Source organism: Streptomyces sp. NPDC058459 (genome assembly GCF_042721685.1).
GTDB lineage: Bacteria > Actinomycetota > Actinomycetes > Streptomycetales > Streptomycetaceae > Streptomyces.
Genome location: NZ_JBHXLV010000004.1, coordinates 1 through 93,923 on the forward strand (window position 1 = coordinate 1; position 93,923 = coordinate 93,923).

The window sequence follows — 93,923 nt, forward strand, 5'->3', positions numbered from 1 at the left end:
CCCTCGTACGCACAGTACGAGGGCGATCCTCCGCCTTGCGATCGCACGCACCAGACGCCGCGAGCCCTGCCCTCCGGGCAGACGACGCTACTCTGCGGACACGCCCTTGGGCCTGTCTTCCGGATCGGGCCGGCTCGGGCCGACGGCGCCATCTTGGCTGACTGGCCTCCGCCGCTGGAAGTGAACAGGCCCAGGAGGATCGCTGCGCGGACGGGGCGAGGGCCGCGTCGGCATCCGGTCGCCGCTCACCCTCCCGGTCCGAGCCCGGCCCCCGCGTTGTCATACCGGCCGGGGAGCGGCCGGAATAGGGCCCGGCCCCGTGAGGTTGGCCCCGGTGACAGCTGCATGCGCGCGCATGGAAATCCGGAGGATCAGCCATGAAGATCGGCATCATCGGCGCGGGGAACATCGGCGGCAACCTCACCCGGCGGCTCACCGCCCTCGGGCACGATGTCGCCGTCGCCAACTCCCGCGGTCCGGAGACGCTCCGCGAACTGGCCGAGGAGACCGGCGCGACCCCGGTCCGGGCCGAGGACGCGGCCGAGGGCGCTCAGGTCGTGGTCGTCACCGTCCCGCTGAAGGCGGTCCCGCAGCTGCCCGACGGCCTGCTGGACGGCGCGGCCGAGGGCGCCGCGGTGCTCGACACCGGCAACTACTACCCGCAGCGGGACGGCCGGATCGCGGCCATCGAGGACGAGGGCCTCACCGAGAGCCGCTGGACCGAGCGGCACCTCGGCCACCCGGTGATCAAGGCGTTCAACGGCACCTACGCCCAGGACATCCTGGACCGCCCGCGCCCGGCGGGCGACCCTGACCGCCTCGCCCTCCCGGTAGCCGGCGACGACGAGGCGGCCAAGCGGACCGTCCGGGCCCTGATCGAGGAACTGGGCTTCGACACGGTCGACGCCGGCGGCATCACCGACTCCTGGCGCCAGCAGCCGGGCACCCCGGTCTACGGCCTGCGGGCAGGCGTGGAGGCGGTCCGCAAGGCCCTGGCCGAGGCGTCCCCGGAACGCCCGGCGGACTTCCGGGCCTGAGGTGCCCGGCTGGGTCCGGACCGAGGGGCGGGCCCGAGGGGTCACCGGGCCGCCGGCGTGGCCGGCGGCCGCGTGGCCGTCACATGGTGCAGGACGCGTTCTCGTGCGGAACGCGCAGGCTGATGAGGTAGTCGGCGACCGCTTTGCCGACGCAGGCGCTGGTGGCGGAGCCGACGACGGTGTGCTGCTCGCCCTTGACGGTGAGCATGCTGCCCCCGAGTGTCCTGGACAGGTGGACGCCGGCCGAGAAGGGGGTGCTGGGGTCGCTGGTGATGGAGATCGTCAGGGTGGGGGGCAGCCCGCTGATGTGTGCGGGGAACGAGTAGGGCGGTTTCGGCTGGGCGGGCCATGACTGGCAGGCGTCCCGGGCACCGTCGGTACCCCGGCCGGGATCGGCGAAGGGCAGCGCCGCGTAGGCCCTGCCCCGGAACTTCGCGGCCTCCTCGGGGGTCAGGCGCGCTTCGTCCATGCAGTTGATGGCGAAGTTGGCGACGTTGTAGTTGCTGCCACTGCCGTCGGCCTCACGGCTGCTGAACAGTTGCGCCGCCTTGACAAAGCGGTCGGGCTTGCCCGCCCGGAGTTCGGTGAGCCCCTTGCCGAGGCGGAGGCGGTGGCGGGTTTAGGACGGCGCTCGGCCTGATCACAGGCCGACACGGTCAGTGTCAGTGCCAGGGACGCCGCCAGGGTGGCGGATGCGGGACGGAGTGAGGGAGGCATGGCATCCGTTTCTGCTGCGCTGGGGAAGGACGAGCGGCCTGCGCTGCGCGATCGCGCCGATGTCAGGCAGGCGGCCACGGACAGACGGGTGTCTGCGCGGTGCTGCCGTTGCCTGTCGGCGGGTCAAGAACCTTCGATCCGGCTTGCGATGCCTTCGGACCACGAGGGACGTCGGCCCCCGTTCGCCGACGGCTTGCGGAGGTTCGACTCCCTAGCCGCCGGACGGGCGTCACGCGGTACCCGCGCCGGGCGGCGCGGCGTACTCAGTGGCGATCTGCGGGGCCGGCCTGCGGGGACGGCGCGGACCGCTGCCCTCCGATACCGGCCTCCAGCGCTGCGAGGCGCTTCGTCGAGCGGCGGGCCGCCCAGGCCACCACGAGCAGGGCCAGGCCGAGCAGCGGGTAGCCCATGACGATCTTGGCGAATCCGAGCCAGCCGGTCTCGTCGGAATCGTAGAGCCACTGCTGAACGACGAACCGTGCCGCGAAGACCGCGGCCAGGGTGAGGGTGGCGATGTCGTAGTAGCGGCGGCAGACGCGGTCCTCGCGCCAGGCGCTGCCCTTGCCGGTGACCGCGTTCCAGAGCAGGCCGGCCAGTGGGCGGCGGACGAGGACGGATGCGGTGAGGACGACCGCCCCGGCCAGGCTCAGCCAGATGCCGAGCAGAAAGTAGTTCTTCGCGGAGCCGGTCCACAGCGAGATCCCGGCAGCGACGGCGACACCGAACAGACCGTTGAGCGCGGGCGCGACCGATTCCTTGCGGGCGAGTCGTACGACGGCCACACCGAGCGCCACGACCATCGCGGCGATGATCGCACCGTACAGGCCGGCCACTGCGTTGCCGACGACGAACGCGATGACGGGCAGGGTCATATAGATCATGCCCGAAGTGCCGCCCCACTGCTCAAGGGGGCTCGGCCGGGCGGCAGGCTTGGCAGGCACGGACCCCGTCGGCGTCGGCGGTCGCGTGCTGACGGGCGCCGGCTTCGCGGCAGGAGCAGGGGGCGACGATGAATTCTCGATCATGACGGATTGTCAGCTCACTCTGGTCGGGGGAGTGGTGCAATGTGTCCACCCACTTCCCCCTACCAGGGCAGCCAATCACCGTCCTAAGCAACTAGGCCAAAGACGTGGAGGGCCAGAACTTCCGCCAGGACAGGGCGAGTTGTCAGTCCGTAATCCCGTCCCGCTTCGCCGCCTGCATGTCCGCCACCACTTCGGTCACCATCCGCACGGACGCGTCGTCGAGGACGTTCCCGAACTCGATCACCTTGACCCGCCCCTCCAGCCGCTTCCTCAGCTGCGGCATCTCGCTGGGCACGATCACGAGGTCCGTGTCCGCGATGTCCGCGTCGTCGAGTTCACCCGTCGCCGCGTCGCCGAGGACCTTGATGTTGTCGATGCCCGACTGCGCGAGCGAGTCCCGGATGCTGACCGCCTGGTCGTCGGTGGAGTACCAGATGCCCACGGTCCGGTTCTTCGGTACGGACGCGATCTCCACCAGCGTCCGGACATGCGGTGCGACCACGATCGCGACCACCTCGGTCGTCTCGCGGTTCCACAGCCCCCGGACCGCCGCCAAGTGGAAGAACGTGGTCAGGATGAGATCCGCCCGCTCCTCGCCGGCGCTGAAGCCGCCCAGCACCAGCGGTTTCACCCGCAGCCCGATGCGGGACTCCAGCTCGCCGGCGAAGTAGGTCGCCCGGTCGGCGTTGCATTCGACGAAACCCACGCTGAGCGACTGGTCCTCCACCCGCAGGGCGAGCGCGCCGGTGATCGTGCGGATCTCGGCGGCCGACAGCCCGAGCGCCACGCACTCCCGTACGGCCGCACCCAGGATGTCCCGCGCCCGCTCGCGCGCCGGGGACGCCGGCGGCGCCGGGCCCCGGTCGGCTACGACCGTACCGCCCCGGCCCCGGCTCTCCACCAGGCCCAGCCGTTGCAGTTCACCGTACGCGCGGGCGACCGTGTTCCGGTTGACGTGGAGGTTGTCGGCGAGCAGCCGAGCACTGGGGAGGGTGGCCCCGGCCGCCAGATCACCGGTCTCGATCATGAACGAGAGCTGGGAGACGATCTGGCGGTACACCGGCCTGTCGGAGTCCAGACTGAGCTGGATACCTCTGCTCGCCACCATCGGCGGACCTACCCTTCGCGCGGACCGGCCCGCTGCCCGTCCCCAGGCTTCACCGCCGACGTGAGTTCGTTCAGCCGAAGCGTAGTTGAGACACCGCCCAGAGCCCGTCTCCAGGGCGGAGGCCCAGGGCCGAGAGCACGATCAGCCCCCGCACGTGGGACACCCGCCCATCAGCCGTGTGAACAACCTTGCGGGTCGATACACCCAGCTAGGTGCTCCCGATGACGCTTCCGACGCCCAGCAGCCGGGCGGTCTAAGCCGCCAGCTTTCCCCGGCTCTCGCCGGTCCCGTGACGAACACCGTGTCGCCGGGACGGACCCCGGCGAGCCGGGTCAACGCCCCGTAGGCGGCCGGCCCGGACGAGAGGTGGGCCACCGGGTCGGATAAAAGTTCATCAATCGGACACATTCCGTCACCGCAGCGAGTGTGTACTCGCGTCATCCGAGCAGATGCGTGACCGTGGCCTCAGGACGCAACGGACCGCCGAGCCTGGGCTTCGACGACCTCACCCACAGCAGGATCTAACAGCGCGTAGCCGGGGTGCATGCGCGGGAGCGGCATGCCGTCGGCCTCGTCGCCGATCAGCGTGCGTAGACCGGGAAACACGAGAAGTGCAGATCCCGGACGAGGACCTGTCCCGGCCCTGCGTGGGGAACCGGCCTCGGCATGACCGTGAGGTGCTCAGGCTCGGGTAGCCCGCCGGGTGTGTCGGCCGGCAGGATCTCAGGGCGCGTGGAGGGAGGCTCGGCGGCCATGCCGGTGGTCCGGAACGGGTTCGGGGCGATGGCCGCTTTGCGGAACCTGGCCTTCGGCAAACTGTACCTGTTGGGAGCAGACAACATCGCCAAGGCGACCCCGAGCGGTCCGGGACGCACCTGGACACGCGCCGTCTGGACCCGGGGCATCACCGGCAGCCCACTCCTACCGCGAATGTGAAGCCGCCCTGCGCTCACTCAACGATTCCCTGGTAAATTCCGTACAGCATACTACCCACTTTGATACCCAACTCGTCAAGGCTGGACCGGGTGCGTTGATAGGCTAAAAGCGCGTCAGAGCGGCGGCCGGTTTCACTGAGGGCGGTCACGAAATGGGCCGCCAGATCCTCGCGCAGGGGATAGTGGTTGACTATGGGAGCCAAGAGGTCGATGGCCGACTGGTAGTTGCCGAGTTCCAGCAAGCATTCCGCCTGCCCGGTCATGGCCGCTAGCCAGACCTCCTCCAACCGTTCCCTCTCGTCCATGACGAAGTCGTACTGCGTCAAGTCGCCGTAGGGAGCGGCACCCCAATGGGCAATTGCCTGGCTGAAGAACTCCGACGCCTCGGTGACCTGGTTGGCGCGCAGCAGGGCCCAGCCGTGCTTGGTGAGCTTCTCGAACCGGGCGGTGGCCACTTGGGCAGGGTCGATGCGTAAGATGTACCCCGGCGACAAACGGTGGAGAACGGGTGAAGTTCTCGCCTCGGTCTGCGACAAGCCTGCACGCAGGCGCGAAATATACACCTGAACACTTTTTCTGGGATGACCTGGCAGCCGAGAAGGCCAGAGGCCAGAAATAATGGTATCCATGGTGATCAACTCGTTCATATGGATGACAAGAAGAGCCAAGAGGGCTTTTTGCTTGGCAGGGCGAATATCCAGAACTTCGCCGTCCTCGATAACGGAGAAGTAGTTGAACGCATCGATCTCCCATGTACCCATACCCTTGCCCCTTACAGGTGGCCTCCCCGATCAAGAACCAGTCTTCGCATGCGGAACTTGAAGCGTCAAGTAGTAGCGATGTGACGCATCACTCTGCGACCGAACAGTGGAACCCGAGAACAAGGAGTTTCCCTACATTGCCGAGCAGGACTTAGGTAGATGTATTTTTCGCCAGTTTCCGCCGGGAAGCGCGCCCCCGCATCGGCTCCCGCAGGTTAACAGCATGTTACGGCTGCGCCCGTACCGAAAGGAAAAGCGGTCTGATCGGGCGCAGCCGGACATGCGGAGAAGCTCGGCGTGGATCAGCCGACCACGGCCAGGACGTCGATCTCTACCAGCATTCCGGGCGGCAGGCCGACGAAGACGGTCGTGCGGCACGGGAAGGGCTCGCTGAGGAACTTCGCATACACCTCGTTCATCGGTGCGAAGTCGGCGGCCTGGGTGATGTAGATCCGCACGGTGACGACGTCGGCGAAGGACGCGCCGGCGTTCTTGAGGATGGACTCCAGGTTGGTGAGCGTCTGGCGGGTCTGTTCAGCGATTCCGCCTTCCACCAGCTTGTTGGTGGCCGGATCGAGACCGACCTGACCGGACACGGAGATGATGTTGCCCCGGCGGACCGCCTGGGAGTAGGGGCCCACCGGAGTGGGCGCGTTCTCGGTCGTGAACACCTGCGTCTTCATGGAACCTCCTGCGACTGTAGTTCGATCGCCATCGACGGTGCCACCGGGCCCTTGCGATTCCCTGGGCTTTCGCTGACACCCCTGCCCGCCCGCCAGACGTCCACGGTCAGCGGTCCGCAAGCGATCGCTGGCAGAGTCGACGCCCGTCAGCGGCCCCCTCCCGGGCTCGCCCATGCCCTGAAATGAGGTGTCAGGCGATGCAAACGGACGCCACTCCAGTGGACATCGACGCCATGGAGCGCGCCACGCGCTCCCCGATCGTCACGGAACAGGACCTCAGGGCGGCCGCCGCCCGGCTGACCGGCCGCGTGCTGGACACCCCGCTCCTGCCCTGTGAGGAACTCTCCCTGGCGTTCGGCTGCCAGGTGCTACTCAAGGCCGAGAACCTCCAGCACACCGGCAGCTTCAAGGTCCGGGGAGTGACCAACGCATTGCTCGCCCGGAGGGAGAGAGGCGAGCGGCCTCCCCAGGCGGTGACGTTCTCGGCCGGCAATCACGGCGCCGCGCTCGCCTACGCGAGCGGTCGGCTCGGCATCCCCGCCACCGTCTTCGTCCCCCCCAACGCGGTCGCCCCCAAGGTCGACGCGATACGACGGTACGGCGCCACCGTCATCCAGGGTGAGGACTTCGTCGCGGCAGCACAGCAGTTCGCCGAAGACAACGGCGCGTTGCTGCTGCATCCCTTCGACGACCTCGACGTGATCGGGGGGCAGGGCACCGTAGGCCTGGACGTCTTGCGAGCCCTGCCGTGGGTGGACGTCCTGATCGCCCCGGTCGGCGGGGGCGGCCTGCTGAGCGGGATCGGCGCCGCATGCGCCGCACTCTCGCCGAGCACGCGGGTCGTCGGCGTGGAACCCGTCGCAGCTCGTACCCTCGCGCACGCCGTCGCGTCCGGGGGACCCACGTCCCTGCCTGCCGCGCCCTCATCGATGGCCGACGGCCTCAACGCGCCGTTCGCCGGGACCTACACCTACCACCATGCCCTGCGCCACACCCACCAGCTCGTCCAGGTGGCCGAGGAAGAAATCCGCCTGGCCTGGATCGATCTACAGCGGGCGACCCGCCTGCTCCTCGAACCGTCGGCCGCAGTGGGCCTGGCCGCGCTGCGCACCGGAGAGGTCGCCGTACCCACGGGCGGGGTCGTTGTCCTGGTCCTGTCGGGTGGCAACACCGACCTCGCATCCCTCGCGGCGGCGAGCCGGACGGCCTGACAGCCCTGCCCCGCTCCTCGCCACAGACCGTAGGCACGAGGCCGTTTCCCCGAAAGCGGGAAACGGCCTCGTGCCTGCGCAGGACCAGTGCCGGATTACTCAAGGACCGGGTCGGGGCAGGGAGCAAATGCCCCGAACTGCCCCCGTAGAAAGAGCAGTGGTTCGCCCTCACGCTGCACCTGGAGCCGGCGGACACGACCAGTCACGAACCAGTGGTCACCGGTCTCGGTTTCGTCCGCCAAATCGCAGTCGATCCAGGCGATTGCCTCGGAGAGCGCCGGTGCCCCAGACGGCGCAGGGTGGTGGGGCACCTCCCAGCGCGTGGTGTCCCGATTGGTGAAGGCCGCGCAGACCTCGCGTTGGTCCGCGCTCAGGACGTTCACGCAGAAGCTGCCCCCGGCGCGGATGCGCGGCCAGGTGGTCGACGCCTTCGACGGCAGGAATCCCACCAGCGGTGGATCGAGGGAGACCGAGGTGAACGTCCCCACGATCATCCCTGTCGGCGGCTCGCCGGGGCCGGTGACAAGGGCCACCCCGGTGGGGTAATGCCCGAGCACCGACCGGAACAGCGTGGCGTCGAGTGTGCCGGGAATCATTGAGAGGCGAGGGGCGCGAGCGGGCCCGTGAAGGCGACACCCGGGTAGGACAGGGCGAGGGTGGCGACATCCTCGGCGATCTCCTTGGCCGCCTCGCCGCGCAGAAGCAGCCGGGCGAGCAGGTCGGCCACCACGCCCATGTCGTTCTCGCGCATGCCCCAGCGTGCCAGCTCCTGGGTGCCGAGCCGCAGTCCGGGCCGGCCGGTGCTGGGCAACTGCACGGTCGTGGACCGGATGTTGGCCGCGGTCAGGGTCCTCCCCCACTGGTGCGTGGTGTGCCCGTCGGGCAGGTGGACCCACACCTGGTGGGTGTCGGAGTAACCGAACTCCTTTCCGGCCACGTCGAAGCCGCGCGACGCCAGCTGGGCCCCGAGAGCCCGCGCGTTGTCGATGACCTGCTGGGCGTAGGCCGTGCGGTGCGGCATGAGCTCCTCCAGCGTGATCGCCAAGGAACCGACGCTCGCCGAGTGCGAACTCGACGCTGTGAAGGGAATGCGGGCGCCGACCAGTTCCGCCATGCGGTCGCTGTTGGTGACGAGCAGGCCCTTCTGCGGTCCCGGCATCGTCTTGTGGGTGCTGCCCGAGACGCTGTCGAAGCCCCCGTCCAGGACCAGCGTCTGTGGGGCCACCGGCAGCAGGCCCAGCAGATGCGAGGCATCGAGGCATATCAGCGCGTCGGGCGCGGCGGCGCGAAGGGCGCGGGCGTCCGGGAAACGCAGCGTGGTGGAGGCGTCGAGATAGATCAGGTCGACGGGGCGCTCGGCGACCCTGGTGGCCAGCTTGGCGTAGTCGATCTCCAGGGCGCCACGGTCGAACGGCAGGAAGTCGACCTCATGGCCGTAACCCCGGCAGATCGTCTCCGTGGCATAGTGGCCCCCGTCCTCGGGCGCCAGCACCATCACCCGGTCGCCCGCCTTGGCGACGGCGCTGATCACGGTATGCATGGTGTGCAGGCCCGAGAGGAAGTTCACGAAGGCGTGCCGGGCTCCGTAGAACTGCTTGGTCAGGTCGACGCAGTGGGTGAAGACGTCGTTCAGGCCTGTGACGTCGCCGTACACGGCCACGTCCGTCTCGGAGTACGGATAGCGGTTGTTGGCGTCGGAGGACAGCGCCTCCAGGGCCCGGGGGGAGAGGCGGTTCTCGATCGGGAAGAGGTTCAGGCTGGGCTGCCGGCGGAGCGTGGCCAGGACGTCCATGTCAGTTCCTCCGAAGGTTGGGGATGGGTCAGTGACGGGTGCCGTCGAGCCAGGGGTAGCGGGCCGTGTCCTGGCTGGCGTAGTCGGGATCCATGTAGATGAAGGCGCGCTGAATCAGACCGTCGCGGACCTCGAAGACTCCGCAGAACCGGCCGGCGCCCCATTCGGGCAGGCCGACGTGCCAGGGGCCGTCGCTATGCTCGCCCTGGGTGGTGCCCTCCACCGCGAGCAGTTCGGTGCCGGTCGTCAGCCAGTTGAAGGACCAGAAGTGATGGGCGATCGACTTCACCGTCGGGCCCAGGTCGTCGAAGAGCCGGGCGACCTCGGACTTGCCCTTCGCCAAGCCCCACTTGGGGAAGAAGAAGTGCGCATCCTCGGCGAAGAAGTCGAGGACGGATCGGCCGTCGGCACCGGTGCCTCCGTTGTCGAACGCCTTGAGGTACGCGGTGACGACGGCCTTGCGCTGCTCGTCCGCCATTGCGACCTGGTTGATTGGCATGGCTCTCCTCATCGTCGTAATTGCTGGAGTCGTGGCTGTTGGGGAAAGCTGAGAATCAGAGCCAGTTGGGTGCGATCTCGGTGGCCCAAAGCTCCAGGCTGCGCATCTGCACGTCGTGCGGGATCAGCCCGGAGTACTGGCACTGCAGCAGGTACTCAGGGGTGTGGTGCTCGACGAGCCGCTCGATCTTGCGGTTGATGTCGTCGGGCGTACCCACCCACTCCAGGCCCCGCTCGAACAGCGTGTTGTAGTCGGAGCCGATGGGCCCGGTCTCCCCGGTGTTGCGCAGTGCCTCGGTGAAGCCCATGGGTCCGAACCAGTTGTCGAAGATGAAACCGCCCCCGTGGCGCGCCCAGTGGTGTGCCTCCTCCGCATCCCGGGACACCAGCACGTCCCGCATCACCCCGACGCTCTCCCCGCGGGCCAGCCTGCCCCGGCCGGCCGCCTCCGCCTCCTCGACGTAGATGTCGAGCAGCTCGCCCACCTTCCGCGGGTCGGTGTGCATGACGATGGGGACGACGTTCTCCCGGGCGCAGAACCGGAAGGTGTCCTCGCTGAAGCTGAACGGCTGGAACACCGGCGGATGCGGGCGCTGGTAGGGCCGCGGCGCGATCCCGACCTCGACGATGCGGCCGGCGTCGTCCTGGCCGCGGCCGAAGCGGCGCACGGCTTCGTAAGGGAATTCCAGGTCCTTCGGCGGGATGGTCCACTGCTCGCCCTCGTGAGTGAAGGTCTCACTCGTCCACGCCTTCTTGATGATCTCCCAGTGCTCCTCGAACAGCCGTCGGTTGCGCCGGTCGCTCTCGCTGCGGTCGGAGAGGGTGCCGCCGACGCCGTACACCTGCCCCATGACGTCGGCCCAGCGGCGCTGGAAGCCGCGTGCGATGCCCACGAAGGTGCGGCCGCGCATCATGTGGTCCAGCATCGACAGGTCCTCGGCGAGCCGGATGGGGTTGTGCAGCGGCAGCACGTTCGCCATCTGCCCTACGCGGATGTTCTTGGTCTGCAGGCCCATGTACAGGCCCAGCAGGATCGGGTTGTTCGAGACCTCGAAACCCTCGATGTGGAAATGGTGCTCGGTGAAGGAAGCCCCCCAGTAGCCCATTTCATCGGCCGCCCGCACCTGGTGGGTGAGTTGCCAGAGCATGTTCTGGTAGTTGGCGGGATTCGTGCCCGCCATTCCCCGTGTGATCTGCCGATGGCTGCCCGTACTCGGCAGGTAGAACAGAATGGATTTCACCGCCGGTTCTCCTCTCTCGCTGGTCGATGGCCGAAACAGACAATCTCAGGGCCGGTTTGCGGACAGCTGGATCCGCCGCATGCGCAAGCGCCGGGAGGGTTCGTCCAACTGTGGGCAATCCGCGTTCGTGACACTGGCGTGGGCGACGGCCGGCGGCCGGCCGCTGTGCCCACATCCACGAGTCTTCGGAGGTGCTTCTCGATGACCGCAGCCACCGGGATGTCCAGCTACGTCACGAGTGAGTTGGTGCGGCTGGACCGGGAACGGATACTGCACCCACTACTGCCCGACGGCAGGGAGGACCGCACGGTCCTCGTAAAGGGAGAAGGCTGCCGCGTGTGGGACGCGGACGGCAGGGAGTACCTGGACGCCTCGGCCGTGCTCGGGCTGATGCAGGTCGGGCACGGTCGTCGCGAGTTGGCGGCGGTCGCGGCCGAACAGATGTGCAGGCTTGAGTACTTCCACACCTGGGGCACCATCACCAACGACCGGGCGATCGAGCTGGCGGCGCGCCTGACCGACCTGGCGCCCAAGGGCCTGGACCGCGTGTTCTACACCAGCGGCGGCGCCGAGGGCAACGAGATCGCCCTGCGCCTGGCCCGTTTCTACCATCACCGCAAAGGAGCGTCGGGACGGAACTGGATTCTCTCCCGCCACACCGCCTACCACGGTATCGGCTACGGCAGTGGGAGTCTGTCCGGCTCTCCCGTCTACCACGAGGGCTTCGGCCCGGTCGTCCCGAACGTGCACTTCCTGACCCCGCCCCACCCGTACCAGAAGCAGTGGTACGACGGTGAGGACCCCACGGACTTCTGCGTCCGCGAACTTGAGACGGCGATCAATAAGATCGGCCCGCACCGCATCGCCGCGATGATCGGCGAACCCGTCATGGGCGGGTACGGTGCCGTCGTACCGCCCTCCGACTACTGGCCACGCGTCGCCGAGGTGCTGCGCCGGCACGGCATCCTGCTGATCTTCGACGAGGTCGTCACGGCGTTCGGGCGCACCGGCCGGTGGTTCAGCGCCGAGCACTTCGGCGTCGTACCGGACATCCTGGTGACCGCCAAGGGCATCACCTCGGGCTACATCCCGCACGGCGCGGTGCTGGTGAACGAGCAGGTCGCCGAGGTCGTCGGGGCGGACGGCGGCTTCCCGATCGGCTACACCTACACAGGTCACCCCACCGCCTGCGCGGTCGCCCTCGCCAACCTCGACATCATAGAGAAGGAGGGGCTGCTCGCCAACGCCACCGAGACCGGCGCGTATCTCGCCGCCGAACTGCGCGACAGACTGCTCGATCTGCCCGCGGTGGGCGACGTCCGACAGATCGGGCTGATGCTCGCCATCCAGCTGGTGTCCGACAAGGAGAGTCGCGACGACCTGCCCGGCGGCACGCTGCAGGTCACCGACGTGCTGCGCGAACAGGCAGGGATCATAGTCCGCAGCAACCCGCACGCGCTGATCGTCACCCCGCCACTGGTACTTGACCGGGGTACCGCCGACAAGATCGTCGACGGCTTCCGCTTCGTCCTCGAACGGCTTGGGACGGACGGCTTCGTGCACTGACATACGACTGCCGGCACACTGCCGTCGGCGCCGGGGGCCCTTGGACCGGGGCTACCGACAAGCCCGTGGCCGCGCCACGCCCCACCCGTCGGCAGGGGGAGCGGCGCGGCCACTGTTGTACCGCCGGGGTCAGGTGCCCGTCATCGCCAGCATCTCGGGACGGTAGCGCTCACCGTGCACTCGCAGCGCCGCCACCTCCTGCAGGACCGCCAACTCACCCGGGCCGAGGGTCAGCCGGGTGGCGGCGAGGTTGTCCGCGAGGTGGACCGGGGAGGTCGTTCCCGGGATGGGGACCACGTCTGGGCCGCGGTGGTGCAGCCAGGCCAGAGCCAGACGTGCGGCCGACACACCGAGCCGGCGGGCGAGCATGTCGAGGCGTCGTACGAGCGCCAGATTGCGCTGCAGATTCTCCGGCTGGAACCGGGGCAGGCTCTGCCGGAAGTCGTCCGCGGCCAGCCGGCTGTGGTGGCGGATCGTCCCCGTCAGGAAGCCCCGTCCCAGCGGTGCGTAGGCCACTAGGCCGATCCCACGCTCCCGGCAGACGCCCACCACCTCGTCCTCGACATCCCGCGACCACAGACTCCACTCGCTCTGCACCGCGGTCACCGGGAAGACGGCGTCAGCACGCCGCACGCTCTCGGCGGACGGCTCCGACAGCCCGAAGAAGCGTACCTTCCCCGCCCGTACCAACTCGGCTACCGCTCCGGCCGTCTCCTCGACCGGCACCTCGGGGTCGATCCAGTGCTGGTAGTACAAGTCGATCCGGTCCGTGTTCAGGCGCCGCAGCGAGGCGTCGCACGCCTCGCGCACGTACTCGGGCCGACCGCACAGCCCCAGGAACGAGCCGTCGCCGCCGCGCCGCATCCCGAATTTAGTGGCGACCAGCACCTCGTCACGACGCCCGGCGAGTACCTCGCCCAGTAATTCCTCACCTGCGCCGAGCCCCTGCACGTCGGCCGTGTCGAACAGTGTCACCCCGGCATCCAGGGCGGCGCGCAGCACGCCCGCGGCTTCGGGCCGCGAAGGGCAGCCGTAGAAGGCGGTGGTGGGCAGACAGCCGAACCCCTGTGCGCTCACCTCCAGTTGCCGCAGTTTGCGTGTGGGAGGAATGGACGGTGATCGCACTCTGATTCTCCTCGACCCTCGATGTCCCGCGCTTCCTACGGGAGTTCCCTGTCTGACAGGACAGCGTTCCGTGGTGGCGAGCCGCTGGACGGTCGGCACCGCACCGGGGGGCAAGCCGGAGGTCCATCCGAACGCAAGAGGCCGTGCCCACAGTGGGTTTGCGATCACCGCGGCGCCCAGCGCAGGCGGCTTCGTACCCGGCCCGCGCTTTCCCCGACACGGGCGCCCTCTCCAACCAAACGAAACGAGGTTCCTGATGGCCAGTAAGAAGACCGCGGAGCTCCTGCTGAGGCGGCTGCACGAGTACGGCGTGGACCATGTCTTCGGTGTCGTCGGCCGGGAGGCCGAGGCCATCCTCTTCGACGAGGTGGACGGGCTGGAGTTCGTCCTGACCCGGCACGAGTTCACCGCCGGTGTCATGGCCGACGTGCTCGCCCGGCTGACCAACCGCCCACAGGCATGCTTCGCCACGCTCGGCCCCGGCATGACCAACCTGTCGACGGGCGTTGCCACCTCGGCGCTGGACCGCAGCTCGGTGATCGCGATGGCCGCCCAGTCCGAGTCGCACGACTGCTTCCCCAACGTCACCCACCAGTGCGTCGACAGTGTCGGCGTGATGGCGCCCTTGACCAAGTTCAGCGCTCAGCTGGAGCGACCCGCTGACATCACGTCCCTGGTGGACACCGCGGTCCTGCACAGCACCTCCGAGCCGGTCGGGCCGAGCTTTCTCAGCCTGCCCATCGATCTGCTGAGCGCCGACGTGCCCGAGGACGCCATCCAGAACGCCCCCGCCGTCGGTGACCGCAAGAAGGCCCTCGTCGACCCGGCCTGGACCGAACTCGTTCCCGACATCACCGCCAAAATCGCCGCCGCGAAGCACCCCGTCCTCGTCGTCGGCAGCGCTGTGATCCGGGCCGGCGGCGTCGACGCGCTGCGCTCCTTCGCGGAGCGGTCGCGTATCCCGGTCGTCACCACCTACACCGCCAAGGGCGTTCTGCCGCACGACCACCCCCTCAACTACGGTGCGATCAGCGGGTACATGGACGGCATCCTGTCCTTCCCCGCGCTCGACCACATCTTCGGCCCCGCCGACCTCATCGTCGCCCTCGGCTACGACTACGCCGAGGACCTGCGGCCCTCCATGTGGACCCGCGGCACAGAGAAGGAGGTCGTCCGGGTCGCCGCCACGATCAACCCGATCCCGGGCATCTTCCGCCCTGCCGTCGACGTCGTCGCCGATCCTCGCGAGGTCATCGAGGCCCTGGACAAGGCCACCACCGACCTCACGGCGAAGACCCCGCACGACATCGAACCGCTGCGCGCCCGGATCGCCGAGTTCCTCGCCGACAGCGAGGAGTACCCCGACGGTATGCGTGTCCACCAGGTCATCGACTGCATGAACTCGGTCCTTGAGAACGGCACCTTCGTCAGCGATATCGGCTTCTTCCGCCACTACGGCGTCCTGTTCGCCAAGGCCGACCAGCCCTACGGCTTCCTCACCTCCGCCGGATGCAGCAGTTTCGGCTACGGCCTGCCGGCCGCCATGGCCGCCCAGATCGCCCGCCCGGACGAGCCCGTCTTCCTCATCGCGGGAGACGGCGGCTTCCACTCCAACAGCGCCGACCTGGAGACCGCGGTCCGCCTGGGTCTTCCGCTGGTGATGGTCGTCGTCAACAACGACCGCAACGGGCTCATCGAGCTGTATCAGAACAAGGGCCACCAGCGCTCGCACGCCCCCGCCGTCGCCTTCAAGACCGTCGACTTCGTCCAGCTCGCCGAGGCCAACGGCTGCGACGCCGTCCGCGCCACCGACCGCGACTCACTGGTCGAGGCGCTGCGCAAGGGTGCCGAGCTGGGCCGGCCGTTCCTGATCGAGGTACCCGTGGCCTACGACTTCCAGTCCGGTGGCTTCGACGCCCTGGACATCTGACGGTCATGATCGGACCCAATCTTGTGGTGGGCTTCCGGGCCCGCGTGTCGTGGTCGCCGTGCCACGCCGAACCGGAGGCCCCGCGCTTCTCGGTCCAGGGCCATCTGAGCGCAGTCGCCGCGGCGAGCGCGGGCCGCCGTCTCCAAGGGGTCGCCGTCAGTTTCGGCGCCCCCGACACCCTCGTCTCCGACGGCGGCGTCCACCTGCTGCTCGCCGGCGAGATCTACAACCGCGAGGAGGTCGCCAGGGCTCTCGGGGACGCCTCCGCCGCCTACGGCAGCGACGTCACGCTCGTGCTGGCTGCTTGGCACCGCTGGGGCACGGCCGCGTTCCGCATCCTCAACGGCCGCTTCGCCGCCGTCCTCCTGGACGGCGGCGGGCGGGTCGTCGTGGCAACCGACCACGTCGGCTCAGTCCCGCTGTGGGTACGCGCCGACGCCTACGGCATCGACGTCTCCACCGAGGCCAAGACGCTCGCCGGGCTGGCCGGCACGCCCCTGGACGTGATCGGCGCCCAGCCGCTGCCCGGCGGCACGGGGGTGCACCGCGTCCGCGCGGGAACCGCGCTGATTCTGGAGACCGTCCAGGGCGAGGTGCGCACAGCGGACCGGCTGCACACCTGGACTCCCCCGGTGTCGCGATCCGCCGTCGGCGAGGAGATCGCCGTCGGCCGGGTGCGCAGGCTCCTCGAACAGGCCGTCCGCACCCGGCTGCGGTACGACCCGGAGCCCACCGTGGTCCTGTCCGGAGGAATCGACTCCAGTGGCGTCGCGGCGTACGCGGCCGCCCACAGCGGCCTCGTCCACACCGTGTCCATGGGGACCGAGACCTCCGACGAGTTCGGGCCCGCCAAGGTGGTCGCCGGCCACCTCGGCACCGACCACTCCGAGATCACGATCCACAGCTCCGACCTGGTGCGGGAGCTGCCCTGGGCGGTGTGGGCCGCGGAGATCGCGGACCACACCATCCTGGAGTACCTGCTGCCGCTGGTGGCCCTCTACCGCAGATTGCCCCCCGGCCAGCGGCGTGTCCTGACCGGCTACGGTGCCGACATTCCCCTGGGGGGCATGCACCGGCGCACCGAACGGCTCGAATCCCTGGACGCCGTCATCGCCCACGACATGGCCACGTTCGACGGGCTCAACGAGATGTCCCCGGTCATCTCGGGCGTCGCCGGGATCTGGTCCACGCACCCCTACTGGGACCGCGACCTGCTCGACTGCCTGGTCTCGCTCGACCCCGGACTCAAACACCGCTACGGCCGCGACAAGTGGGTGCTGCGCGAGTCCCTGGCCAGGATGCTGCCGGCTGAGACGCTGTCGCGACCCAAGCTCGGCATCCACGAGGGCTCCGGCACCTCCAGCGCCTGGACCGCGCACCTCCTGGAGCAGGGCGTGCCACCCGAGCGAGCCGAAGAGTGCAAGGCGGCCATGGCCCAACGCTTGCACGAGCTGATCGTCCTGCGCGCCCGGCACCCCGACGAGATCTCCTTCGACGAGGTCCTCGCGACCACTGAGAAAGGACGGACCAGCCATGAACGCAACCAGTGACGGCAGCGATTTCGCCACGTCCGGGAAGACCCAGCGCAGCAGCGGCTCCTCGCCCCGCTACGCGCAGCTCGCCACCTTCATGCGGCTCCAGCACGATCCAAGCCCGGTGGGCCGCGACGTCGTGGTGATCGGTGCCCCCTACGACGGAGGTACCAGCTACCGGCCGGGCGCCCGGTTCGCGCCACGCGCCATCCGGCACGAGTCGTGCCTCATCCATGGCACCGGCATCGACCGCGGCCCCAACGTGTTCGACCTGATCGACGTCGTCGACGGAGGCGACATCGACCTCAGCCCGTTCTCCCAGGACATCGCCATGGAGACGGCGACCGAAGCGCTCAAGGGACTGCTCGCGGACAACGACGCGTTCCTGATGCTCGGCGGGGACCACTCGCTGTCCCTGGCCGCCATGCGCGCCCTGTACGGCAAGCACGGCAAGCTCGCCGTACTCCACCTCGATGCCCACAGTGACACCAACCCACCGGTGTACGGCGGCACGTACCACCACGGAACCCCGTTCCGCTGGGCGATAGAGGAGGGCCTTGTCGAGCCGGACCACGTGGTCCAGCTCGGCATCCGCGGCCACAACCCCCGCCCCGACTCGCTCGACTACGCCCGCGGACACGGCGTACGTGTCATCACCGCGCAGGAGTGCTTCACGCGATCACTGGACGATGTCGTCCAGGAGATCCGGTCCGTGGTCGGCGACCTGCCGCTGTACGTTTCGGTCGACATCGACGTCGCCGACCCCGCCTACGCGCCGGGCACCGGCACCCCGGCACCGGGCGGGCTCTCCTCCCGCGAGGTGCTGGCGCTGCTGTCGGTCGTCGGCGACCTGAAGCCGGTCGGCTGCGACGTCGTAGAGGTGCTGCCCACCCACGACCCTGCCGGCATCACCGCCTTGCTCGCCGCGGAGGTCGGCGCCGAACTCCTCTTCCAGTACGCACGCGGCACGGGACGGACACAGGCAACGGCGCCTGTGCCGGCCCGGCCGCGCATCACACGCCGAGGCACATCGAAAGGAACCGATATGACCACCACGCGATCTGAGATCGTACGGTGCGACGACGACGCCGGTCGTCTCCTCGCCCTGCGTGAGCGGCTGCCCCGGATGCCGCGCCTCGACCTGAGCGGCTTCTTCACGACCGCGGGAGAGCTGTCGCGCGAACTGCCGGAGCACCTGCGCGGTGCCCTGCGAGACTTCCGCGCCACCGGCAACGGGGCCGGATACCTGCTGCTGACCGGCCTGCCGGTCAGTGACGAGGAGCTGCCCGAGACACCGACCAGCACCCCGGCGCCGACGCAGCGGCCGTTGCTGTCCATGGAGGCGTGGCTCACCCTGGTCGGCATGGAGCTGGGCCTGCCGACCGGCTACCGGGAGCTGCGTTCGGGCACCATCCTCCAGGACGTGTATCCCTCGCCGAACGCGCACTATCTCTCCTCGGAGACCTCCGAGACCATCCTGGAGTTCCACACGGAGATGGCCTACCACAAGCACCAGCCGCACTATGTGATGCTGGCCTGCTCCCGCGCCGACCACGAGGGCAAGGCCGCCACCCTGGTCGGCTCCGTGCGCAAGGCGTTGTCCCGCCTGGACGACTCCGCCCGCGTGGAGCTGTATCGCAAGCCCATGCGCTGCCATGTCGACATGGCCTTCCGCCCCGCCGAGGACACCGACCCGGTCTACCAGATCTCCGTCCTCGACGGCCACCGCGACGACCCGCTGCTCGCCTATGACCGGGAGCTGCTCGACCCGGCCGACCTGCCCGCCAAGCAGGCCTTGGCGGAGCTCTCGGACGCCCTTGACGAGGTGACCGAGCCGGTGCACCTGAGGCCGGGCGACCTCCTCATCGTTGACAACTACCGCACCACGCATGCCCGTACGCCGTTCACCCCCAGGTGGGACGGCAAGGACCGGTGGCTGCACCGCATGTACATCCGGGTCCCTGAGCGCATGACCGACAGCGCCGCCCAGGTGGGCGACGTCGTCGGCTTCGTGGGCCGGTGAGGTAGCGCCGACCCGAACGTACTCCGGCGGGGCTGGTCACCGAGGCGGACCCGCCGGAGTACGATCACCGCGAACTCAGAGAGGACAGTCCCACGATGACCACACTGTTCTTACCGCAGGGCTTCCGCACGCACACCGGACGGTCCGGAATCCGCAGCGACCTTGACGACTTCCTCGTTGTGGCCTCCGACGTACAGGCCGCCGTCAGCGCAGTGTTCACCCGTTCCCGCTTTGCCGGCCCCAGCGTCGTCCTCAGCCGTGCGGCGGCTGCCTCGAAGACCGGCCGCGGTGTCATCGCGCTGTCAGGCAACGCCAACGTCGCCACCGGGGAGGGCGGACTCAGCGACGCGCGCGAGGTCCGGGCGGGCGTAGCCAAGGCCCTCGGGGTCGCGGACGACGAACTGCTGATCACCTCCACGGGCCTCATCGGGCAGCGTTATCCCATGCCCGCGGTGCGCTACCACCTCGCTTCACTGAGCTATCCCTTCGACGGCGCCGATTTCGACGCCGCCGCCAAGGCGTTCATGACCACCGACACCCGGCACAAGGTCCGCTCCGCGCGTTGCGGTACGGCGTCTCTGATCGGCATCGCCAAGGGCGTCGGCATGATGGAGCCGAACATGGCAACCCTGCTGACGTTCTTCTTCACCGACGCCGAACTCGAGCCCGAGGTCCTTGACGCCGTGTTCCGACGGGTGATCGACCGCACCTTCAACGCGCTCAGCATCGACACCGACACCTCCACCAGCGACACCGCCGCGGTATTCGCCAACGGCCTGGCCGGGCCGGTGGACGTCGCGGAGTTCGAGCGGGAGCTGTTCGGTGTGGCCCTCGGCCTGGTCAAGGACATCGCCCGCGACGGAGAGGGCGCCAGCAAGCTGATCGAGGTGGCCGTCACCGGCGCCCGCGACGCCGAGCAGGCTCGCCGGGTCGGCAAGACGGTCGTCAACTCCCCTCTGGTGAAGACCGCCGTGCACGGCGCGGACCCCAACTGGGGGCGTGTGGCGATGGCCATCGGCAAGTGCGAGGAGGACGCGGACATCACCCCCGAAAACGTCACCATCGGCTTCGGTGACATCGACGTCTACCCCGAGCCGCCCGACGAGGGGCGCCTCGCGCAGGTCGCCAAGCACCTAAAGGGCGACGAGGTCCTCATCAAGGTGGGCCTGGGCACCGGCCGCTCCTCCTTCCGCGTGTACGGGTGCGATCTGACCGAGGGCTACGTCCGTCTGAACGCCGACTACTCGACCTGACCGCACCCGTCACCGCCGTACGACAGGCCGTCAGGCCGCGTGCGGCAGCGTTCGCCACGGCAGCAGGTGCGCCGGCAGCGCGTTGAGGAACACCACCTCACCGGTCTGGGCCACCAGCCTTCGCAGTCGTCGAAGATAGGCGTGGGCCTCGCGCGGCCGTCCGGCTACCCGCTCGGCGTCGGACACCAGCGCGAGGCCGAGTGCGATGAGCCTGGTGCCAGCCAGTTCCTCCCTCGCCAGGGAGTTGCGCGCGGCGGCGAAGTCGGCCGAACGCGCCGTGCCCTGGCGGGCGTTCGCCCAGAGCAGCACGGCATCGATCAGCCACTGCCAGCAGAACCTCCGATTCCGCTGGGTCGGCTCGACGGCCGCGATCGCGTGCCGCTCGGCCCCCCCGGGGTCGTCCTCAAAGACCCGCAGGACCGCCTCGTAGGTGTTCACGAGGCTGATGGTCAATGGGCTGATGATCACCGGTATGCCGCTGCGGCTCTGCAAACGCCGGATCTCGGCCATGTCCTGCCAGGCCTCGTCCCTGTGCCCACGCAACCACTGGATCACCGTCTTGTTCAGCCGCGTGCAGAGATACAGCCACCAGGGGGTTATCGCGCCGGAGCCGACTGCCTTGCCGCAGTCGGCTCTGGCGAGTCCGTCGTCCATCGCGGCCTGGGCCTCGGCCAGCTCGCCTCGGGCGTAGTGCACGCAGCCCTGGCCGTAATGGGCGACGGACTCCAGGTACGGGTCGTTCTCCTGCTGTGCCAGGCATCGCAGGAACGAGACTGTCGCCTCCGCGTTGGAAAGGTCCCCGCGCGCCAGTTGTTCGGTCAGGTGGCTAGGCAGGACGACTCCGTCCTGTGGGGAGCCCACATAGCACCCGAGTTGCCGCACACGGTCGCGCAGCGCGTCCCGGGACGCCGGCGCGGTCTCCTGGATGACATTCAGCAGATCCAGGCGCCGCAGCTGTACATCCAGCTCCGCCTGCGCGTATCGCTGGTCGCCTGCGGGTGTGTGCAGAATTTCCGCCAGCAGGTCCAGCCAGGCCAAACCCATGTCGTACAGTCCAAGCTTGACTGCCTTCTCCACCTCATCCAGAAGCGGCCGCAGGACCCGTTCCGGGGGCGCCGTCCGCAGGGCGGCGCGCGTATGGGCGCCGATGGAGTCACGAACGTCGAAGGGCTGGGCGCCGTTCAGCAGGGCGATCACCGCCCTCAAATGCAGCTTTCCCAGCTCACCATGGGTGAGGTTACGGTGCACTGTGTCCCGCAACAACGGGTGGACGAGCCTCAGGCTCGGCCCTCCGGACACCGGGGTCAGCAGGCCCCCGCGGATCGCCTGCTGGATCGCCGGCCTCCCACAGTCGTCACCACCGCCCACTACCCGACGCAGCACCGGTTCAGTGCAGTCCGCGCCGAGCACAGTGCACGTCCGCAGGACGTCGTTCACCGGCCCGGGGAGCAGGGCCAGCCGTTCGAGGACGACTTCCTCCAAGGCTTCCGGCAGCAGGCTCTCCACGGCCGCGGCAGAAGTATCGGGCGTGAGTTGTTTAAGCAGTGCGAGCAGGAAGTACGGGTTGCCGACCGTGCGCCGGTGGAGGGCGTCGGCCAGGGCGTCAGTGAGGTGCTGACCCTCCGCCCGCGCCAGCTCTCGGCTCTCCTCGGCGTCCAGACCGCCGAGAATGATCTCGTCGGAGACGGGCAGCTCGCGGATCGCGACCAGTAGAGCACGCATGTCCAGATCGGCGCTGGCGCGGAAGGTGCGGGAGGTGGCGACGAGCAGCAGCCGAGAGTCGGCGAGCTGGCTGGCGAGGAGGCGCAGTAGCCGTAGGGAGGCGACGTCAGCCCAGTGAAGGTCTTCTATGACCAGCACAAGCGGCCGGCCAGCGAGGGCCAGAAGCACCTGGGCCACCGCCTCCTGGACAGGGAAGTCACCGATCGGATGCTGGGCGCGCGGAGTGCGCTCCGGCACCCCTTGCCAGCCGGGCAGCATGGCGACAAGCGTGGCACGGACCTCGGCGGGCAGCGCATCGATGGTATGCGGCCAACGCTCAGCGGCGACCCGCAGCACCTGCTTCCACGGCCAGTGCTTGGGCAGAGCGTCGGCCTTCGGGCAGTTGACGGTGAGGACGTCGATCTCGCGCTCGGCGCAGCGGCGCCGGAACTCGCGCAGCAGCGCGGTCTTTCCGCTGCCGCTCTCCCCGAGCACGCTCACCACCCCGCCCCGGCCGTCACAGGCCCGGTCGACGGCCGCCCGCAGGACCTCCAGTTCCTGCTGCCGCCCGATGAACGGCATCTGCCTGAGAGCCGGGGCACTCGCCACGGTTTCCGCTGCCTTGGCGGGGACCGCAGGGGCGGCCACCTCGGCCGGTGACAGCGAGGGCGCCTGGCGCAAAATCTCCTCATGGGTGCGCCGCAGCTCGGGGCCGACGTCGACGCCGAGCTCCGTAGAGAGGTAGCGACGGGTGTGGTCGAAGATCCGTAAGGCATCCGCCTGACGTCCGTCGCGGTACTGGGCCTGCATCAGCAGAGCCACCAGTCGCTCCCGTGCCGGGTGGTGCGCCGCCTCGACCTCCAGATCGTGCAAGATCTCCCCGCTCCGCCCCAGCCGAAGGGCGGCCTCGGCCCGCCCCTCGACGGCGGACAGCCTCAGCTGACTCAGACGCTGCGCCTCCTGGTGGGCGAAGTCGTACTCGGACAGGTCCTCGAACGGGGGCGCGATCCACTCCTGCAGGGAGGCCGACAGCAGTGCGAAGGCACGGGCCCGGTCGCCCCGCCGCTCGGCTGCGAGACCCCTGGTCACCAGCTGTTCGAAGCGCACGACGTCGATGTTTTCGGGGGCGATGTCGAGGACGTAACCGTGGCTGCGGTATCGGAGGGTGAGCTCCGAGCCGTCAGCGAGTGGACGGTGGGCGATGAGCTTTCGCAGCCGGGATACGTACGATTGCAGTGTGGTGACCGCGTGCCCGGGAAGGTCGGCTCCCCACAGACTTTCGAGGATGGTCGGGATGGAGACGACTGTGCCGGCCCTCATCACCAGCAGGGCGAGCACCGCGCGGCGGCGGGGCGGTCCTATCTCCAGGGGTTGTCCGCTGAACTGTATGGTCAACTTGCCGAAAGCACGGATGACCGCCTCTTGGCGGGGCGGGAAGGTCAGGTCGTCCTGGTGGAGAGAGATCGGGGCTGACGCGCTACGTGCTGACATGCTGTTTCTCCTACGGTGCCGGTGCGGGGTGCCACCGGTGGGGGGCGTGGAGGGCAGCGTGCTGTGTGGGAACAGGGAATGCCCGTCGGGCTTCCTTAGCAGGCTTTGGGGGACTTCAGGATGCGGGTTCACTGGAGGAAGGGTTTCGGGATACGGAATTCCTGGGGGCGGGCTTTCGAGTCGCTTACTCCCGGCAAGGCCGAGTGGCGGAAGGCGGCTTCCGGGCGACGAGTCTTCCGGAAAGTGGAGGCAGGAGAGTCACGACGGTCCGGTGGCTACCTGGGTGCGCTCCAGCAGGCGCCTGAGGGCGCTGGCGACGAAGTCGCGGTCCGGTGCCGTTGCCCCCGAGCCCGCGAGGTGGCCCCAGACACCGGGAATCACGCTCAGTGCAGAGCGGGGCACTACCCGGGCCGTCGCGGCCTCGTCCCGGGGTGAGAAGCACTGGTCGCGCAGACCGGGCAGCGACACTGTGTCCGCCCGCACGGCTTCGAGCGCCTTCCGCGCGCTCCTGCCATACCCAGGGGTCGCGCCGACGTCGCTACGCTCCCAAGTGCCGACCATGACCAGCAGGTCCTCGACGTTCCGGCTGGTGAAGAAGGCGTCCCAGAAGCCGGTGAGATAGGCGTCCCGGTCCGCGAAGCCCAGCTCCCGGTAGAGCCGCTCCGCCCAGAACTCATGGGAGGCCGCCCAGCCGGCGAAAACCCGGGCGGCCGCGCGCAGCCGCTGCTTCGGGGGCCCGTCGCCGCGCAGCGCAGAGCCGAGCGCGGAGAGGAAGACTCGGGTGGCCTCGCTGGTCGTGGCGGAGCCACAGATCGGTGCGAGCCGGGCTACCAGCTGCGGATAGGACACCGCCCACTGGTAGGCGTGCATCGCCCCCATCGACCACCCGGTTACCAGCGCCACCTCGGCAGCGCCCAACTCCTCAGCGACCAACTGGTGCTGGGCAGCGACATTGTCCCGGGACGAAATCGCAGGGAACCGGGAGCCGCTCGGATGGTTGCTCGGGGAACTGGAGAAGCCGTTACCGAACAGCCCCGGTACGACAACGCAGTAGCGGTCGGTATCCAGCGGCCGCCCGCTGCCGATGAGCCAGTCATAACCGGTGTGGTCGCCGCCGAAGAAGGTGGGGCACAAGACGACATTGCGCCGGTCGGGGGCCAGCTGTCCGTGCAGGGCGTAGGTGATCTGCGCGTCGCGCAGGATCTCTCCGCTCTCCAGGGGCAGGTCACCCAGACGGTAGGTGGCGAGAGGCATGGGGGTCTCCTGAGTAAGGGGGTGTGTGGACTCTCCGCTGAAGTTGTCACTTTGCGTGTGGCTATGGTGACAGCGGCGTTTACTCGAAGCTTGATCGCTGACTGATCAAAGCTTGATCGGTTCCGTGTCAGGGGGTCAGGAAATACCAGACAGCCGTAACAGGGCTGTGGTGCCCGCCGCCGCGACCACGATGACCGCGAAGGAGGTACGGCGAAGGGCAAGGACCAGAGCGACGGCGACCCCGGCGAGCCGAGCCCACCCGGCGAAGGATCCAGCCTCGGTCAGCGCGCCAGTGACGCACAGCGCGGTGAGTGGGACGGCGGCCATGATGGGCAGCAGGCGTACGACAGCCGCAGGCAGCGTCAACCGGTGGTGCAGCAACGGGCCGGTCAAGCGCGTCAGATACGTGCCGACGGACAGTGCGGCGACGGCGAGAACCATCATCATCGGAGGCCCTCCTCGCCGGCGTTCGGCACCGAGTCGTGGCGACCCGGCGGGTCAGGGCGGGGAGGGCGAGCGCGAGCAGGGAAAGCATCAGCGGCATACCGGCGGGCAGCAGCGGAGTGGTGAGCAGGGCCAGGGCGGAGCCGACCAGGGCGGCGTCACGGGTGGTGCGGTCGCGCAGGGAGGGCAGGACGAGGGCGAGCAGGCCGGCAGGGAACGCGGTGTCCAGGCCTGAGGTGTTCGGATCGCCGACGCTGCCCGCAAGGAGTACGCCGACAGCCGTGCCGCCGTCCCAGGCGAAGGTGAGCGCGATGCCGCAGGCCCAGAAGGCGCGGCGGCGCGCCGGCCCGTCGGGTCGGCTCAGCGCGAACGCCACCGACTCGTCGCTGATGAGCTGGCTCCCTGCGATCCGGGCCCACCAGGTGTCACGAAGGGCGAGACCGAAGGGAAGATGACGGGCGTTCAGCAGTAGCCCGCCGACCACCGCCGCGACCGGGTTGCCCACGGCCAGCAGCCCGACGGACAGGAACTGGGCTCCACCGGCGTGAATGAACACCGACATGGCTATCGCAAGCCAGCCCGGCACACCGGAGGCGACTGCAATCGCGCCGAAGGAGATCCCGATGACGGCGGCGGCGCCGCTCAGTGCGCCGAGCGCCGACCACATCTCTCGATCGTCGTCGGGTTTGTACTGGGTCATGCGGTCCGTCCAGGGAAGCACTAGGAATGAGGGGCGCCCGCGCGTCACCACGCCGCGGTGCGCAGGAAGTTCTCCAACCTCTTCATACCTTGGTCCATGATCTCGGGGTCCCGGATGAACGATGTACGAATCCACCTACTGCCGTCCCGCGGATCGTCGAAGAAGGCGGGGCCCGGCGCCACCAGAACCCCCGCCTCGTCGAGCAGCCGGACGGCGAATTCAGCTGCGGGCAGCGGGGTGACCCGGTCGATTCGCGACCACACGAACCAGCCGCCCTCCGGGTGGAACAGCTCCAGACCGGCCCCGGCAAGCCGCTCGACCATCGCATCCCGGGTCGCCCGGAAGTTCTCCGCGCCCGAACTCGCGGCGCTCACAGCCGCGGCACCCTCCTGCAGCGGCGTGGGGGCGCACACCGTCGTGCGCTCAACCACCCGGCGCAGCCCCGCGGAGAGCGCGGGCGGCGCCACACAATACCCAAGCCGCCAGCCGGACATCTGCAGGGACTTGGAGAAGCTGCCGACCGCAACCACGTGCTCACGCGCCGACGGCAGGTCCAGCGGCGAGGTCATCTCGCATCGACCGAAGACGAAGCTGTCGTATACCTCGTCGGTGATACAGACGATGTCTCGCCGGACGCAGATCTCCATGAGCGCGGCGATTTCAGCGGCGGAGAAGACACGGCCGGTGGGGTTGTGCGGCGTGTTGAGGAGGATCGCCCGGGTGCGCGGGGTAATCGCGGCGCGGATGACGTCGGTGTCGAGCCGCCAGTCGCCGAGGGTCAGCGGCACCGGGCGGGGCACCGCGCCAACGAGCCGGACAGCACCCGGGTAGGACTCGAACCAGGGCTCCGGTACGAGGACTTCGTCGCCCGGGTCGACACAGGCCAGGAGCGCCGCCAGCACCCCCTCGGTGGCACCGCTGGTGATGGTGACCTCATGTTCGGGGTCCACGACCACTGCCCTGTCGCGGCTGAGGCGCTCGGCGACTACGGCACGCAGCTGCGGGCTTCCGGCAGCGGGAGCGTATTGGTTGCGGCCCGCGCGCATCGCGGCCGTGGCCGCCGTGAGGACGGCCTCCGGAGGGTTTCCAAGGGGCACTCCACTGGCCAAGTCCACGGCGCCCCGCTCACGCGCGGTCGCCGCCAGGCGGCCCACGGACAGTGGGGCGAGGCCGGCCGCCCGTTGTGACAGCAACGTCTTTTTGAGGCTCATGGACATCCACGGTTCCGTCCGGGGCTTGAGCCCGGCGGGACAACCGGTTTGTCTCCTGCACCTTTGCCCCGTCCCAGAATGTCCTCAAGGCGACAGGGGGATCGTCCAACGGACTGTCGAGGAGGCATCGTGAGGATGAAGGCCCGTGGTGGCCGCACCGGCCACCGGAGCCGGTCCACGCCGGACGCAGTTGAAGGCGACGTGCATTGAAGCCGACCGACGCCGACCATCTCATCCGTAATACCAAAGTCGTCCAACAGGTCGATCCGCTCTTCGACGCCGAGACCGCCTCCCCGCTGAGCCGCGATGCTCTGCTGCGGCTTGCGGCGGGCACCCTCGGCACGGTCCGGGTACCGGACATGCTCACGCCGGAACTCTGCGAGCGGATCACCGCGCAGCTGGACGGTACCGAGTTCAGCACCTAGGACGAGCGGCACATCTGGCCGCCGATCGCCAAATTCGGCCCGGCGGTCTACGACTACTACCTGGACGGCCAACTGCGTCCGGAGTACTGGCAGGACGCCCGCAAGGCGGAGGAGCAGTGGGCGAACGCGACGGGCGCCGACGACCCGATGGATACGCTGCTCGCACAGATCGCCGAGGCTTGGAATGGGCCGGTCAGCCGGGCGACCGTGGGCGGGCGGAGCCTGTTCGCAGGGATGGTGCGCGAGCTGAAGGGCGATCCGCGGATGCACTTCGACGAGGTGGTCCGCGAGTTCCCTGGCGTCTTCGACCACACCCCGATCGCCCAGCTCGGGTTCAACTGCTACATCAGCCTGCCCAAGGAGGGCGGCGAACTGAACGTCTTCCGCCGGCGCTGGCGCCCGGCGGACGACGAGGACCGCATCGGCTTCGGCTGGTCCCAGACCATCGTCGCCCGCGAGCCGCGCCTGACGCTCACCCCGGAACTGGGCGAGGGCATCTTCGCTCCCGAAGGCTGTGTCAGCGTCCTCGGCATGGTCTTCTGCGCTGGTTCCTGTGAGGCTAGCGCGCGGGTAGCAGTTCGAGGGGTGTCCGCGCAGCACAACACGCTTGGAGTCGCGCTCCTGCGAGGGCCGGTGACGGTTGTTCCGCCCAGGTGGTGACTTGCCGTTTCGATAACCGGACTGTCGCTCGAACGCCGAAGTGTGCATCTCGAGCGTGCAGTTGGCCCGGCTGCTCGGTCACAGCCGGTGGGAGGGGCGGCCGGATCCCGATGTGGGGGCGGCCGCCCCTGGCTGGCTCCGAGCAGCTCGGGTCCAACCCGGGTCGAATCAGAGCGGTTTCCTCTGACTGCCTCCGATCGCCTATGCAACCCGTCCTAGCAGGTCACAACCGATACGGCTCGCAAAAACGCAGGTCACAAGGGTGCTCAGGAATACCCGGCGTACAGCCCGACTCGTCTGTCGTACCCCCCCTCCGGCCCGCCGCCGGCCGGGGCTCTACTCCTCGAACAGCACCTCCTGCTCCGTGATCACCGTCTCCCGCAGCCGTCGGTTCCGGGCGCCGATGACGAGCGCCGTGGCCGCCGCCGTGACTCCTAGGGCGGCCGGGACCATCCAGCCGCGGTCGAGGGCATGACCGAAGGCGTGGTCCAGGGAGAGGTGGCCGGGGCCTGCCACGGCGAGGCCCGCCGCGGCCAGGCCGAGGCTCGCGGCGAACTCGTAGCCGCCCTCCTGGGCGAAGAAGCCGTTGGGGAGGTGCAGCGCCGCCGCCCCCGCCATCGCGCCGGCCGCCGCCGCGCCCGCCGCGGGGGTCGCGAGGCCCAGGGCGAGCAGGACGCCGCCGCCCGCCTCCGCCGCGCCCGCCGCCGTCGCGCTCACCCTGCCCGGGGCGAATCCCACGGACTCCATGAACTGGCCGGTGCCCTCCAGCCCGTGCCCGCCGAACCAGCCGAACAGCTTCTGCGCGCCGTGCGCGGCCAGCACCCCGCCGGTACTCAGCCGGAGCAGCAGCAGGCCCACATCGCGTCGGTCGTAACAGGTCATGATGACTCCCTTTCCCTCGCCTCCACCGTCGCACCGGGTACCCCGTCCGGCCTCCCGGCACGGGCGTCCGGGTGGCGGACGTCCGGTGGCGGGGTGCGGGCAGCGGTGTGAGCCTGACGCCATGACGATTCAGCCCGCCAAGCTGCGCGACCCGGCCGTCCGCGCCTTCGTGCACGCCGTCAACTCCCATGACCGCGAAGGCTTCCTGTCCCTCCTCGCGCCCGGCGCCACGATGGCCGACGAGGGCGCCGACCGCGACCTCGCCGTCTGGATCGACCAGGAGATCTTCTCCTCCCACGGCCACCTGGAGGTCGACAACGAGTCCCGGGGCGGCCGCGCGCTCGTCGCCCGGTACCGCAACGACACCTGGGGCGAGATGCGCACCCGGTGGACGTTCACCGTGGCCGACGACGGGCGGATCTCGCGGTTCGAGACGGGCCAGGCATAGCGGCGTACCAGGCCCGGACCAGCTGAGTCTCATCGGACCGCAAAGTCCTGTCCCTGAACCACCTCCCTCCGGTAAGGGCAGGTCGGGACCGGTGTACGGTCCCCGGGTGCGTGAATGTTCCCCGCTCAGCCGACGTGCCCTGCTCGGTCTCGCGGCCGCCGCCGTCCCCCTGACCGCCCCCGCCTCCGCCGCCGGGGCGAGAGCCGCCGGGGCGAGAGCCGCCGGAGTGGGCGTCGTCGGCGGAGAACGGCTCGGCCTCGGCGGGGTCCAGGTGCGCGCGGCCGGACTGCCGGGGAAGCTCACCGCCCAGGCGTGGCTCGTCGCCGACCGGGACACCGGTGAGGTGCTCGCCGCCCGCGACGCGCACCGGCGGCTCGCGCCCGCGTCCACGCTGAAGATGCTGTTCGCGGACACCGTGCTGCCCAAGTTCGCCCCGGAGCGGCGGTACCGGGTCACCGACGCCGACCTCGCCGGCATACCGTCCGGGTCCAGCCTCGTCGGCATCCGCCCCGGCACCACCTACACCGTCGAGCAGTCTGGCAGGGCGTGTTCCTGCGCTCCGGCAACGACGCCGTACATGTGCCGGCCCACCTGAACGGCGGTGTCGCCCGCACGGTCGCCGAGATATAGGCCAGGGCCGAGTATCTGCACGCCCTCGACACCCATGTGGTCAGCCCGGACGGCTTCGACCACCCCGGCCAGCTCTCCTCCGCGTACGACCTCATGCTGTTCGCCCGCGCCGGGCTGGCGAACCCCGGCTTCCGCCGCAGCGCCGGACGGCCGCCGCCGGGCTCGGGCGGCGGAAACCTCCGCCGAGACGGTGCCCCCGCCGGGTGGCCGCCGCCGCCCCCGTGCGCCGGAATCCCCCGCCGAAGCCGCCCCCCAGCAGGGCGGCCGTCACCGTCGCTGACGCCTCCGGGGTGCCGGCCCGGGTGACGCCGGTCACGCGACGGACGGGGACACGGACGAGGCACCCCCGAGGCCCGCTCCACCGCCCCACCGTCGGCGACCTTCGTACACCCGTCCCCCGCACCACCCCGGAGCTGAGACCATGGGGGTCGTCGTCCGGGGCGTCCGGCTGGGAGGGGTTGCATGGGTGAGCGGGATGTCGTGACGGCTCCGGGGGTGGCGGCCGCTCCAGGGGTCGCGCGAGTCGCGGAGCTGCCGCGCGGGGTGCTCGTCACCTTCCTGCTCGGGGCGCTCACCGCCACCACACCGCTGGCGATGGACATGTACCTGCCCTCGCTGCCGGAGGTCACCCGGACCCTGCACGCGCCCGCCGCCACCGTGCAGCTCACCCTCACCGCCTGTCTGGCCGGGATGGCGCTCGGGCAACTGGTCGTCGGGCCGATGAGCGACCGGTGGGGACGGCGGCGCCCGCTGCTCACCGGGCTCGCCGTGTACCTCGTCGCCACCGCCCTGTGCGCGTTCGCGCCCACCGTCGAGACGCTGGTCGCCCTCCGGCTGGCGCAGGGCCTCGCGGGCGCGGCCGGGATCGTCATCGCGCGTGCCGTCGTACGCGACCTCTACGACGGGGTCGCCATGGCCCGCTTCTTCTCCACCCTGATGCTGATATCCGGGGTCGCCCCGATCGTCGCCCCGCTGATCGGCGGGCAGATCCTCCGGGTGACCGACTGGCGGGGCGTGTTCGTCGTGCTCACCGGCATCGGGGCCGTGCTCACCGCGCTGGTCTGGCTGCGGCTGCCCGAGACGCTGCCGCCCGCCGAACGGCACCGGGGCGGCGTGAAGGAGTCCCTGCGCACCATGCGCGGCCTCCTCGCCGACCTGCCCTTCACCGGCTTCCTCCTCACCGGCGGCTTCGCCTTCGCCGCGCTGTTCGCCTACGTCTCGGCGTCCCCGTTCGTCGTCCAGGAGGTCTACGGCGCCTCCCCGCAGACCTTCAGCCTGCTCTTCGGGCTCAACTCGGTCGGCCTGGTCGTCGCCGGGCAGATCAACGGCAAGCTGCTGGTGGGCCGGGTCCGGCTGGACCGGGTGCTCGGCTTCGGCCTCGCGGTGATCGTGCTGGCGGCCGGCGCGCTGCTGCTGATGGCCACCGGGGTGTTCGGCGAGGCGGGGCTCGCGCCCGTCGCCGCCGCGCTGTTCGCGCTGATGTCGGCGATGGGCTTCACCATGCCCAACACCCAGGCCCTCGCCCTGCTGCGCACCCGGCACGCCGCCGGCTCCGCCTCCGCGCTGATCGGTACGACCTCCTTCCTCATCGGCGCCGTCGCCTCCCCGCTCGTCGGGATCGCCGGGGAGGGCACCGCCGTCCCGATGGCCGTCGTCCAACTGGCCGCCGCGCTCGTGGCGAGCGCCTGCTTCATGGGACTGTGCCGTCCCTGGCAGGCGGGCGCGGGCCCGGAGGGACCAGAAGGAGGAGACCACTGAGCGCACCGAGGCTCCGTCACGGCACCCCCGAACGGGCCGGGCTCGACCCCGCCGGGCTGGCCCGTCTCACCGACGACCTGCACGCCCTCACCGCCGGAGCGCACCCCTGGGCCGCCGGGGCCGTCGCGGTGGCCGGGCGCGGCCCGGTGATCGCCGTCGCCGAGGCGTCCGGCTGGGCCGTGAGGTACGCCTCCTGGGACCCCGAGACCCACGCCGGCGTCGAACTCCCGCCCGCCGACCGGGTACCCGTCACCCTCGACACCCCCTTCGACCTGGCCTCGCTCACCAAGCTGTTCACGTCCGTCGCGGCGCTCCAGCAGATCGAGCGGGGCACCCTCGGGATAGACGCCCGCGTGGGCGCGTACCTGCCCGAGTTCACCGGGGCCTCCGAACACGGCGTCACCGTACGGCAGTTGCTCACCCACACCGCGGGACTCGCGCCCGAACTCCCGCTGTACGACCACCCCGGCACCGCCGCCCGCCTGGCCCGGCTCCGCGCGGAGCCTCCCACGTCGAAGCCGGGGGAGTACCTGTACTCCGACCTCGGCATGCTCCTCCTGCAGTTCGTGCTGGAGCGGATCACCGGGCGGACCCTGGACGTACTGATCGCCGACGGCATCACCCGCCCGCTGGGCATGACGGCCACCTCCTACGGACCGCGCCCCGAGGCGGCGGCCACCGAGGACCAGCGCAGGCCCTGGGCCAAGGCGGACCGGGGGATGCTGCGGGGTGCCGTCCACGACGAGAACGCCTGGGCGCTCGGCGGCGTCGCCGGCCACGCGGGCCTGTTCTCCACCGGCCCAGACCTCGCCGTCTTCTGCCGCGCCCTGCTCGCGGGCGGCTCGTACGGGCCCGCCCGCGTCCTCGGCCCCGACTTCGTGGAACTCCTCCTCACCCCGCCCGGCCTCGGCTTCGCCGTCGACCAGCCGTGGTTCATGGGCACCCTGTCCGGGCAGGGCGCCGCCGGCCACACCGGCTTCACCGGCACCTCCCTGGTCCTGGACCCGGCGACGGACACCTTCCTCGTCCTCCTCGCCAACACGGTCCACCCGGTACGCCGCCCGGCCGACAGCCACCCCCGAGCGGCCCTGGCGAGCCGCCTGGCCAAGGCGGTACGGGACGCCTGAGCGGCGAAGGCCGGGGTACCCCTGCCCGCACCTGAGAGAATCAGCGGGTGAACGCCCCCACCCCCACCGCCGACACCCTCCGCTCCACCCTCGCCGGGGTGCTGGACGGGTTGCCGCCCAGGCAGGCGGCGTCCGCCGTCGAGCGGCTCATCGCCAACTACCGGGGAGACACCCCGACGAACGCGCCGATCCTGCGGGACCGCGCCGATGTGGCGGCCTACGCCGCGTACCGGATGCCCGCGACGTTCGAGGCGGTGCGCTCCGCGCTCGGGGCGTTCGCGGACGCGGTGCCCGGGTGGGCGCCCGGCAGCCATGTGGACATCGGGGGCGGGACGGGCGCCGCGACCTGGGCCGTGGCCGCCACCTGGGACGGGGAACGCCCGGTCACCGTGCTGGACTGGGCCGAGCCCGCGCTCGCCCTCGGCCGGGAGATCGCCGGGGCGCACCCCGCGCTGCGCGGCGCCGAGTGGCGGCGGGCCCGTATCGGCTCCGCGCTGGAGCTGCCGCCCACCGACCTGGTCACCGTGTCCTACGTCCTCAACGAGCTGTCCGGGCCCGACCGCGCCGCCCTCGTCGGCGCCGCCGCCGGTGCCGCGAGGTCCGTCGTCCTCGTGGAGGCGGGCACCCCGGCGGGGTACGAGCGGATCATCGAGGCCCGCGACCGGCTGATCGCGGCCGGGTTCCGGATCGCCGCGCCCTGCCCGCACAGCGCGCCGTGCCCGATCGTGCCCGGCGCCGACTGGTGCCACTTCGCCGCGCGGGTCAGCCGATCCTCGCTGCACCGCCAGGTCAAGGGCGGCTCACTGGCGTACGAGGACGAGAAGTTCAGCTACGTCGCCGCCACCCGGCTGCCCGCCGACCCGGCCCCGGCCCGTGTCGTCCGGCGCCCGCAGCTCCGTAAGGGGCAGGTGCTGCTCGATCTCTGCGAGGCGGACGAGCGGCTGCGGCGGACGACCGTCACCAAGCGGCACGGCGAGCTGTACAAGGCGGCCCGCGACGCCGGGTGGGGCGACGCCTGGCCCCCGCCGGGCGACGACCGGCCCGCCTCGCCGTCCCCCCGCCGGCCGGCCGGGGTCGCGTCACCCCTGGCCACACCCTCGGTGCGGCGAGCCCCGCGCTGACCTTCGTCCACGTCTCCGGCGAGGGTACGGAGAGTTCCGGCACGGGCCGCCTCTCGCCGAGTTCCCTCATATCCGCGCTCGGGCTCCCCGGGGCGCGGGGAGGTGGGACGATGAGGCATGCTGTCCGCACCACAGCGAGGCGAGGGGACAGATGAGCGCGACGTTCGGCGGCCGGTCCGGCCGGCGGGGCAGGATCTCCCAGTGGCTGCGTGGACGGCGTCCCAAGGAGGAACTTGCCGCTGACGGCGGCCGGGAGCCGCTGCTGCTCGCCACCGCGCGGGCCGGGCTGCCGCTCGCGCCCGCCGCGTATCCCGCCCCCGGTTACGGCTGTTCCTGCGACCGCGTCGGCTGTCCCACCCCGGCCCGGCACCCGGTGTCCTTCGCCTGGCAGACCCAGTCGACCACCGACCGCGCCCAGATCGAGCGATGGGCCCGCGACCAGCCCGAGGCCAACTTCGTCACCGCCACCGGCATGACCCACGACGTCCTCGACGTGCCCCTCGACGCCGGGCGGGCCGCCCTCGGCCGGCTCCTCGGCGAAGGCGTCGAGGTCGGCCCGGTCGCCGAGAGCGACGACGGCCGCATGCTGTTCTTCACCCGGACCCGCGGCACCCCCGAGGACGAGAACGAGTGGTGGCCCTGCGAACTGGACTGCCACCCCGAGACCATGGACGAGCACCCCGGCCTGCGCTGGCACTGCCGGGGCTCCTACGTCCTCGTACCCCCCGCCCGCCTCCCCGGCGACACCGACCGCGGAGTGCGCTGGGTACGCGGCCCGGAACACGCGCTGCCGGAGCCCCTGACCCTGCTGGAGTCCCTCACCGACGCCTGCGCCAAGCACGCCGGCACCGAGCCCGACCACCACGCCGGCACGGCCTGGCCCTCCCGCCGCTGAGCGGAACCGCACCCGGCCGCGGGCCCGCTCTACCCGCCCTGCGCCGCCGTGAGCCCCTGTACCCGCCCCAGCACCGACACCGGCCCCCCGCCGGCGGGATCGAGCGCGGCCTGGTCGGAGATGAACTCCAGGGTCAGGGACTGCTTCACCTCGCCCTTGGTCAGCGCCCGTACGTCCTGGTTCGGTACGGCCACCGAAGTCCCGGCGGCAGCCGTCCGCTTCTCGAAGTGCCGCGAGGCGAAGAAGACCAGCGCCCCGCCGTCCGTGGTGCGCAGCGCCAGCGGCGCGAAGTCGTCACGGATCAGCGGCTCGTCGACGTACTGCCGCACCAGCCCCGGCCTGCGCGCCTGCCGGGCGCGGACCGCACGCCAGCCGCTGGTGCCGGGGCCGTCGGCGAACGTCTTCCCGCCGACCCGCAAGTACGCCGCGTACCGCGCGCTCAGCTCGCCAGGCGGGACCGCCTCACCGGTGGAGCCGGCGGGCACCGCCTCGGCCCAGCCGCCCGCGTCGAGGCGGAACCCCGGCACCTGGGCGGGCGGGACCAGTGTCACGTAGGACACCCGCCACGGCTCGTCGAGCCCCCGGCGGAGGAACACCATCAGCCAGCGCGCGCCGCCGCCCCTGCTGCCCTCGGCGTCCGCGACGAACCAGCGGGGCCAGCCCGGCTTCTTCGGGATCGTGAACTTCGCGTCGGTCAGGGTCAGCGGGGTGTGCCGGGCGTTGCCGCCCGGGTTGTTGGCGTGGCCCGCCCTCAGCCGGGCGGAGTCGATCGCGGCGAACGCCCCGGTGACATGCCCGGCGTCCAGGGAGCCGTCGAAGGCCCGGTCGGCCCTGTTGTAGGCGTCCGTGAACCCCGTCAGCGCGCGGGCGGCCTCGCCGCGGGAGGCGGCGGGCAGCATCTCCCGCTCGCCGTGCACGACGACACAGCCGCCGGCCGTCAGCGTCCAAGCGGTCAGCGAGGCCGCTATGAGTGACCTCCGGTTCCGGCCGCGTAGCCCGCGGCCGCTGCGATCCCTGCTCATGAGGCGGCTTCACCTTCCCCTTCCCGGAGGCGAACCCTACCGGGAGGCGGAGAGGCCCGACCCCCCCCCCGAGGCGTCTACTCCGCCGAGCCGGCGGTGGCCGCCTCGACGGTGCGGCCCGGGAGACGGGAGGGGAGCAGGAACAGGGTGAGCACCGGCACCACATACAGCAGCCAGACCGTGATCTGCACGACCGTCGGGTCCGGCTGGAAGTTGAACACGCCCTTGAGGAGCGTCCCGTACCAGCTGTCCGGCGGGATCGTGTCGCTGATGTCGAAGGCCAGGTCCGTCAGCCCCGGTACCCAGCCGGCCTCCTGGAGGTCGTGCACGCCGTACGCCAGCACGCCCGCCGCGACGACGACCAGCATCCCGCCGGTCCAGGTGAAGAACTTCGCCAGGTTGATGCGCAGCGCGCCCCGGTAGAACAGCCAGCCCAGCAGCACCGCCGTGGCGATGCCGAGGGCGACGCCGATCAGCGGGCGCGGGGTGCCGTCGCTCGCCGCGTGCACCGACGCCCAGACGAACAGCGCGGTCTCCAGCCCCTCCCGGCCCACGGCCAGGAACGCGGTCGCGACCAGCGCGCCCGTGCCCATGGCGAGGGCGGCGTCGAGACGGCCGTGCAGCTCGGACCTGAGATGCCGGGCGGTGCGCCGCATCCAGAACACCATCCACGTCACCAGGCACACCGCGACGATGGACAGCGAGCCGCCCAGCGCCTCCTGGGCCTGGAACGTCAGCTCCTGCGAGCCGAACTCCAGCGCGCAGCCGAAGCCCAGCGCGAGCGCCACCGCGATGGCGATGCCGGTCCAGATCGGCTTCAACGCCTCCCGGCGGCCGGTCTTGACCAGATAGGCGATCAGGATGCAGACGACGAGCGACGCCTCAAGACCCTCGCGCAGACCGATCAGGTAGTTGGAGAACACGGACTACGCCTCCTTGGAGAACAGCGCCCGGCCCCACCAGTCGGCGGAGTCACGGACACCGGGCGGGACCGCGAAGACCGCCGAACCCACGTGCTGGATGTACTCGTTGAGCGCGTCGTGCGCGGAGAGCCGGCGCTGGAGCGGGATGAACCCCTCGCGCACGTCACGCTGGTAGGCCAGGAAGAACAGGCCCGCGTCCAGGCGGCCGAGCCCGTCCGTGCCGTCGGTGAAGGAGTAGCCCCGGCGCAGGATGGTGGTCCCGTCGTTGGAGTCGGGGTGGGCGAGCCGCACATGGGCGTCCGGCTTCATCGCCTTCAGGAACGGCGCGTCGTGCTCCTTCGCCTTGCCGGCCGGCGCGCCCTCGCCCTTGTCCCGGCCGAACACGTCCTCCTGCTCCTGGAGCGAGGTCCGGTCCCAGGTCTCGATGTTCATCCGGATGCGCCGGGCCACCAGATACGAACCGCCGGTCATCCAGGCCGACTTGGCGTCCTCGTCCGACCCGGACACCCAGACGTGCCGGTCCAGCCGGGCGGTCTCGGTGCCGGCGATGTTGCGGGTGCCGTCCTTGAAGCCCATCAGGTTGCGCGGGGTCTGGGCGTCCGGCGTGGTCGAGGAGGTCTTGCCGAACCCCAGCTGGGACCAGCGCACGGCGACCTTGCCGAAGCCGACGCGGGCCAGATTGCGGATGGCGTGCACCGCCACCTGCGGATCGTCCGCGCACGCCTGCACACAGAGGTCGCCCCCGGTACGGGAGCCGTCGAGGTTGTCGCCGGGGAACTTCGGCAGGTCCGCCAGCGCGGCCGGCCGCCGGTCCGCGAGCCCGAACCGCTCGAAGAGCGAGGGCCCGAAGCCCAGGGTGAGCGTCAGCCGGGAGGGGCTCAGCCCCAGCGCCTCGCCGGTGTCGTCCGGCGGGGCCTCGGCGAGCCCGCCGTACGCGCCCTCGCCGACCGGCTTCCCCGCAGTCATCAGCCGGGCCGCCGCCGTCCAGTCCTTCAGCAGCTGGACGAACTCGGCGCGGTCGTCCGTCTTCACGTCGAACGCGGCGAAGTGCAGCCGGTCCTGCACCGGGGTCGCGATGCCCGCCTGGTGGCTGCCGTGGAACTCCACGGCGGCGCCGCCCGTACCGCCCGGCGCCGGGTCCAGCCGGCCGTCCGACAGCGCCACACCGCCGCCCGCCGCCGCGGCGCCGAGCGCGAGCCCGGCACCGCCCCAGCCGATCAGCGCACGCCGCGAGGGTCCGCCGCGCTCGTTCTCGGTCATCGTCCGTCCGCTCCCGTACCTGCTCGACCTGCCCGACCTTTTCGACTGCCTACTTGACGACCGCGGCCGCGAGCTTGGAGAGCGGCTCGGCCAGCGCGTTCACCGCGTCGGACAGCTCCTTGCGCTGGTCCTTGCCGACCTTGTCGTAGGAGACGAAGTCGTAGGAGTCCTGCGCGGGGCGGTACTTGTCCAGCAGCTTGTCCAGCGCCGCGAACTGCTTGTCCAGCTCGCCGGTGAGCGCCGCGTCGTTCTTGGCGGCGGCCGGCTTCAGCAGCTCGTACGCCTTCTGCGCGCCCTCGACGTTGCCCTTGAAGTCGACCAGGTCGGTGTGCGAGTAGCGGTCCTCCTCGCCGGTGACCTTGCCGGTCGCGACCTCGTCCAGCAGCTCCTTGGCGCCGTTGGCCATCGAGGTCGGGGTGATCTCGGCCTTGCCGACGCGCTGCTGCCAGTCCTTGAGGTCGGTCATCAACTGCGCGGCGAGCTTCTTGTCCTCGGCGCCGATCTTCCCGTCCTGCCAGAGGGACTTCTCCAGCCGGTGCCAGCCGGTCCACTTCTGGCCGTCCTCCAGACCGTCGGCACGGGTGTCGACCAGGGGGTCGATGTCGCCGAAGGACTCGGCCACCGGCTCGGTGCGCTCCCAGCCGAGACGGGAGGGCGCGTACGCCTTCTTCGCGGCGGCGAGGTCACCGGCCTGGACGGCCTTGGCGAACGTCTCGGCCAGCGGGACCGTCTCGTCGGCCTGGTCCTGCGCGTACTGGCGGTATCCCGCGACCGCCGCGTCCAGCGCCGGGTTCCGCTTCGCGGCCTTGCCCGAGCCGGTCACGTCCAGCTTCTGCCGGACGCCGTGGCCCTTCATGCCGGGCCGGCAGGCGATCTCGTACGAGCCCGCCTTCACCTCGGCGGTCAGCGTGTACTTGGTGCCCGGCCCGATGTTCTCCTTCTCGGAGACGATCCGGTCGTCCGGGAAGACGATCTCGACCTCGGTGGCGCGCGAGCCCTTGTTCTCGATCTTCAGCGTGACCTGGCCGGCCGGCACGGACTTGGCGGAGGTGTCGCACTTGGTGTCCGCCGCGGTGACCCGGATGGCGTCGCCGTCCTTGGCGTCGCTCTTGGCGGTGCACGCCGACAGGGCGGTCAGCGCGGCAGCCGCGGTGGCGGCGATCGCGATCGGACGGACGGCTCGCATAACGGGCTCCATGCGGTCGAGGCGGAATGAACCCGCCCGTTCATTTTGGTGAGGCTTGCCTAACTTACCCGACCCTTAGTCTGCCCGTCCCGGCCCCCTGCCGGATTCGGGCCGCACGAAAAGATCACAGACACGACTTGATGTCAGCATTGCAAAAACGATCCCAAGCAAAGGCAAAGAGCACCCCAAGCGGTCACGATGCTTCAATGCACCGGTGACTGACTACGACGTACTCCGGGTCTTCTGCGGCCCCTCGGGCGGCTACGGGAACGAGCTGGGCGTCGTCCGCGACGGCTCGCGGGTACCCGCGCGGGACGACCGGCAGGCGCTCGCCGCCCGGCTCGGCTTCAGCGAGACCGTGTTCGTGGACGACCCCGAGCGCGGAGTGATCGACATCTACACCCCCGGCTCCCGGCTGCCCTTCGCCGGGCACCCCTGCGTCGGCACCGCCTGGCTGCTGGACGTGCCCGAACTGGTCACGCCCGCCGGGGAGGTCGGCACCCGGCTGGACGGCGAGTTCACCTGGATCGAGGCCCGCGCCGAGTGGGCCCCGCCGCGCACCCTGCGCCAGTACGCGAGCGCCGCCGAGGTCGACGCCCTCGACGTCCCCCCGCCCGGCGAGTGGCTCTATGCCTGGGCCTGGGAGGACGAGGCCGCGGGCCGGGTGCGGGCCCGCGCCTTTCCCGGCCGCGTCGATGAGCGCGGCGACAGCCGCTCCAGTGGAGCCGGTGCTCGCACCGGGGGCATCACCGAGGACGAGGCGACCGGCGCTGCCGCCCTGCTCCTCACCGACCGCCTCGGCCGCGCCCTCAACATCACCCAGGGCCGCGGCTCCCAGCTCCTCACCGCCCCCCAGCCGCACGGCTGGGTGGAGGTCGGCGGCCGGGTCGTGCTGGAGCGCTGACGGCTCAGGGAAGGGTCAGGATGTCCGCGCCGGTGTCCGTCACCACGAGGGTGTGCTCGAACTGGGCAGTGCGCTTGCGGTCCTTGGTCAGCACGGTCCAGCCGTCGTCCCACATGTCGTACTCGTGGGTGCCGAGCGTCAGCATCGGCTCGATGGTGAAGGTCATGCCGGGCTGGATGACCGTGGTGGCGTGCGGGGAGTCGTAGTGCGGGACGATCAGCCCGGAGTGGAACGACGAGTTGATGCCGTGCCCGGTGAAGTCCCGCACCACGCCGTAGCCGAAGCGCTTGGCGTAGGACTCGATGACCCGGCCGATGATGTTGAGCTGCCGGCCCGGCCTGACCGCCTTGATCGCCCGGTTCAGCGTCTCACGCGTGCGCTCCACCAGCAGCCGGGACTCGTCGTCCACCTCGCCCACGAGATAGGTGGCGTTGTTGTCGCCGTGCACCCCGCCGATGTACGCGGTCACGTCCAGGTTGACGATGTCGCCGTCCCGGAGCACCGTCGAGTCCGGGATGCCGTGGCAGATGACCTCGTTCACCGAGGTGCACAGCGACTTCGGGAAGCCCCGGTAACCGAGGGTGGACGGGTAGGCGCCGTGGTCGCACATGTAGTCGTGCGCGACCTTGTCCAACTGGTCCGTGGTGACACCGGGGGCGATGATCTTCGCCGCCTCCGCCATCGCCCGCGCGGCGATCCGGCCGGCGACGCGCATCGCCTCGACGGTCTCCGCGTTCTGCACCTCCGGACCGGTGTACGGGGTGGGGGCGGGTTTTCCGACATACTCCGGGCGCCGGATGTTCCCGGGCACCGGGCGGGTGGGGGAGAGTTCCCCTGGTACGAGCAGTGACTGGCCAGACATGCCAGCGAGTCTAACCAGCGGGCATGGGGGAACATGTGGGTGGCGAGAGGAGCCGTTGATGTCCGTGTTCAAGAAGCGCACCCAGGGCAAGCCGGGCGAGTGGTACTACTGCCTGGAGCACAAGAAGGTCGAGGAGGGCCCCGACTGTCCCGGCAAGGACCGTTTCGGCCCCTACGCCTCCCCGGACGAGGCGCGCCACGCGATGGACACCGCCGACGAGCGCAACCGCGAGTGGGAGAACGACCCGCGCTGGCACGACACCCCGGCCGGAGAGTCCGACAAGGACTGACCTGGCGCTGCCCCGCCGCAGGGGCGGCTCCGGGCTCCTCACCAGGGCGCGGCGGGAGGCGCCGTCAGGGTCTCCGCGAGCCGGGACAGCCGGTCCCGGAAGCCCCGGCGGGCCCTCGGCGGGCCCGCGTTCTCCCCGGCCGCCGCGCTGACCAGGTGCTGCACACTGTCCAGGTCCAGCTCCGCGCCGTCCGGCACCGCCAGCGTCTCGTGCGCCATCGCCGCCAGCTCCCCGCCGCCCGCCCCCAGCGCCAGTACCGTCACCCCGGCCCGGCGCGCGGTGTGCACCCGCTCCAGCAGCTCGGCCGGCTCCTCCGGCGCCACCACGAGCAGGGTCTCGCCGCGCCGGGCCTCCGCGATCCGGCCGGGTCCCACCGCCAGCTGCGCCGGGTCACCGGGGCGGGCGTGGTGCCGGACCAGGGTGGGGGCCAGCTCGGGCGTGCCGGACCAGGCCGCCTCGTCCACCAGGTGCGCGGCCAGGTGCCAGGGCTCGTAGGCCTCGGTGCCCGCCAGCAGCAGTCCGCCGCCGTGCGCGGTCACCGAGCCGCGCAGCACCCCCGCGAACCTCCGTGTCGCTCCCAACCACTCGGTCCCGGCGAGCACTTCGCGCAGCAGCGCGACCCGTACGGCGTCCATGCGGCCGCATCCTGCCGCAACCGGTCACTCCCGCACCGCAGTTCACGCGCGGTTCACCCCTGCGGGTACCGCGCGACGCGGCCCATCCTCACCGGGTACGTCCGCCCGGCGGACGTAGAGTCGGCCCATGACCTCCAGCGACAGCGCACAGCAGAGCGGTACCGGTTCTGCCAAGGACCCCGCGAAGGCCCCCGCCAAGGACCCCTGGGACCTGCCCGACGTCTCCGGGCTGACCGTCGGCGTGATCGGCGGCACCGGGCCGCAGGGCAAGGGCCTCGCCTACCGGCTCGCCAAGGCCGGGCAGCGGGTGATCGTCGGCTCGCGGTCGGCCGAGCGGGCGCACACCGCCGCCGGGGAGCTGGGCCACGGTGTCGAGGGCGCCGACAACGCCGAGACCGCGCGCCGCAGCGACATCGTGATCGTCGCCGTGCCGTGGGAAGGCCACGCCGACACCCTGAAGTCGCTCCGCGAGGACCTCGCCGGCAAGCTCGTCGTCGACTGCGTCAACCCGCTCGGCTTCGACAAGCAGGGCGCCTACGCGCTCACCGTGGAGGAGGGCAGCGCCGCCCAGCAGGCCGCCGCCCTGCTCCCGGACTCCCGCGTCACCGCCGCCTTCCACCACCTCTCCGCCGTCCTCCTGGAGGACCCGGAGATCGGCGAGATCGACACCGACGTGATGGTCCTCGGCGACAGGCGCGCCGACACCGACCTCGTGCAGGCCCTCGCCGGCCGCATCCCCGGCATGCGGGGTGTCTTCGCCGGGCGGCTGCGCAACGCCCACCAGGTCGAGGGGCTCGTCGCCAACCTGATCTCCACCAACCGCCGCTACAAGGCGCACGCCGGGCTGCGCGTCACCGACGTGTGACGGCACCCGGGCCCGATGGGGGACACTGGTCGAGTAGCAGTGTCCCCCGACAGGAGCCGGCCCCATGCCCCGCATCGCCCTCGTCACCCTCGCCGTCTGCGTGCTCGCCGTGGCCGCTGCCGTCGTGTCCTTCGTCCAGGGCAGCTGGCTGGGGATCATCTGGGTGCTGCTGGCGGGCCTGACGTCCAACATGACGTTCCTCTACGTCAAGCGCGGCCGGGGCAGGTCCGGCACCGGCAGCGGTTCCGGCACGGGCAGCGGTTCCGTCACGGGATGACCGAGCACACCTGCGGGGTCTCGGACCAGAAACGGTACAGGTAGGAGCCGCAGTCCGAGAAGGCGCCGTCCACGCCCAGCGCGCTCAGCAGGGTGTAGATCACGTCGAAGAACGCCTGGTTGACCGAGGGCACCCACAGCAGCGCGAACACGATCAGCAGACCGAACGGGGCGATCGGCTCCACCTGCCGCTTGATCCCGTCCGACAGCCAGGGCTCGATCACCCCGTAGCCGTCCAGACCCGGCACCGGCAGGAAGTTCAGGACAGCCGCGGTGACCTGGAGCAGGGCGAGGAACGCCAGCGCGTACCGGAAGTCGCGCGGGACGCCGTCCAGCGCGTGCAGCCAGAACGGCGCCGTGCACACCGCCGCGAACAGCACGTTCGTCAGCGGGCCCGCCGCCGAGATCAGGCTGTGCCGCCAGCGGCCCCTGATCCGGTTCCGCTCGATGAAGACCGCGCCGCCGGGCAGACCGATCCCGCCCATGATCACGAACAGCACCGGCAGGACGACGCTCAGCAGGGCGTGCGTGTACTTCAGCGGGTTCAGCGTCAGATAGCCCTTGGCCCCTATCGAGATGTCCCCGCTGTGCAGGGCGGTACGGGCGTGCGCGTACTCGTGCAGACACAGCGAGACGATCCACGCGGCCGTCACGAACAGGAACACCGCGAGCCCCGGCTGCGCCGCGAACCCCGTCCAGGTCGCCCACCCGGTCACCGCCGCGATGGCCACGATGCCGGCGAACACGGGACTGATCCGGCGGTCGCCGGTACGGGAGAGGGCGGTGGTCATGGGGCTCCTGACTGCTTGGGGTGCCGAGGGTGCCGGGGGCGCCGGGCCGCTCGGCGTGCCGGGGTGTCGAGGGTCGACCGTACCGGTGATGTGAAGGGAACGTCCCGGTCCCGCCCCCTGGTTCCGGTCCGCACCCGCCTCACCGAAACCCGGAGGCGCCCCGGCCGCGTCCCCAGGGACAATGGACCCCGTGCGCTATCGGCTACTCGGCACCACCCAGGCTCTCCGTCCGGACGGCACCAGCGTCCCCGTCGGCGGGGCGCGGCTGCGCGCGCTGCTGACGGTGCTCGCGCTGCGGGCGGGACGGACCGTACCGGCCGGGGTGCTGGTCGACGAGGTGTGGGGCGCCGAGCCGCCCGCCGACGCGCAGGGCGCCCTGCAGGCACTGGTCGGGCGGCTGCGCCGGGTGCTCGGGGCCGGCGCGGTCGCCTCCGCGGACGGCGGCTACCGGCTCACCGTCGCCTCCGACGACGTGGACCTCGCCCGCTTCGACCGGCTCATCGCCGACGGCCTGCGCGCCCTCGCCGACGCCGACCCGGCCAAGGCCGCCGTCCTCCTGGACGACGCCCTCGCCCTGTGGCGCGGTCCGGTCCTCGCCGACCTGCCCGACCGCACCGCCGACGCGGCCCGCTGGGAGACCCGCCGGCTGGACGCGCTGCGCGCCCGGCACACCGCCGCGCTCGCCCTCGGGCAGGCCGAGGCCGCCCTGCCCGAGCTGGCCGCCCTGTGCGACGAGCACCCCCTGGACGAACCCCTGCAGGCCCTCAGGCTGCGCGCCCTGCGCGACACCGGCCGCACCGCCCAGGCGCTGGCCGCGTACGAGGAGGTACGGCGGCTGCTGGCCGACCGGCTGGGCGCCGACCCCGGCGGCGAGCTGCGCGCCCTGCACGCCGAGCTGCTGGCCGGCGGCGGGCCCGGTCCGGTGCAGCCGGCCCCGGCCCCGGCCGCGCCCCGGACCGCGCCGGGCAACCTGCCCGCCCGGCTGACCTCCTTCGTCGGCCGGGAGCCCGACATCGCCGCCATCGGCGCCGACCTCGCCGCCTCCCGGCTGGTCACCCTGCTCGGCCCCGGCGGCGCGGGCAAGACCCGGCTCTCGATCGAGGCCGCCGAAGCGGTCCGGGACACCGCGCCCGACGGCGCCTGGCTCGCCGAACTCGCGCCCGTGGACGACCCCGACGCCGTACCGCAGGCCGTGCTCACCGCCATCGGCGCCCGCGAGACCGTGCTGCACGGCGCGGGCGTCGAGGGCGTGCGCGCCGCCTCCGACCGCTGGGGCGACCCCGTCGAGCGGCTGGTGGAGCACTGCGGGCGGCGCCGGATGCTGATCATCCTGGACAACTGCGAGCACGTCGTGGACGCCGCCGCCCGCCTCGCCGAACGCCTGCTGGCCGACTGCCCGCGCCTCACCGTCCTCGCCACCAGCCGCGAACCCCTGGGCGTACCGGGGGAGTTGCTCAGGCCCGTCGAGCCGCTGCCCGAGCCGGTCGCGCTGCGGCTGCTCGGTCACCGCGGCGCGGCAGCCCGCCCCGGCTTCACGGTGGCCGACGACCCGGACGCGTGCGCCGAGATCTGCCACCGCCTGGACGGCCTGCCCCTGGCCATCGAGCTGGCGGCTGCCCGGCTGCGCGTGCTGACCCCGCGCCAGATCGCGGACCGGCTGGACAACCGGTTCCGGCTGCTCACCTCCGGCAGCCGCACCGTACTGCCCCGCCAGCAGACCCTGCGCGCCGTGGTCGACTGGTCCTGGGACCTGCTCGACTCCGACGAACGCGATGTCCTTGGCAGGCTGTCGGTGTTCGCGGGCGGCTGCGACCTGGCCGCCGCCGAGGCCGTCTGCGGTCCCGTCGCGCTGGACGCCCTCGGCTCCCTCGTCGACAAGTCCCTGCTGGTGGCCGCCCCTTCGGCCGGCTCCGGGATGCGCTACCGGCTGCTGGAGACCGTCGCCGAGTACGCCGCCGACCGGCTGGACGAGAGCGGTGAGCGCGCCGCCGTCGAGCGCGCCCACCTCACCTACTACCGCGAACTCGCCCGCACCACCGACCCGTTGCTGCGCGGCCCGCGTCAGCGCGAGGCGATCGACCGCATCCAGCTGGAGTACGAGAACCTGCGCACCGCGCTGCGGCACGCCGTCGACCTGCGCGACGAGCAGGAGGGGCTGTGCATGGTGCTGTCCCTGGTCTGGTACTGGCAGATGCGGGACCAGCGCCTGGAGGTACGGGCGTGGTGCGAGGAGGTCATGGCGCTCGGCCCCGACCCGTTCGCGGAGCCGCCCGCGCCCGCCGAGCCGGTGTGGACGCGCAGCACCGACGCCCCTCCCCCGCTGACCGGGGAGGACCTGACCGAGGCCCGGCGCGGACTGCACCTCGCCCATCTGGCCTGCATGGACATCGACACGGAGGGGTGGCAGAACCCGGCGGCACGGGACAAACTGGCCGCCGTCACCGAGGTCTACCGCCCCGGCCTGCCCCAGACCTGCCGCTCACCCGGCATGCTCTGGTGGTTCGCGGAGATGCTCGTGCACGGTGTCGCCAGGCTGCCCGAGATCACCGACGCCACCGTACGCACCTGCCGGGAGACCCCGGGCTACGAGTGGGAACTGGCCGGCGCCCTCCAGACCCGCGCCAACCTGCTCGCCAACCGCGCCACCTGGGCGGGCGACGCCACCCGCGACGCGGATGAGGCGCTGGAGATCTACCGGCGCCTCGGCGACGACTGGGGGCTGGCCGAGGCGCTGTCCGCGCGCGGCGAGGCCCATGAGCGCAAGGGCAGGTACCACGAGGCCGCCGCCGACTACGAGGACGCCATGGCGCACGCCGAACACCTCGGCGCCCGCGCCCAGCTGGCCGTCCTCGGCGCCCGCCTCGGCAACGTGCTCATGGAGGCGGGGGAGGAGGAGCGCGGCGAACGACTGCTGCGCGACGTCGTCCACGAGCTGGACGGCAGGCACAGCGAAGCCATGCCCGTGGCCCGGCTCCATCTGGCGTCCTGGCTCCTCGCCACCGGGAGGACCGCCGGAGCGCGCGAACAACTCAGCCTGCTGCGGGATGAGTTCACGCTCTCCCGGTTCGTCGTCTTCGACGCCATGATCCTCGCCCAGGAAGGCTGGCTGGACGCCGAGGAAGGTCACACGGAACGCTCGCTGCACGCGGTCCGCCGCGCCCTGGAGCTGGCCGGTGACCCGCTGTGCGAGGTCGTCGTCCCGCAGATGCCGACCGTCTGCCTCACGGTCGCGGCGCTCGCCCTGGCCCTCGCCGACGACGGGGCCCGCGCCGTGGACGCCGCCCGCTGCCTGGGCGCCTCGGTGGCCCTGATGCCGGAGGGGCATCTGCGCCCGCAGGTGGAGCAGCGGGCGTACGACCGCACCGCGGCCCGACTCCGCGAACTGCTCGGCGGGGCGGCGTTCGACGCCGCGTACGCCGAGGGCGGTGGCCTCTCCCTCGCGGAGGCCGCCGCCCTGGTGTGAACCTGAACCGGTGAACGTCAGGTCTTGGTGCGGAACTTGTGGATGGCGACCGGCGCCATCACCGCGGTGATCCCCACCGACCAGGCGACCGTCACCCACAGGTCGTGCGCCACGGGGCCGCCCACCATCAGACCGCGCGCCGCGTCCGCGAGCGTGGACAGCGGGTTGTAGTCGGTGAACGCCTGGAGCCAGCCGGGCATCGACTTCGTCGGCGCGAAGATGGACGAGCCGAACTGGAGCGGGAACAGCACCAGGAAGCCCATCGCCTGCACGGACTGCGCGCTCTTCATCACCACGCCCAGGGTGAGGAACACCCACATGATCGAGGACGCGAACAGCGTGGCCAGGCCCACGGTGGCGAAAAGGCCCGGCCAGCTCGTGAAGTCGAAGCCGACCAGCGCGGCGACGACCATCAGCACGGCCGTGGCGAACAGCATCCGGCCCAGCTCCACCGCGAGCTTGGCGAACAGCACCGAGCCGCGGCCGATCGGCAGCGAGCGGAACCGGTCCATGACCCCGCTGTTGAAGTCCTGGCTGAAGCCGGTGCCGACGCCCTGCGACATGGTCATGCTCATCATCGCCAGCATGCCGGGGATGACGTACTGCACGTACTGGTCCTGGCCGCCGCCGAGGGCCTGGCCGATGGAACCGCCGAAGACGAACACGAACAGCAGGGTGAAGACGACGGGCATCAGCAGCGCGTCGAACATCGACTCCGGGTCCTGCTTGATCCACAGCAGGTTGCGGCGGACCAGCGCGCCGGTGTGCCTCAGGTGGCCGCGCAGGGTGATACGGGAGTCCGCGAGCGGGACGGGCGGGACGGTCGTGGTTGCGGCGCTCATACGGCGACCTCTTCGCGGGTCTCGGCGGGCTCGGCGTCCTGCGGGGCACTGGCGCGGTGGCCGGTGAGCGAGAGGAACACCTCGTCCAGGCTGGGGAGTTCGGTGACGATGGAGGAGATGGTGATACCGCGTGCGGTGACCGCGCCGACGACCGCCGTGAGCTGTTCGTCGCTGAGGATCGGCACCAGCAGGGTGCCGGTCTGGTGGTCCACGGTGGTGGTGGCCAGGCCGGTGATGCCCAGCTCGTCCAGCGTGGTGGCGAGCGGCTCCAGCTGGAGCGGGTCGATGGGGCGTACGCGCAGGGTGCGGCCGCCGACCTTCGCCTTCAGCTCCTCGATCCGGCCGCCCGCGATGACCTTGCCCCGGTCCACCACGGTCAGCTCGGAGGCGAGCTGCTCGGCCTCCTCCATGTACTGGGTGGTGAGCAGCACGGTCACACCGTCGCCGACCATCGCCTTCACCTCGTCCCACACCTCGTTGCGGGTGCGGGGGTCGAGGCCGGTGGTGGGCTCGTCCAGGAACAGCACCTGGGGGCGCCCGATCATGGAGGCGGCCAGGTCCAGGCGCCGCCGCATGCCGCCGGAGTAGGTGGAGGCGGGGCGCTTGGCCGCCTCGGTCAGGGAGAAGCGCTCCAGCAGCTCGTCCGCACGGCGGCGGGCGTCCTTGCGGGACAGGTCCAGCAGCCGGCCGATCATGTACAGGTTCTCCCAGCCGGGCAGCTTCTCGTCCACCGAGGCGTACTGCCCGGTCAGCCCGATCACCCGGCGCAGCTGCCGGGGCTGCCGTACGGCGTCGTACCCGGCCACCAGCGCCTCGCCGGCGTCCGGGGTGATCAGGGTCGACAGAATGCGGACGAGGGTGGTCTTCCCGGCACCGTTCGGCCCGAGCACCCCCATCACGGTCCCCTCCCGGACCTCCAGGTCGACCCCGTCCAGCGCCTTGGTCTCACCGTAGTGCTTGACCATCCCCCGCACGGACACGGCGGAACGGCCGCCGCCGGGGTTGTCTTCGATTCGCGTCATGGACAGCACGATGCCAGGAGCCACCGACAATCCACCGACAGCGGACCGACATGAGCCCGAGGGGCACGTCCGTACGCCGCTCGTTGATCACCTCTGCGGCCCGGAGGAGGGAGGCGGCGGCGTCGGCGCCGAGGGCCCGCGCGGAGGCGGTGAAGGCGCGTACGTCCTTGGGCAGGCACCCGCCGCCATAACCGATGCCCGGACGCATACCCCCGCTGCCGATCCGCGGGTCGATGCCGAGGATGTCCACGATCTTGGCGACATCACCGCCTGCGGCCTCACACATGTCGGCGACAGCGTTGATGTAGCTGATCTTCAGGCCGAGGTACGTGTTCGCGGCGCCCTTGGCCAGTTCGGCGGTCTGAGGGTCGGTGATGAAGATCGGCACACCGGCGTCGATGATCCCGGCGTACACGGCGCGGACCGCCTTCTCGCCCTCCGCCGTGGTGACTCCGGCGATGAGGCGGTCCGGGCGCAGGGTGTCCTCCACGGCATGGCCTTCGCGTAGGAACTCGGGGTTCCACACGACCTCCACACCCTTCCCCGCCGGGGCGAGCCGCTGGGTGAGGGCGGTGACCTGCGCGGTGGTGCCTACGGAGACCGTGCTCTTGCCCACGATCGTGCACGGTCGGCCGAGATGCGGGGCGAGCTTGCGGATCGCGCCGAAGACCTGCGCGGTGTCGTACGAGCGGCCGTTCGTCTCTGGGTGTCGGAAGAGGCCCGTTCCTGTGTGCGGGAGCAGGATCCAGGCGGCCTGATCCGGATCGGCCGGGTGGGACGTGGCTGGCGTCTGGAGGATCTCGGTGCCCAGATCGGCTGTTCGGCCGCCACCGTCTCCCGGCTGGAGCGCAGAGGGCGGAAGGCCGACTTCGACATGCTCATGAGTGCCGCCAGAGCCGTGGAAATCCCGGCGCATGTCCTGGCTGCGTCACTCGGCTTAACAAGCGTCCCAGCGGCTAGAGTTGCGTGGGACGGGCCACGCTGTGCCGAGGAGGACCCCATGCGCCGCCGCAGGTTGCTCGCCGCCACCGGCCTGGCGGTTCCAGCCTCCCTCCTGGCGGGGATGAGCGACGCACTGGCGAGCATTCCCGATCCCACCGGATCACCGGTACCTCTCGACTCGCGGCTGGCCGCCGCCTGCGGACTCTTCGACGCCGGACAGAACTCCGAGCTGCTGCGGGTACTGCCGGGTCTGCTCGCCGATGCCGATCACGCCGTGTCACCCGCACACGAGGAGATGGCGCTCGCCCGCCTCTCGACCACCTACAGTCTGGCCGGCCGGGTACTGACGAAGGTCGGCCGCTACGGGGACTCCCGGCTCGCCGCGGATCGTGCGGCGCTGTACGCGGAGTGGTCCGGGTCGCCGCTCGCGGCCGCTGCCGCGGCTCGGGAGTTGAGCATCGTGTTGCGCCACCAGGACCAGCCCGCCGCTGCCGAGCGTCACATCCTTGACGCCGTGGCCAAGGTCGAGGAGACCGGGCTACGAACGGACGCGCAGCGCTCGGCATACGCACAGATGCTGTGCACCACCTCTTACACCGCAGCACGTGCCGGGGGCCGTGACCAGGCCCTCACCATGATCCGCGATGCCGCGCGGGCCGCTCGCGCCCTTCCTGATGTGACTCCGAGGGGGCGACTCTTCCCCATCACCTCGGCAGCGGTGGGCTTGTACTCCGTCGGAGTGCACTGGGCCCTTGGCGACGCGGGCGCCGCGCTGGAGGCCGGCCGTGGTCTGCACGAGCGGCAGTTCAGCACCGCCGAGCGGAAAGGCAGGATGCACACCGACCTCGGGCGGGCGTGGTGGCAGTGGGGTAAGGCGGAGCAGACAGCCGCCGAACTGCTGTCGGCGGTACGCGTCTCCCCGGGCGAAGTCCGTGACCGGCCCGCGATCCGGCAGATCGTCAACGACCTGCGATCCCGTCACCCTCGGGTGACGGGCGTGCGCGAACTGGTGGCGGCCGCGGGCGCGGCGGAGTAGATCGCCGCAGGTCCGGCGCCGGAGTCTGTTCCTCGCACGCCGAGGACAGTGGTCTGGTCAGAGACTCCCCGGCGGGCCCGAAGAGGGCAGCCCGCCGACAGGGGGAAGATCGGCGGGCTGCCCCGGGTGGTGCCGCAGTGGCTAGTGGACGGAGTGTTCGTCCAGCGGGAACGTTCCGCCGACGACGTCCTCCGCGAAGGACTTCGCCGCGTCGCCCATGACCTCACGGAGCGCCGCGTACTTCTTGACGAACTTCGGGACCCGGCCCGGGGTCAGCCCCAGCATGTCGGTCCAGACGAGGACCTGCGCGTCGGTGTCCGGGCCGGCGCCGATACCGACCGTCGGGATGTGCAGCACCCGCGTCACCTCGGCCGCCAGCTCCGCCGGGACCAGTTCCAGCACGACCGCGAACGCGCCCGCGTCCTGCACCGCCTTGGCGTCGCGCAGCAGCTGCTGCGCAGCCTCCTCGCCGCGCCCCTGGACCCGGTAGCCCATGGCGTTGACGGACTGCGGGGTGAGGCCGATGTGGGCCATCACCGGGATGCCGGACTCCACCAGCAGCCGGATCTGTTCGTGCGACCGCTCGCCGCCCTCCAGCTTGACCGCGCCCACCCCGGCCTCCTTTACCAGCCGGGTCGCCGAGCGCAGCGCCTGCACCGGGCCCTCCTGGTAGGAGCCGAAGGGGAGGTCGCCGACGATGAGGGCACGGCTGGTGCCGCGTACCACGGCGGCGGAGAGCATGGTCATCTCGTCGAGGGTGACGGGTACGGTCGTCTCGTAGCCGAGATGGCAGTTGCCCGCCGAGTCGCCGACGAGGAGGACCGGGATGCCGGACTCGTCGAAGACGGAGGCGGTCATGGCGTCGTAGGCGGTGAGCATGGGCCACTTCTCGCCCCGCTCCTTGGCGAGGGCGATGTCGCGGACCGTGATGCGGCGGGTGCCCTTTCCTCCGTACAGCGTCGTGCCGTCGGAGGGCTTCGTCCGGGCAGCCGAGAGCTGCGTCATGGCAACGGCTCCTTCAGTTCATCTCGAGGCGCCCTTTCGGCGTCCCCGGATCGTCTCCATGGTGGCACTTCGTGCCGGGGGTGGCCAGGGGGACCCCCGGACCCGCGTCCGGCGGCCCGCCGCGCAATACCTCGGCAAAGGAATTCAGATACGAGACGGTGCCGTATTGGAATAGGCATACGATCGGGCGCATGACAACCTCCGTCCCTGCCCCCCGGATACCGGAAGCCGTGCACCGGCGCCGCTGGGCGATCCTCGGCGTGCTGATGCTGAGCCTGCTCATCGTGGTGCTCGACAACTCGATCCTGAACGTCGCCATCAAGACCATCGCCACCCCCGCGCCCACCGGCCTGGGCGCCACGCAGAGCGAGATCGAGTGGGCGATCAACTCGTACACGCTCGTCTTCGCCGGTCTGCTCTTCACCGCCGGGCTCATCGGTGACCGGCTCGGCCGCAAGAAGGTGCTGCTCGGCGGGCTGGTGGTGTTCGGCATCGGCTCGGCGCTCGCCGCCGAGTCCGGCTCCCCGGCCCAGCTGATCACCTACCGCGCCGTGATGGCGCTCGGTGCCGCCTTCGTCATGCCCGCCACCCTGGCCGTGCTGATGAACGTCTTCGAGCGCTCCGAGCAGCCCAAGGCCATCGGCATCTGGGCGGGCGGTGTCGGCCTCGGCATCGCCATCGGCCCGATCACCGGCGGCGCGCTGCTCGACCACTTCTGGTGGGGCTCGGTCTTCCTGATCAACGTGCCGATCGTGCTGATCGCCGTCGCCCTGATGATCTGGCTGGTCCCCGACTCCCGCGACCCGAAGCCCGGCCGCCTGGACCCCGTCGGCGTGGTGCTCTCCGTGCTCGGCCTGGTCCTGCTGGTCTACGGCATCATCAAGGGCGGCGAACTGGCCGACTTCACCGACCCCAAGGTGCTGGCCACGATCATCGCCGGTGTCCTCGTGCTGGTCGCCTTCGTGGTCTTCGAGAAGCGCAGCGACCACCCCTCGCTGGACGTGACCTACTTCCGCGACAAGGTCTTCTCGGCCGCCATGGCCGCCATCGCGCTGGTCTTCTTCGCGCTGATGGGCGTCACGTTCTTCGGTGTCTTCTACACCCAGAGCGTGCGCGGCTACTCGCCGCTGGAGTCCGGCCTGCTGATGCTGCCGCTGGCCGCCGCCCAGCTGATCTTCGCGCCGCGCGCCCGGCTGCTGGTCGACCGGTTCGGCAACAAGGCCACCACCACCGCGGGCATGCTGCTGATCGCCGCCACCCTGGCCGCGTTCGCCGGCTTCGAGGCCGACACGCCCATCTGGCTGCTGGAGGTCGTCTTCTTCCTGATGGGCACCGGCATGGCGCACATCATGACCCCGACCTCGGTCGTCATCATGCAGGCCCTGCCCCGCGAGAAGGCCGGCTCCGCCTCCGCGCTCAGCAACACCTTCCGCCAGGTCGGCGGCGCCCTCGGCATCGCCGTACTCGGCTCGGTGCTCGCCACCGCCTACCGCAACGGCATCGAGGACAAGCTCGGCGCCCTGCCGCCCGGCCTGCGCGACACCGCCGGCGAGTCCATCCAGGCCACCCTCGGCATCGCCGAGAAGCTCGGCCCGCGCGGCCAGGCCCTGGTCACGCCCGCCCACGACGCCTTCCTGCACGCCATGCACATCACCGCCCTGTGGGGCACGGGTGTCGCGCTCATCGGCGCCGTAGTCGTCGCCGTGTTCCTGCCGGGCCGCCCCCCGGCCGGGCAGCCCGGCGAACGCGAGCCCGAACTGATCCACACCGGCGACTGAGCCGCCGGCACCTGCGGGGGAGGCTCCCGCTGCGGGACAATCTCCGCAGCACACCGAGAGGACGACGTAGACGTGAGCCTTGCCGCAGACCGGCCCGCTCAGCCCGCGCGGCCCGCCCCCGCCCGGGGCAGGCCCCGCAGCGAGAGCGTGGAACGCGCCATCATCGAGGGCGTGATGAAGCTCCTGGAGGACGGTGTGCCGCTGGCCGACCTCTCCATCGAGCGGGTCGCGCGCACCGCCGGAGTCGGCAAGGCCACCATCTACCGCCGGTGGAGCGGCAAGGAGGAGCTGTTCGTCGACGTCATGCGCGCCGCCGAACCCCCCGACCCCGAACTCCCCGGCACCTCCATGCGCGACGACCTCGTGGTCCTGCTGGAGACCCTGCGCCGCCGGGGGCTGGCCAGCCGCTCCTCGGCGATCATGCACAACGTCTACGTCCAGGCGAAGTGCAGCCCGCGCATCTGGGCCGCCTACGAGGCGAGCGTCATAGCGCCCCGCCGGGCCCTCACCCTGGACGTGCTGCGCCGGGGCCGGCGCGACGGCGAACTGCGCACCGACGTGGACGTGGAGGTGGTCCACGACATGTTCGTCGGCGCCATGCTCGTCCGCACCGTCCTGCGCCCCGAAGCCGACCTCCCCGAAGGGCTCCCGGCGGAGATCGTCGACACGCTGCTCGCCGGCCTACGCCCCGTCAGGCCGCCGGTCTCGTAGCCCGGATGTGCGTGTTTCGTCACAGAACCCCCCGCGGCGGGCGTCCCCGGAACCCGCGGCGCCGCCTGGTGCGTCCTCGACTTCCGAACGGCCGTCATGGGACGGCGGAACGAGACCGCGCATCCCCTAGGGTCGTACCCACACGGGGGGATGACGGAGCACCGCAGGCAGTGAGGCACACGGTATGGCGCAGCAGGCGTACATGACGGAGACGGACAACGGCGGCTCGGGGCCCGAGCGACCAGTGTCCCGGCTTCGGCGCCTCGCGCACCGGCTGTTCGGCGGCCGGCGCGGCGACCGGGGGATCTGGCGCCGGGGCCTGGTCACCACCGCGCTCGCGCTGCTGCTGGCGCTGGTGATGCTGGTGCACTCGCGCATCCCGAACCGGTTCGGCAACCTCGGCAGCCTCATCGAGACCTTCCTGCCCTGGCTGGGCCTCGCGATCGTGGTGCTGCTCGTGCTCGGGGTGGTCCGCCGCTCCGCCACCGCGCTGATCGCGCTGCTGCTCCCGGCGATCGTCTGGCTGAACCTCTTCGGCGGGCTGCTGCTCTCCGACAAGTCGGCCCCCGGCGGCGAGCTGGTGGTGGCCACCCACAACGTGAACGCCGACAACCCCGACCCGGCCGCCACCGCCCGCGACGTGGCCGCCTCCGGCGCCGACATGGTCGCCCTGGAGGAGCTGCCCGCCTCGGCCGTGCCGGTGTACTCCGCCACGCTCAGGGCCACGTACCCCTACCACTCGGTGGTCGGCACGGTGGGGCTGTGGAGCAGGTACCCGATGAGCCAGGTCGAGGCGGTCGACATCAAGCTCGGCTGGAAGCGCGCCATGCGCGCCACCGTCTCCACCCCGGACGGCCTGGTCGCGGTGTACGTCGCCCATCTGCCCTCGGTACGGGTCAAGATGGAGGCCGGGTTCACCGCCCGGCAGCGGGACAAGAGCGCCGACGCGCTCGGCGAGGCCATCGCGGACGAGACCCTCTCCCGCATCGTGCTGCTCGGCGACCTCAACGGCACGATGAACGACCGCTCGCTCAACGCCGTCACCTCCCAGCTGCGCTCCACGCAGGGCGCGGCGGGCACCGGGTTCGGGTTCAGCTGGCCGGCGGCGTTCCCGATGGCCCGGATCGACCAGATCATGGTCAAGGGCGTCGAGCCGGAGAGTTCCTGGACCCTGCCGCGCACCAACAGCGACCATCTCCCGGTGGCGGCCCGTGTCAAGCTCGACACGCCCTCGTAACCCGCTGGAATACTCCCCTTGAAAGACTTTGTTCCGTACGGGAACATAGAAGATTCCCCGTGAGCCCTGTACGGCACTTTCGTCTGGAGAGGTCCCTTCATGCCCCTGGCACTCCTCGCCCTTGCCGTGGGCGCCTTCGGCATCGGTACCACCGAGTTCGTGATGATGGGCCTGCTGCCCGATGTCGCGGACGACCTGCGCATCTCGATCCCGACCGCCGGACACCTCGTCTCGGCGTACGCGCTGGGCGTCGTCATCGGCGCCCCGCTGCTGGCCGCCGTCACCGCGCGGATGTCCCGTCGCACGGTGCTGATCGGCCTGATGGCCCTGTTCGTCGCGGGCAACGCGCTCTCCGCGCTCGCCCCCGGCTACGAGTCCCTGCTCGCCGCCCGCTTCCTGAGCGGCCTGCCGCACGGGGCCTTCTTCGGCGTCGGCGCGGTCGTCGCCACCGGCATGGTCGCGCCGGAGCGCAAGGCACGCTCGGTCTCCCTGATGTTCCTCGGGCTGACCGTCGCCAACGTCGCGGGCGTCCCCGTGGCCACGCTGATGGGCCAGAACATGGGCTGGCGGGCCACCTTCCTCGGGGTCGGCGCCATCGGCCTGGCCGCGATAGCCGCGCTCGCCCTGCTCATACCGCGCGACCACACCCACGCCACGGCGGCGGGGCTGCGGCACGAACTGGCCGCGCTGAGGTCCGTACCGGTGTGGCTGGCGCTCGGTACGACGGTGGCGGGCTTCGGCGCGCTGTTCGCCGCGTACAGCTACGTCACCCCGATGCTGACCGACTCCGCCGGGTTCGCCCCGGCCAGCGTGACGCTGCTGCTCGCGCTGTTCGGCGTCGGCGCCACCGCGGGCAACCTGCTCGGCGGGCGCCTCGCCGACCACGCGATGCGGGGCACACTCTTCGGCGGCCTCGCGGCGCTGGGCGTCGTCCTCGCGCTGCTCCCGGTCCTCATGCGGGCCGAGTGGAGCGCCGCGCTCGGCGTGACCCTGCTCGGCATGGCCGCGTTCGTCACCGGCTCGCCCCTCCAGCTCATGGTCATGGAGAAGGCCGCCGCGGCTCCCTCCCTCGCGTCCTCCGCCAACCAGGCCGCCTTCAACCTGGCGAACGCCGGCGGCGCCTGGATCGGCGGACTCGCCCTGGCGGCGGGGTTCGGCGTGACCTCCCCTGCCCTGGCGGGCGCGCTGCTCGCCGTCCTGGGCCTCGGGGTCGCGGGCATCGCGTACGGCGTGGACCGACGCCGGGCGTCCGCGCCCACGGGCCGACTGGTGGCGGCACACGTACCTGAGCCGCAGGATCGGGTGCACCGCTGACTCCCGCCCGCTTACGGCCCGGGGCCCCGTCCATCCCTCTTCGGAGGGGGTGGACGGGGCCTCCTGCGTGCCGGCGGAACCGGCCTCAGATCCGGCGCCGGGTCACCCCGCGGGGAACGGGGACGACCACGAGGAACCTGGTGACGACGGCCCGGAAGCGCTTGTGTCCGGTCTCGTCGGCATGCCCTAGACACCAGAGCGTCACGGCGGTCCCTTCTTCGGCCTCCTGTGATCGCATTCCGCACGTCATGCACCAAGCGTGGGAGACATCCTGCCGTGCGTCCGGGTCGAGACACACCGTGAATTCGATGAGGTCATCGGTCATCGACAGCCTCAGAGGCTTTTGACGGCCAACTCGGCCCACACTGTCTTGCCGACGACCTGCTCCGTGACTCCCCATGCTTCGGAAAGGGCGTCCACGATCTCGATTCCCCGGCCGGAGACCGCCAAAGGAACTCGGGGACGCCTGCGGGGCATTCCTTCGCCGGTGTCGCGCACTTCCACCCGAACTCGTCCGGCCCGGTGATCGAGGGTGACTTCGACCTGCCGGCCGGGCGCGGTCTTGCCATGAAGGACGGCATTGGTCACCAGTTCCGACACGATCAAGGCCAGATCGTCCGCCGAACCGTCCACGTCCATGCGGTCAGCGAACAAACGCGCGAACTCGCGAGCCTTGCCGACGCTGACCCGCGTCCTGGCATAGCGGGTGCTTGACCTGCCACCATCACTCGTGTGTTGCTCTGCCGGGAGAACTGCCCCGCCCACCGGTGCGAGATCCCTGCTCTCCCGGCTGGGCGGGGCGGCGGTCCTGTGATCCATGTCGACTCCAACCGGCCGGCGAAGCTCCAGTCCCGTTCCATACGGTCGCCGGAGCACTTGTGTGTTGTCCGTTCACTCAACGATCTGCCGTATTCGCCGGGTAGTTGACCAGCGTTGACTATGCTCGGGGTCAACAGTCAACGGGAGCAGCTCTCATGATCGATTTGGCCGACACGGTGCGCAGGGCGCTCAGGGAGCAAGGCAAGAGCCTCAGGGGTGCGGCAGGCGAGCTGCATTACGACGTCGCTTATCTGAGCCGCGTTCTCAATGGGAAACAGGCCCCTTCTCCCGAGCTGATCCAAGCCCTCAACGAATTTCTGGGACTGACTCTCGAAGTCGAATCCGCTGCACCCCACGACGACGAAATGGACGCGTGGGAGCTGGCACGACGCGTTCAGGCGAGCGATGTGGGTCCGGTGACGCTGGGGCGACTGGAGAAGTCGTTCGACGAATTGGCGATGGCCTATCCCAAGTCCGACCCCGAAGACCTGCTGCGGAAGGTGCGTAAGCATTCCGCCTACGTGGTAAGGCTACTGGACGCCAGGAAAACGCTGTCCGAGCATCGCCGCCTCCTGGTCGTCGGCGGTTGGCTGTCTCTCCTGGGCGCCACCGTGCACATCGACCTGCTGGAGGACGACGCCGCCACCGCGCGCCTGCGCACCGCCGCGACACTGGCCAGAGAGGCCAACCACCCGGAGATCGACGCCTGGTGCCAGGAAACCGAGGCATGGCGCGTTCTCACGGACGGTGAATACGTGCGCGCGGTGGAGATTTCCCGTGCGTCTCAGGACATGGCCCCGGCGGGCACCTCCGCCATGATCCAGGCGACCGCGCAGGAGGGCAGGGCCCACGCACGGCTGGGAAACGCGCCGGAGACCTATCGGGCCATCGAGCGGGTCCAGCGGATGTCGGCGTCCATCGGAAGCCCCGGCGCTCCGGAGCACCACTACCGGTACGACCCCACCAAGGCACTGTCCTACACGGCGACCACCCTTGCCTGGCTGGGCGATTCGGCGGCGGAGCCGTACGCCCGTGAGGTGATCAGGCGGCTGGGTCCGAGTGACGACGTGTCCAGGTGGCCGCGCCGCGTGGCCTCCGCGAACCTCGACCTGGCTCTTGCCCTCCTGAAGGACGAGCGGCTGGACGAGGCGTGCGACGCCGCACAGAAGGCCCTCCTGTCGGGCCAGGTGGCCCCGTCCAATCACTGGCGTGCGCTGGAAGTCGTCAGAGCGGTCGAGGCCCGTGAGCTTCCGGAGAGCGCCGATCTGCGTGAGGCGTACCGGATACTCGAGGTCAGCCGGTAGCGGCACTCCACGGGCCCGCACGGTCATGGCTGCTGTCCCTCACTAGGGGCGCACTGTCTCGCCCCTCGCCAGCATCGCCACGTACTTCTCTATGCGGCGTGCCCGGGTCTCGGCCCTCTTGGCGTCCTGAATGCGGTACAGGATCGCGTAGCGGCTCTGCCGGTTCAGGGTCTCGAAGAACTTCGCCGCGGCCGGGTCGGCGGTCAGGGCCGCGGCGAGGTCGTCCGGCACCGTGGCGGTCCTCGCGCTGTCGTAGGCCGCCTCCCAGCGACCGTCCGCCCTGGCCCGGTCGACCTCGGCCTGCCCCGGCGGACGCATCCGGCCCTGCTCGGTCAGGACGGCCACCTTGTCCCGGTTGACCTTGGACCACTTGCTCCGCGGCCTGCGCGGGGTGAACCGCTGGAGCCACCACTGGTCGTCGAACTTGGCCTTCTGGCCGTCGATCCAGCCGTAGCAGAGTGCCGCGTCGAGTGCCTGGGTGTAGTCCAGCGCGACGATTCCGGGGCCCTTCTTGCGCAGCTTGAGCCAGATGCCGGACGAGACGGAGTGGTTCTCGCCGAGCCACGCCTCGAACGCCTCGGCGGATTCGAATACGACGGTCTTGAAGTCCTGAGTCACCCCAGCAGCGAACCACACCCGGCCGACGGGCGTGACGCGTTCGGGCGCGACCCCGGATACGGCACGCCTGTGGACCCGCGGCGCGGACTCCGACGCGGACCGGACGGATCGCCGCCGGCCCTCCCCTCCTCCGACACCCGGCGAGGACGAGACGACTAGGCCCGCTCCCGCCACCCGTTCGTGATCGGCAGCCGCCGGTCCTTCCCGAACCCCTTCGCGGAGATCTTCGTGCCCGGCGGATACTGGCGGCGCTTATACTCCGCCGTGTCGACCATGCGGAGGATTCTGACGACGAGGTCGCGGTCGAAGCCCGCCGCGACGATCGCGTCGGCGCCCTGGTCGTGGTCCACGTAGAGGTCGAGGATCGCGTCCAGGACGGGGTAGTCCGGGAGGGAGTCGGTGTCGACCTGGCCGGGGCGCAGCTCGGCGCTCGGGGGCTTGGTGATGGAGTTCTCCGGGATCGGCGGGGTCTCGCCACGCTCCTCGGCGGCCCGGTTGCGGTGGCGGGCCAGCCGGAACACCGAGGACTTGTACACGTCCTTGATCGGCCCGTACGCGCCCACCGAGTCGCCGTACAGGGTCGAATAGCCCACCGCCAGCTCGGACTTGTTGCCCGGCGCCAGCACGATGTGGCCCTCCTGGTTGGACACCGCCATCAGCAGCGTGCCCCGCAGCCGGGACTGGAGGTTCTCCTCAGCCAGCCCGTCCAGGTCCAGCGCGCCCATGTACGCGTCGAACATCGGCTCGATCGGCACCGTGCGGAAGTGGAGCCCGGTGCGCCGGGCCAGCTCGGCAGCGTCGCCCCGGGAGTGCTCGGAGGAGTACTTGGACGGCATCGAGATCCCGTACACGTTCTCCGGGCCCACCGCGTCGCACGCGACAGCGGCCACCAGCGCCGAGTCGATGCCGCCGGACAGCCCGATCAGCACCGAGCGGAAGCCGTTCTTGACGACGTACGCCCGCAGGCCCGTCACCAGCGCGCCGTAGACCTCCGCGTCGTCGTCCAGCCACTCGGCGCGGCCGCCGGGCCAGGCCGGCTCGTAGGACGGGACCGGGTCCGCGGAGAGGATCACGCGGTCGATGCGCAGCCCGTCGTCCACGACACCCGTCGGCGCGTCCGGGTCGGCGGCGGGCAGGTCCAGGTCCAGCAGCAGGCAGGTCTCCGCGAACTGCGGCGCCCGCGCGATCACCTCGCCGTCCGCGCCGACCACGATGGAGTCGCCGTCGAAGACCAGCTCGTCCTGGCCGCCGGTCATGGCGAGGTAGGCGGTGGTGCAGCCCGCCTCCTGGGCCCGCTTGCGTACCAGCTCCAGCCGGGTGTCGTCCTTGTCCCGCTCGTACGGCGAGGCGTTCACCGAGAGCAGCAGGCCCGCGTGGGCCGAACGGGCGGCGGGGACCCGGCCGCCGTCCTGCCAGAGGTCCTCGCAGATGGCGAGCGCCACGTCCACCCCGTCCACCCGGATCACCGGCATGGTGTCGCCGGGCACGAAGTAGCGGAACTCGTCGAAGACGCCGTAGTTCGGCAGGTGGTGCTTGGCGAAGCTGAGGACCACCTCGCCCCCGTACAGCACGGCCGCCGCGTTCTGCGGGGCACCGGCCGGCTGGCCGTACTTCGGCTGCGCGGTCGCCGAGCGGTCGAGGTGGCCGACCACCACCGGCACCTCGCCGAGCCCCTCCGCCGCCAGCCGGGCGGCCAGGGTGCGCACGGCGGTGCGGGAGGCTTCGACGAAGGACGAGCGCAGGGCGAGGTCCTCCACGGGATACCCGGTCAGCACCATCTCCGGGAACGCGACCAGCCGCGCTCCCGCCCCGGCCGACTGCCGGGTCCGGCGGACGACCGACTCGGTGTTGCCGGCGATGTCGCCGACCCGGGCATCGATCTGATTCAGGGCGAGACGAAGTTGAGGCACCCCGCCAGTGTAATCGTCACTGAGACGAGATGTGGGGGCGTGAGGTGTCTGCCACCTCACGCCCCCGTCACCGTGCCGTACGGATCAGTGACCCTTGTACGACCGCACGTAGCCGTTCGCGGGCGAGCCCACGCCGGTCACGTCGTCGTAGCCCTTGACCGCGTGCAGCGAGCTGTCCTTGCCGAGGCTGCGGACCGAGACGGCCAGGCCGCCGGAGGCGTCCGTGCCGTTCACGAAGTCGGTACGGGCCACCGCCAGGCCGGAGCCCGTCGGGTTGTCGGTGACGTCGTGGAAGACGCCCTTCTTGCCGTACCGCTGGTAGATCGACGGGTTGGCGAAGCCGATCGCCTTGCCGCCGCGCGCCTCCTGCGCCAGCGCCTGCACCGCCGCGATCACCGGCGCGGCCAGCGAGGTGCCGCCGATGCGGTACTCGCTGTAGCGCAGGGAACCGTCCGGGAAGGTCTGGCTCTGGCCGACCAGGAAGCCGGTGTTCGGGTCGGCGATGGCCGCGATGTCCGGGACGACGCGGTTGCCGGCCTCGTTGTTGGCCGTGGCCAGCTTCTTCGGGACGATGCCCTGCTGGTAGTACGGCTGCGGCACGGTCCTGCTGGTGCCGCCGCCCGCGCCCGAGGTGAAGGCGCCGGGGAAGGAGTTCCAGCTCTTGCCGTCGGCCGAGAGGGTGGCCTTCTCGGTGCCCCAGCCGGTCTCCCACTGGTAGGCCTCGCCCTTGCCGACCGCCAGCGAGGTACCGCCGACCGCCGTCACCCAGGCCGAGTTGGCCGGGGTGTCGACCTGCTTCACGCCGGGCGTGGTGTCCGTGGCGGTGTGAGCCACCTCGTCGCCGTTGTCACCCGAGGAGAAGTAGAAGCCGATGCCCTCCACCGCGCCGAACTGGAACACCTGGTCGTACGCGGCGGCCAGGTCCGGCGTCTGGTTGGCCTCGATGTCGCCCCAGGAGTTGGAGACGATGTCGGCCAGGTGGTTGTCGACGACCTTGCTGAGCGAGTCGAGCAGGTCGTCGTCGAGGCAGGACGCGGCGCCCACGTAGGTGACGTCCGCGTTCGGCGCGACCGCGTGCACGGCCTCGACGTCGAGGGTCTCCTCGCCGTACCAGCCGGCCGCCCCGCACTCCTTGACCCCGGTGTGCGTGTACTCGTCGGGCAGCACCTGGTGGAGCTGGCCGGTCTTCCACGCCGCGTCGCCGTGCTTCTTGGCGTAGGAGCCCGCGTCGAAGGCGATGGTCGGCGAGGCGTACGCGTCCGTGATGGCGATGCGCACGTGCTTGCCGGTGTACTTGCCCGCGCCGTAGGCCGCGCGGAGCTGCTTGCCGGTGTAACCCTTGATCGCGTACGGGATCTTGTGACCGTACGCGGACGGCAGGCTGCTGGCGATGTTCGAGCCGAAGTAGCTCGAGAACGGACCGGCGTTCTTGAACACCGCCTCCGGAGCCGGCAGCTGATCGTCGTGCTTCGACTTGTGCGGCGCGTTGTCCAGGCCGGTCACCGTGAGCACGGCGCCCCTGAGCGAGGCGGGCGCGGACGCCGTCTTCGCCGGGGCGCGGTAAGTCCGGGCCCCCTTCGTGTAGTTGTGGAGCTGGGTGCCGAACGCCTTCTCGGCGGCGGCCACGTCACCGGAGACGGCGACATAGTGCGCGGTGACCCCGGTGACCGTCAGACCGGCCGACTTCAGCCAGGACTTGACGGCGGCCACCTGGGCCTTGGTGGCCCCGAAGCGGGCCTGCGCCTGCTTGGCGCTGAGGTGCTTGCCGTACAGCGGCGAGGCCGGGTCGGAGACGGCCTTGGCGTAGGCGGCCAGCCCGGCCGCGTTCCGCCCGGCCAGGTAGACACGGGCCTTCACCTGGGCGCTGTCGGCGGTGGCGCCCTTGTCCGCCTTCGCCGTGGCCCACAGCGGCCGGGTGCCCGTCAGCGCGTTGCGCGCCGGGCCGTCCGCGTGGGCCGCAGGTATGCCGAGCGCCAGCGCCCCGGCGATCATAGGCAGCGTCGCCGCCAAGCTCACACCGGCGCGCGTCTTGGCGCGGTTGGATCTCATAGAACCCCCTGCGATGCGTTTCGCATGCATGTCGTGGTCGGTACATCGCGGATGCGCGCCGGTGAAGCGGCGGTTTCGGCCTGCGCGGTGATCGCACGATGGGGGCCACTCTGGCTGATGAACCGTTCATGTCAGGGAAAGCAAAAGGTCAAGAGAAGCTCAAGTAACCGTGAGATCAGGCAACTTGGCCGAAAGTCATCACGAACGGGCCGACGCGCCCCGCTTGTTCAGCATGTCCGCCATCAGCCGGATCTCGGACCGCTGGGCGTCGGCCATCCCCCGCGCGAGCCGCTGCTCCGGCCCCGGCGCACACCGCGCCACACACCCCTCGGCCATGTGCACCCCGCCCCTGTGGTGCTCGGTCATCAGCTGGAGGTAGAGCACCTCCGCCGCGCGCCCCTTCAGCGAACCGAGCCTGCGCAGCTCGGAGTCGGTCGCCATGCCCGGCATCAGCGCGCCGTCCTGCCCGAGCGGCATGTCACCCATGCCCATCCAGCTCATGGGCGGCTTCGCGGACACCTTCGGAAGCCCCCACAGGTCCAGCCAGCCCAGCAGCATCCCGCGCTGGTTGGCCTGGGTCTGCGCGATGTCGTACGCGAGCCGCCGCACCTCCTCGTCGCCGGTGCGGTCGCGCACCAGGTACGACATCTCCACGGCCTGCTGATGATGCACGGCCATGTCCCGGGCGAACCCGGCGTCCGCCGACTCCCCGCCCGGCACCCGCACGCCGGCGGACTCGCGCTCCCCGCCGGCCGCGTACCCCCCGGCGCCCGCCGCGACGACGGCCAGCAGAGCGGCACCGGCCGCCGACCCGACGTACCCGCGCCTCACTTCATGACCCCGCCGGTGCAGGGGGCGCCCGGCTCCGGGGTCTGCTCGCCCTGCACATAGGCGGCGAAGAACTTGTCCACCTCGGGGTCGGCCGCGCTCTTGACGCTCACCTGGTGCCCCCAGGCCGAGAGGACCAGCGGCGCGTCCTGGTCCGTGTACGGGCTCATCAGCGAGTACGGCGTCCGCTTCACCTTGGCCGCGAGCGCGTCCACGTCCGCCTTCCGGGCCTTGCCGGTGTAGGTCACCCAGACCGCGCCGTGCTCCAGCGCGTGCACCGCGTTCTCGTCCCGCACCGGCTCCTTGTAGACGTCGCCGTCGCAGTTGAGCCACGCCGGGTTGTGGTCCCCGCCGACCGGCGGCCGCATCGGGTACGTCACCCTGGTGCTGACATGGGTCCGCGACAGCTTGCCGGACCAGGTGCGCACCCCGTCCGCGCCGGTGGTGAAGTGCCCCGAGCCACCCTTGGCGTCGGCGGCCGTGTCCTTGCCGCCGTCCGAGTCCGACTGGGAGCGCACCAGCACCACCCCGCCCACGGCCAGCCCGGCGACGACCACCACGCTCGCGGCGACGGCCAGCACCCGGTTTCGGCGGGCGCGGGTCCGCTCGGCGCGCCGCATCTCCTCCACGCGCGCGGCGCGCTCGGACGCGGGGCTGTGCTGGTCGGTACCCATGGGGCGTGTCCTTCCACGGAGCGTTCTCGGAGTCCGCCGATCGTAAGCGGGCGGGCGGGGCGCCGGGGAGCGAGGTGCGACAACCGGATAAATCGAATACGCGGCCCACCGGCCGGCCACCCCCGTCTCCCGGCCATGACGGACGGGCCGGTGAACGTGCAAGATGGGCGGGAGGGCCGTAGGACCCCGCAGGCGGAACGTTCAGTCGGGGGACGTCCGGCCGATCAAGGTCCGCAACGCGCGCGAAACGCCGATGTGGTGGGATGCTCAGGTGCCGACCGCCTCCCGTCACCTCATGGACAGGCGGCCTGACCAGCAAGGATGGGGAAGCGGAAGATGGACAAGCAGCAGGAGTTCGTGCTCCGGACCTTGGAGGAGCGCGACATCCGGTTCGTACGCCTGTGGTTCACGGACGTGCTGGGCTTCCTCAAGTCCGTCGCCGTGGCCCCCGCTGAGCTTGAGCAGGCGTTCGACGAGGGCATCGGCTTCGACGGCTCGGCCATCGAGGGCTTCGCCCGCGTCTACGAGTCCGACATGATCGCCAAGCCGGACCCCTCGACCTTCCAGGTCCTGCCCTGGCGCGCGGAGGCCCCCGGCACGGCCCGGATGTTCTGCGACATCCTGATGCCGGACGGCTCCCCGTCCTTCGCCGACCCGCGCTACGTCCTCAAGCGGGCGCTGGCCCGCACCTCCGACCTGGGTTTCACCTTCTACACCCACCCGGAGATCGAGTTCTTCCTGCTGAAGAACAAGCCGACCGACGGCAGCCGTCCGACCCCGGCCGACAACTCCGGCTACTTCGACCACACCCCGCAGAACGTCGGCATGGACTTCCGCCGCCAGGCGATCACCATGCTCGAGTCGATGGGCATCTCGGTGGAGTTCTCCCACCACGAAGGCGGCCCCGGCCAGCAGGAGATCGACCTGCGCTACGCGGACGCGCTCTCCACGGCGGACAACATCATGACGTTCCGCCTGGTCATGAAGCAGGTCGCGCTGGAGCAGGGGGTCCAGGCGACCTTCATGCCGAAGCCGTTCTCCGAGTTCCCCGGCTCGGGCATGCACACCCACCTGTCCCTCTTCGAGGGCGACCGGAACGCGTTCTACGAGTCCGGCTCGGAGTACCAGCTCTCCAAGGTGGGCCGCTCCTTCATCGCGGGCCTGCTGCGGCACGCGGCGGAGATCTCGGCGGTCACCAACCAGTGGGTGAACTCGTACAAGCGCATCTGGGGCGGCTCCGAGCGCACCGCGGGCGCCGGCGGCGAGGCCCCCTCCTACATCTGCTGGGGCCACAACAACCGCTCGGCCCTGGTCCGGGTCCCGATGTACAAGCCCGGCAAGACCGGCTCGGCCCGGGTGGAGGTCCGCTCCCTGGACTCGGGAGCCAACCCCTACCTGGCCTACGCGGTCCTCCTGGCCGCCGGCCTGAAGGGCATCGAGGAGGGCTACGAACTCCCGCCCGGCGCCGAGGACGACGTCTGGGCCCTCTCGGACGCGGAACGCCGGGCGATGGGCATCGAACCCCTCCCCCAGAACCTGGGCGAGGCCCTCACCCTCATGGAACGCAGCGACCTGGTGGCCGAAACCCTGGGCGAACACGTCTTCGACTTCTTCCTCCGCAACAAGCGCCAGGAATGGGAGGAGTACCGCTCCGAGGTGACGGCCTTCGAACTCCGCAAGAACTTGCCGGTGCTGTAGAGGCACTTCGGAGCACCTCCGTGCGTGCCGGACGCCCCCAGCCAGTGGCCGAAGGGGCGACCTGCTCAGGCGTCCGGCACGGCTTGGGCCGTCCATGGGCCGTGGCGCGTCGGATGGGAGCGGCGGACTCGATCCTGCGCAGCCTCACCAGCAGGGTGAGCGAGATGCGCCTGGTCCTGGCGAACCCCACCCCGGAAACCCTGGACGCCGCACTGACCGTAGGAGCCCGCTACCAGCCACTGGACCTGGACCTGGCGGACGCGATGAACGCGGCCCTGGCAGCCGAGTACACGAGTCGCCGGACCGAGGACGGACACCCCCCGGCGCGGCCCGCCCACGACGCAGCCGGGGCGCTGTCACGACGGTGGCACGGCTAGGCTCTGGCCAGGACCGTCCTGATCCCGAGGGGAGGCCGCGGATGACGCCGGGGCGCAGCAGCAGCACCTTCACGAGACTGCTCCGGCACGGCTTCACGGACCCCTCCGGAGCGGAACGCCTGCTGGACGGCCCCGAGCTGACCCCGGTGAAGGCGGACCCCGTACTCCTGGAGGCCCTGGGCGGCACAGCGGACCCGGACCTCGCGCTGCGCGGTCTGGTGAGGCTGCTGGAGTCCCAGCCCGCCGCCAAGGACCGCCGCGAACTCCTGGACACCCTCATCGCGGCCAAGCCGCTCCGCGACCGCCTCCTGGGCGTACTGGGCGCATCGGCGGCCCTGGCGGACCACCTGGCCCGCCACCCCCACGACTGGCAGGAACTGGTCACCTACGAACCGAGGGACCTGCACCCCGGGGTCACGGAGTTCGAACGCGGCCTCGCGGAGGCCACGGACCCGGTGTCCCTGCGGGTCGCGTACCGCCGCTGCCTGCTCTCCATCGCGGCGAGGGACGTCTGCGGCACCACGGACGTCACCCAGACCGCCGCAGAACTCGCGGACCTGGCAACGGCGACCCTCCGCGCAGCCCTGGCCATGGCCCAAGCCGATGCCCCCGAGGACGCACAGGCCTGCCGCCTGGCGGTGATCGCCATGGGCAAGTGCGGCGGCCACGAGCTGAACTACGTCTCCGACGTGGACGTGATCTTCGTGGCGGAGCCGACCCAGGGCACGGACGAGACGAAAGCCCTGAGGGCGGCCACGAAGCTCGCCTCCCACATGATGCGCATCTGCTCGGAGACCACGATCGAGGGCTCGATCTGGCCGGTGGACGCGAACCTCCGCCCGGAGGGCCGCAACGGCCCGCTGGTCCGCACGCTGAGCAGCCACGTCGCGTACTACCACCGGTGGGCCAAGACATGGGAGTTCCAGGCACTCCTGAAGGCCCGCCCGGTGGCGGGGGACGAGGAACTGGGCCAGGCGTACCTGGACGCCCTGACCCCCATGGTCTGGCAGGCGGCGGACCGGGAGAACTTCGTCCCCGACGTGCAGAAGATGCGCCGCCGCGTGGTGGAGAACATCCCCCCGGCGGAGATCGACAGAGAACTGAAACTGGGCCCCGGCGGCCTGCGGGACGTGGAGTTCGCGGTCCAGCTGCTCCAGCTGGTGCACGGCCGCACGGACCAAACGCTCCGCAGCGGCACCACCCTGAACGCCCTGCGGGCACTGGCGGCCGGCGGCTACGTGGGCCGGGAGGACGCCTCCCGCCTCGACGAAGCGTACCGCTTCCTCCGCGAGCTGGAACACCGCATCCAGCTGTTCCAGCTCCGCCGCACCCACCTGGTCCCCGAGGCGGAGGAGGACCTCCGCCGCCTCGGCAGGTCCCTGGGCCTGCGCACGGACCCGGTGGCGGGGCTGCGCCGCGAGTGGAGGCGCCACACCGGAGTGGTCCGCCGCCTGCACGAGAAGATCTTCTACCGCCCCCTCCTGGACGCGGTGGCTCAGCTGGCCCCCGGCGAGGCAAGGCTCAGCGCGGTGGCGGCACGGCAACGACTGGTCGCCCTCGGCTACGCGGACCCCGCGGCGGCCCTCCGCCACCTGGAGGCGCTGGCCTCCGGCGTGACCCGGAAAGCGGCGATCCAGCGCACCCTGCTCCCCGTCCTCCTCGGCTGGTTCGCGGACTCGGCCGACCCGGACGCGGGCCTGCTGAACTTCCGCAAGGTCTCCGACGCCCTCGGCAGGACCCCCTGGTACCTCCGCCTCCTGCGCGACGAGGGCGCGGCGGCGGAGAACCTGGCACGGGTCCTCTCGGCGGGCCGCCTCGCCCCGGACCTCCTCCTGCGCGCCCCCGAAGCCGTGGCCCTGCTCGGCGACGGCGACGCGGGCGGCCTGGAACCACGCGGCAGGGCCCAGCTGGAACAGGAGATCACCGCGGCGGTGAACCGCGCGGAGAACGCCGCACAGGGCGTGACAGCCGCCCGAGGGGTCAGGCGCCGCGAACTCTTCCGCACGGCAGCCGCGGACATCGTCGGCTCCTACGGCACCGAGACGACCCCCGCCGAGCCCGACGAGGGCGTCCTCCTGGACCGCACGGGCGGCGCGATCTCCGACCTCACCGCCGCCACCCTCGCCGGAACCCTGCGGGCGGTGGTCCGCGAGGGCTGGGGCGACACCCTCCCGACCAGGTTCGCGATCATCGGCATGGGCAGGTTCGGCGGCCACGAACTGGGCTACGGCTCGGACGCGGACGTGCTGTTCGTGCACGAACCGCGCGCGGGCGTGGACGAGCACGAGGCCGCGAAGGCCGCCGGCAAGGTGGTGGCCGAGATGCGCCGCCTGCTCCAGCTCCCCAGCGCCGACCCGCCGCTGCTGATCGACGCCGACCTGCGCCCGGAGGGCAAGTCCGGCCCGCTGGTCCGCACCCTGAAGTCGTACGAGGCGTACTACCGCAGGTGGTCGCTGGGCTGGGAGTCGCAGGCGCTGCTGCGTGCCGAGCCGGTCGCGGGGGACGAGGAGCTGGGCCGCCGCTTCATGGCGCTCATCGACCCGCTGCGCTACCCCGCACACGGCCTGGACGAGGACGCGGTGCGCGAGATCCGCCGGCTGAAGGCCCGGATGGAGTCGGAGCGGCTGCCGCGCGGCGCCGACCCCAAGCTGCACACCAAGCTGGGTCCGGGCGGCCTGTCGGACGTGGAGTGGACGGTGCAGCTGCTCCAGCTCCGGCACGCCTGGGAGGTGCCGGGCCTGCGCACCCCGAGGACGCGCGGGGCGCTGGCCGCGGCCCGCGAGGCCGGCCTGATCGGCGCGGAGGACGCGGCGGTGCTGGACGAGGCGTGGGTGCTGGCCGGCCGGGTCCGCAACGCGGTGATGCTCGTGCGCGGCAGGGCGGGGGACACCTTCCCGACCGAGCCCCGCGAACTGGCGGCGGTGGGCCGGTACCTGGGCTACGGCGAGGGCCGGGCTGGCGACATGCTGGACGCGTACCGCCGCACGGCCCGCAAGGCACGCGCGGTGGTGGACGAACTCTTCTACGCGGGCTGACCCGCCCCGGAACCCGGCACGGCTCGGGCCCCCGGCGCCTGCGGCCACCGCCCGTACCAGAGCCGGGCCACCCCCATCCCGAACCCGAGGCACACCGTCCCGCCCACCGCGTCCAGCCAGAAGTGGTTGGCGGTGGAGACGATGACCAGCAGGGTCAGCGCCGGGTAGGCCAGCCCCAGCACCCGCACCCACGGCACCGAGGCCAGCGCGAACACGGTCAGCCCGCACCACAGCGACCACCCGATGTGCATGGACGGCATCGCGGCGTACTGGTTGGACATGTGCTTGAGGTCGCCGGAGGCCATGGACCCCCAGGTCTGGTGCACCATCACGGTGTCGATGAAGTGGCCGCCGCGCATCAGCCGGGGCGGGGCGAGCGGGAAGAGCCAGTACCCGGCGAGAGCGACGCCCGTGGTCGCGAACAGCACCAGCCTGACGGGGGCGTAGCGGTCCGCGTGCCGGTGGTAGAGCCACACCAGCACACCGAGGGTGATCACGAAGTGGAGCGTGGCGTAGTAGTAGTCCATGCCGATGATCAGCCAGCCCACCGAGTCGGCGGCGTGGTTGACGGACGCCTCGACGGCGATGCCGAGTCGGCGCTCCAGCCACCAGAGCGCGTCGGCGTTGCGCAGCGCCTCGGGCCTCTGCTCCGGGACGGCGTTGCGGATGAGCGAGTACGTCCAGTAACTCGCGGCGATCAGCAGGATCTCGAACCACAGCGGAGGCCGCCGGGAGCCGCGCAGCCGGCCGAGCAGGTGCCGCACGCCGACGCGCTCGCCCATGACGGTCCGCGAAACGGCCACCTCCACGCGGCGGCCTTCCGGGCCTGTCACGGTCGAGTCACTCATAGCTACCAAGTCTGCCAGACAAGGGATGCTCGACAGATCATCCCAAGCCCGGTGCCCTCACGCATGTTCTGCGCGAAAACCCCTGGCAGCGGCGGGGCTCAGCCCCGCGTGCGGTCACCCGGCGCGGACGCCGTCGACCCGCGCACGACCAGCTCCGGCATGAACACGAACTCGCTGTGCGGGGCGGGCGTGCCGCCGATCTCCTCCAGCAGGGTGCGCACCGCGGCCTGCCCCATCGCCGGGACCGGCTTGCGGACGGTGGTCAGCGGCGGGTCGGTGAACGCGATCAGCGGGGAGTCGTCGAAGCCGACCACCGACACATCGCGCGGCACGTCGAGACCGAGCTGCCGGGCCGCCCGTATCGCGCCGAGCGCCATCATGTCGCTGGCGCACACTATGGCCGTGCAGTCCCGCCCGATCAGCGCGGCGGCCGCCGCCTGGCCGCCCTCCAGGGTGTACAGCGAGTGCTGCACCAGCTTCTCCGCGACCATGTCGGCGCCCAGCCCCAGCTGGTCCTGCATCGCGCGCACGAAGCCCTCGATCTTGCGCTGCACCGGCACGAACCGCTTCGGCCCGAGTGCGAGACCGATGCGGGTGTGGCCCAGCGACACGAGGTGGGTGACCGCCAGTGTGGTCGCCGCACGGTCGTCGGGGGAGATGAACGGCGCCTGCACCTTCGGCGAGAACCCGTCCACCAGCACGAACGGCACGCCCTGCGCGCGCAGTCGCTCGTAGCGCTGTGTGTCGGCGGTGGTGTCGGCGTGCAGCCCGGAGACGTAGATGATCCCGGCCACCCCCCGGTCCACCAGCATCTCGGTCAGCTCGTCCTCGGTGGAGCCGCCCGGGGTCTGGGTGGCCAGCACCGGGGTGTAGCCCTGCCCGGTCAGCGCCTGGCCGATGACCTGGGCCAGCGCCGGGAAGATCGGGTTCTCCAGCTCGGGGATGATCAGCCCGACCAGCCCCTCGCTGCGCTGGCGCAGCCGCACCGGGCGCTCGTAGCCGAGCACGTCCAGCGCGGCCAGTACTGACTGGCGGGTGGTGGCAGCGACGCCCGGCTTCCCGTTGAGGACCCGGCTGACGGTCGCTTCGCTCACCCCCGCCTGTGCGGCGATGTCCGCAAGCCGTGTAGTCACGCCTGTGGACTGTACCGGCCGCACCGCGCCCGGCGCACCGGCGGGACGCCGTGCGCGGGCGGCCGAACGGCCCGCCGTGGATTGCCGCGTCATCGCGCTCCTCGCCCCTCATGGGTATGTCGTCGCTCATGCCCGCCGGACGGTCCGCCCGGCGCACGGCCGCAAAGGGATGATCCTGGCGGCGGCCCCCCGCGGCAAGAGCTTGCAGAGTCTTGCACAAGTGTCCGTCAACCCGCCGACCGGCGGTAGACCGCGATTTCGACAAGGTCTGGCGCAGGTCACGACACGGTGACCCGGCTGTCGTCTTGCACTTTTTTGCAGCAAGGCCTTTCGCCGCGCTTACAACGCTGTTACGTTCCGAGTCGCCCGGCCGCGGCAATGGCGCAGTCGGCACGACGCGGGTGGCGGCAGACGGGGCCGCCCCCGCAATCTCGGGCTTTTCACCCTCAAGGAGAACTCATGCGGCGTGGCATAGCGGCCTCCGCGCTCGTGGCGTCCCTCGCCCTCACGGCGACGGCGTGCGGCGGGAGCGACGACAGCGACAGCAAGGGCGGCGAGTCGGGGGGGCCGGTGACCCTCACCTGGTGGGACACCTCCAACGCCACCAATGAGGCGCCGACGTACAAGGCCCTGGTCGAGCAGTTCCAGGCCGCCCACAAGAACATCAAGGTCAAGTACGTCAACGTGCCCTTCGACCAGGCGCAGAACAAGTTCGACACCGCCGCCGGCTCCAAGGGCGCCCCGGACATCCTGCGCTCCGAGGTCGGCTGGACGCCGGCCTTCGCCAAGAAGGGCTTCTTCCTGCCGCTGGACGGCACCGAGGCACTCGCCGAGCAGGACGAGTTCCAGCCCAACCTGATCAAGCAGGCCCAGTACGAGGGCAAGACCTACGGCGTGCCGCTGGTCACCGACACCCTCGCGCTCGTCTACAACAAGGCGCTGTTCAAGCAGGCCGGCATCACCGAGGCCCCCAGGACCTGGGACGAGCTGAAGGCCGACGCCGCCAAGGTCAGGGACAAGGCGAAGGTCGACGGCTACTGGGGCTCCTCCCAGGCGTACTACGCCCAGTGCTTCCTCTACGGCGAGGGCACCGACACCGTCGACGCCACGGCCAAGAAGATCACCGTGGCCTCCGCCCCGGCGAAGAAGGCGTACGGCACCTGGCAGAGCACGTTCTCCGGCAAGGGCCTGCACAAGGCCGACACCACCGCGGACGCCTACGCCCACATCCAGGACGCGTTCGTCAACGGCAAGGTCGCCTCGATCATCCAGGGCCCCTGGGAGATCACGAACTTCTACAAGGGCTCGGCCTTCAAGGACAAGTCCAACCTCGGCATCGCCACCGTCCCGGCCGGCTCGGCCGGTAAGGCGGGCGCCCCGACCGGCGGCCACAACCTCTCGGTCTACGCCGGCTCGGACAAGGCCCACCAGGACGCGGCCCTGAAGTTCGTGAGGTTCATGACCTCGGCGGGGTCCCAGGAGACCATCGCGCTGAAGAACTCCACGCTGCCGACCCGCGGCGACGCCTACACCTCCCAGGTCAAGGCCGACCCCGGCATCGCCGGCTACCAGGGCGTGCTCGCCGCCGCCCAGCCCCGACCGGCACTGCCGGAGTACAGCTCCCTGTGGGGTCCGCTGGACACCGAGCTGCCCAAGGTGGCCGGGGGCAAGGAGCCGCTGGACAAGGGCCTTGGCAACGCCGAGCTGGCCATCGCCAAGCTGGTGCCCGACTTCAGCAAGTGAGCCCGTCCGGCCGCCGGGTTCCCCCGCCCCGGGGGAGGGGGGAACCCGGCGGCCACCGGCCTGTGACCAGCCCGTCCCCGAACTCGTAGAAGGTGTCGCACCATGACAGTCGCCATCGACCGCGCGACCGGCGAGCGCCGCGATGAGCGGCCGCCCCGGCCCGGTCCCGGGCAGCGCCTCAGGAACGGCTACCAGAGGTACTGGTACGCCTACGCGATGATCGCGCCCGTGGTCGTCGTGCTCGGTGTCCTCGTGGGCTACCCGCTGGTGCGGGGCGTCTACCTGACCCTCACCGACGCCAACAGCCTCAACTCGGCGCGCACCATCGGCGTCAACCACATCGAGGCCACCTACAAGTTCATCGGGCTCGGCAACTACCAGGACATCCTCTTCGGCCCCACGGCCTACGACCGCTTCTGGTCGCACTTCCTGTGGACCGTGTTCTGGACCGCCGCCTGCGTCACCTTGCACTACGTCATCGGCCTGGGCCTCGCGATGATGCTGGACCAGAAACTGCGCGGCCGCACCGTCTACCGGCTGCTGCTCGTGCTCCCCTGGGCCGTGCCCACCTTCGTCACCGTCTTCTCCTGGCGGATCATGCTGGCCGACTCCGGTGTGCTCAACCAGGTCCTCGGCGCCCTCCACCTGCCCCAGCCGCAGTGGCTGGAGGACACCTTCTGGCAGCGGTTCGCGGCCATCATGGTCAACACCTGGTGCGGCGTGCCGTTCATGATGCTCTCGCTGCTCGGCGGGCTCCAGTCCATCGACCCCACGCTGTACGAGGCGGCCGAGATGGACGGCGCGAGCGCCTGGCAGCGCTTCAGGCACGTCACCCTGCCCGGACTGCGCTCGGTCAGCTCCACCGTCGTCCTGCTCGGCGTGATCTGGACCTTCAACCAGTTCGCCATCATCTTCCTGCTGTTCGGTCCCACCGGCGCCCCGGACGCCCAGATCCTCGTCACCTGGGCCTACTACCTCGGCTTCGGCCAGCAGCCGCGCGACTTCGCCCAGTCCGCCGCGTACGGCGTACTGCTGCTGTCGATCCTGACCGTGTTCACCTCCTTCTACTTCCGCTGGCTGAAGCGCAATGACCAGCTCGCCGTCTGACGCCGCAGGAGCCGCCGCCATGAGCACCACGACACCCCCCGAGACCGCACCGGGACGCCCGCTCACCGCCGAGGCCCCGGCCGCCCCCCGGCCCCGCGCGACCCGCCGGCGCGGTGCGCGCGGCCCGCTCGGCACCGTCCTGCTGCACGGCGGCCTGGCCCTGGCGAGCCTGATCGCGCTTACCCCGGTGGCCTGGCTGTTCTTCCTGTCGCTCGGCCCCGACAAGGACGACTACCTGCACCCCGGCCACATCTTCGGCAAGGCGGGCTTCGCCAACTACGCCTTCGTGCTCCGGCACACCGGCTTCTTCGACTGGTTCAGGTCGACGATGATCGTGGCGCTCGGCACCACCTTCATCGGTGTCTTCGTCGCCGCCACCACCGGCTACGCCGTCTCCCGCATGCGCTTCCCCGGCTACCGGCCGCTGATGTGGGTCCTGCTGCTCACCCAGGCGTTCCCGATCGCCATCCTGATCGTGCCGATGTACGAGATCTTCGGCGAGCTGGGCCTGATCGACACGTACTGGGCGCTGATCCTCATCAACTGCTCCACCGCCGTGCCGTACAGCGCGTGGCTTCTCAAGGGGTACTTCGACACCATCCCCTTCGAGATCGACGAGGCGGGCCGGGTGGACGGGCTCAGCCCGTTCGGCACCTTCTTCCGGCTGATCCTGCCGCTGGCCCGGCCCGGCCTGGCCGTCGCCGCGTTCTACAACTTCATCACGGCGGTCGGCGAGGTCGCCTTCGCCACGACCTTCCTGCTGGACGACTCCAAGTACACCTTCGCGGTCGGCCTGCAGACCTTCGTCAGCGAGCACGACGCGCAGTGGAACTACATGGCGGCCACCGCGGTGCTGATAGCGATACCGGTGTCCGTGTTCTTCTACCTCGTGCAGAAGAACCTCGTCACCGGCCTCACCGCCGGCGGCACCAAGGGCTGACGCCCCGCCGCACCCACGCCCGAAACGAACCGAACCTCGTCACGCACCAAGGACGCCATGAGCCAGCAGCATCTCGCAGCCCCGGCCGACGACACCGCCGTCGCCCCCGCCGCCCAGCACCGCGACTGGTGGCGCGGCGCGGTGATCTACCAGGTCTATCCGCGCAGCTTCGCCGATTCCAACGGCGACGGCATGGGCGACCTGGCCGGCGTGCGGGCCAGACTGCCCCACCTGCGCGACCTCGGCGTGGACGCCGTCTGGCTCAGCCCGTTCTACGCCTCCCCGCAGGCGGACGCCGGCTACGACGTGGCCGACTACCGCGCCGTGGACCCGATGTTCGGCAACCTGCTGGACGCCGACGCGCTGATCCGCGAGGCCCACGGGCTGGGCCTTCGCATCATCGTGGACCTGGTGCCCAACCACTCCTCCGACCAGCACGAGTGGTTCAGGCGGGCGCTCGCCGAGGGCCCCGGCTCGCCGCTGCGCGAGCGGTACCACTTCCGCCCCGGCAAGGGCATCGACGGCGAACTCCCCCCCAACGACTGGGAGTCCATCTTCGGCGGCCCGGCCTGGACCCGGGTCACCGAGCCCGACGGCACGCCGGGGGAGTGGTACCTGCACCTCTTCGCGCCCGAGCAGCCCGACTTCAACTGGAACCACCCGGCCGTGGGCGACGAGTTCCGGTCCATCCTGCGGTTCTGGCTGGACATGGGCGTCGACGGCTTCCGTATCGATGTGGCGCACGGCCTGATCAAGGCCGACGGGCTGCCCGACCTCGGCGCCCACGACCAGCTCAAGCTGCTGGGCAACGACGTGATGCCGTTCTTCGACCAGGAGGGCGTGCACGAGGTCTACCGGCAGTGGCGGACGGTGCTGGACGAGTACGCGGAGAAGGAGGGGCCCGAAGGGCCTTCCGCGGAAGGGCGGAGGCGGGAGACGGGTGGGCGGATCTTCGTCGCCGAGGCGTGGACGCCGACCATCGAGCGGACCGCCAACTACGTCCGGCACGACGAGCTGCACCAGGCGTTCAACTTCCAGTACCTCGGCACCGACTGGGACGCCGGGCAGCTGCGTGAGGTCATCGACCGCACGCTCGCCGCGATGCGCCCGGTCGACGCCCCGGCCACCTGGGTGCTGTCCAACCACGACGTCACCCGGCACGCCACCCGCTTCGCCAACCCGCCCGGCCTCGGCACCCAGATCCGTACCGCCGGTGACCGCGCCCTCGGCCTGCGCCGGGCCCGCGCCGCCACCCTGCTGATGCTGGCCCTGCCCGGCTCCGCCTACCTCTACCAGGGCGAGGAACTGGGCCTTCCCGACGTGGTCGACCTGCCCGACGAGGTGCGCCAGGACCCGGCCTACTTCCGGGGCGCCGGCCAGGACGGCTTCCGGGACGGCTGCCGGGTGCCGATCCCCTGGACCCGCGAGGGCTCCTCGTACGGCTTCGGCGGCGGGGGCAGCTGGCTGCCGCAGCCGGCGGGCTGGGGCGAGCTGAGCGTTCAGGCGCAGACCGGCGTGGCCGGCTCGACGCTGGAGCTGTACCGGGCAGCACTGGCCGCCCGGCGCGAACAGCCTGCGCTCGGTGCGGGCTCCGGCGTCGAGTGGCTGCCCGCTGCCGAGGGCGTACTCGCCTTCCGGCGCGGGGAGTTCACCTGTGTCGCCAACACCACCGGCGCGCCGGTCACCGTCCCGGTGTACGGGCGGGTGCTGCTCGCGAGCGGGGAGATCACCGAGGGTGACGCCGGGACGGAGATCCCGGCCGACACCACGGTCTGGTGGACCACGGCCTGAGGCCCTCCTGAAAGTTCTTGCATCAACTTCCCACGGCCCGCTGCCTTTTCAGGTGGCGGGCCTTTAACATCTGCGTCACCGCAATTTTGCTGAAATGTTCAGCAAGGGCATTCAGTCCCGCGGCGACAGCCTTCAACGACGAAGGAACCCCCACATGGCACGCAGAACCCGCACCGCGGCGCTCGCCCTCGCGGCGGCCGTCTCGATTGGCATGTACCCAACCACTGCGCAGGCGTCCCCGCCCGGCACCAAGGACGTCACCGCCGTCCTCTTCGAGTGGAACTTCGCCTCCGTGGCCCGCGAGTGCACCACCACCCTCGGCCCGGCCGGCTACGGCTACGTCCAGGTCTCGCCGCCCGCCGAGCACATACAGGGCTCCCAGTGGTGGACCTCCTACCAGCCCGTCTCGTACAGGATCGCCGGCCGGCTCGGTGACCGGGCGGCCTTCAAGAGGATGGTCGACACGTGTCACTCGGCCGGCGTGAAGGTGGTCGCCGACTCGGTCATCAACCACATGTCGGCGGGCAGCGGCACCGGCACCGGCGGCTCGTCGTACAGCAAGTACGACTATCCGGGCCTGTACTCCTCGCCCGACTTCGACGACTGCACCGCGCGGATCAGCAACTACCAGGACCGCTACGACGTCCAGCACTGCGAACTGGTGGGCCTGGCCGACCTGGACACCGGCGAGGAGTACGTCCGCGAGACCATCGCCGGGTACCTGAACGACCTGCTCTCGCTGGGCGTCGACGGCTTCCGCATCGACGCGGCCAAGCACATCGACAAGGCCGACCTGGCCGACATCAGGTCCCGGCTGGCCGACCCGTCCGTGTACTGGAAGCAGGAGGTCATCTACGGCGCGGGGGAGGCCGTCCAGCCCGCCGAGTACACGGGCAACGGCGACGTCCAGGAGTTCCGCTACGCCTACGACCTCAAGCGGGTGTTCCAGAGCGAGAACCTCGCCTACCTGAAGAACTACGGTGAGGGCTGGGGGTACCTGAGCGGTTCGGTCGCCGGGGTCTTCGTGGACAACCACGACACCGAGCGCAACGGCAGCACCCTCGACTACAAGGACGGCGCCGACTACACGCTGGCAGGCGTCTTCATGCTGGCGTACCCCTACGGCGCCCCGGACATCAACTCCGGCTACGAGTGGTCCGACGCGGACGCCGGACCGCCCAACGGGGGCAGGGTGAACGCCTGCTGGCAGGACGGCTGGAAGTGCCAGCACGCGTGGCCGGAGATCAGGTCCATGGTCGCCTTCCGCAACGCCACCCGGGGCCAGGCCGTCTCCGACTGGTGGGACAACGGCAACGACGCCATCGCCTTCGGGCGCGGGAACAAGGGGTTCGTGGCCATCAACCACGAGTCCGCGCCCCTGTCCCGCACCTACCGGACCGCACTGGCGGCGGGTACGTACTGCGACGTGCAGAACAACACCACGGTGTCGGTGAACTCCAGCGGCCAGTTCACCGCGACCCTCGGCGCCGACACCGCGCTCGCGCTGTACGCGGGCAAGTCGAGCTGCTGAAGCCGCCCTCGACACGTCTCCCGACGAACCGTCCGTCGTATACGGGCGGTTCGTCCCCCGGTCATCGCTGAAATTTCTTTCTTCACGTTTCACAAGTCTTGCTGCAAGGCTTTCGGCGGCGGTACGGTCACGCCGCGTCCGGCGGCGAAGCCGAGCCGCTGGCCGGACTCGAACGAGCCGTGAGCGCAAGGAGTTTGTGCCTGTGAGACCGATCTGGCAGACACGCCGCATCCCCTGTGCCAGGAGAGCGGCGGCCGTCGTCGCAGCGGCCCTCGCCGCGACCCTGGTGACGCCCCTGTCCGCCCACGCGGACGCCCCGCCCCCACCTCCGTCGGACGCCCGCCTCGCCGCCGAGCCCGCCCGGCACGACGACACACGCGAGCAGTTCTACTTCGTCATGCCGGATCGTTTCGCCAACGGCGACCACTCCAACGACCGCGGCGGGCTGACCGGTTCGCGGCTGAACACCGGCTACGACCCCACCGACAAGGGCTTCTACCAGGGCGGCGACCTCAAGGGCCTCACCCGGCGCCTGGACTACATCAAGGGGCTGGGCACCACGGCCATCTGGCTCGCCCCGATCTTCAAGAACCGTCCCGTGCAGGGCTCGGGCTCCGACGCCTCGGCCGGCTACCACGGTTACTGGATCACCGACTTCACCCAGGTCGACCCGCACTTCGGCACCAACGCCGACCTGAAGGGCCTGATCGCCGAGGCGCACGCCAAGGGCATGAAGGTCCTCTTCGACGTCATCACCAACCACACCGCCGACGTGGTCGACTACCGGGAGAAGTCCTACGACTACCTCTCCAAGGGCGCCTTCCCGTACCTGACCGAGGACGGCCGCCCCTTCGACGACTCCGACTACGCGGACGGCCGGAAGAAGTTCCCGGCCGTGGACGCTTCGTCCTTCCCGCGCACTCCTCGCAACCGCGCCGAGAGCAAGGTCCCGGCCTGGCTGAACGACCCGGCGATGTACCACAACCGGGGCGACTCCACCTTCGCGGGCGAGTCCGCCGAGTACGGCGACTTCTCCGGCCTGGACGACCTGTGGACCGAGCGTCCCGAGGTGGTCAAGGGCATGGAGCGGATCTACCAGCGCTGGGTGCGGGACTTCGCCGTCGACGGCTTCCGCATCGACACCGTCAAGCACGTGAACATGGAGTTCTGGACCCGGTGGGCCACCGCGCTCGACCGCTACGCGGCCGCGCACGGGCGGAAGAACTTCTTCATGTTCGGCGAGGTCTACTCCGCCGACACCTCGGTGACCTCCCCGTACGTCACCCGGGGCCGCCTGGACGCCACCCTGGACTTCCCCTTCCAGGACGCCGCCCGCGCCTACGCCTCCCAGGGCGGCAGCGCCAAGAAGCTGGCCGGGGTCTTCGGGGACGACTACAAGTACACGACCGACAAGGCCAACGCCTACGAGCAGGTCACCTTCCTCGGCAACCACGACATGGGCCGCATCGGGTACTTCCTGAAGCAGGACGACCCGAAGGCGTCCGACGCCGAGATCCTGCGCAAGGACCGCCTCGCCAACCAGCTGATGTTCCTCAGCCGGGGCAACCCGGTCGTCTACTACGGCGACGAGCAGGGCTTCACCGGCTCCGGCGGCGACAAGGACGCCCGCCAGACCATGTTCGCCTCCAAGGTCGCCGACTACCTGGACGACGACGAGATCGGCACCGCCCGCACCCACGCCCGCGACGCCTACGACACCGAGGCCCCGCTGTACCGGGACATCGCGGCCCTCGCGGGGCTCCGGAAGGCCGACCCGGCCCTGACGGACGGCATACAGACCGAGCGGTACGCGGCCGACGGCGCCGGCGTCTACGCCTTCACCCGCACCGACGCCCGCACCGGTGCCGAGTACGTCGTCGCCCTCAACAACGCCGCCGAGGCCCAGCGCGCCACCTTCACCACCGGCTCGGCGGGCATGGCGTACCGGGGGATCTACGGCACGGAGCGCACCGTACGCACCGACACCGGGCGCCGGCTCACCCTGACCGTCCCGGCCGGGACCGCCGTGGTCTACCGGGCCACCAAGCGCCCCGCCGCCCCCGCCACCAGGCCCACGCTCACCCTGACCGCCCCGGCCACCGGAGCCGCCGGCACGGTCGAGGTCGGCGCCGGTGTCAGCGGCGGCGGTCCGAACCGGGTCGTCTTCGCCGCGCAGGTCGGCAACGGGCCCTGGAAGACGCTGGGTTCGGCCGACCACGCCCCGTACAAGGTCACCCAGACCATCGGCGGCGACATCCCCGCCGGCACCGCGCTGCGCTACAAGGCCGTGGTGATCGACTCGGCGGGCCGCACCGCGAGCGCCCTCGCCACCAGCACGACCGGTACCGCGCCCGCCCCCGAGCCGCCCGCCGCCTCCCGCGACTACGCGGTGGTGCACTACAACCGGGCTGATGGCGACTACGCGAACTGGGGTCTGTACGCCTGGGGCGACCTCGCGGACGGCGAGGCCACCGAGTGGCCGTCCGCCCACCCCTTCACCGGCCGTGACGCGTACGGCGCCTTCGCCTACGTCAAGCTCAAGCCGGGCGCGTCCAACGTCGGCTTCCTGGTCATCGACAAGAACGGCGACAAGGACGTCTCCGCCGACCGGAGCATCGACGTCACGAAGACGGGTGAGGTCTGGCTGGAGCAGGGCAAGCCCGAGGTGCTGACCGAGCGCCCGGACCACCCGGCCCAGGACCCGGGCAAGGCCGTACTCCACTACCACCGCGCCGACGGGAACTACGACGGCTGGGGCCTGCACACCTGGACCGGTGCCGCGAACCCCACCGACTGGTCGAAGCCGCTGACGCCGGCGAAGACCGACGCCTATGGCGCGGTCTTCGAGGTGCCGCTCACCGAGGGTGCCACCAGTCTCAGCTACATCCTCCACAAGGGCGACGAGAAGGACCTGCCCACCGACCAGTCCCTCGACCTCAAGGCCGGCGGCCACGAGGTGTGGCTGTTGAGCGGCCAGGAGAAGTACCTGCTCCCACAGCCCGAGGGCAGCGCGGCCGCGCTCGACCTGACCACCGCCAAGGCGGTCTGGATCGACCGGGACACCCTCGCCTGGAACGGCGCCGAGGGCGCCGCCTCCACCCAGCTCCTGTACTCCCGCGACGGGTCGATCGCCGTCAAGGACGGTGCGTTGACCAGCGACGACGAGCGCTGGCTGCGGCTGGCGAAGGGCACGCTCACCGACGCCCAGAAGGCGAGGTTCCCGCACCTGAAGGACTACACCGCCTGGACCGTCGACCCCCGCGACCACGACCGGGTGCGCGCGGCCCTCACCGGCCAGCTCGTCGCCTCCCAGCGCACCGCGAACGGAGCCGTACTGGCAGCGACCGGGGTGCAGATCGCCGGAGTGCTGGACGACGTCTACGCGAGCGCCACGAAGAGCGGCCTCGGCCCGGTCTTCCGGGGCGGGAAGCCCACCCTCTCCGTGTGGGCACCGACCGCCCGGAGCGTCTCGCTGGAGCTGGACGGCGCACTGACCCCCATGCGCCGCGACGACACCACCGGCGTCTGGTCCGTCACCGGCCCCGCGTCCTGGAAGGGCAAGCCCTACCGGTACGTGGTCAGGGTGTGGGCGCAGAGCGTCGGCAAGCTCGTCACCAACTCGGTCACCGACCCCTACTCGGTCGCCCTGACCGCCGACTCCCGGCGCAGCCTCGTCGTCGACCTCGCCGACCGCTCCCTGGCCCCCGAGGGCTGGGCCGGGCTGACCAAGCCGAAGGCGGTGCCGCTGAGGGACGCGCAGATCCAGGAGCTGCACATCCGGGACTTCTCGGTGGCCGACAGGACCGTCCCGGCGCGGCACCGGGGCACCTACCTGGCCTTCACCGACAAGGACAGCGACGGCTCCAGGCACCTGCGCGAGCTGGCGAGGGCCGGCACCTCCTACGTGCACCTGCTGCCCGCGTTCGACATCGCCACCGTCCCCGAGAAGCGGGCCGGCCAGGCCACCCCGGACTGCGACCTGGCCTCCTTCCCGCCCGACTCCGGCAAGCAGCAGGAGTGCGTGGCGAAGACCGCCGCCGAGGACGCCTACAACTGGGGGTACGACCCGTTCCACTACACGGTCCCCGAGGGCTCCTACGCCACCGACCCCGACGGCACCGCCCGAACCGTCCAGTTCCGGAAGATGGTGCGGGCGCTCAACCAGGACGGGCTGCGGGTCGTCATGGACGTGGTGTACAACCACACCGCGGCCGGCGGGCAGGCGGACACCTCGGTGCTCGACCGGATCGTGCCCGGCTACTACCAGCGGCTCCTCGCGGACGGCAGCGTGGCCAACTCCACCTGCTGCGCGAACACCGCGACCGAGAACGCCATGATGGGCAAGCTCGTCGTGGACTCGATCGTCACCTGGGCCAAGGAGTACAAGGTCGACGGCTTCCGCTTCGACCTCATGGGCCACCACCCCAAGGCCAACATCCTGGCCGTCCGCGAGGCGCTGGACGCGCTGACCGTCGCCAGGGACGGCGTCGACGGAAGCAAGATCATCCTGTACGGGGAGGGCTGGAACTTCGGCGAAGTCGCGAACGACGCCCGGTTCACTCAGGCCACGCAAGCGAACATGGCGGGCACCGGCATCGCCACCTTCTCCGACCGGGCCCGTGACGCCGTGCGCGGCGGCGGCCCCTTCGACACGGACCCCGGCATCCAGGGCTTCGCCTCCGGCCTGTACACCGACCCCAACTCCTCGACCGCCAACGGCACTCCGGCCGAGCAGAAGGCCCGGCTGCTGCACTACCAGGACCTGATCAAGATCGGCCTGACCGGCAACCTCGCCGGGTACCGCTTCACCGACAGCGCCGGGAACGACGTCACCGGCGCCGGGGTCGACTACAACGGCTCACCCGCCGGCTACGCGGCCGCCCCCGGCGACGCCCTCGCCTACGCGGACGCCCACGACAACGAGTCGCTGTTCGACGCCCTCACCTTCAAGCTGCCGGCCGGGACGAGCGCGGCCGACCGGGCCCGGATGCAGGTGCTGGCGATGGCCACGGCCGCGCTCTCCCAGGGCCCGGCCCTCTCCCAGGCGGGCACCGACCTGCTGCGCTCCAAGTCGCTGGACCGCAACTCCTTCGACAGCGGTGACTGGTTCAACGCCATCCACTGGAACTGCGCCGACGGCAACGGCTTCGGCCGCGGGCTGCCCCCGGCGGCCGACAACCAGTCCAAGTGGCCTTACGCGAAGCCCCTGTTGAGCACGGTCAAGGTGGGCTGTCCGCAGATCACCGGCGCCTCGGCCGCCTACCGCGAGCTGCTGCGCATCCGCACCACCGAGGACGCCTTCTCGCTCGGCACCACCGGACAGGTGCAGGACCGGCTCTCCTTCCCGCTCTCCGGCAAGGACGAGACCCCCGGCGTGATCACCATGCGCCTGGGTGACCTGGTCGTGGTCTTCAACGCCACGCCGGAGCGGCGGGAGCAGCGGGTGGCCGCCCTCGCCGGGACGGACTACCGGCTGCACCCGGTGCAGGCGTCCGGCACCGACGACGTGGTCAAGTCGGCCTCGTACAGCGCCGGTTCGGGCACCTTCGCGGTCCCGGCGCGGACCGTTGCGGTGTTCACCCGGTAGCCGGTCAGGAGGCCAGTGAGATGAGCCGGGTGGCGAGTTCCGCGAAGGGACCGTCACCCGGCTCGTTCCGCACGAAGGTCCGCACCACGGCGGCCATCTCCGGGTCGTTCGCGGCGCTGACGGCGGCAAGGGCGGCGAAGTCGTGCACCAGCTGCCGTTCCAGCTCCTCGCGCGGCACCCGCCGGCCGTCCAGCCAGATCAGCGCCGTCGACTCCACCAGCGAGATCCATGAGCGCACCACCAGCTCCAGCCGCGCGGGCGCCTCGGTGAGCCCCAGGTGGGACAGGATCTGCTCGTAGGCGGCCTGGCGCACGGAGTCCACGAGCGCGTTGGTGGCCGAGGAGCCGACCGCCGGGCCGCCCCGCATCAGCGCGGAGAAGCCCGGCCCGTGCTCGTCCACGAAGTCGAAGAAGCGGCCCATCACCCGCAGCAGCCGGGCACCGAGCGGGCCCTCGCGCGGCTCCTCGAAGCGGCCCGCCAGATCCTCCGCCGCCCGCGTCAACGCGGCCTCGTACAGGCTGAGTTTGCCCGGGAAGTAGTGGTAGACCAGCGGGCGGGAGATGCCCGCCGCCGACGCTATCTCGTCGATCGAGACCTCGTCGGGCGAGCGCCTGCTGAACAGGTCCAGCGCGACCTTGATCAGCTGCTGCCGCCGCTCCTCGACGCCCATCCTGCGGCGCACCCCGATACCCATGAGTTCAACCTTACCGACCGGCAACGACACTTGGACGATCCGCTTCCGCCCGGCCGCGCTCCCCGCGCTCACAGGTCCAGCACGAGCCGCTCACCCCTGGCGCGGGACACGCAGATCAGCATCGAGTCCTCGCGCTCCCCGTCCGTCAGCAGCTCGTCCCGGTGGTCCACCTCGCCCTCCAGCACCCGCTGCCGGCAGGTCCCGCAGAACCCCTGCTCGCAGGAGTAGAGGGTGTCCGGCAGCTCCCGGCGCACCGCGGCCAGCACCGTGGAATCGGCAGGGACGGTCAACGTCCGCCCGCTGCGCCGCAGTTCCACCTCGAACTCGGTGCCGGCCCCGGCCGCCGTACGCGGCGCGAACCGCTCCAGGTGCAGGGCGGCCCCCTCGGGCAGCGCGGCAGCCACCGCCGCCGTCAGTCCCTCCGGGCCACAGCAGTACACGGCGGCCCCCTCGGGCAGCCCGGCCAGCCACGCGGTGAGGTCGGGGCGCCCGTCCTCGTCCCCGGCCACCACCGAGCACCCGGCCCCGGCCAGCTCCGCCACCTCCTCAAGGAACGGCATCGAGGCCCGCGTACGCCCGCGGTACAGCAGCCGTACGTCCGCGCCCGCCGGGAGCGCCCGCAGCATCGGCAGGAGCGGGGTGATGCCGATGCCGCCGGCCACGAACACGTAGGCGGGTGCCTCGACCAGCGGGAAGCGGTTGCGCGGGCCGCGCACCTCCAGCTCCATCCCCTCGGTGAGCCGCTCGTGCACCTCCCGCGAGCCGCCCCGGCCGTCCTCGGCCAGCCGCGCCGCTACCTCGTACACCGAGGAGTCCGCCGGGTCCCCGCACAGCGAGTACTGGCGCACCAGCCCCGAGGGCAGCACCAGGTCGAGATGGGCGCCCGGCGCCCAGGCGGGCAGGGCGGTGCCCGCCAGGCGGAGCCGCACCACACCGTCCGCGATCCGCTCGTGTCCGGTCACCAGCACCCGCCGCGCCCGCGAGCGGGGGCGCCCGGAGACCGGCGGGTCCAGCGCGGGCAGCGGCCACAGGGGTGACTTCTCCACCCGTCGGCGCAGCGCCCGGCGGGTCAGCAGCCCGGCCCCCACCAGGAGCACGGCGGTGGCGACGGACCGGGTGGTCCGCTCAGGCATCGTGCTCCGCCCTCTGGGCGGCCAGCGCCGCCGGGGACGAGGCGAGGTAGGCGACCGCCTGGGCGGTCGAGCCCTCCTGGGACGGGTGGTAGGCCCGGCTGAGGTAGCGCGGGATCGACCGCAGCAGCGCGCCCGTCGCGGGCAGCGTGCCCCGGCGCCCGCGCGCGTGGAACTCCCGGAACGACGCCTTGCCGTCCACCGGCGTCGGGTCGTGCTCCATGAAGAAGCGGGCCCCGCGCTGCCACAGGAACATCAGCGCCGCGAACGCCAGCGCCCAGGTCCGCACCCGGCGCCGGTAGCCGCCGTCCACGTGCTCGAAGAGGTCGAAGGCGACCGAGCGGTGCTCGACCTCCTCCGCGCCGTGCCAGCGCAGCAGGTCCAGCATGGTCGGATCGGCGCCCCGCCGGTCCAGCTCGGCCGCGTTCAGCACCCAGTCGCCGAGGAACGCCGTGTAGTGCTCGATCGCCGCGATCAGCGCGATCCGCTCCAGCAGCCACCAGCGGCGCGCCCGGCCCGGCGGCAGGGTGCGGTCCCCGAGCAGCTTCTCGAAGAACCAGTCGACCTGCGCGGTGTACGGCGTCGGATCGAGACCCTGCTCCCGCAGATGCGGCAGCACCTCGTCGTGGGCCTGGGAGTGCATCGCCTCCTGCCCGATGAACCCGATGACGTCCTCACGCAGCCGCTCGTCCCGGATCAGCGGCAGCGCCTGCTCGTACACATGCACGAACCACCGCTCACCGGCGGGCAGCAGCAGATGCAGCACATTGATGGTGTGCGTGGTGAAGGGGTCGCCCGGCACCCAGTGGAGCGGGGTGTCCTTCCAGACGAACGACACCTTGCGCGCCTTGAGCGGGATGCGCTCGGCCGGCACCGGCCGGGGCTGCTTGTTAGACATGATGTCAATGTAGTGAGGGGTAGGGCGCCTGAGAACCCCCGTGCACCGCCTTGTCCGGCGAACGGTCGGCAGCGCCGGATCAGTGCAGCCCGCTGATCTTCCGCCCGCTCTCCAGCGTGCCCACCAGCTCGGCCTGGGCACCCCGCTCCGCCTTCGCCACCAGCAACTGCCCCTGACCGGAACCGGTCACCCCGCCCGACGACCGGATCGAGACCACCCCCCGGCTGCCCGCCGCCAGCAGATACCAGTGGCCGCCGCTGGACTTCCACAGCACCCCGGCCAGTACGTGCGGATCGCGCGGCCCGCACGCCGTGGTGTCGGTGCCCCTGGCCACCACCGCCCCGGCCGGCCCGCCCGGTGTACGGAACTGGGCCAGCGCGGCCGTGCCGTCCCCGCGCCAGGTCTCGGCCCGCGTGCACACCCACTCCCCGTCTCCGCTCGCGTCCGGCAGCGGCTGCTCGGCGAACGCCCACGCGTTCACCCCGCGTACCCCGGCCGCCCGCTCCGTCGCCAGCGAGCAGGCGAACGGCGCCCAGTCCCGCAGCCCCCCGGCCCCGGACGCCTCGCCGGCCGCGCCGGGGCGGCCCGCGGTGAGATGGGCGGGCACCAGCTCGCCCAGGTCGCTGGAGAGCTGGGTGCCCGAGCCGTCCGTGAGCTGGAGCACCGTCCACGAGGTGCAGGCGCCCGTCCGCAGCGCCGGGCTGGCCAGCGGGGAGGTGACCCCGTCGGTGAGGGTGAGCGCGGTCGGTGCCGACTCCGGCTTGGTCAGATCCCGCCCGGCCGCCTCCTTCACCCAGGGGGCCGTCAGATAGCGGACGTTGCCGTCGGAGCGGCCGAGCACCAGGGCGCCGGCCTCGGCGCCGGTCGCGCCGTCCACCCGGGCGAAGTCCAGGGCCGCGCCCTCGGTGCCGTCCCTCGGCTCGGCGTAGCGGGCGATGCGCAGACCGTCGTAGAGGATCACCACCCGGGCCGCGTCCACCTCGCCCGCGTACAGCAGTTGGGGCGGGCCGGCGGGGCCGCCGGTGAAGGTGCCGGGGGTCGCCGAGACGCGGACCGTGCCGCCGGGGCGGGCCCAGACCGCCAGCGCGCGGCGCAGCAGGCCGTCGTCACCGGTGAGCGGCCCGCGCGCGGGCCAGACGGAGAAGTCGGTGCGCGCCGACGTCTGCCATGTCGCCGGGGCCACCCGCCGCACCCGGCCGGGGTCGAGCGCGGCCACCGCGGCCGGGTTCTCCGCGTACGCGGGCGCGGCGGCGCCGTCCGGGCCCCAGCCGCCGCCCGGCAGCGCGACCAGCGTGCAGGCCACCGCGAGCGCGGCGGCCGCGGCCAGCGCCGCCTTGGTGTGCTGGCGGCGGCGCATCAGGTCGGTGGGGCGGGCCTGGAGGGAGCAGGCGTCGAACTCGGGGGAGGCGAGCAGCGCGTACCGCGCGGGCACCCCGTCCGCCTCCGCCAGCGCCGACTCGGTACGGGTGACCCCGGCGGCCTTCAGCACCTTGCGCACCTCGTCGTCCGCCAGCCCCTCCAGGCCGCGCAGGACGTACGCGGCACGGGCCGGCCCGGACAGGGCCGACAGCCGCTCGTCCAGGGCGAGTTCGTCGGCGCCGCCGGAACGCGGGAAGAGCCTGAGGCCCCACACCCGGGGGAGCGGGGCGGGCAGCTGGCCCAGCTTGGGGAGGCCCTCGCGCGGCCGGGACGCCTCCAGCGCGCCGCGCAGCACCCGCAGCCGGACGAAGGAGTAGCCGGGGTCGCCGTCCCGCCCGGTCGACTGGGCCGGGATCAGCGCGCGCTGCTTGCGGCCGCGCGGCAGGGCGCGCTGGGCGAGGGCGTGTGCGGTCAGTACCCGGCGCCCCCGGCCGAGGGTGGGCGGGAGCACCAGATAGGCGAGCCGGACCAGCCGCGGGTAGTGCTCGACGAGCGCCGCCTCGGCCCGGCCGACGTCGACGGCCGGGTCCTGGGTCCGGGAGGCTGCGGGTGCGTGGCGGTGGGCTACATCCTGTGACTGCACATCGGGGAGAACGAGCGAGCCGCCCTCAGGTCACCGCCGCCCGGGTGACGTGCGACGGTGACGCCCGGACTCACGCGGGTCCGGTCAGCGCACGGGCGTAGTTGGCCATCGACCGCTGGTAGCGCGGGAGATGGGGGGCGAGCGCGCCGAGCACCAGGGAGAGACCCTCGCGGTCCCGGCCCAGGCTGGACAGGCACAGCGCCAGACAGGCCCGTACCGCGTCGTCCAACTCGTCCGAGTGCGAGTCGAGTTCGGGCGTGAGCAGTTCGACGCCCTCCGCCGCGCGGCCGGTGTTCCGGAGCGAGCTGGCCAGCTGGATCTTCGTCCGGCGTGCCTTGTACGGGCTGGCCTGGGCGAGGCCGTTCTCCAGTGCCGCGCGGTACAGCCCGACCGCGTCGGCCGAGTGGCCGGTCGAGTCGAAGGCGCAGGCCCGCTCGAACAGGCCCAGCGGGCTGTCCCCGGGCAGCTCGGCGGCCAGCTTGTCGATCACCGCCCGAAATCCGGCCGCGTCGTCCTCGGGCCAGGTGTCCAAGGCGGCCCAGGCGGCTGCCACGCGCTCTTCCCAGTCTCGGTCCATCGGGCAACCCTGACAGGAACCAGGGTGGCCGATCAAGGGATTTGAGCACGCGGGGCGTCGCAGCCGTATCCGTTGCGAGGGCCCCGGGGGCCTTCGTGCGGGATGCTTGGCCCCACCAGGACCGGAGGAACAGATGAGGATGACCAGCGCGGTGCTCGTGGGCGCCGTGGTGCTGACGCTGGCGGGCTGCGGCGCGGGCGGGAACGGCACGCGGAAGGTGCCGGTCACCGCGACCGGCAGCCTGGAGAGCCTGGCGGCCGAGGTGAAGTGCCGCCCGGACATGCAGACCGACGCCGACGAGATCCGCCAGGCGCTGTGCAAGAACGCCGACGGCAAGTTCGTCCTCGCGACCTTCGCCACCGACCGGGGGCAGCGCGAGTGGATCAACGACGCGAAGGACTACGGCGGTCACTACCTCGTCGGCCGCAAGTGGGTCGCCGTGGGCGACGACGGCGTGGTCGACGCGCTGCGCGGCACGCTCGGCGGCGATGTCGAGGTGGGCACGGACCACAGCGGCCACGGCGCGAAGCACAGCGGCTGAGCACGAGGCCGGAGCCGAGGGCACGGCACACACGGCGAAGGCCGGTGACGGGAGGTCTCCCGGCACCGGCCTTCTTTCGTGATCCCCCGAGGAGGGGGGTCTTCAGAGGATCACGAGCAGGTGATCAGGCGCACCGCTTGCCGCGGTTCACACAGTTGGCGATCTTGTTGGCAAGGTTGCCGGTCGTGATGCTGATGAAGTCGTCGTGGTCGGTGGAGGGCTTGTGCAGCTGCTCCGGGAAACCGTCCACGGCGTAGGCGTTCTTCACCTGGCCGTTCTCGATGGTCGGCGGGGTGATGTCGTACACCAGCCGCATGGTCAGCTGCGGAATGGCCTTGAAGCCGTTCTGGCAGTTGCCGCCCGCGTCCGCGAAGGCGACGTGGGTGCGGTGGTTGGCGCTGTCGATGTTCTTGCCGTCCCAGCAGCTCTGGAAGGCGAAGGACCGCACGACCTTGCTGCCCTGCGGGCAGATCGGGTACTGCTCGGTCAGCTGGACCTTGTTCTCGAACCCGGTGCAGCTCCAGTGCGCGTTGGCGTTGGCGAGACCGTTGGTGGTGGTCTTGGCGTCACCGGTGATGATCCGCAGGAACTGCGGCATCGCCACGACCTTGCCGGTGGGGCTGCCGACGTACTTGATCTGCGCCTTGACCGGCGTCAGGATCTTGCCGACGTTGCCCTCCTTGCCGCCGCCGTCGTTGTTCTGGTCGAAGTCCTGCGAACCGTCCTGGACGCGGACGACCGGCCAGTAGTACGACGACAGGTCGCTCTTGTTCTGGCAGCTGCTGCCGCCCTGGAGGAACGTGTCGTTGCTCGCGAAGGCGTCGACCTTCTGGTTGCCGACGTAGTCGTGCAGGTGGTGCGCGCCGTTCTTCACACCGGGCGCCACGATGACGTTGTCGGTGTTGTGGTTCTTGTTGGTGTTGACACCGCAGCGCGTCTTGAACGTGCCCCGCGACGCGTTGGCGGCCAGGGCAGGCTTGGCCTTCACGTTCGGCTGGACCTTGGTGATGTCGACGAAGTCGGCCGCGGCGGGGCCGTTGCCGGCCTGGCCGCCGGTGTTCTGGCCGCCCTGCTGCTGACCGCCGTTGTTCTGGCCGCCGCCCTGCTGCTGGCCGCCGGCGTTCTGACCGCCCTGTTGCTGGTCCCCGCCCTGCTGCTCGCCCCCGCTGTTCTGGCCGTCCTGCTGGCCGCCGGCGGTGGTCTGGTTCGCCGGGGTGGCGGTGCAGTTGGCCAGCGTGTCCAGGTCGCCCGGGGCGGTGCCGCCCGCGCGGGTGATCTCCAGCTTGATCCGGCCCAGGATGTTCTGGCGGCGGTCCTTGAGCGGCTGGAGGATGCTGTTCTGGACGAAGCTGGCGTCCTGGGCCTGCGCGTCCCGCGTGGTCGCCAGGCGCTGGTACGCCTCGGTGATCTGGCGGTCCAGGTTGGACAGTTCACCGGCGACGTCGTCGCGGGCCTTGTCCGGCACGTTGGTCAGCTTCTGGCCGACGTCCGGGCAGGAGATCGTGGCCACCTGGGCGGCCGCGGCCTTGGTGCGGTTGCCTCCCCATGCGTCGTTCTTCGACTCATGAGCCGAGGCGTAGAAGTTCGCCCAGATCAGCCCGCCCCCGCCGAGCGCTAGGGCCGCCGATGCGGCGGTGACCTTCATGGCCAGCGGCGAGCGGCGTTTACGTGTGTTGCGTCCCATGGAACTCCTCTGACTTCCTTGCGGGGCAGCTTCGAGGCGCCCGACAGGAGTGAAGCGGCGCCCTTCCATACGAGCGCCGCCTCAGAGGTGTTCACCGGACTCACAAATATTTCTCAGGTCTACCCGCGCTTGATGGGTCAAACCCCTTCTGAACTGCGGGAGTTGGGATTCGCTTTCAGTGCCGCCGCCTCCTTGTCCGCGGGCAACCCCGGCGCCTTGCGGCCCGGCCGCTCGGGCAACCGCCCGCCGATCGAGGTGAGCCAGCGCCAGGTGTCGGCGACCGTCTCGGCCACCGGGCGGCACTTCAGCCCGGTGGCCAGCGCCCGCGACACGTCCCCCCGGTGCACACAGGCCAGCTCGCCGTCCGGGGGCGACCAGACCGGCAGCTCGGTCCACGGCTCGATCCCGGCCGCGAGGATCGTCTCCGGGTCGGTCCAGCGCAGTTCGGCGGCCGAGCCGGTGGCCTCCCGGCACCGCTCCAGCAGCTCGCCCATGGTGGCGTGGCCGGCCTCGCTCACCAGGTCGTACGGCCCGCTCAGCCCCTTGTCCAGCGCGCCCAGCAGCCAGTCGGCCAGGTCGCGGGCGTCGATGTACTGGATCGGCATCTCGCGCGGACCGGGCGCGAGCACCTCGCCGCCGCGTGCGATCCGGGTCAGCCAGTAGGGGAGGCGGCCCACGTTCTCATGGGGGCCGAGGATCAGTCCGGCCCGGACCAGCAGGCTGCGGCCGGCGCCGAAGGTCTCCACGGCGGCCAGCTCCCCGCCCCGCTTGTCCGCCCCGTAGTCGGTGGCCTCCGCGTCGGCGGCGCCCTCCACGAGCGGGGCGGCCTCGGCGAGGCCGCCCCGGGTGGGCCAGGGC

Annotated in this window: 76 protein-coding genes and 3 pseudogenes; 37 read left to right on the plus strand and 42 right to left on the minus strand. The window is 71.1% G+C overall.

The features are described from left to right. The first annotated feature begins 377 nt into the window (after positions 1–377). Positions 378–1,037 carry an NADPH-dependent F420 reductase gene (locus ACFWN1_RS01705; RefSeq protein WP_384357022.1) on the plus strand — a complete coding sequence of 220 codons (660 nt, stop codon included), beginning with the start codon at positions 378–380 and terminating at the stop codon, positions 1,035–1,037. Between the two features lie 79 nt (positions 1,038–1,116). Here ACFWN1_RS01705 and ACFWN1_RS01710 read toward each other — a convergent pair whose 3' ends face one another. From ACFWN1_RS01710 to ACFWN1_RS01730, 5 genes are all read right to left on the minus strand, one after another. Next, positions 1,117–1,506: an alpha/beta hydrolase gene (locus tag ACFWN1_RS01710; protein WP_384357025.1), complete on the minus strand. Its 390-nt coding sequence runs from the start codon at positions 1,504–1,506 to the stop codon at positions 1,117–1,119. A 511-nt stretch (positions 1,507–2,017) separates the two neighbouring features. Further along, positions 2,018–2,779, minus strand: a complete 762-nt coding sequence (locus ACFWN1_RS01715) for a DUF3159 domain-containing protein (protein ID WP_384357028.1) — start codon at positions 2,777–2,779, stop codon at positions 2,018–2,020. 142 nt (positions 2,780–2,921) lie between these two features. After that, positions 2,922–3,887, minus strand: a complete 966-nt coding sequence (locus ACFWN1_RS01720; RefSeq protein WP_384357031.1) for a GntR family transcriptional regulator — start codon at positions 3,885–3,887, stop codon at positions 2,922–2,924. Between the two features lie 949 nt (positions 3,888–4,836). Beyond that, positions 4,837–5,583, minus strand: coding sequence for a BTAD domain-containing putative transcriptional regulator (locus ACFWN1_RS01725; protein WP_384357034.1), 747 nt, complete (start codon positions 5,581–5,583; stop codon positions 4,837–4,839). A 302-nt stretch (positions 5,584–5,885) separates the two neighbouring features. Beyond that, entirely contained in the window at positions 5,886–6,266 is a 381-nt protein-coding gene (locus tag ACFWN1_RS01730) for a RidA family protein (protein ID WP_384357037.1), read from the minus strand. A gap of 197 nt (positions 6,267–6,463) precedes the next feature. On the opposite strand from ACFWN1_RS01730, the gene ACFWN1_RS01735 reads away from it, so the two are divergent. Further along, positions 6,464–7,477 carry a threonine/serine dehydratase gene (locus ACFWN1_RS01735; protein ID WP_384357040.1) on the plus strand — a complete coding sequence of 338 codons (1,014 nt, stop codon included), beginning with the start codon at positions 6,464–6,466 and terminating at the stop codon, positions 7,475–7,477. 95 nt (positions 7,478–7,572) lie between these two features. Here ACFWN1_RS01735 and ACFWN1_RS01740 read toward each other — a convergent pair whose 3' ends face one another. The 4 genes from ACFWN1_RS01740 to ACFWN1_RS01755 are packed head-to-tail and all read right to left on the minus strand — an operon-like array spanning position 7,573 to position 11,008. Further along, entirely contained in the window at positions 7,573–8,073 is a 501-nt protein-coding gene (locus ACFWN1_RS01740) for a flavin reductase family protein (protein WP_384357043.1), read from the minus strand. Further along, positions 8,070–9,269, minus strand: coding sequence for a serine hydroxymethyltransferase (locus ACFWN1_RS01745; RefSeq protein ID WP_384357046.1), 1,200 nt, complete (start codon positions 9,267–9,269; stop codon positions 8,070–8,072). The genes ACFWN1_RS01740 and ACFWN1_RS01745 overlap by 4 nt, the downstream gene beginning before the upstream one ends. Before the next feature lie 28 nt (positions 9,270–9,297). Next, positions 9,298–9,768, minus strand: coding sequence for a nuclear transport factor 2 family protein (locus ACFWN1_RS01750; RefSeq protein WP_384357049.1), 471 nt, complete (start codon positions 9,766–9,768; stop codon positions 9,298–9,300). A gap of 55 nt (positions 9,769–9,823) precedes the next feature. After that, a complete protein-coding gene (locus ACFWN1_RS01755; protein WP_384357052.1) occupies positions 9,824–11,008 on the minus strand; it encodes an LLM class flavin-dependent oxidoreductase in 1,185 nt (394 codons plus the stop codon). A 201-nt stretch (positions 11,009–11,209) separates the two neighbouring features. On the opposite strand from ACFWN1_RS01755, the gene ACFWN1_RS01760 reads away from it, so the two are divergent. After that, entirely contained in the window at positions 11,210–12,574 is a 1,365-nt protein-coding gene (locus ACFWN1_RS01760) for an aspartate aminotransferase family protein (protein WP_384357055.1), read from the plus strand. Between the two features lie 129 nt (positions 12,575–12,703). Here ACFWN1_RS01760 and ACFWN1_RS01765 read toward each other — a convergent pair whose 3' ends face one another. Next, complete coding sequence (locus ACFWN1_RS01765; RefSeq protein ID WP_384357058.1) at positions 12,704–13,651, minus strand: aldo/keto reductase; 948 nt, start codon at positions 13,649–13,651, stop codon at positions 12,704–12,706. Between the two features lie 304 nt (positions 13,652–13,955). Here ACFWN1_RS01765 and ACFWN1_RS01770 point away from each other — a divergent pair, with 304 nt between their 5' ends. The 5 genes and pseudogenes from ACFWN1_RS01770 (at position 13,956) to argJ (ending at position 20,437) form a co-directional block, all read left to right on the plus strand. Further along, complete coding sequence (locus ACFWN1_RS01770; RefSeq protein WP_384357061.1) at positions 13,956–15,629, plus strand: thiamine pyrophosphate-binding protein; 1,674 nt, start codon at positions 13,956–13,958, stop codon at positions 15,627–15,629. A gap of 5 nt (positions 15,630–15,634) precedes the next feature. Further along, positions 15,635–17,179 carry an asparagine synthase-related protein gene (locus ACFWN1_RS01775; protein WP_384357064.1) on the plus strand — a complete coding sequence of 515 codons (1,545 nt, stop codon included), beginning with the start codon at positions 15,635–15,637 and terminating at the stop codon, positions 17,177–17,179. Positions 17,180–17,258: 79 nt separating this feature from the next. Then, positions 17,259–18,143, plus strand: a pseudogene (gene speB, locus ACFWN1_RS01780) (agmatinase); the annotation flags it as partial. 63 nt (positions 18,144–18,206) lie between these two features. Next, entirely contained in the window at positions 18,207–19,184 is a 978-nt protein-coding gene (gene cs1 / locus ACFWN1_RS01785) for a clavaminate synthase Cs1 (RefSeq protein WP_384357188.1), read from the plus strand. Between the two features lie 95 nt (positions 19,185–19,279). Continuing rightward, complete coding sequence (gene argJ, locus ACFWN1_RS01790; protein ID WP_384357067.1) at positions 19,280–20,437, plus strand: bifunctional glutamate N-acetyltransferase/amino-acid acetyltransferase ArgJ; 1,158 nt, start codon at positions 19,280–19,282, stop codon at positions 20,435–20,437. Between the two features lie 30 nt (positions 20,438–20,467). Here argJ and ACFWN1_RS01795 read toward each other — a convergent pair whose 3' ends face one another. The 5 genes and pseudogenes from ACFWN1_RS01795 to ACFWN1_RS01815 form a co-directional block, all read right to left on the minus strand. Further along, positions 20,468–23,629: a BTAD domain-containing putative transcriptional regulator gene (locus ACFWN1_RS01795; RefSeq protein WP_384357190.1), complete on the minus strand. Its 3,162-nt coding sequence runs from the start codon at positions 23,627–23,629 to the stop codon at positions 20,468–20,470. 258 nt (positions 23,630–23,887) lie between these two features. Further along, positions 23,888–24,883: an alpha/beta fold hydrolase gene (locus ACFWN1_RS01800; RefSeq protein ID WP_384357070.1), complete on the minus strand. Its 996-nt coding sequence runs from the start codon at positions 24,881–24,883 to the stop codon at positions 23,888–23,890. A 135-nt stretch (positions 24,884–25,018) separates the two neighbouring features. Then, on the minus strand, positions 25,019–25,330 hold the full coding sequence (locus ACFWN1_RS01805; protein ID WP_384357192.1) for an AzlD domain-containing protein: 312 nt from the start codon (positions 25,328–25,330) through the stop codon (positions 25,019–25,021). A gap of 265 nt (positions 25,331–25,595) precedes the next feature. Next, positions 25,596–26,027 (minus strand): annotated as a pseudogene (locus ACFWN1_RS01810) (AzlC family ABC transporter permease); the annotation flags it as partial. A 44-nt stretch (positions 26,028–26,071) separates the two neighbouring features. After that, positions 26,072–27,244, minus strand: coding sequence for a pyridoxal phosphate-dependent aminotransferase (locus ACFWN1_RS01815; protein ID WP_384357073.1), 1,173 nt, complete (start codon positions 27,242–27,244; stop codon positions 26,072–26,074). A 200-nt stretch (positions 27,245–27,444) separates the two neighbouring features. On the opposite strand from ACFWN1_RS01815, the gene ACFWN1_RS01820 reads away from it, so the two are divergent. Together ACFWN1_RS01820 and ACFWN1_RS01825 are read left to right on the plus strand one after the other, a co-directional pair. Further along, a complete protein-coding gene (locus tag ACFWN1_RS01820) occupies positions 27,445–27,663 on the plus strand; it encodes a hypothetical protein (protein ID WP_384357076.1) in 219 nt (72 codons plus the stop codon). A gap of 147 nt (positions 27,664–27,810) precedes the next feature. Beyond that, the gene (locus ACFWN1_RS01825; RefSeq protein ID WP_384357079.1) at positions 27,811–28,323 is read left to right on the plus strand and encodes a hypothetical protein; all 513 of its coding nucleotides are present in this window, start codon (positions 27,811–27,813) and stop codon (positions 28,321–28,323) included. 336 nt (positions 28,324–28,659) lie between these two features. Here the strand turns inward: ACFWN1_RS01825 and ACFWN1_RS01830 are convergent, their stop codons facing one another. Further along, complete coding sequence (locus ACFWN1_RS01830) at positions 28,660–29,205, minus strand: DoxX family membrane protein (protein ID WP_384357082.1); 546 nt, start codon at positions 29,203–29,205, stop codon at positions 28,660–28,662. 121 nt (positions 29,206–29,326) lie between these two features. On the opposite strand from ACFWN1_RS01830, the gene ACFWN1_RS01835 reads away from it, so the two are divergent. The 6 genes and pseudogenes from ACFWN1_RS01835 (at position 29,327) to ACFWN1_RS01860 (ending at position 35,184) form a co-directional block, all read left to right on the plus strand. Beyond that, positions 29,327–29,653, plus strand: coding sequence for a nuclear transport factor 2 family protein (locus ACFWN1_RS01835; protein ID WP_384357084.1), 327 nt, complete (start codon positions 29,327–29,329; stop codon positions 29,651–29,653). A gap of 106 nt (positions 29,654–29,759) precedes the next feature. Continuing rightward, positions 29,760–30,430 (plus strand): annotated as a pseudogene (locus tag ACFWN1_RS01840) (D-alanyl-D-alanine carboxypeptidase family protein); the annotation flags it as partial. Between the two features lie 315 nt (positions 30,431–30,745). Continuing rightward, positions 30,746–32,041, plus strand: coding sequence for a multidrug effflux MFS transporter (locus tag ACFWN1_RS01845; RefSeq protein ID WP_384357086.1), 1,296 nt, complete (start codon positions 30,746–30,748; stop codon positions 32,039–32,041). After that, the gene (locus ACFWN1_RS01850) at positions 31,984–33,168 is read left to right on the plus strand and encodes a serine hydrolase domain-containing protein (RefSeq protein ID WP_384357088.1); all 1,185 of its coding nucleotides are present in this window, start codon (positions 31,984–31,986) and stop codon (positions 33,166–33,168) included. Before ACFWN1_RS01845 ends, ACFWN1_RS01850 begins: the two co-directional genes overlap by 58 nt. Before the next feature lie 47 nt (positions 33,169–33,215). Further along, positions 33,216–34,289: a small ribosomal subunit Rsm22 family protein gene (locus tag ACFWN1_RS01855; protein WP_384357090.1), complete on the plus strand. Its 1,074-nt coding sequence runs from the start codon at positions 33,216–33,218 to the stop codon at positions 34,287–34,289. A 151-nt stretch (positions 34,290–34,440) separates the two neighbouring features. Further along, positions 34,441–35,184 carry a bifunctional DNA primase/polymerase gene (locus ACFWN1_RS01860; protein ID WP_384357092.1) on the plus strand — a complete coding sequence of 248 codons (744 nt, stop codon included), beginning with the start codon at positions 34,441–34,443 and terminating at the stop codon, positions 35,182–35,184. Positions 35,185–35,213: 29 nt separating this feature from the next. Here ACFWN1_RS01860 and ACFWN1_RS01865 read toward each other — a convergent pair whose 3' ends face one another. From ACFWN1_RS01865 to efeO, 4 genes are all read right to left on the minus strand, one after another. After that, a complete protein-coding gene (locus ACFWN1_RS01865; protein ID WP_384357094.1) occupies positions 35,214–36,206 on the minus strand; it encodes a hypothetical protein in 993 nt (330 codons plus the stop codon). A 77-nt stretch (positions 36,207–36,283) separates the two neighbouring features. Continuing rightward, a complete protein-coding gene (gene efeU / locus ACFWN1_RS01870) occupies positions 36,284–37,129 on the minus strand; it encodes an iron uptake transporter permease EfeU (RefSeq protein WP_384357096.1) in 846 nt (281 codons plus the stop codon). 3 nt (positions 37,130–37,132) lie between these two features. Beyond that, complete coding sequence (gene efeB / locus ACFWN1_RS01875) at positions 37,133–38,389, minus strand: iron uptake transporter deferrochelatase/peroxidase subunit (protein WP_384357098.1); 1,257 nt, start codon at positions 38,387–38,389, stop codon at positions 37,133–37,135. Between the two features lie 49 nt (positions 38,390–38,438). Next, the gene (gene efeO, locus ACFWN1_RS01880; RefSeq protein WP_384357100.1) at positions 38,439–39,575 is read right to left on the minus strand and encodes an iron uptake system protein EfeO; all 1,137 of its coding nucleotides are present in this window, start codon (positions 39,573–39,575) and stop codon (positions 38,439–38,441) included. Positions 39,576–39,789: 214 nt separating this feature from the next. On the opposite strand from efeO, the gene ACFWN1_RS01885 reads away from it, so the two are divergent. Continuing rightward, positions 39,790–40,479 (plus strand): PhzF family phenazine biosynthesis protein, encoded by a 690-nt coding sequence (locus ACFWN1_RS01885; protein WP_384357102.1) that lies wholly within the window; start codon positions 39,790–39,792, stop codon positions 40,477–40,479. A 4-nt stretch (positions 40,480–40,483) separates the two neighbouring features. On the opposite strand, the gene map is transcribed toward ACFWN1_RS01885, so the two are convergent. Continuing rightward, positions 40,484–41,341, minus strand: a complete 858-nt coding sequence (gene map, locus ACFWN1_RS01890; RefSeq protein WP_384357104.1) for a type I methionyl aminopeptidase — start codon at positions 41,339–41,341, stop codon at positions 40,484–40,486. Between the two features lie 58 nt (positions 41,342–41,399). Between map and ACFWN1_RS01895 the strand changes: the two genes are divergently transcribed. Then, complete coding sequence (locus ACFWN1_RS01895; protein WP_384357106.1) at positions 41,400–41,630, plus strand: hypothetical protein; 231 nt, start codon at positions 41,400–41,402, stop codon at positions 41,628–41,630. 38 nt (positions 41,631–41,668) lie between these two features. Here ACFWN1_RS01895 and ACFWN1_RS01900 read toward each other — a convergent pair whose 3' ends face one another. Continuing rightward, the gene (locus tag ACFWN1_RS01900) at positions 41,669–42,265 is read right to left on the minus strand and encodes a hypothetical protein (RefSeq protein ID WP_384357108.1); all 597 of its coding nucleotides are present in this window, start codon (positions 42,263–42,265) and stop codon (positions 41,669–41,671) included. Between the two features lie 127 nt (positions 42,266–42,392). Between ACFWN1_RS01900 and npdG the strand changes: the two genes are divergently transcribed. Both npdG and ACFWN1_RS01910 read left to right on the plus strand, forming a co-directional pair. After that, a complete protein-coding gene (gene npdG, locus ACFWN1_RS01905; RefSeq protein ID WP_384357110.1) occupies positions 42,393–43,130 on the plus strand; it encodes an NADPH-dependent F420 reductase in 738 nt (245 codons plus the stop codon). 64 nt (positions 43,131–43,194) lie between these two features. Further along, positions 43,195–43,407, plus strand: coding sequence for a hypothetical protein (locus ACFWN1_RS01910; RefSeq protein WP_384357112.1), 213 nt, complete (start codon positions 43,195–43,197; stop codon positions 43,405–43,407). Here ACFWN1_RS01910 and ACFWN1_RS01915 read toward each other — a convergent pair. After that, positions 43,397–44,197, minus strand: coding sequence for a site-2 protease family protein (locus tag ACFWN1_RS01915; RefSeq protein WP_384357114.1), 801 nt, complete (start codon positions 44,195–44,197; stop codon positions 43,397–43,399). The genes ACFWN1_RS01910 and ACFWN1_RS01915 overlap by 11 nt on opposite strands. A 181-nt stretch (positions 44,198–44,378) precedes the next feature. Between ACFWN1_RS01915 and ACFWN1_RS01920 the strand changes: the two genes are divergently transcribed. Further along, positions 44,379–47,660: a BTAD domain-containing putative transcriptional regulator gene (locus ACFWN1_RS01920; protein ID WP_384357116.1), complete on the plus strand. Its 3,282-nt coding sequence runs from the start codon at positions 44,379–44,381 to the stop codon at positions 47,658–47,660. A 17-nt stretch (positions 47,661–47,677) separates the two neighbouring features. Here the strand turns inward: ACFWN1_RS01920 and ACFWN1_RS01925 are convergent, their stop codons facing one another. Genes ACFWN1_RS01925 through ACFWN1_RS01935 form a run of 3 tightly spaced genes read right to left on the minus strand, consistent with a single transcriptional unit; the run spans position 47,678 to position 50,440 of the window. After that, on the minus strand, positions 47,678–48,502 hold the full coding sequence (locus ACFWN1_RS01925) for an ABC transporter permease (protein ID WP_384357118.1): 825 nt from the start codon (positions 48,500–48,502) through the stop codon (positions 47,678–47,680). Beyond that, a complete protein-coding gene (locus ACFWN1_RS01930; RefSeq protein WP_384357120.1) occupies positions 48,499–49,524 on the minus strand; it encodes an ATP-binding cassette domain-containing protein in 1,026 nt (341 codons plus the stop codon). Before ACFWN1_RS01930 ends, ACFWN1_RS01925 begins: the two co-directional genes overlap by 4 nt. Beyond that, entirely contained in the window at positions 49,448–50,440 is a 993-nt protein-coding gene (locus ACFWN1_RS01935) for a nucleotide sugar dehydrogenase (protein ID WP_384357122.1), read from the minus strand. Before ACFWN1_RS01935 ends, ACFWN1_RS01930 begins: the two co-directional genes overlap by 77 nt. Here ACFWN1_RS01935 and ACFWN1_RS01940 point away from each other — a divergent pair. Then, a complete protein-coding gene (locus ACFWN1_RS01940; protein ID WP_384357194.1) occupies positions 50,336–51,502 on the plus strand; it encodes a transcriptional regulator in 1,167 nt (388 codons plus the stop codon). The genes ACFWN1_RS01935 and ACFWN1_RS01940 overlap by 105 nt on opposite strands. Before the next feature lie 141 nt (positions 51,503–51,643). Here ACFWN1_RS01940 and panB read toward each other — a convergent pair whose 3' ends face one another. After that, positions 51,644–52,507 carry a 3-methyl-2-oxobutanoate hydroxymethyltransferase gene (gene panB, locus ACFWN1_RS01945; protein WP_384357124.1) on the minus strand — a complete coding sequence of 288 codons (864 nt, stop codon included), beginning with the start codon at positions 52,505–52,507 and terminating at the stop codon, positions 51,644–51,646. 191 nt (positions 52,508–52,698) lie between these two features. On the opposite strand from panB, the gene ACFWN1_RS01950 reads away from it, so the two are divergent. The 4 genes from ACFWN1_RS01950 (at position 52,699) to ACFWN1_RS01965 (ending at position 57,547) form a co-directional block, all read left to right on the plus strand. Continuing rightward, the gene (locus ACFWN1_RS01950; RefSeq protein WP_384357126.1) at positions 52,699–54,285 is read left to right on the plus strand and encodes an MFS transporter; all 1,587 of its coding nucleotides are present in this window, start codon (positions 52,699–52,701) and stop codon (positions 54,283–54,285) included. A gap of 72 nt (positions 54,286–54,357) precedes the next feature. Beyond that, positions 54,358–54,996, plus strand: a complete 639-nt coding sequence (locus ACFWN1_RS01955; RefSeq protein ID WP_384357128.1) for a TetR/AcrR family transcriptional regulator — start codon at positions 54,358–54,360, stop codon at positions 54,994–54,996. A 184-nt stretch (positions 54,997–55,180) separates the two neighbouring features. Next, positions 55,181–56,233, plus strand: coding sequence for an endonuclease/exonuclease/phosphatase family protein (locus ACFWN1_RS01960; protein ID WP_384357130.1), 1,053 nt, complete (start codon positions 55,181–55,183; stop codon positions 56,231–56,233). Positions 56,234–56,332: 99 nt separating this feature from the next. Further along, complete coding sequence (locus ACFWN1_RS01965; RefSeq protein ID WP_384357132.1) at positions 56,333–57,547, plus strand: MFS transporter; 1,215 nt, start codon at positions 56,333–56,335, stop codon at positions 57,545–57,547. Positions 57,548–57,880: 333 nt separating this feature from the next. Here the strand turns inward: ACFWN1_RS01965 and ACFWN1_RS01970 are convergent, their stop codons facing one another. Then, a complete protein-coding gene (locus ACFWN1_RS01970; RefSeq protein ID WP_384357134.1) occupies positions 57,881–58,366 on the minus strand; it encodes an ATP-binding protein in 486 nt (161 codons plus the stop codon). Positions 58,367–58,521: 155 nt separating this feature from the next. On the opposite strand from ACFWN1_RS01970, the gene ACFWN1_RS01975 reads away from it, so the two are divergent. Beyond that, complete coding sequence (locus ACFWN1_RS01975; protein WP_384357136.1) at positions 58,522–59,670, plus strand: helix-turn-helix domain-containing protein; 1,149 nt, start codon at positions 58,522–58,524, stop codon at positions 59,668–59,670. Between the two features lie 42 nt (positions 59,671–59,712). Here the strand turns inward: ACFWN1_RS01975 and ACFWN1_RS01980 are convergent, their stop codons facing one another. From ACFWN1_RS01980 to ACFWN1_RS02000, 5 genes are all read right to left on the minus strand, one after another. Continuing rightward, entirely contained in the window at positions 59,713–60,288 is a 576-nt protein-coding gene (locus ACFWN1_RS01980) for a YdeI family protein (RefSeq protein ID WP_384357138.1), read from the minus strand. A gap of 155 nt (positions 60,289–60,443) precedes the next feature. Beyond that, a complete protein-coding gene (locus tag ACFWN1_RS01985; RefSeq protein WP_384357140.1) occupies positions 60,444–62,198 on the minus strand; it encodes an NAD+ synthase in 1,755 nt (584 codons plus the stop codon). Between the two features lie 84 nt (positions 62,199–62,282). Further along, the gene (locus ACFWN1_RS01990; protein WP_384357142.1) at positions 62,283–64,247 is read right to left on the minus strand and encodes a protease pro-enzyme activation domain-containing protein; all 1,965 of its coding nucleotides are present in this window, start codon (positions 64,245–64,247) and stop codon (positions 62,283–62,285) included. Between the two features lie 198 nt (positions 64,248–64,445). Beyond that, the gene (locus ACFWN1_RS01995; RefSeq protein WP_384357144.1) at positions 64,446–65,078 is read right to left on the minus strand and encodes a DUF305 domain-containing protein; all 633 of its coding nucleotides are present in this window, start codon (positions 65,076–65,078) and stop codon (positions 64,446–64,448) included. Further along, positions 65,075–65,749: a DUF3105 domain-containing protein gene (locus ACFWN1_RS02000; protein ID WP_384357146.1), complete on the minus strand. Its 675-nt coding sequence runs from the start codon at positions 65,747–65,749 to the stop codon at positions 65,075–65,077. The genes ACFWN1_RS01995 and ACFWN1_RS02000 overlap by 4 nt, the downstream gene beginning before the upstream one ends. A 336-nt stretch (positions 65,750–66,085) precedes the next feature. Here ACFWN1_RS02000 and ACFWN1_RS02005 point away from each other — a divergent pair, with 336 nt between their 5' ends. From ACFWN1_RS02005 to ACFWN1_RS02015, 3 genes are all read left to right on the plus strand, one after another. Continuing rightward, positions 66,086–67,447: a glutamine synthetase family protein gene (locus tag ACFWN1_RS02005; RefSeq protein ID WP_030807800.1), complete on the plus strand. Its 1,362-nt coding sequence runs from the start codon at positions 66,086–66,088 to the stop codon at positions 67,445–67,447. Positions 67,448–67,560: 113 nt separating this feature from the next. Continuing rightward, on the plus strand, positions 67,561–67,824 hold the full coding sequence (locus ACFWN1_RS02010; RefSeq protein ID WP_384357149.1) for a hypothetical protein: 264 nt from the start codon (positions 67,561–67,563) through the stop codon (positions 67,822–67,824). A gap of 41 nt (positions 67,825–67,865) precedes the next feature. Further along, positions 67,866–70,859 (plus strand): bifunctional [glutamine synthetase] adenylyltransferase/[glutamine synthetase]-adenylyl-L-tyrosine phosphorylase, encoded by a 2,994-nt coding sequence (locus tag ACFWN1_RS02015; RefSeq protein ID WP_384357151.1) that lies wholly within the window; start codon positions 67,866–67,868, stop codon positions 70,857–70,859. Here ACFWN1_RS02015 and ACFWN1_RS02020 read toward each other — a convergent pair. After that, complete coding sequence (locus ACFWN1_RS02020) at positions 70,847–71,707, minus strand: phosphatase PAP2 family protein (RefSeq protein ID WP_384357153.1); 861 nt, start codon at positions 71,705–71,707, stop codon at positions 70,847–70,849. The two genes, ACFWN1_RS02015 and ACFWN1_RS02020, sit on opposite strands and share 13 nt — an antisense overlap. Before the next feature lie 98 nt (positions 71,708–71,805). Then, positions 71,806–72,840: a LacI family DNA-binding transcriptional regulator gene (locus ACFWN1_RS02025; protein ID WP_384357155.1), complete on the minus strand. Its 1,035-nt coding sequence runs from the start codon at positions 72,838–72,840 to the stop codon at positions 71,806–71,808. A gap of 459 nt (positions 72,841–73,299) precedes the next feature. Between ACFWN1_RS02025 and ACFWN1_RS02030 the strand changes: the two genes are divergently transcribed. From ACFWN1_RS02030 to pulA, 6 genes are all read left to right on the plus strand, one after another. After that, entirely contained in the window at positions 73,300–74,583 is a 1,284-nt protein-coding gene (locus ACFWN1_RS02030; RefSeq protein ID WP_384357157.1) for an extracellular solute-binding protein, read from the plus strand. 102 nt (positions 74,584–74,685) lie between these two features. Beyond that, entirely contained in the window at positions 74,686–75,690 is a 1,005-nt protein-coding gene (locus tag ACFWN1_RS02035; RefSeq protein WP_384357159.1) for a carbohydrate ABC transporter permease, read from the plus strand. A gap of 19 nt (positions 75,691–75,709) precedes the next feature. Further along, positions 75,710–76,630, plus strand: a complete 921-nt coding sequence (locus tag ACFWN1_RS02040) for a sugar ABC transporter permease (protein WP_384357161.1) — start codon at positions 75,710–75,712, stop codon at positions 76,628–76,630. Between the two features lie 57 nt (positions 76,631–76,687). Then, on the plus strand, positions 76,688–78,421 hold the full coding sequence (locus ACFWN1_RS02045) for a glycoside hydrolase family 13 protein (protein WP_384357163.1): 1,734 nt from the start codon (positions 76,688–76,690) through the stop codon (positions 78,419–78,421). A 154-nt stretch (positions 78,422–78,575) separates the two neighbouring features. After that, positions 78,576–79,952, plus strand: coding sequence for an alpha-amylase family protein (locus ACFWN1_RS02050; RefSeq protein ID WP_384357165.1), 1,377 nt, complete (start codon positions 78,576–78,578; stop codon positions 79,950–79,952). 202 nt (positions 79,953–80,154) lie between these two features. Then, positions 80,155–85,539, plus strand: a complete 5,385-nt coding sequence (gene pulA, locus ACFWN1_RS02055; RefSeq protein WP_384357167.1) for a pullulanase-type alpha-1,6-glucosidase — start codon at positions 80,155–80,157, stop codon at positions 85,537–85,539. 4 nt (positions 85,540–85,543) lie between these two features. On the opposite strand, the gene ACFWN1_RS02060 is transcribed toward pulA, so the two are convergent. The 5 genes from ACFWN1_RS02060 to ACFWN1_RS02080 form a co-directional block, all read right to left on the minus strand. Next, positions 85,544–86,233 carry a TetR/AcrR family transcriptional regulator gene (locus ACFWN1_RS02060; protein ID WP_384357169.1) on the minus strand — a complete coding sequence of 230 codons (690 nt, stop codon included), beginning with the start codon at positions 86,231–86,233 and terminating at the stop codon, positions 85,544–85,546. Positions 86,234–86,301: 68 nt separating this feature from the next. Beyond that, positions 86,302–87,366 (minus strand): PDR/VanB family oxidoreductase, encoded by a 1,065-nt coding sequence (locus ACFWN1_RS02065; RefSeq protein ID WP_384357174.1) that lies wholly within the window; start codon positions 87,364–87,366, stop codon positions 86,302–86,304. Then, positions 87,359–88,261, minus strand: coding sequence for a metal-dependent hydrolase (locus tag ACFWN1_RS02070; RefSeq protein ID WP_384357176.1), 903 nt, complete (start codon positions 88,259–88,261; stop codon positions 87,359–87,361). The genes ACFWN1_RS02065 and ACFWN1_RS02070 overlap by 8 nt, the downstream gene beginning before the upstream one ends. Positions 88,262–88,340: 79 nt before the next feature. After that, complete coding sequence (locus tag ACFWN1_RS02075; protein WP_384357178.1) at positions 88,341–90,263, minus strand: hypothetical protein; 1,923 nt, start codon at positions 90,261–90,263, stop codon at positions 88,341–88,343. Positions 90,264–90,333: 70 nt separating this feature from the next. Next, positions 90,334–90,840, minus strand: coding sequence for a tetratricopeptide repeat protein (locus ACFWN1_RS02080; protein WP_384357180.1), 507 nt, complete (start codon positions 90,838–90,840; stop codon positions 90,334–90,336). A 133-nt stretch (positions 90,841–90,973) separates the two neighbouring features. On the opposite strand from ACFWN1_RS02080, the gene ACFWN1_RS02085 reads away from it, so the two are divergent. Beyond that, entirely contained in the window at positions 90,974–91,381 is a 408-nt protein-coding gene (locus tag ACFWN1_RS02085) for a hypothetical protein (protein WP_384357182.1), read from the plus strand. Positions 91,382–91,505: 124 nt separating this feature from the next. On the opposite strand, the gene ACFWN1_RS02090 is transcribed toward ACFWN1_RS02085, so the two are convergent. Beyond that, positions 91,506–93,065 (minus strand): DUF1996 domain-containing protein, encoded by a 1,560-nt coding sequence (locus tag ACFWN1_RS02090; protein ID WP_384357184.1) that lies wholly within the window; start codon positions 93,063–93,065, stop codon positions 91,506–91,508. Positions 93,066–93,202: 137 nt separating this feature from the next. Beyond that, a partial coding sequence (locus tag ACFWN1_RS02095) for a reductase (protein ID WP_384357186.1) occupies positions 93,203–93,923 on the minus strand: 721 nt, incomplete at its 5' end.

What these genes read in the sequence shown, in the direction of transcription:
- ACFWN1_RS01705 (WP_384357022.1), top strand. Translation starts at nt 378, where the DNA reads ATGAAGATCGGCATCATCGGCGCGGGGAACATCGGCGGCAACCTCACC.
- ACFWN1_RS01710 (WP_384357025.1), bottom strand. Translation starts at nt 1,506, where the DNA reads ATGGACGAAGCGCGCCTGACCCCCGAGGAGGCCGCGAAGTTCCGGGGC.
- ACFWN1_RS01715 (WP_384357028.1), bottom strand. Translation starts at nt 2,779, where the DNA reads ATGATCGAGAATTCATCGTCGCCCCCTGCTCCTGCCGCGAAGCCGGCG.
- ACFWN1_RS01720 (WP_384357031.1), bottom strand. Translation starts at nt 3,887, where the DNA reads ATGGTGGCGAGCAGAGGTATCCAGCTCAGTCTGGACTCCGACAGGCCG.
- ACFWN1_RS01725 (WP_384357034.1), bottom strand. Translation starts at nt 5,583, where the DNA reads ATGGGTACATGGGAGATCGATGCGTTCAACTACTTCTCCGTTATCGAG.
- ACFWN1_RS01730 (WP_384357037.1), bottom strand. Translation starts at nt 6,266, where the DNA reads ATGAAGACGCAGGTGTTCACGACCGAGAACGCGCCCACTCCGGTGGGC.
- ACFWN1_RS01735 (WP_384357040.1), top strand. Translation starts at nt 6,464, where the DNA reads ATGCAAACGGACGCCACTCCAGTGGACATCGACGCCATGGAGCGCGCC.
- ACFWN1_RS01740 (WP_384357043.1), bottom strand. Translation starts at nt 8,073, where the DNA reads ATGATTCCCGGCACACTCGACGCCACGCTGTTCCGGTCGGTGCTCGGG.
- ACFWN1_RS01745 (WP_384357046.1), bottom strand. Translation starts at nt 9,269, where the DNA reads ATGGACGTCCTGGCCACGCTCCGCCGGCAGCCCAGCCTGAACCTCTTC.
- ACFWN1_RS01750 (WP_384357049.1), bottom strand. Translation starts at nt 9,768, where the DNA reads ATGCCAATCAACCAGGTCGCAATGGCGGACGAGCAGCGCAAGGCCGTC.
- ACFWN1_RS01760 (WP_384357055.1), top strand. Translation starts at nt 11,210, where the DNA reads ATGACCGCAGCCACCGGGATGTCCAGCTACGTCACGAGTGAGTTGGTG.
- ACFWN1_RS01770 (WP_384357061.1), top strand. Translation starts at nt 13,956, where the DNA reads ATGGCCAGTAAGAAGACCGCGGAGCTCCTGCTGAGGCGGCTGCACGAG.
- ACFWN1_RS01775 (WP_384357064.1), top strand. Translation starts at nt 15,635, where the DNA reads ATGATCGGACCCAATCTTGTGGTGGGCTTCCGGGCCCGCGTGTCGTGG.
- cs1 (WP_384357188.1), top strand. Translation starts at nt 18,207, where the DNA reads ATGACCACCACGCGATCTGAGATCGTACGGTGCGACGACGACGCCGGT.
- argJ (WP_384357067.1), top strand. Translation starts at nt 19,280, where the DNA reads ATGACCACACTGTTCTTACCGCAGGGCTTCCGCACGCACACCGGACGG.
- ACFWN1_RS01795 (WP_384357190.1), bottom strand. Translation starts at nt 23,629, where the DNA reads ATGTCAGCACGTAGCGCGTCAGCCCCGATCTCTCTCCACCAGGACGAC.
- ACFWN1_RS01800 (WP_384357070.1), bottom strand. Translation starts at nt 24,883, where the DNA reads ATGCCTCTCGCCACCTACCGTCTGGGTGACCTGCCCCTGGAGAGCGGA.
- ACFWN1_RS01805 (WP_384357192.1), bottom strand. Translation starts at nt 25,330, where the DNA reads ATGATGATGGTTCTCGCCGTCGCCGCACTGTCCGTCGGCACGTATCTG.
- ACFWN1_RS01815 (WP_384357073.1), bottom strand. Translation starts at nt 27,244, where the DNA reads ATGTCCATGAGCCTCAAAAAGACGTTGCTGTCACAACGGGCGGCCGGC.
- ACFWN1_RS01825 (WP_384357079.1), top strand. Translation starts at nt 27,811, where the DNA reads ATGGATACGCTGCTCGCACAGATCGCCGAGGCTTGGAATGGGCCGGTC.
- ACFWN1_RS01830 (WP_384357082.1), bottom strand. Translation starts at nt 29,205, where the DNA reads ATGACCTGTTACGACCGACGCGATGTGGGCCTGCTGCTGCTCCGGCTG.
- ACFWN1_RS01835 (WP_384357084.1), top strand. Translation starts at nt 29,327, where the DNA reads ATGACGATTCAGCCCGCCAAGCTGCGCGACCCGGCCGTCCGCGCCTTC.
- ACFWN1_RS01845 (WP_384357086.1), top strand. Translation starts at nt 30,746, where the DNA reads ATGGGTGAGCGGGATGTCGTGACGGCTCCGGGGGTGGCGGCCGCTCCA.
- ACFWN1_RS01860 (WP_384357092.1), top strand. Translation starts at nt 34,441, where the DNA reads ATGAGCGCGACGTTCGGCGGCCGGTCCGGCCGGCGGGGCAGGATCTCC.
- ACFWN1_RS01865 (WP_384357094.1), bottom strand. Translation starts at nt 36,206, where the DNA reads ATGAGCAGGGATCGCAGCGGCCGCGGGCTACGCGGCCGGAACCGGAGG.
- efeB (WP_384357098.1), bottom strand. Translation starts at nt 38,389, where the DNA reads ATGACCGAGAACGAGCGCGGCGGACCCTCGCGGCGTGCGCTGATCGGC.
- efeO (WP_384357100.1), bottom strand. Translation starts at nt 39,575, where the DNA reads ATGCGAGCCGTCCGTCCGATCGCGATCGCCGCCACCGCGGCTGCCGCG.
- map (WP_384357104.1), bottom strand. Translation starts at nt 41,341, where the DNA reads ATGTCTGGCCAGTCACTGCTCGTACCAGGGGAACTCTCCCCCACCCGC.
- ACFWN1_RS01895 (WP_384357106.1), top strand. Translation starts at nt 41,400, where the DNA reads ATGTCCGTGTTCAAGAAGCGCACCCAGGGCAAGCCGGGCGAGTGGTAC.
- ACFWN1_RS01900 (WP_384357108.1), bottom strand. Translation starts at nt 42,265, where the DNA reads ATGGACGCCGTACGGGTCGCGCTGCTGCGCGAAGTGCTCGCCGGGACC.
- npdG (WP_384357110.1), top strand. Translation starts at nt 42,393, where the DNA reads ATGACCTCCAGCGACAGCGCACAGCAGAGCGGTACCGGTTCTGCCAAG.
- ACFWN1_RS01910 (WP_384357112.1), top strand. Translation starts at nt 43,195, where the DNA reads ATGCCCCGCATCGCCCTCGTCACCCTCGCCGTCTGCGTGCTCGCCGTG.
- ACFWN1_RS01915 (WP_384357114.1), bottom strand. Translation starts at nt 44,197, where the DNA reads ATGACCACCGCCCTCTCCCGTACCGGCGACCGCCGGATCAGTCCCGTG.
- ACFWN1_RS01920 (WP_384357116.1), top strand. Translation starts at nt 44,379, where the DNA reads ATGGACCCCGTGCGCTATCGGCTACTCGGCACCACCCAGGCTCTCCGT.
- ACFWN1_RS01925 (WP_384357118.1), bottom strand. Translation starts at nt 48,502, where the DNA reads ATGAGCGCCGCAACCACGACCGTCCCGCCCGTCCCGCTCGCGGACTCC.
- ACFWN1_RS01930 (WP_384357120.1), bottom strand. Translation starts at nt 49,524, where the DNA reads ATGACGCGAATCGAAGACAACCCCGGCGGCGGCCGTTCCGCCGTGTCC.
- ACFWN1_RS01935 (WP_384357122.1), bottom strand. Translation starts at nt 50,440, where the DNA reads ATGCGCCGGGATTTCCACGGCTCTGGCGGCACTCATGAGCATGTCGAA.
- panB (WP_384357124.1), bottom strand. Translation starts at nt 52,507, where the DNA reads ATGACGCAGCTCTCGGCTGCCCGGACGAAGCCCTCCGACGGCACGACG.
- ACFWN1_RS01950 (WP_384357126.1), top strand. Translation starts at nt 52,699, where the DNA reads ATGACAACCTCCGTCCCTGCCCCCCGGATACCGGAAGCCGTGCACCGG.
- ACFWN1_RS01960 (WP_384357130.1), top strand. Translation starts at nt 55,181, where the DNA reads ATGGCGCAGCAGGCGTACATGACGGAGACGGACAACGGCGGCTCGGGG.
- ACFWN1_RS01965 (WP_384357132.1), top strand. Translation starts at nt 56,333, where the DNA reads ATGCCCCTGGCACTCCTCGCCCTTGCCGTGGGCGCCTTCGGCATCGGT.
- ACFWN1_RS01970 (WP_384357134.1), bottom strand. Translation starts at nt 58,366, where the DNA reads ATGGATCACAGGACCGCCGCCCCGCCCAGCCGGGAGAGCAGGGATCTC.
- ACFWN1_RS01975 (WP_384357136.1), top strand. Translation starts at nt 58,522, where the DNA reads ATGATCGATTTGGCCGACACGGTGCGCAGGGCGCTCAGGGAGCAAGGC.
- ACFWN1_RS01990 (WP_384357142.1), bottom strand. Translation starts at nt 64,247, where the DNA reads ATGAGATCCAACCGCGCCAAGACGCGCGCCGGTGTGAGCTTGGCGGCG.
- ACFWN1_RS02000 (WP_384357146.1), bottom strand. Translation starts at nt 65,749, where the DNA reads ATGGGTACCGACCAGCACAGCCCCGCGTCCGAGCGCGCCGCGCGCGTG.
- ACFWN1_RS02005 (WP_030807800.1), top strand. Translation starts at nt 66,086, where the DNA reads ATGGACAAGCAGCAGGAGTTCGTGCTCCGGACCTTGGAGGAGCGCGAC.
- ACFWN1_RS02010 (WP_384357149.1), top strand. Translation starts at nt 67,561, where the DNA reads ATGGGAGCGGCGGACTCGATCCTGCGCAGCCTCACCAGCAGGGTGAGC.
- ACFWN1_RS02015 (WP_384357151.1), top strand. Translation starts at nt 67,866, where the DNA reads ATGACGCCGGGGCGCAGCAGCAGCACCTTCACGAGACTGCTCCGGCAC.
- ACFWN1_RS02020 (WP_384357153.1), bottom strand. Translation starts at nt 71,707, where the DNA reads ATGAGTGACTCGACCGTGACAGGCCCGGAAGGCCGCCGCGTGGAGGTG.
- ACFWN1_RS02030 (WP_384357157.1), top strand. Translation starts at nt 73,300, where the DNA reads ATGCGGCGTGGCATAGCGGCCTCCGCGCTCGTGGCGTCCCTCGCCCTC.
- ACFWN1_RS02035 (WP_384357159.1), top strand. Translation starts at nt 74,686, where the DNA reads ATGACAGTCGCCATCGACCGCGCGACCGGCGAGCGCCGCGATGAGCGG.
- ACFWN1_RS02040 (WP_384357161.1), top strand. Translation starts at nt 75,710, where the DNA reads ATGAGCACCACGACACCCCCCGAGACCGCACCGGGACGCCCGCTCACC.
- ACFWN1_RS02045 (WP_384357163.1), top strand. Translation starts at nt 76,688, where the DNA reads ATGAGCCAGCAGCATCTCGCAGCCCCGGCCGACGACACCGCCGTCGCC.
- ACFWN1_RS02050 (WP_384357165.1), top strand. Translation starts at nt 78,576, where the DNA reads ATGGCACGCAGAACCCGCACCGCGGCGCTCGCCCTCGCGGCGGCCGTC.
- ACFWN1_RS02060 (WP_384357169.1), bottom strand. Translation starts at nt 86,233, where the DNA reads ATGGGTATCGGGGTGCGCCGCAGGATGGGCGTCGAGGAGCGGCGGCAG.
- ACFWN1_RS02065 (WP_384357174.1), bottom strand. Translation starts at nt 87,366, where the DNA reads ATGCCTGAGCGGACCACCCGGTCCGTCGCCACCGCCGTGCTCCTGGTG.
- ACFWN1_RS02070 (WP_384357176.1), bottom strand. Translation starts at nt 88,261, where the DNA reads ATGTCTAACAAGCAGCCCCGGCCGGTGCCGGCCGAGCGCATCCCGCTC.
- ACFWN1_RS02080 (WP_384357180.1), bottom strand. Translation starts at nt 90,840, where the DNA reads ATGGACCGAGACTGGGAAGAGCGCGTGGCAGCCGCCTGGGCCGCCTTG.
- ACFWN1_RS02085 (WP_384357182.1), top strand. Translation starts at nt 90,974, where the DNA reads ATGAGGATGACCAGCGCGGTGCTCGTGGGCGCCGTGGTGCTGACGCTG.
- ACFWN1_RS02090 (WP_384357184.1), bottom strand. Translation starts at nt 93,065, where the DNA reads ATGGGACGCAACACACGTAAACGCCGCTCGCCGCTGGCCATGAAGGTC.